Origin of the sequence: Spirosoma agri, from assembly GCF_010747415.1 — a bacterium.
GTDB lineage: Bacteria > Bacteroidota > Bacteroidia > Cytophagales > Spirosomataceae > Spirosoma > Spirosoma agri.
Map to the genome: position 1 here is coordinate 1 of NZ_JAAGNZ010000005.1, position 115,343 is coordinate 115,343.

Consider the following 115,343-nt stretch of genomic DNA (forward strand, 5'->3'; position numbering starts at 1 on the left):
GTTATTACTAATGCAAATCAAAAAGCTGCTTACTATCGTTGATAAGCAGCTTTTTGATTTTTAGTTGAGGTCGAAGCCTTTTTCACGAAGCCTGTTCTCTCAATTCGAAAGTTTTACAGCAGTTCATCACTTAGATAATTGAAATTTAAGCCGCCAAATGTACCGGAACTCATGAAGAGAAATAGATCGGCAGTGTCGCGGAGTTGCAGTATGTAATCCTGTAGCTTACCTTTTTCCGTAAAAACGTGCAGATTGGCGTACGAAAACGCATCGATGACATCTTGCGAAGAGATTGGGGCAGTCGAATCCAAATAGTGTCCAGTGTGTGTATCAAAATAAACGATGGCTTGATCAGCTGACTTCAGGGTATTTTGGTACTCACTAAGAAACGTTTTTGTTAAGCTGCTCAGTGTATGGAGTTCAACAATGGCCATCAATCGCTGGCCTGGATATTGTCTCTTTACTGCTTCTGTGGATGCTTCAACCTTAGCTGGGGAGTGCGCAAAGTCACGAAAGATAAGTCGGCTTTTTAGGCCGGGAAGCGTCTTCTGGGCTATCTTTTCTAAGCGCAATGCGACTGGTTTGAAGGATCGGATCGCAGCATAGAATTGTTCTTCCGTAATACCAATACGATCGCAGACGGTCATTGCGCCAGCAATATTTTTCATGTTATACTCGCCAAACAGTAACGTAGCTATCTTGGCCCCTTGCTTGGTAAGCAAATAAGTTTGTCCATTAACGATTTCGTTAGGATGAGCCTCATACGGTATTTTAGTAATATCCGGACGCTCCTTCTGACCAATCACATCCAGCATATCATCTGATTCATCGAAAGCTAAAATACCCGCTTTAGGCATGGCCTCCGCCAGTGACTCAAATTGATCAACGTAGTTTTCCCAAGTAGAATAGATATTGACGTGATCCCAGGCAATACCACTAATCAAGGCGATATGCGGTTGGTAATGCAGGAATTTTGGCCGGGAATCAATTGGCGATGATGCATATTCATCACCCTCGATAATAATGATTGGTGCGTCTGTTGTGAGCTTGGCCATCGTGTCAAAGCCACTAATCTCTTCTCCAATCAAGTAATCAAATGCGCGATTGTGGTATTTTAAGACGTGTAGAATAATTGACGTAATAGTCGTTTTACCGTGACTACCCGCAATGACTACGCGTTGTTTCTGCTGGCTTTGCTGATAAAGAAATTCAGGATAAGAATAGATCGTCAAGCCTAGTTTCTGAGCTTCGAGTAATTCTGGGTTGTCTTCGCGGGCGTGCATTCCGAGAATAACAGCGTGTAAATCGGCATGGACTTTTTCCGGAAACCAACCCATTTCATCTGGAAGCAGACCATGTTGCTGTAAGCGCGTGCGGGAAGGCTCATAGATTTCGTCGTCGGATCCAGTAATCAGATAACCTTGCTGCTGAAGGGCTAAAGCGAGGTTGTGCATGGCACTACCGCCAATCGAAATAAAGTGGATGGTCTGAGGCATTCGTAATAAAGTCAATGTAGAGAAGCAAAAGTAGAGCTTATTTTGGTTCGCCGAAAGACCGTACGTTTGTGGCACAGATTACAGTATGTCGTCACTATTAAATTTCGATACTAACCGAATCAAACCCACTGCTTTTTCGTTGACTAACTTGCGAATAGACGATACTTGGAAAGACCGATTTTCGTATCCAAATTCGCGCCTGTTTGTTAGACCCACAAGCCCCATTTTATGCGTCGAATATAGGGATGAAGACTTACTATGACCTGATTGACCAGACATTCGAGTTTCCAACACGGGAATTCAATGTAGAGAATAACGAACTGATGTTCAACAATGTACCACTGATGGACATTGTGAAGCAGTATGGAACACCCCTGAAATTGACGTATTTACCGAAGATTACGGAGCATATCGAACATGCAAAACTGCTGTTCCGAAATGCGATGAAGCGGTACAATTACAAGGGAAATTACACCTATTGCTATTGTACGAAGTCATCCCATTTTCGCTTTGTGCTCGAAGAGGCACTAAAAAATAATATCCACCTCGAGACATCATCGGCTTATGATATTCCTATTCTTCGGGAACTACATAAGACGGGCAAAATATCGAAGAATACCTACGTCATCTGCAACGGTTATAAACGGCCTTTGTACACCCAATACATTAGCGAACTTATCAACGATGGGTTTGTAAATTGTATTCCGGTGCTTGATAACCTTAAGGAGATTGAGGCTTATGAGAACTCAATAACAGCCGAAACGGTCAATTTTGGCATTCGGATTGCCACGGATGAGGAACCAAATTTTGCCTTTTATACCTCTCGCTTAGGTATTCGCTATAGTGATGTTAATGAACTGTATCGCAACAAAATTCAGTCAAATGAGCGATTTAAGCTCAAAATGCTGCATTTCTTCATTAATACAGGTATCAAGGACAGCGCCTATTACTGGAGTGAGCTAAGCCGGTTCATGTATAAGTACTGCGAACTGCGGAAAATATGCCCGGATCTCGATTCGATCGATATTGGGGGTGGTATGCCAATTCAGACATCGTTCCAGTTTACCTATGATTACCAGGCTATGATCGATCAGATTGTAGAAAGTATTCAGTGGATTTGTAACAAGAACAATGTGCCGGTACCGCATATTTTCACCGAATTCGGTTCGTATACGGTGGGTGAGAGTGGAGCGGTTATTTATAAAGTGATTGATCAGAAGTTGCAGAATGATAAAGAGCTTTGGTATATGATCGATGGCTCGTTCATTACGCAACTGCCCGATTCGTGGGGTTTGGGTCAGAAATACATCATGCTGTCGGTTAACAACTGGGACAATCCGTACCAGAAAGTAAACTTGGGTGGTTTGACCTGCGATTCACATGACTTCTATAACACAGAAGCACATAGCGCGGATCTGTACCTGCCTATTTTTGATCAGGAGTCTGAAGATCAGTACATTGGACTCTTTCATACCGGTGCCTATCAGGAGTCGCTGGGTGGATATGGCGGTATTCAGCATTGCCTGATTCCTGCTCCCCAGCATGTCATTATTGACAAAGATGAAGAGGGTAATCTGCGGACACGGCTGTTTGCACCAGAGCAAAACAGCGAGGTAATGCTTAAGATTTTGGGGTATGGGGATGCAGAGCCCGGTATGACAGAACTGGAAGCGACCGAAGCTGCTGAGGAACGGGAGGAAGAGGCTGAGCTTCTGAAAGAAGAAAACTAATAACTTCTTGACTGAGCCGACTTCTCACAAAAGGAGTTGGCTCAGTCAAGAAGTCACCGAATGATAAAACTATTAAACGAGTGTATGATTTTAGGTCGTATATTCGTTTAACAGTCTGAAGTTGAACGCAAAACGGAGCGATATTTCATGAAAAAATTACTGATTTTAGGCGCTGTTCTGGCAACTACATCACTTGGATCATGTGCCCGCAAGGCAAATTGCCCGGCCTATGGTAGTGTGCAGAAACCTGTATCGGCCCAAGTGAGAGTATAAGAGTAATGAACTTACCGAGCGAAAAACCTCTGAACCTGCAACGTTTAGAGGTTTTTCGTTTAGGCGTAGCTCAGAACGAAACGCGATGCCTCCAGTAAGTTAGGGGCGAAACCATCGCACTCATCAGAGAGTTGGGGATCATGAGCAATGCGCACCGTGCGTACACCAACCCGTTTGCCCGCCTGCATATCCCGCAGCGCATCGCCAATCATCCAGGATTCGTCAGGCAAGATATCGTACTTAGCCATCGCCTTTTCAAGCATCAGCGAGCCTGGCTTACGGGTAAGTGATTCAGTATCGTAATTGGGGTGATGGGGACAATAATAAATGTCATCAATAAGCCGTCCACACTGATCCTGTAGGTAATTGTAACACGTCATTACATCATCCCGAGTATACAGTCCTCTGGCAATACCCGCCTGATTGGTAATGACAATAAGCAAATAACCTGCATTTTTCAGCAATCGCAGTGCTTCCGGTACGCCTTCGGGTATGATGAAATCCTCGATCCGATAAACGTAATCGGTTCGGTCTTCATTTAAAACGCCATCTCTATCCAGAAAAACGCACTTATTCATCAATGATGGAATTCTGTTGTAAAACGCAATAATACAAATATTCTGCAAAATAATTGCATTATTGCTTTAAAGTGTTTGTGAAGTTTTCTAAATGAAAACAAAATGGGTTAGGTAACTCATCAATTGGTGCGTCAGAAACAAAATAGCAGTGAACTGATCACGTCTCTAACCATACCAGTTGATGAGTTACTCGTGCCGCAATTAAGCACCTAGGTCGCTAAGCCGCTGCGTTAACGCCTGAATCTTAGCCTCAGCATCAGCAAGTTTCTGACGTTCACGGTCAACGACATCAGGTTTCGCATTGGCTACGAATTTCTCATTGGAGAGTTTCTTAAGCGTTGCATCCCGGAAACCGATATTGTACTCCAGTTCCTTTTGGGTGTTAGCGACTTCCTGTTCGATGTCAATTTCTCCGGCTATATCGACGAAGAATTCATCGCCTTTGATCAGGAATGATAAGCCATTGGCCTTTTCGCTAACGTAACGGATCGTTGATACATTGGCCATTTTCTGCACCAGCGGTTCCAGAACATGGAATCGTTCGGGTGTGGTGGTCTTAATGGCTACCGGCAACTCGGTCTTAGGCGAAATTTGTTTAGCATTCCGGATATTGCGAATATTCGTAATGATGTCGAACAGCGTGTCAAAATCCGCTAATATCTGATTGTCAACCGTGCCCGTTTTGGGAAACGAAGCGATGCAAATGCTGTCACCGGTCTGACGCTCACGAATTTCCTGCCAGATTTCTTCGGTGATAAAAGGCATGAATGGATGGGCTAGGCACATCAGTCGCTCGAAGAAATTGATGGTTGCATCGTAAGTGGCGCAATCGATCGGTTGTTCAAAGCCGGGTTTGATCAGTTCGAGGTATTGCGAACAGAAATCGTCCCAAATCAGCTTGTAGATAGCCTGTAGCGCATCCGAAATCCGGAATTTGCTGAAATGATCTTCTATCTCGATTAACGTGGTATTCAATTTCGACTCAAACCAGCGAATGGGCAGTGAGGAATCAGCGGATGCCGTATCGACAACCGTCCAGCCTTTCACCAACCGGAATGCGTTCCAGATCTTGTTGCTGAAGTTACGGCCCTGTTCAACTAATTTCTCATCGAACAGCAGGTCATTTCCGGCTGCCGAACTAAAGAGCATCCCCGTCCGGACACCATCGGCACCGTACTGGTCGATGAGGTCGAGTGGGTCGGGTGAGTTGCCCAACTGCTTCGACATTTTCCGGCCCTGCTTATCGCGCACCATACCCGTAAAATAAACGTCCTTGAATGGGCGCTCATCCTTATACTCGTATCCGGCAATGATCATCCGGGCAACCCAGAAGAAAATAATGTCGAAGCCCGTAACGAGCGTGTTTGTCGGGTAATAGTAATCGAGATCCTGTGGGCCAGCCTTCGGATCATCGGGATTACCCGACGGTCTAAAAACGGACATGGGCCACAGCCACGACGAGAACCACGTATCCAGAACGTCTTCGTCCTGCGTTAGATCGGCTTCCGTCATGGCAAAAAGCAGTTTTTCGTGCTGCACTTTTTCCAGGGCTTCGTGCTTATTCTTGGCCACGATGACGGTACCATCCTGCATGTAAAAAGCGGGTATCCGCTGGCCCCACCACAACTGGCGGCTGATGCACCAGTCGTGCGGATTTTCCATCCAGGAACGATACATGTTCTTGTATTTCGACGGATGAAGTTGAACCGTGTCGTTCATCACATTCTCGAACGCTGGTTTCGAGAGTTCGTCCATTTTGAGGAACCACTGCAACGACAGCTTTGGCTCAATGACGGCATTGGTCCGTTCCGAGAAGCCAACATTTGATTTATACTCTTCGGCTTTCACCAGATTACCCGATTCTTCGAGCAACTTGATGATCGCTTTTCGAGCTGCAAACCGGTCCTGACCTACCAGAATCTGCGCTTTCTCGTTCAGTGTTCCGTTATCGTTCAGAATGTCCAGAACCGGTAGGTTGTGTTTGATACCCAGCGAATAATCGTTCGGGTCATGAGCAGGCGTCACTTTCAGACCACCCGTTCCAAAGTCCATCGTTACGTACTCGTCCGTGATGATGGGAATTTCGCGGTTAATGAGCGGAATGATCGCCTTCTTACCGTGTAAATGCTTGTACCGCTCGTCGTTAGGATTGACCGCAATGGCCGCATCCGCCATGATTGTTTCTGGTCGAACCGTAGCGATAATAATAGAATCCTGCCCTGCGGTACCGGCTATGTCATAACGGACGTAAACCAGTTTCTGCTGAACTTCTTTGGTGATAACTTCTTCGTCTGAAACCGCCGTTAGTCCCTGCGGGTCCCAGTTGACCATTCGGACACCCCGATAGATCTTACCTTTGTTATAGAGGTCAACAAACGTATCGATAACCGATTCGTAAAGAGCCGGCTCCATCGTAAAGCGCGTACGGTCCCAATCGCAGGACGCACCCAGTTTACGAAGTTGCTGAAGAATGATACCACCATATTTATGCGTCCACTCCCAGGCATACTCCATAAACTGGTCACGGGTAAGGTCTTGCTTGCTGATGCCCCGTTCTTTCAGCATAGTAACGACTTTGGTTTCCGTGGCAATACTGGCGTGATCGGTTCCGGGGACCCAGCAGGCGTTCTTGCCTTCCATGCGAGCCTTCCGGATCAGCACATCCTGAATCGTGTTGTTGAGCATGTGGCCCATGTGCAACACACCCGTGACATTCGGGGGGGGAATAACGATGGTATACGGTTCCCGGTCGTCGGGGGTAGATTTAAAAAATTGGTTATCAAGCCAGTATTGATACCATTTCTCCTCAATTTCCTGGGGGGTGTATGTTTTTGAAATCATAAAGCAGTCGGGACCGGATCGCTTTTCTACCAAATGATGAATCAGTGCGTAGTAGAAAAAGAGCGGTGTTTTCGATAGAAAAGCAAAATTAGCTAAATTGGATAGGGCGTAAAAACGAAAGGTTGTCTTTCGCAGTTTTAGCGTTACACTTCATGACTCACGTATGGAATTCGGGAAGATACATAACCTAGATGCTGTAAACCTAACCTTACCACCAGGGCCAGCCTTCAACGGGCGTATCTGGGCGAGTGTTGAGCCAACTAACCGGCCTAAAGTATTTATTGGTGGACCTATATGGGCCAACAAAGACTATGTTGGTAAGGTTTATCCATCCCACGCGAAAGAGCGGGATTTTCTGCATTATTACACCCGGCAGTTCAATACCATCGAGCTAAATCTGACCCACTACCAGATTCCGACGATGGGCATGATCGAAAAATGGAAAGCGGAAGCAACGGAAAACTTTACCTATTGCCCTAAATTTCCCCAGATCATCAGCCATGAGCGGCAGCTGTTGGCCACGGAGGGACAAACTGAAGAGTTTGTGAATGCCGTGCTGGCACTGGAAGAGTACCTGGGTATGACGTTTCTACAGCTACCTCCGTTCTTCGGTCCTGACAAATGGCCCATACTGGAGGCCTATCTGAAAAGCTTGCCTGATGAGCTGGATGTGGCCGTGGAATTTCGTCATCCCGACTGGTTCAGCAAGGCATCGGTATGGCAGCAGACACTCGAACGGCTTTACGCGCTACGTCGGCACGTCGTCATCACGGACGTGGCCGGTCGACGTGATGTACTGCACATGGGCTTGAGCAGTCCCGTTCTGACGCTCCGGTTCATTGCCAACGAGGGCCATGCGACGGATTACATGCGCACCGATGCCTGGATACAGCGACTAAAAACGTGGTTCGACAAAGGGCTGCAAACGGCTTATCTATTCATCCACGGCGGTAGTGAAAACGATACCGCACCCGAATTGATCCTGTACTGGATTCGGGAATTGAATACCCACTGTGGCCTCAATCTGCGCGAGCCTGTCCTTCAGCCTAAGGTCGTGCAGGGGAGTTTGTTTTGATTTGCCAGACCGGCTATTTACCTTTGCCCTATGCGTTTAGCAAGCACAATTCATCGGTATCATCATTCTGGGCGGTAACGCAGCAGAACGAGACGCTCGTGTTTGTGCTATCGGAAAGTCAATTCTGATCACCACAAGATACAAAGCCCGGTTCTGCCAAGGAGTCGGGCTTTTTTATGTATGAAAACTGTCATTATCAAATACAACGCCGGCAACGTGCAATCCGTGATGTATGCGCTGGAACGGCTGGGGACCAGCTACCTGCTGACGGACGATGAGGCCGAAATTCGATCGGCTGATAAAGTCATCTTCCCCGGTGTTGGAGAGGCTAGCACGGCAATGGCTTATCTGCGCGAACGGAGATTGGACAAACTCATTCCGTCGCTGAAACAGCCCGTATTAGGAACCTGCGTCGGTATGCAGCTTATGTGTCGCTATTCGGAAGAAAACGATACGACCTGCATGGGGATTTTCGATATTGACGTTCGGCGGTTTCCGTCCAGTCATCAAGCAGGGGAACCTCGTTTAAAAGTGCCACATACGGGCTGGAACAGCATTCATACTTTACAAGGACCGCTGACGAACGGGTTGTCGGAGAACGCTTATGTCTACTTCGTGCACAGTTATGCGGCTGATGTTTGCCCGGAAACAACCGCCGTTTGTGATTATGTACGGCCATTCAGTGCTATGCTGCATCGGGATAATTTCTACGCAGCTCAGTTTCACGCCGAAATTAGTGGCGACGTTGGTCAGCGGATACTGGAGAATTTCTTAAAACTGTAGTGTGGGTTTTTACCCGCATAAAGCGTACCTAATAAGCGGGTTTCTATCCGCACTATCTATGTATATCATTCCTGCTATAGACCTGATTGATGGTAAAGCCGTCCGGCTGACTCAGGGCGACTACAATCAGAAAAAAGAATACAACGCCCGCCCGCTCGAGGTAGCTCAACAGTTTGAAGATGCTGGGTTGACCCGTCTTCATCTGGTTGATCTTGATGGTGCGAAGGAGAAACGGGTTATAAACTGGAACGTGTTGGAGCAGATTGCGTCTAAAACCCGACTACACATCGATTTTGGGGGTGGTGTTCAATCCGACGACGATCTGCGCGTTGTGTTCGAATGTGGTGCCAAACAGGTTACGGGGGGCAGTATTGCCGTAAAAAACCCTGATGTGATGGAACGCTGGCTATCGCGGCATGGTGCCGATAAGATCATTCTCGGGGCTGATGCGAAAAATGAGAAGATTGCCGTTAGTGGCTGGGAAGAATCGACGGAAGTATGGGTGTATGATTTCGTGCAAAAGTGGGTTGAAAAGGGAGCCAGCTATGTGATTAGTACGGATGTGGCGAAAGACGGGTTGCTACAGGGCCCATCGTTTGAACTCTACCGGAATCTACAGGATCAGTTCCCTACGTTGCATGTGATCGCCAGCGGAGGAGTCAGCAATATGGCCGACATCGAAACGCTAGCCGATATGGGCCTGTTCGGCGTTATTGTCGGCAAAGCGATCTACGAAGGGCGGGTTACGCTGAAAGAATTAACTAAAATGTCAATGCAGTAGATCACTCGCTCGATGATGCGGCTAGCTCTTCTAGTATTCGTTTTTGTCTATTTCTTCATGCTAATGCAGGTAATCGCAGCTGACTCGATGGACTCTACGAGAAAAGAACGTCGTCAAGCGTTAGCTGGTAAAATGCGGATAAGAGAGCCAATCTTAAGGGAAGGAGAGTACGAAGTGCGCATCTGGAACAGATGTGAGTTATGCTACGGAGAGGCTCATGTACTATACAGATTGATTAAACGGAAAGAAACATTCACCGTCTCTAAGTACACCATTCGATGGAACAAGTATGAATTCGAGCAGGCAAAGAAGTTTAAGCCACCAAGACCCGCTACGATAGCACTCTGGAATAAACTCACCGAACAGAATATTTTAATTTTGCCCGATGAGTTCGTAATTCATGATCAACTGTTTCCAAAACCTGGGAAAGATTCAACCTGGAATGTAATCGAAGCCGACGGGACGGTTAGCGTGAAGGCCAAAATCCGAAGAGAAAGTTGGATGCTTATAGGTGATGGGGAAAGCTATTATTTTCAGGTCTTTAGTAAAGACAACTATCACGACTACGGATACAGCAATCCACTGGGATATATGAAGGGAAAGCCCGAGATCGCTGAATTGAAGAATGTCGTCTCGATACTAAATGAGTTGTCCGACGTTTTCCAGTTTGCTAAATGAACCCGCGCATGATGATTTATGAATACACCATCAGCGACGATAAAACAAAGCTCGATCTGGCGGTCATTCACCGTTTCCTGAGCCAGGAAGCGTATTGGTGTCCGAACATTCCGGTTGACATTGTCCAGCGTTCCATCGAAAATTCGCTTTGCTTCGGTGTGTATCTGGGTGAGGAGCAGGTTGGCTTTGCCCGCGTTGTATCTGATCTGGCGACGTTTGGCTATCTGGCCGACGTGTTCATCTTGCCCGCGCATCGGGGCAGGGGTTTGTCGAAAAAACTGGTGGCATTCATTCTGGCCTATCCCACGCTACAAGGCCTGCGCCGGATGTTGCTGGTTACGCGCGACGCTCACGGATTATATGAGCAGTTTGGTTTTCAGCCAATCGACAATCCCGAGAATACATTATTCATTAAACTGATTACCAGTTACTAATGCTTACAAAACGCATCATTCCATGCCTTGACATCAAGGACGGACGAACCGTAAAAGGTACCAATTTTGTCAACCTGCGCGATGCAGGCGATCCGGTATCGTTAGCGGCTATTTATGCCGAACAGGGAGCCGATGAACTGGTCTTTCTGGATATTACCGCTACCGTCGATGGTCGAAAAACGCTGATCGATCTCGTGCGCAATGTGGCACATACGATCAATATTCCGTTTACCGTTGGAGGGGGAATCTCATCGGTAGCTGATGTGTCAGCGCTGCTCAATGCAGGAGCCGATAAAATTTCGATCAATTCCTCCGCTGTTCGTAATCCTGAGTTGGTCAACGAACTGGCGCTGGAGTTTGGCAGTCAGTGCATCGTCGTAGCGATTGACACGAGATACGTGGGTACTGAACACATTGTTCACACGCACGGCGGGCGTAAACCGACGGAACTGCGCACGATTGCATGGGCCAAAGAAGTTGAGGACAGGGGAGCGGGCGAACTGCTGCTCACGTCGATGGATACCGATGGAACGAAGGCTGGCTTCGCACTTGAACTAACCGCCCAGATTTCGGGCGTAGCCAACATTCCGGTTATTGCATCGGGTGGTGCCGGTTCGATGGATCACTTTGTCGATGTATTTACCAGCGGCAAAGCCGATGCGGGCCTGGCTGCCAGTATTTTTCACTTTAAGGAGATTGAAATCCCGGCTCTAAAAGAATACCTGAGAACCAAAGGAATTGAGATGCGTTTGTGACGAGCCAAACAGCGTAGCAGGAGCCACCCCATTTGGCTCGAATTGATCAGAACTTGAATCCTAAATCCAGGGCAACAACCCGGTTTTTGGAAACCAGTTGACTGCCACGGGCTACGTTGATCAAACCGCGCTGGTAACTCAGCCCGATGTTGAACGCGTTATTCTGATTGATCTTGTATTGTACTCCTGTTCCAAGTAGCAGTTCGACGTCACCGTACCCATACTGACGGCGATCGCCCCCGCTCTCGGCCAGATAGAGTCCATTACGAGCCGGGTCAAGTGCTTTTTCGGCTAATTTCACGCTCACCAACCCACCGGTTTGGAGATACAGCCGCATGTTAGGGGCAATGTTGTTGGCGAACAATTTTACCGTCAGGGGCACTTGTAAATACTGAAGGTTGTACGTAGACTCTTTTTCCGGAGCGCCGGGATTCCAGACGGCCTGCCCAAACGACCCCGGCATCTGAAAGCCCGACCGCTTGATCGTATACCAGAGACCAGTGCTGAACGCGTATCGATTCTTGAAGAAAAAATAATCCAGCGAGGGGCCAACGCTCATGCGAACACCGGCTCCATTTGTCCGAAAACCCGTATAGCTTCCCGTGCCCTCAGCCGTGTTAAGGTCAAGCGAGGGCGCAAACCGAATGCTCATTTCGATCAGGTGAGTAGGCCACGCATAATCCGGGCCCGATCCGTAGCCGTTGTTTTCCTCCGACTCCCTGGTGCGCTGTTGCTGCTTCTTTCGCTTTCCCTTGCGATCGTCGTCATAATCACGGCGGTTCTGATCCTGTCCGTCATAATTATCACCCAATATTTTTCGGAATCGCTTCTCCGTTACGTTCGATTCCTTCGTTCTCAATCGGTAGAGCGCGGGCGATGTGGACTGTGCCCAGCTGCTGACAGCAGCCAGCACAACCAAAATCAAACCTAACCCTGCAACTTTTTTCATAATTTTGCACGTTTTCAATATAGAAAACCAGTGAGTTTCATGCGACTAAGTACAGCCCTTGCGGGGCTTTTTTGTCTGTTTTTGATGGCTTCGTGTACAAAAACCGAAGACATTACGCTTATCCGATTGGACCAGCAACTTTTTTCGGCTACGTCTGCTGACGGTGTTCGGTCGTTTCTGAATAAGAACCCCTCAGTAGCTCAATTGTACTTTAACGCGAACGGAGCCGGAAATGATACAGCACTCGTCCGGGAATTGACCAACCGGGTCAATAATCCGGCGTTGAATGAATTACACAAGCAGGTCGAAGCCGAGTTTGGCGACATGGCCGACCTGAGAAAACAACTGGCCGAAGCCTTTGCGAACATCAAAAAAGACTTTCCTGACTTTCGCTCACCCAAAATTGCTACCCTCGTAACTGGCTTTGCTGGTCCCGATCTGGTCGTTACCGATAGTCTCATCGTTATCGGACTGGACTATTTTGCCGGTCCTAATGCCAAATACCGACCGCGCGGTCCTGAATTTCCGCAGTACATCTTGCGCCGGTACCAGAAAGAGTACATTGCCCCGGCTATCGTTTTCGCCATATCGGACAACTACAATGCCACCACCCGATCCGATCAGACAATGCTGGCCGATATGATTTATTACGGTAAAGGCTATGTATTTACGAAGACGATGCTGCCCGATAGCAACGGCGAACCGTTTCCCGACAGCCTGATTATCGGATACTCAGACAAGCAACTGACCGAAACGTTTAACGCGCAGGATCTCGTTTGGGGTCATTTTATTGATAACCAGTTGTTATACCAGACTAATCCAGCGATAAAACAGCGATATTTGAACGAACGACCCTTTACCGCCGAAATAGGGAAGGGTTGCCCCGGTGCTATCGGTCGTTGGCTGGGCTGGCGAATTGTAGGACGCTACCAGGATAAACATACCAGCGTTGGCATTGCCGAGTTGATGCGCAACGCCGATGCCCGGCAAATTTTTGAACAATCGGGCTATAAGGGACAGAAGGACGATTGAGTATATGCATTGGTACAGTGTCAGCATGATACTACTTTTAACCAATTAACGACAACGCATACAGCGAGTTCATCGACAAGAACCAGTAAAAATGGCAAAACGAGGAGGGAATTTTGGCGAGGAAGCCGGTCCGGAAGACAAGAAGAAGTTGAACCGGGAAGGGGTCAAAAAGGCGATGAGCATATTCCGGTTTATAAAGCCGTATCGCATCAAGTACATTATCGGCTTTATCTTTCTGATCCTGTCTACCGGCACGACGATGAGTTTTGGTCTGCTCATCGGGCAGATTACGAGTGTAATACAGGGAAAATCGGCGTTCACGCTAAACCAGGTGACCCTGTTTTTTGTGGGCGTGCTGGTGGCGCAGGCTATTTTTTCCTTTTTTCGGATTTACTTTTTTTCGCAGGTCAGCGAGCGGGCCATGGCCGATGTACGCCGGGCTACGTATAGCAAAATCATTACGTTGCCCATTCCGTTTTTTGAAAAACGGCGCGTCGGCGAATTGACCAGTCGGATTTCAGCCGACGTTTCGCAGCTACAGGACGTACTAACCCTGACTCTGGCCGAACTCTTTCGGCAGGTGGCTACGCTGACTATCGGTACCGCCATTATCTTTTACGTTTCCTGGAAGCTGACGCTGTTTATGCTGGCTACGTTTCCGGTGATCATCGTAGCGGCAATGGTCTTCGGGCGCTTCATCCGCAAACTGTCCAAGCAGGCGCAGGATCTGCTGGCTCAGGCCAACGTGGTCGTTGAAGAGACGCTGCAATCCGTGAATATTGTCAAAGCGTTTACCAACGAAAAAGTAGAGATCAACCGCTACGGAACGGCCTTGAACCTGGTGGTGAACACGGCGCTTCGGTCGGCCAAGTTCCGGGGTGTGTTCGTTTCCTTTATCATTTTTGCGCTCTTCGGGGGCATCATCGGCGTAGTCTGGTACGGTGGGTCGCTGGTAATGGCCAACGAGATGCCCTTTGCCGACCTGCTGACATTTATCGTTTATACCACATTCATTGGCGGTTCGGTAGCGGGCATGGGTGATTTATACGCCCAGTTGCAGCGAACGATTGGTGCGTCGGAACGCATCCTCGAAATTCTGGAAGAACCTTCGGAAGTAGACGCCGACGAAGTGTTACCGCTTTTTGTACCGGTACAGGGTCATGTGCAGTTCAACGACGTTTACTTCTCATACCCTTCACGACCCGACGTGCCGGTATTAAAGGGAATCTCACTCGACGTAGCCGCCGGTCGTAAAATAGCGCTGGTTGGTAAAAGTGGCGCGGGTAAATCGACCATTGTGCAGTTGTTGATGCGCTATTACCGCACGACGACCGGCCAGATTACGGTAGATAATCGTGACCTGTCTAATTTTAACATCACGGAACTCCGGAAAAATATCGCCGTTGTGCCGCAGGAAGTGATGTTGTTCGGGGGTACTATCCTGGAGAATATTCAATATGGTAAGCCGGGCGCATCGGAAGCTGAGGTGCGTGAAGCGGCCCGTAAGGCCAATGCGCTTCAGTTTGTTGATTCATTTCCCGAAGGCTTTCAAACTATTGTGGGCGAACGGGGGGTTAAATTATCGGGTGGCCAGCGGCAGCGAATCGCCATTGCCCGTGCCATTTTGAAAGATCCGGCCATTCTGATTCTCGATGAAGCCACCAGTTCGCTCGACGCCGAATCCGAGAAATTGGTGCAGGAAGCATTAGATGAATTGATGCAAAATCGGACAACGATCATTATTGCGCACCGGTTGGCTACCATTCGTAAAGTAGATCGTATTTATGTTATTCGGGAAGGGCAGATTGCCGAAGCAGGTACCCACGACGAGCTAGCCAGCCAGGAAGATGGCATCTACGCAAATCTGGTTAAATTGCAGTTTGAAACGATCGAATAACCGATTGTTGTTCATAGTTTAATGACTGTAAACAACACACAAGCCTAAACTACCAACATGACATCGGCTGCTAAAACCTTGAAAGACTTTAACCTCCGGCACACCAATGGCCGCGAGGAAGTGCTGGATTTGTTTCTTAATGCTGGTCATGCGCTGGCGCACAACGACGTCGAACACGGACTTGGTCCAGACCACGATCGCGTAACGATTTACCGAACGCTCCGGACATTTCTGGATAAAGGACTACTGCATAAGGTGCTCGATGATGAGGGCGGGACAAAGTATGCGCTTTGCCGCGAGACGTGCGCGCAGGGCCACCACCACCACGACCACGTTCATTTCAAATGCGACAATTGTGGGCAGACTACTTGTCTGGATCAGGTACATATTCCGTCCATTGCACTGCCGCAAGGCTACGATCGGAAAGAGATGAACTTGCTGATCCAGGGCACCTGTATGGACTGTAATAAGTAGTGAATAGCCGACGTTCGTAGCGCAGACAGACACGAACCAGAACGGAAAAACAGATACCCTCGCCGTCGGCAGTGGAGACACTGCCGATTTTTTTGTAGCACCAACATGACCACCGAAACTACGTTCCAGGAACGTCAGCACCAATTTACTGACGCTGAAAAAGCGGCTCACCAGCGACATAATCAACTAGCGTTCTGGCGTCTCATCTGGTTCATAGCCAGTGTTGCCGCTGTTTGGTTACTCATTCGAATCGATCAGCAACTAGGGGCTGTGCTAGCGTTAGTGGTCGGCCTGGCGGGGTTTCTGTTTCTGCTAAAAAAACATCAGGCGATTCGCCATCTACGGGATCAAAATCACCACCTAGCTTTTATCAATCAGGATGAAGCTGCCCGGCTTAAACGGAACTACCTGCGTCCGGAAACCGGTGAGCAGTATGCAAACCCTACCCATGCCTACACAGGTGATCTGGATGTCTTTGGTAAACACTCGCTCTTCCGGCTGTTGAACCGGACGCATACGCATGAAGGCCAGCGGCAATTAGCAGCCTGGCTTCAGGCGGCTGCCGGACCCGATACGGTTGGGCTGCGTCAACAGGCGGCTGCCGAACTGAAATCGAACATTGACTGGCGGCAACAGTTTGAAGCCTTGGCCTATCTGGAAGAGACAATTACCCGTTCGCCCGATGCGCTCGTGAAGTGGGCAACCGCCGAAGTGTCGCCATTACCGGGTTATCTCAATGTCGTACGGTTTGCGTTTCCGGCTGTCACGCTGGGATTATTTGTTGCCTGGCTGACCGGTTATGTGCCCGGCGCGTTTGTGTTGCTGGCACTATTTGTTCAGGGAATCGTACTCAGCCAGACGTCAGCTCGTGCCAAAGATGTGAGTGAGCAGACGGTTGAGATCTCAACGGCCCTTCGTGCATTCCGTGCCTTATTCCAACAGGCCGAACACGTGACTGGTGAAGCTGCGCGGCTGCGAGCGATCAGAGAGGCATTGACGTCGACGGATAAGGGGGCCTCTGAAGCGATCGGGCATTTATCACAATTAACGGAAGGCTTGAATTATCGGCGTAATCCTTATTTCTACCTTCTTTTCGGGATTGCTACGTTATGGGATGTGCATTACCTGTTCCGGCTGGAGCGTTGGCGTAATGAACACGGTCCGCACCTTGGCCGCTGGTTCGATGCACTGGGTGAACTCGAAGCCCTGAATAGTCTGGCTGGTTTTGCCTACGCACATCCGACTTACACAACGCCATCCATCGTTGAGGGGCAGCTTACGCTGGCTATCGAGTCGGCAGCTCACCCTTTGTTGGCGCCGGATCGAAGCATCGCCAATTCACTTACGCTGACTGGTAACGGGCAAACCATATTGATCACCGGCTCCAATATGTCGGGTAAGAGTACCTTTCTGCGTACGGTCGGTGCCAATGTCGTGCTGGCGCTGGCGGGTGCCGTTGTGAGTGCCGACGGCTTTGCCTGCTCGCCCGTACGCGTGTTTACGAGTATGCGTACACATGATTCACTAGAAGAAAGTACATCGTCGTTCTACGCTGAATTAAAGCGTCTTCAGACGCTGATCACACTGTCGAAACAACCGACGACTGCTACCCAGAAACAGATGCCAATGCTGTATTTTCTGGATGAAATTCTGAAAGGCACAAATTCCGCTGACCGCCATCGTGGGGCCGAAGCCTTGATTCGTCAGTTGCACCGGACCACTGCCTCCGGCTTTGTCTCCACGCACGATTTGGAGTTGGGTCAGCTAACCGATTCCAGCGATTTTGTTCGTAACTATCATTTCCAGTCCGATCTGCACAACGGCGAACTGCTGTTCGATTACAAACTTCGTACCGGTATCTGTGAGAGTTTCAACGCCAGTCAGCTTATGCAGGCGATCGGTATTGAAATTGATGCGCTTCAGAAATAGAGCCAGTGCCAGCGTAGTTTTGGCCCGATCTGTAACGTTGGAGCCGGGATTTTTATGTACTTGAAGAGACCCAGCACGAGTCTGGCAGTCGCGCTGCGTGGTTTGAAAAGCTTGATCAGGTTTATATCGGGTGCGATGTACCACTCATGGCGACCACCCAACCCATCGTGGCGGACGCTCCAGCTTTCGGCTTCCAGACCCATCCCTATGGATAGCTGTAACCAGGCTGGCCATGTCTGCCGCCAACGCTGACATCCAAATTGCTTTGGTGAAAATGAGAACCAGTAGGTCTGATTCAGGTAGTCATCAATGGAGAAACGTTGGCGGGGAATACCACGCTCATCGAAGTATTTTGATGTCTGTTGCCAGTAGCTTACTTTCCATTGAGCATCCCGCAGAAATCCCGACCGGTTTTGCGCCATTGGCCAGAACCCACCAAGTGCTCCGGCGGCCACGTCGCGCCAGCTAAAGCCATACGTTGGCGAGTACCCATCTTTCAGTTCGATACCAAGTTCGACGAACGCTGCCGAACCCAGCGCTAGCCATTCGGCCTTACGTTGTGACACACCCGCCCACCGGTAGGCGTTGTAGTAGATTTCCGATACGAAAATACCACCGGTTAGATGAGCTACCTTGTCCAGACCACTCGCGTACGTTAGATCGCGCCCTTCGTCAAAATGAAACGGAACGCCCTTATCGTGCCACCAGGTCCGGTCAAGATACGCGTATGTCGATCCCAGCGTGAGCAGTGAGGTTGCTCCAACAGCCCATAAACGACCTGATTTTGGCTGGACGATAGGAATTTTGCTACTATCAGCTAAGGGCGGAATCGTGTCCGCAGAAAAATGCAGGAGCGATAACAGGAGCAGGACTGTCAAGCTTTCGGTGAATTAAGCGTCAAAATATACAAATTAAGTTACAAAAATTTACTTTGTAATGATATAACACGGGGAAATGGCTTTGAATGTCATGCAGATAGTAGCCGGATTATACTCTTTTGGCTGAGCTGAATCCCAAACAACCAACAGGGCCACTTGTTAACTTTAGAGAAAGCAGTATATTTGCTGACCCAACAAATAGTATGCTTGCATACTATTTGTTAAAGGTTGATTTTGTTGCATTCCGCTAATCACTGCTAGACGCTTTATGATCGCTATAGAAACAAAAAAAGCCTTTCCGAGTGGAAAGGCTTACGTTGAGGTGGTGGTGATGGACGGAATCGAACCGCCGACACAAGGATTTTCAGTCCTTTGCTCTACCAACTGAGCTACATCACCTAAACGTGGGTGCAAAAGTACGTGACCATGTTGATTTTGCAAGCGATTGATCATTAATTTTTCGAATAAACTGTAGTTGCCTGATTTACGGTATTGATTATCAGGCTAGATGCGTATCTAACGAATGGAAATTTTTCAGCAAATTTTGTTTGTCGCGGCACTGGCTGCGACAGCATGGTATATCACCAAACGCATTAAACTCATTGCGAGGGCAATTAATCTCGGTCGACCAGAGAATCGATTTGACCACGCCGACGAACGGTTGAAGACGATGCTGCTCGTCGCCTTTGGGCAGAAGAAGATGTTTGCCAACCCATTGGTGGGTGTCATGCACTTCGTCATATATGCCGGATTCATCATCATCAATCTCGAAATTCTCGAAATCATTCTCGATGGCATTCTGGGCACACACCGATTGTTCGCGCCGTACATTACACCTGTGTATCCAATCCTGATCGACATGTTCGAGGTGCTTGCCTTTGGTGTGCTGGCGGTCTGTGTCGTATTCTTATGTCGTCGGTTTATTGCCCGCGTCAGTCGTTTGCAAGCCAGTCGGCACCGCGAACTACGGGGATGGCCTGTTTCTGATGCAACAATTATCCTAACCGCCGAAATTCTGCTGATGATCGCGTTTCTGACCTGGAATGCGTCCGATAGTGTGCTGCGTGATCGGGGCGTTGGCCACTACGGTGAGTTGCAGGGCATTGTGCCGGACTTCTTAATCAGCCAATACCTCAAACCGCTCTTCACCGGTTTCAGCGATACGGCGCTGGTCGCTTACGAGCGTACGTCGTGGTGGCTGCACATTCTGGGTATTCTGGCTTTTGCGGTATACGTGACCTACTCGAAGCATTTACACATTGCGCTGGGCTTTCCGAACGTTTATTTCTCCGACCTACAGCCCAAAGGCGAAATGCAGAATATGCCCGAAATTACCAAAGAGGTGCAGTTGGCGCTGGGATTACCCGTTACGACCGAGGCTGATGGCGCGCAGGCGAATGATAATGGGGAGCAGCCGCCGGCTGAGGTAGGTCGATTTGGGGCCAAAGACGTGCAGGATCTAAAGTGGATCAACCTTATGAACGCCTATAGCTGTACCGAATGTGGTCGCTGTACGGCAGCCTGTCCGGCCAATATTACCGGTAAAAAGCTATCGCCCCGTAAAATCATGATGGACACCCGCGACCGGCTTGAAGAAATTCAGCAGGGATGGCAAACGAACGGGCCTGACTACCGGGATGAAAAATCGCTGCTGAACGATTACATCACCGCCGAAGAACTCAATGCCTGCACGACCTGTCAGGCGTGTGTCAATGCGTGTCCAATCAATATTAACCCACTGGATATTATCCTGCAATTGCGTCGCTACCGGGTTATGGAAGAATCGCAGGCCCCCGCATCCTGGAACGCTATGTTCAGTAACATTGAAAATAACATGGCACCCTGGAAGTTCTCGCCGAGCGACCGGTTCAATTGGGCCGATCAGGTAAATGACGCTAACTAAGTGCTTGATCTACTCAATCACCGGCCACCGTGGCTGTAAGTGACAGGTAGCGGCCAACAACTAAACATCATGACACAGGAAGTAAAAACATACACGGTTCCGACAATGGCTGATATGGCTGCGTCGGGAGAGGAGCCGGAAATTCTATTTTGGGTCGGTTGTGCTGGCTCTTTCGATGATCGTTACAAACGTGTGACGATCGCCTTCGTGCGCATTCTCAACCATGTCGGCATTAAGTTTGCCGTTCTGGGGCCGGAAGAAGGGTGTACCGGCGATCCGGCCCGTCGGGCGGGGAACGAGTTTTTGTTCCAGATGCAGGCGATGTCGAATATACAGGTACTGAATGGCTATAATGTCAAGAAGATTGTAACGGCTTGCCCGCATTGTTTTAACACGCTCAAGAACGAGTATCCCGAACTGGGCGGGAACTATGACGTGATTCACCATTCGCAGTTTTTGCAGGGCCTCATCAATGAAGGACGCGTGCGAGTAAAGGATGGTGAATCGTTCAAAGGACGACGAATCACGTTCCACGACTCGTGTTACCTTGGCCGGGCCAACAAGGTATACGAAGCGCCCCGCGATGTGCTGGCCGCACTGGATGCTGATCTGGTCGAGATGAAGCGGGTACGGGCCAATGGACTTTGCTGCGGAGCGGGCGGGGGGCAGTATTTCAAAGAACCCGAAGCCGGCAAAAAGGATGTGAACGTTGAACGGGTTGAGGAAGCGTTGGGGACGGGTGCCGATACAATTGCCGTGGCGTGTCCGTTCTGCATGACCATGATGACTGACGGTGTCAAGAATAAGAACAAAGAAGACTCGGTTAGGGTTTACGACATTTCGGAACTGATTGCTCAGGGGCAGGGACTTTAAACGGGGATGAATGTTGTTGATACGTTCCTTGTTGATTAGCTTTAGTACACCAGCAACTCAGTCTCAATTTTTCCTTTAAAAAATGTACGCAGATTTTGATAAACTCCCTGAAACGGCCCGCGTGTGGGTCTACCAGGCGAATCGCTCCCTGTCAAACGAGGAGGTAGCGGCCATTGCTGAAGCTCTCAAACCGGCTCTTAGTCAATGGGCGGCCCACGGTCAGCCATTGCTGGCGTCGGCACTGGTCATTGAAAACCGGTTCGTCGTCGTTGGTGTCGATGAAGGGTATAACCTGCCGAGTGGGTGCTCGATTGATTCATCCGTACGGACGTTGCAGGAAATTGGTCGCCAGCTCAGCGATGGCATTAATGCCGTTGATTTCTTCGATCGTTCAGCGGCTGTTCAGGCGGCCGATGGTTCGGTTGCAACCTACCCACTATCGACAATTAAAGAGGCCGTTGCCGATGGTTCATTAACGCCGGATACTACGGTTTTTAACACGCTGGTTAAAACCAAAGCGGAGTTTTTGTCAGCGTGGCATGTCAGAGCTGCTGATTCTTGGCTAAAGCGTTATTTTAAATCTATACCTGCGTAACGTACGTAGATAGACGGGCCAATCAGCCGCTTACCAATTTGTTGGTAGCGGCTGATTGGCGTTAACAGCAAAGAAGTTTGAAACGTTCACTGCCAAATCGTCATATTCGATTGATTTTGAGCTTTGTTTTGAACAAAGGAGTGATTTTTGCAGTCCAACTCAAATAAGGCTCTACGAATTGGTTGTGTATAATTATTGAATTCGTTGAGTATTGCCGACGGTAGAAGGCAATTAACTCTTACTTTTATGGCGACCATACAAGAAGCTATGTCAGATACGCCCACTCGCGACGACGACCAATTGCTACCCGAAGGCGATTCGATAGACCAGCCTTCGGCCGATACTCCTGCCCGCGGTTATACCGATGAGCAGAAATATCGGATTTTCAACAAGGAGTTTATGCCCCACATCGACTCCATGTACAACTTTGCTTTTCGCCTGACAACTGACGAGGACGATGCCAACGATCTCGTGCAGGATACCTATCTAAAGGCATTTCGGTTTATTTCATCGTTTGAGCAAGGAACTAACGCTAAAGCATGGCTGTTTCGGATACTGAAGAACAGCTTCATTAACGATTACCGGAAAAAGAGTAAGGAGCCAGCCAAAGTAGATTATCAGGACGTAGAAACCACCTACAATTCTGAAGATGCCGAAGCTGAACACACCGTCGACCTGCGGGCCGAGTCTGTTTCCGATCTGATTGGTGATGAAGTAGCAACAGCACTAAACTCGTTGCCGGTTGATTTTCGGACGGTAATTATTCTGTGCGATATTGAAGGGTTCACCTATGAGGAAATGGCCAAGATTTTGGATATTCCTATTGGCACCGTTCGATCTCGCTTACACCGCGCCCGGAACCTGTTGAAAGAAAAATTGCGTGATTACGCATCGTCAATGGGATATAATGAAGAAAATGAAGAATAACCGAACTATTTCTACACATATCTTGGTTCTGCTAGTAACTTAACGTATTATTATTCTTGGAATAAATTAGACTTTTCCAATGCAAACGTCGTTGCCATCCTCATCTTCATCTAACGCACAGCCCGAGATGAAAGAACATTGCGGTCACAGTACGGACTGCCTGAAGATGATTCAATTAATTCTGGATGGGGAAGCCACCGAGCAACAACTCGCCAGATTAAAAGTCAATCTTGAATCCTGCAAACCTTGTATCGAGATGTATCACCTCGAGAAAGAAGTAAAAGAGTTATTGACAAAACGAATGGAAAAGCGGTGCTGTCCTGAGCAGTTAGTAGCAACGATAAAATCCAAAATTCTGACTTTTAGTTAGTAATCACTATACTGATTAGGGTAATTAAGGGAATGCCTTCAACAGCAGCCTTAATTACCCTAATTTATTTTTCAATTAACTCATTACCCACTTGGACGGCAAACTTATCATTTTCTCTGCCCCTTCCGGTTCCGGAAAAACTACCATTGTTAAGCATCTGCTAGCCGAGAACACGAATCTCGGTTTTTCCATTTCGGCCTGTACCCGCGACCGGCGGGGCAGAAGCGAAGAAAATGGCAAGGATTATTACTTCCTGACACCGGAGGATTTTAAGCAAAAGATAGACGGTGGCGAGTTTGTCGAATGGGAAGAAGTATATACGGGCGCTTTCTACGGTACACTGAAATCAGAGATTGAACGCGTGTGGGCAACCGGCAAACATGTTCTGTTCGATGTGGACGTGCAAGGTGGCTTGAAGTTGAAAGACTATTACGGTGAAAAAGCACTGGCCGTGTTCGTGCAGGTTCCGGATGAAGAAACGCTGCGTCAACGACTGATCGGACGCGGTTCGGAAACCGAAGAGAGCCTGTCGAAGCGATTATTTAAAGTGCACTTCGAGATGAGTTTCAAAAATCGCTTCGACGTAATCCTGGTCAATGATGACCTGGAAACATCGCTCAATAAAGCGCAGAAACTTGTCGATGATTTTGTTCAGAAGAACGAAGTGCCCGCCAAAGGCGCTATTCTTTAAACCGATCTTGCCCGGTCGCTCCGGTGGGATTGTTCCGTAAGAACAGACAGCATTAGAGCGATTTGGCAAAACTGTTAATTCTACCACTGCTTTGCGTATCGGCTTATTTTTTGGCTCGTTCAATCCTATTCACATTGGTCACCTGATCATTGCCAATACCATGGCGACGACGACCGATCTGGAGCAGGTTTGGTTTGTGGTGTCGCCCCAAAATCCTTTCAAGAAGACGAAAAGTTTACTGCATGAGTTTGACCGGCTCGATATGGTCGAACGCGCTATTGCCGACAACAGCCGTCTGAAGGCCACGAATATTGAGTTTTCGATGCCCAAACCCAGCTTTACGATCGATACGCTAACGCGATTGACTGAAAAATACCCGCAGCATACGTTTACGCTGATTATGGGCGAGGATAACTTGGAGCAGTTCGCGAATTGGAAAAACTACGACAAGATTCTGGACTACTACGGCCTATACGTTTATCCGCGACCCAAGGCGTTAGAAAGTGCATTCAAAACGCATCCGAAAGTCAAGCTGGTCGAATCGCCCCTGCTGGATATATCGGCGACATTTATCCGAAACTGCATTCGGGCCAATCGCTCAATCCGATACATGGTGCCGGAGGTGGTAGAAGAGATGATCACGCGCAAAAAGTTTTTCCTCTAAGCAAAAACGCCCCGATCCTGTCCGTATCACGGCAAACCATTCTGGAATGTGATCTCAGTGGCCAGGCCAATGGCGCTCATTCGGATAGCAACGGAGCGGCTGTCTGATTTGATACCCGGACCATCGCAGTGCGTTCCTTTCTCCAGAAAATAGATATAAAATTTCTGATTTCGATCTTCGATCTGGTTAATGTCCGGGCGACCGAGCAGATCACCGATTGTGTTTGCCCGTTTGCCTTTCAGATTCTGAATCTCAGCCTTAAAATCAGGAACGAGCGTAGCGCGAACGCCATTGCAGCCACCCCGATCTCCTCGCCATTTTTTCAAATCCAGCTTGCCGAACTGATCAGGTACGGCATCACAACTTGATGCCAAGAGCGTTATCAATACCAGAAATCCAATTCTCATTGTGTGTATCGTTAAACCATCAAGCCGCCAAACACACAGAGTCAATAGAAACTGCTGCCTTGCTGGTGGCTTGACGTCCTTTACTTTTCGTTATAGAGTACCTGCAACAGCGTTTGACCAACGGCTTTGAGCGTACCCCGGTCGATGTTCGTCATATCGTCTTCGGCGGTGTGCCAGGCGGGAAAAAATCCGCCCGTCCCAATATTGGTATGAATAATATCGATCATCGGAATCTTGGCGATCGTATTCGGAGCCACGTGGTCGTCTGTGATCTGACCACCCTGCGTATCCACAAAATACTGACTGTAGCCAGCCTGACTGGCGGTTTGCCAAACGTTATTAACAACCGTCGGGGCGAATTGCATGGATAAACCCTCTTTCGCGAAGGTAGCGTTTTTAGCCCCTACCATGTCCAGCAAAATACCGTAGTAAGCGGAGTAGCCGGGTTTATGCAGGTTTTTAGACCAATAGCGCGAGCCTAAGCAAAAACCAATGTAATCGTACTGATTACCGCTTTCTTTTTCGAAGTCATTCGCTGCTTTTTCACCATTGCCCCAGTCTTCGGCGTCGAAGAAAATAAGATCGATGCCAACGGATAGCTTTTGTTGGCTCTGCTGGATGGTACGGGCCAGTTCGAGCAACACGCCCACGCCACTGGCTCCGTCATTGGCCGCTGTAACCGGTTTAGTCTTGTCGGCGGCATCTTCGTCCTGATCAGCATGTGGGCGCGAATCCCAGTGTGAGGCCAGCACAATGCGCTTTGCGGCTTTGGGATTGATGCTGCCGATTATGTTGCGGGCATTCAGTTTTTTGCCATCCCACGTCGTTGCCACAAAATTCTGCTCGATCACCTCACAGCCGAATTGTTTCAGCTTGGCCGCAAGGTAATTGCCCGTCTGAACGTGGGCGGGCGTGTTTGGTACGCGTGGTCCAAACTTCACCTGTTGGTCAATGTAGGTGTAAGCAGAGTCCGCGTTGAAAGCGGGAGCCGCTACCCTGGCCGACTGTTCAGTAGTCTGAGTGGCATCGCTCTGGCTCTGTTTGGTTTTACAAGCGCCAGCGGTCACCAGCAGAAGCGCTATTGAGTAGCTTAAAATAGAGTTAGTCATTATAAAAAGTCTCGGATGGCGTGTTGCCAACCGCTTTTGCCTCGCAACGATCAGCAACACGCTGATTCTGTCCTTATTCTTCGTAAGCCCAGTCGATCTGGTGTTTCATGTCTTTGATAGCCAGTCCCTGCGCCTTGAAATACGAACGAATCTGGTCTACTTTATCGTACTGTTTCTGCTCTTTATACTCACGATAAAGTGTCAGCAGACCCTCCAGTACCGGCTGGTTATCCGTACCTTCTTCCAGTAAGCCCAACACATCCTGCATGAACCGTACGAACGACTCCTTGAGCAAATTGAAGACCTCTTCGCCCAGGGTGGCCGACTGAAGCTGGTTCAGGTAGATCATGTTGATGTACTTCAACAGGCTGAATAACTGCGCAATACCAACGGCGGTATTGAGATCGTCGTTCATGGCGTCGTAAAACTGCTGCACTGCCTGCCGAATGTCCTGTTGCTTTTCCTCACTTGGGGTAATGGACTCGTCAGCCTGGTAGGTCAGCGTCTTGACGACGCGTAAACCGTTCGCCAGCCGTCGATAGCCCTTCTGGGCCGCCTTGAGCGCGTCATTCGAAAAATCGAGCGTACTGCGGTAGTGGGACTGGAGCATAAAGAAACGAACCGTCATGGGACTGTACGGTTGCTCCAACAGGTAATGACTACCCGCGAACAGTTCAGAAGGCAAAAATGAGTTGCCGAGCGACTTTGACATTTTCTGCCCGTTGACGGTCAGCATATTCGAGTGCATCCAGTAGCGGACAGGATCGTGACCGGTCAGGCCATCGCCCTGCGCAATTTCGCATTCGTGGTGCGGAAATTTCAAATCCATACCACCCCCGTGAATGTCAAACTGCTTGCCCAGGTATTTGGTGCTCATGCAGGTACATTCAAGGTGCCAGCCCGGAAAACCGGCACCCCAAGGCGAATTCCAGCGCATCAGGTGCTCGGGAGCGGCCCGTTTCCAGAGGGCAAAATCGAGCGGGCTCCGCTTTTCAGACTGCCCGTCCAACTCTCGGGTCTCGTTCAGCAGATCGTCCAGAATCCGGCCAGACAGCTTGCCGTAGTTACCACCCCGCTTGTTGTAGGTCTCAATGTCAAAATAAACAGAACCGTTCGATTCGTACGCCAGGCCGTTGTCCAGCAAGGTTTGCACCGCTTCGATCTGTTCGACCATATGGCCGGTAGCGGTCGGTTCAATGCTCGGCGGGATGGTATTGAACTGCGCCATCACGGTATGAAAATCATTCGTGAAACGCTGCACAATTTCCATCGGCTCAACTTTTTCCAGCTTCGCCATACGACCGATCTTATCCTCACCATCGTCGCCATCCCCAACTAGGTGGCCCACATCGGTCAGGTTACGGACGTAGCGGACTTTGTAGCCGATAAACGTCAGATACCGGTATAGCGTGTCGAACGTCAGGAAGGTACGTACGTTGCCCAGGTGGACATAATTATAGACCGTGGGGCCACAGACGTACATGCCAACATAAGGCGGACTCAGGGGCTCAAACAGTTCTTTTTTACGAGAAAGCGTATTGTGTAGGTGTAGTGGTTGCATCGGCTTCGTGCTAGTTCAGAACACAGATAAAGGAGTCAACGTGCCGGATCGGCAGTTTGGCGAGCGTAAGCGGGCTATCAACAACAGTGAGCCGCGGAATTGAGGATTTCCTGTATCAACATGGTAAAAATGTTCGTGTTCCTACCGGCGAAGTTACGGATTGTTCGGCGGAAAACGGATGCCTGACTGACACAGCCCGAATCCTTTTGGTTATATTCGCATTTTGTTTCGAAAAATTTACCGTTCAGGTTCCGGAATGCAGGTTGTTGAGGTTGGCACGAACGCCAGATACCAGAAAGAATTTATTGAGTTTCCCGTGCGGCTTTATCGGAGCGATCCGAACTGGATTCGGCCGCTGGATACGGACGTTGATGAAGTATTCGATCCAACCCGCAACAAGCGATTTGAGCACGGCGAATGCATTCGCTATCTGATCCTGAACGACAAAAGCGAAACCATTGGACGGGTGGCCGCTTTTGTGGATTACGAAATTGCCAATCTGGACAATGATCAGCCAACCGGCGGGCTAGGCTTTTTTGAGTGTATCGAGAATCAGGAGGCAGCCTTTGCCCTGTTCAACGCCGGGAAAGCCTGGTTGCAAAGCCGTGGTATGGAAGCTATGGATGGTCCGATCAATTTTGGCGACCGCGACCGCTGGTGGGGATTGCTCGTCGATGGATTCGATCGGGAGCCCAACTACTGCATGCCCTACACCAAGCCCTACTACATTCCTTTTTTCGAGAACTACGGGTTTAAGGACTATTTCAAGCAGTTCACGTTTGGTATTCCGACGACATGGGCGAAACTGGTCGACATGTCGCAGTCGGTGAAGGACCGGGCCCAACGCGTGTACGACAATCCGGATTACAGTTTTCGGACGATCGATAAAAAACAGTTGCCCGCTGCGGCCCAGCAGTTCCGGCATATCTACAATGCGGCCTGGGGCGGGCACAGTGGCGTCAAAGAGATGTCGGCGGAACAGGCGGAACTGCTGATGCAGAAGCTTAAACCCGTTATCGACGATAAAATTATTTACTTCGCTTATTATCAGGATGAACCGGTTGCTTTTTTCGTTTGTCTGCCCGAGTTGAATCAAGTATTCAAACACGTCAATGGTAAGCTCGATCTGATCGGTAAACTGAAGTTTTTGTGGCATATGCTGCTGAAAACGAATCGCAAAGCGTTTGGTGTTGTGTTCGGTGTCTCGCCCGAGCATCAGGGAAAGGGCGTTGAAGCCGCCATCGCATTACGGATGCCCTACGAAGCCGATCATAATCCGAACTTTCAGTATACCGAGCTGGAAATGAACTGGGTTGGCGATTTCAATCCGATCATGGCGCGCTTTGTAAGCCAGCTAGGATCAAAAATTGTCAAAACGCACATCACGTACCGTAAGCTGTTCGACGAGACAAAACCCTTTAAACGTTGCCCGGTAATTGGGCGCAGAAAGTAATTTTTGGTAGGTTGGTGCATTGACAATCAGATAAGTAGGCTGGTGGATCAACAGGCCGCAGACCAGTAACGACAAACAATAATCACTAAAAAATGAGCTTACTTACCGTTGGTTCCGTGGCATTCGATGCGCTGGAAACCCCGTTTGGCAAAACCGACAAAATTATTGGCGGTTCTGGTACCTATATTGCGCTTTCGGCGTCTTATTTCACTAAAGATAACAACCTGGTTGCTGTTGTCGGTGACGATTTTCCGCAGGCTACGATCGATGACTTCAACCAGCACGGTATCAATACGGAAGGATTGCAGGTTCGGGCGGGGGAAAAAACGTTCTTCTGGTCAGGCAAATATCACAACGATATGAACAGCCGCGATACGCTGGAAACCCAACTGAATGTGCTGGAGCATTTTGATCCAATCATTCCGGAAGCTTACCAAAATTGCTCATACCTGATGTTGGGCAACAGTACGCCATCTGTCCAGAAAACGGTTATCGAGCGACTACGGAACCGTCCGAAACTAATTGTACTCGACACGATGAACCTGTGGATCTCGATCGCAAACGATGATCTGATGAGCGTGCTTAAACTTGTGGATATACTGGTTGTCAACGACGAAGAAGCCCGTCAGCTAACGAACGAGTATTCGCTGGTCAAGGCTGCGGCCAGGATTCAGGCGATGGGACCGAAGACAGTCATCATTAAAAAAGGCGAACACGGTGCTTTGCTATTTAGCGAAGGCCGCACCTTCTTTGCGCCCGCCTTACCACTCGAAGAAGTATTTGATCCAACCGGCGCGGGCGATACGTTTGTGGGTGGCTTCATTGGCTATCTGGCGAAAACCGATGACGCATCGTTCGACAACATGAAACGAGCCATCATTTACGGATCAGCTATGGCGTCGTTCTGCGTCGAGAAATTTGGGGCCGAGCGGATAATGAATCTGACGGCGGATGAAATCAAGACGCGGGTTAACGAATTTATAACGTTGTCGGCTTTTGGCCTGGAAAGTTAGACTGAATAGATGAATGGTTGATAGCTCCTAAAGTAAGTGCCCAGACACCCGGTTTAAGAGCTATCAACCATTTGGTTAAAATTAGTAAACGTTGATTGTATTTGTTACTATTTTTACCTGATTGAAAATACTTAGGCATAAAATTTGAGTATATATTGATTATAATTGCGCCGAATTAGTGAGTGCCCGTGAAGATGGCTTAATCAACAAGCAGTAATGATTATACTATACCTGATCTACCTCGTTTTTTTAAGCTATCTGGCGCTTAGCGTATTTTATTTGGCTGTATTTGCGGTTGCCGGCCGTTTTGGCCGCGCCGATGATCGATACCAGCCCGGTCAGGTCCGGGACTTTGGAAAGATAGGTGTTTTAATCCCTGCTTATAAAGAAGACGCCGTTATCGTCGACTCCGTAAGGGCTAATCTAGCCCAAGGCTACCCTGCCGACCGCTTCGAACTGATTGTAATAGCCGATTCATTCCAGCCCCATACCCTTGAGTTGCTGGCGACGTTGCCAATTCGAGTCATTGAGGTTTCGTTTGAGGTATCAACCGTATCGAAGGCTATCAACGCAGCCCTCGCGCAGATACCAGATCATCAGTACGATATTTTAGTGGTGTCAGATGCTGATAATCACATGGCAACTGATTTTCTGAGTCGTATCAATACCGCTTTCTCTCAAGGATGGAAGGCCGTTCAGGGACACCGGGTTGCCAAAAATACAGAGACCAGTGTGGCAGTACTAGATGCCATTAGCGAAGAAATAAACAATTACATATTCAGGAAAGGCAGTCGGGCGCTGGGTCTGGCTTCGTCAATTATTGGTTCCGGAATGGCCTTCGACCCGGTTTTGATGAAAAGGGGGATGGCTAGTCTGCACACGATGGGTGGGTATGACAAGGAGCTGGAAATGAACATTGTGCTGAGCGGCCATAAGATAGGCTACCTGGAAGATGCCTTTGTGTATGATGAAAAAGTAGCCCAGCAGGCCGTATTCGAAAACCAGCGTACGCGCTGGATTGCTGCCCAATGGCAGTTTCTGAAGTTCTATTTCAGACGTGGCGTAACCGAACTGGTGAATGGGCGAATGGCCAGTGCATTTAAAGTTATTCAGGCGCTTGTGCTGCCCAGAGTGATATTACTTGGTGTGCTTCTCGCTTGTACGCTCCTGGGTTTGCTCAGCGCTGATTCCACATTCCTGATTCTTCCTCTTACATCGCTGCTGCTATTGGTTTTCAGTTTGATCATTGCTGTTCCCGGCTACCTGTGGAAACGGGTTACCATGCGTGAAGTCATGCTGATTCCGGTGTTGATGCTGCGTTTTGCACGTGCTATTTTCAACATTCGGAAAGCGTTCAAAAGCTTTATGCACACGCCCCATACCAGCACGCCCGACAAACCAACCGATACGGTGCGAATGTCCTGACAATAACGCTGGGTGTAGAGCTATACATCTTTATGTAGTAAACGCGGCAAAACAGCCGTACTCATAGCTTACTTTATCGTATAATTAAGTTACAGTAAGTGAACTAAAGCAGCGTAGATTTGCTGGTTTCGTCCCGTTTCAGTTGCTCACCTTTCTACATGAATTTCAGGTAACAGGGTAACGATTAATTCGGGTATCACGATATAATACTAAATAAGTCGAAACGTACAGTGTGACACAGTGAGCAAATAACCGTCAAAAGTTTACGAGAGTCTACTATATGAACAGATAAACTAGTAAATCTGAATCATAACGATAGATTTTAAGCTAATTTGTAAACATTTGCGTTTCGCTTTTTGAGGTTGAGGAGGTTAGATTGTTGCTAAATGCAAACTTTTTTCTAAAATGAATATTTACCTTTATCGAATTTCGTTAATAATTTATTCCCGAAGTATTCCGATTTTGTTGCTTAGTCTACTGATATCGTCAGTAGGTGTAGCCCAGAAAGCGAATGGTAGAAGGCTCATGATGTTTGGGCAATCGGCTGGACTCGCTAATGACACAGTTTACCTGGACATTGATCAGGATATCGCTGTTCAACTGCTTCCGTTTGATGAGTTGGTGAAAATAGCGGTAACAAATTCACCCTTGATTAAATACCAGAATGAAATTGCCAATTCGCTGAATTCGAGTTACCAGGGAACAAAGGCACAGATTCTACAGAATGTTGGGGGATCGGCGAGTTACTCAGCGGGTAATCAGTCAATCGTTTCCTCCGGCGCATTGATAACGAGCCGGGACCCGATCGGTCAGATTGCAAATGGCTACCGAGTGGGTGTCGACATGCGGGTATCGTTATATGATTTGTTTGGCCGTAAGCATCAGATCCGTCAGGCTTATTCAAACTACCGGGCGGCTGTTATTCAGAAAGAAACGGTTGAACAGCAATTGAAACGCGAATTGATCGTGCTATACCAGGACATGATTACCTCGCAGCAGATTCTAAAGCTTCGGCTCGTGGACGAACAGGCTTCGCTGGCTGCTTACCGGATCGCCGAGGTTGAGACGCAGAAAGGGAAAATAACGGCTGATTTGCTGGCCAGTGCCACGAGTCGGTATATAGAGACCAAAACTATAACTGAACAGGTCAAAGGAGAATTTCTAAAAAATGTTCACATCTTCGAAACGTTGATGGGCGCCCCCATTCAACGATTGAAGCGTAACTAATCGAATTGTATGACAATCGAGGTATTTCTGCGGCTCCTGAAACAGCATATACTCTGGTTCATTTTGATCCCTTGCGTAACGGCGGGTACGGCGTATTACGTCACCAGGGATGAGGTTAAGGTCTATAAGTCTGAAGCCACACTCTATACGGGTTTGGTTTCCCGGTATTCGTTACTTTCGGATAAGCAATCTGGGTTCGTCGACCGATCTTCCAGCGCAATCGATAATATTCTAACTACACTGAACTCAAAAGAGACGCTGTTGCAGATTGGCATTGATCTGCTGACTGATCACCTCCGGCTTCAGCAACCTGATACGTTAGTACTGGCAGATGCTGGCTTTCAGCAACTCCGTCAGTCGATTCCGCCGACGTGGCAAAACTTGCTACTCATGGACGGTGACTCTGCTCACCTGCGCCAGCTTGTGGATAGTCTGGCCCGTAGCCCTTACGATAATCCGGTGAAGACACTCCTTATAAAGTCGGATTCGTATTATTCCATTCAGATAATGGGCGAAAAATTAAAGGCTACAGCCCGGAAGAACACCAACGACGTGCTGACCATGGAGTACGAGTCTGATGATCCGGCGGTGGCACAGCATACGCTGTTGTATGCCATTAAGGCATTGAACAAGCGCTACTCGAACCTGAAAACGTCTGAAACGAACTCGGTTGTTGGCTATTACGAAGAAAAATTACAGAAAGCGAAGCAGGCACTTGCCCAGGCTGAAGCGAATCTACGCTCGTTCAACACCAGCCATAAGGTGTTGAACTACGAAGAGGAAGCCAGTAACGTAGCCACTTCTCGGGAAGATCTCATCAAAGAATACAACGAAGAGTTGATGCGTAAAAACGCAGCCAAAGCAGCTCTCGATGCGCTCAACAAACGAATGACGCAGCAGGGCACCATGAATGTGGCAAATGCTGATCTGAATGACAAGCAGAAAAAGCTAAGCGAGGCTGAAAACAAATTATCCAATGCGCGCGCCTATGGTCAGCCTAAAAACGTGATCAGCAAATTGCAGGAAGGTGTTGCCAAAGCAGCGGATGACCTGAAAGCCAGCGCGTTGAAATACGATGCGGCTACGAATGCATCGGATGGCGTTCCGGCTCAGGCGATGGCTAGCGATCGGTTGGCCAAATCGCTGGAATATGAAGAGTCAGTTGCCCGTCTGGAGCTGTATAAAAAACGGATGGGCGAGTACCAGGCGAAAACAAATGAGTATACGCCCCTGGGATCACAACTTCGTCAGTTGCAGCGGGAAATGAGTATTGCGGAAAAAGAATACCTTGATTTATTACAACAGGTCGAACAGTCGCAAACTCGTCGTCAGGATATTGCCATCGGCGGAACGCTGGAAATAATGGATGCGCCTAGTTATCCGTTAAGTGCCCAGGTGTCAAAGCGGGTTCAGCTGATTGCTATCGGCGCCGGGGTTGGCCTTTTTATCGCTCTGTTGCTTACGGCTATACGTTTCTGGCTGGACAAAGGAATTCATTCGCCTGAACAGGCTGAGTCATTAATTGGAATACCGGTTTCGGCACTATTTCCAACGGTTAAGAAACCGAACGTCTTCTCGAAAGCGACGATGGCTTCGCGGAACATGTTCGAACAGTTGTTCAACAGCGTCAACATTGAGATTGCGCAGGCGACTGCCAAGCCATTTCCGCCAATTATTACGCTATTCAGTATTGGGTCTAAACAGGGAAAAACCTGGGTAGCCAATGGGTTGAATCAGCTCTACGCCGAGGCCGACCAGCATGTGGCTTACTGTTATCCGCGTGTAACCGGTAAGGAGCAGCGTGAGATGATCAATGGCATCGCTTATTTTCCTTACACCGTTCGTCCTGATTTTATGAACGTTACGGGTCTGGAATATCTGATTGACTACAATCAGGGATTTGATGCGTCTCAGTTCGACCGGATCGTACTCGAATTGCCACCGCTGCTGACGAACCAGCTTCCGGTTTATCTACTCAAAAATAGTGTTCTGTCGCTGCTTGTCGTTGACGCTAACAGCGCCTGGGCACGGGCAGAAAAGCAGTTGTTCAGTTTGTATGTACGGATAACCAATCAACCGATCCTACTCATATTGAATCGTGTTGAGGATAATTATATCGACATTCCCGGACAGGCTGATATCAGACAGGCACCCGCCAGAGTAGAGCGTTCGGTGATGTCGCAGCGTAATAGTTCTTAGCGTACGCTCACGGGAGATTCGCTTGTGCATTGCATCAGAATGCCAGGCTTCTGTAGCACACGATTGGTAGTGGAATCAGGTGGTTGCCGGTTCCTGATTTGATTAGCTGTACTAACATGGAAAACAAGGGTTTCATCGTTCCCCAGTACGTTCATCAACTTGTTGAGCAGACTGCCCATACGCACCCCGATGCTGTTGCTTTAATTCTTGGTGGAAAGACAACAACTTACCAAGAACTAAACGAGCAGGCGGATGCCGTGTGTCAGGCTATTCTGGAGGTAGACCCTGAGACAGACCTGATCGGTGTAAGCAGCACCCGTAGCCTGGAGATGGTCATTGGCGTTCTGGCCGTATTGAAAGCCGGAAAAGCCTATTTACCCCTTGATCCCACCTATCCCGAACAGCGTTTACAGCAGATCTGTAGTGACTCGGGGCTAAAAACCTGTCTGGCTACGACGCAGGATGCACCTGTATTCGAACGCATAGGTGGTCTTCACGTTATCTCATCGGCGACTGAAACCCATTCCATATCACATAGCCCGAACAGGCATGCCTCTACGGCTTACGTTCTGTACACGTCCGGTTCAACCGGTAAGCCAAAAGGAGTTAGCATGGGCCACGGTCCTCTGCTGAATTTATTGCAGTGGCAGGCTAAAAACTCGCAGGCAACGCTGCATAGCCGAACGCTACAACTGGCACCCTTGAGTTTCGACGTTTCGTTTCAGGAGATTTTTGCCACGTTGAGTACGGGCGGAACGCTCTTCCTGATCGACGAAGAACTGCGGCTGGATTTGAATGCGTTGCTGACATTCATCGACGAGCAGTCGATAAACCGGTTGTTTCTGCCCTTTGTGGCGCTTCAATATCTGGCCGAAGCGGCTGTCAGTACCCAGCGTTTTCCGGAGGCACTGCGCGAAATTATGACGGCGGGCGAACAGTTGAAAGTTACGCCCCAGCTGGTAAAGTTCTTTTCGTCTCTTCCCGATTGTGTCCTGTTTAATCAGTATGGCCCAACGGAATGCCATGTGGTAAGCCAGCTAAAATTAGCGGGTAACCCCTCCGAGTGGCCTGGCTTGCCATCGATCGGTACGGCCATTGATAATGTCAGGTTGCTTATTGCGGATGAGCGTTTGAACCTACTGCCGGATGGCGAGGTGGGTGAACTGCTGATTGCTGGTGATTGCCTGGCGGAAGGGTATCTGCATCAGGAAGCACTGACGAACGAAAAATTTATCGAGCTAACACTCCCGGAACAGGCACAAATCCGTGTTTACCGATCCGGTGATCTGGCCCGTTATCAGCCGGATGGTACTGTCGAGTTTTTAGGCCGCCGGGATGATCAGGTGAAAATTCGTGGTCACCGCGTCGAACTGGGTGAGCTGGAAGTAGTTATCAACCAGATCGATGGCGTTAAGCAAGCGGTTGTCGTTGCCCGAGAAGGGGCCGACGGTAATAAGCGATTGGTCGCTTACCTGGTCTCTACCACCGATCATCAGGACAGCTTGGGGGTGCGGAAGGCATTGGAACAAGGACTGCCCGACTACATGATGCCATCAGCTTTTGTCTGGATGGATGATTTCCCCAAAACCACCAGCGGTAAAGTTGATAAGAAAAAACTACCCAACCCTGAGCAGAAACGGCCGGAGTTAGCTGTTGTCTACCGGAAGCCCAAAACCGAAATCGAGCGGACCGTTGCGGCTATATGGGCTGATCTATTACAGCTGGACAAGGTTGGGCTGGACGATAATTTCTTTGAACTGGGGGGCAATTCATTGCTGGCTCAGAAAATAGTGGCGGCCTTAAAAGAGAAGCAGTATACGCTTCCCGTCACCAAGCTTTATCAATACCCAACCGTAGAGGGCATTACGCGGTATCTACAACCATCGGCGCCGTCTAGGCTCTCGAAAACCGAACGTCAGTCCAAAGGAGAAGGTGCTTCTGCCGATCAGGCAGATGTAGCGGTCATTGGCATGGCGGGTCGTTTTCCGGGCGCAACAACGATCGATGAGTTCTGGAATCTGTTAAAACAGGGGCGCGAAACGACCCGATTCTTTACGGACGAAGAACTGGACCCGACGATACCGGCCAAACTTAAAAATGATCCGCTCTACGTAAAAGCGAGGGGCGTTATTGCCAATGCCGATCAGTTCGATGCGCCGTTTTTTGGTCTGGCGCCCACGGTTGCACAGTTGATGGACCCGCAACAGCGCATCTTCCTGGAAATTGCCTGGGAAGCACTGGAGCAAACAGGCTATCTGCCGCAACACTATAGCGGTCGTGTTGGCGTATTCGCGGGTTGCGGGAATAATTCGTACTACCTGAACAATGTGCTTACCAATCGAGATCTGGTCGATCAGATTGGTAGTTTTCAGGTGATGACGCTGAATGAGAAAGATTATATCGCGTCCCGCACGGCCTACCAGCTGAACCTGAAAGGACCAGCCGTAAGCGTGTATTCGGCTTGCTCGACATCCCTACTGGCCATAACGCAGGCTGTTCAGAGCATTCGAAGTGGCCAAACCGACGTGGCCCTGGCGGGAGGTGCCAGCATAACGGCCCCGATCAACAGCGGTCACCTGTATCAGGAGGGGGCCATGCTCAGTAAAGATGGTCATTGCCGATCATTCGATGCAAAAGGTGAAGGGACCGTCTTTAGTGATGGAGCGGGTGTTGTATTACTGAAAAGTCTGGCGGATGCCCAACGCGATGGCGATACGGTTTACGCCGTAATAAAAGGCATTGGTGTCAATAACGACGGAGCCGGAAAGGGAAGCTTCACCGCGCCGAATGCCGAAGGACAGGCTGGGTCTATCGCCATGGCCATTGCCGATGCCGACATTGACCCGGCAACGATCAGCTACGTAGAAGCCCACGGCACGGCTACACCACTCGGCGATCCCATCGAACTGGATGGCCTGACAATGGGATTCGGTGAACAGACCGAAAAACAGTATTGTGCGATTGGGTCGATCAAGAGCAACATGGGCCACCTGACGCAGGCGGCTGGTGTTGCCGGATTTATCAAAACGACGCTGGCGCTATACCATAAACAGATTCCGGCCTCGCTTAACTTTTCGACGCCCAACCCGGCCATAAACTTTACCGATACGCCATTCTTTGTCAATACGCAACTGACCGACTGGCAACCAACGGGCGCTCGTCAGCATAATCCGCGACGGGCAGGTGTCAGTTCGTTCGGCGTAGGCGGCACCAACGTACACGTTGTTCTGGAAGAGTTTGCCAACGAGAACCCTGTATCCGAAACCGGGCGACCCGTTCAACTCGTAACCTGGTCAGCTAAATCTTTGGTGAGTCGTGAGGCTTATGCCAGCCGTTTAGCTGATGCGTTCCGGCAGAACACCCAGTTGAGTTTGGCCGATGCGGCCTTTACGTTGCAGACAACCCGGGCTGACTTTACACACCGTCGTTTTGCCGTAGCTGCAACTACAGCTGAGCTGATCGAAAAGCTTTCGGCTGAGACGATTGTATCATCGACGGCGAAAACGGTTAAGGAAGCTCCCGGTGAAGTCGTCTTCATGTTTCCCGGACAGGGGGCGCAGTATCTGAACATGGGCCGTATGCTCTACGAGCAGGAGGCTGTGTTCCGGCAAGCGGTGGATGAGTGTGCGGACCTGTTGCTAACGCAGTCGGGCGTTGATATTCGTCCGGTTATTTATTCGCAAGTACTGGATGTAGAGGCTGAACAGCGGCTGAAAAACACGCGCTATACGCAGCCTGCCCTCTTTGTTACAGAATATGCGCTGGCGCGATTGTGGATGAGCTGGGGCATTGAACCCTCGGTATTCTGTGGGCATAGCATCGGCGAATTTGTGGCGGCTCACCTAGCCGGAATTTTCACGCTGGCCGATGCCCTGATGCTGATCGCTACCCGTGGCCGCCTGGTGAGTGAACAACCGCGCGGGAGTATGCTGTCGGTGCGTATGGATGCGGAGACTGTACAAGCCATGATGCCAACGGGTTTGTCAATGGCGGCCATCAACAGTCCCAAGCTGTGCGTGGTGGCTGGTCCCGACGAGGATATTGCTGATTTTGCCCGGCAGCTCGATGATCAGGAAATTCTGAATCAACCGCTCGAAACCAGCCATGCTTTCCATTCGTCGATGATGGAACCCGTTGTTGGCGAGTTTGAGAAGATTGTAAGTCAGATTACGCTGAACCGTCCACAGAAGGCAATTGTATCGACAGTAACGGGTTCCTGGCTAACGGATGCTCAGGCAACCGATCCTGCTTACTGGGCCGATCATTTACGGGCGACAGTGCGGTTTTCCGATGCGATTGCGACCGTTATCGAGCTGGAAAATCCGCTTCTGCTTGAAGTCGGGCCTGGCCATGTAACGGCAACGCTGGCCCGTCAGCAAACGACCAATCGACCCATTACGGTGTTGGCCGGTCTGGTTAATCAACCGGATACAACGATCGCGTACCAGGCCCTCTTAACAACACTTGGACAAGTATACCTTAGCGGACTAGCCCCAGACTGGACGACGTTTTATGCGAACCAGCATCGGCAGAAAGTGACCATACCAACGTACGCATTCAACAGAAAGCGGTGCTGGATCGATCCCGTTGTGGAGCAACTACCCGTAACGGTTCCTTCCAATATAGCTACGCATACCGAATTATCTACCTGTTCATTATCTACCTCCTCACCGATTACAGAGACTAGTATGAGAAAAGACATGTTAATCACTAGGGTCAACGAACTATTAGAACAAGCATCAGGCATTGATATGGACGGAATTACTCCTGACATGAGTTTCCTGGAAATAGGTCTTGACTCATTGCTGCTGACACAGGTTGCAATTACCTTAAAAAATGAATTTAACGTACCGATAACCTTTCGGCAGTTGACGAGTGAGTACACAACTCCCAACATGCTGGCGGCTTATCTCGATACTATATTGCCCACGGCTGAACTACCCGCTGCGGTTCCTCCGCAAGCACCAGTTTATACACAACCTGTTCAGACCTATACCGTACCCGTAATGGATCAGGTACAGGTTCCGATTTCGGTCAATGACTCCGCATTGGGATTAGTCGCGCAACAGCTCCAGTTACTTGCCAAGCAGGTTGCGCTGTTGCAGGGAGGAGCACTGGCAACGCCCGTTTCAGTAGCGCCTATAGCACAGCCCGTACCAGCAACCAATGCAATGGCGCAACAGCCGGCTCCCAAAACCGAATCAGTCACTGTAAACGTAGCTAAAGCTGATACGGCTGACTTAACGCCTGAAGAGAAAATAGAACACAAGAAACCGTTCGGGGCCACCGCCCGAATCGAACGGCAGGTGTCGGAACTGACGGATGAGCAGCAGTTTTTTCTGGAGCGGCTAACCCGCCGGTATAACCAGAAAACTGGGAAGAGTAAAGCCTATGCGCAGGAGCATCGCACACACATGGCCGATCCGCGGGTGGTATCTGGGTTCCGGCCATTGACCAAAGAAATTGTTTATCCGCTGGTTGTTAACCGGTCGAAAGGAAGTCGCCTGTGGGACATCGATGGGAATGAATACATCGATGCCCTGAATGGATTTGGCTCAAATATGTTTGGTTATCAGCCTGATCTGATCAAACAGGCGTTACACGATCAAATCGAAAATGGCTACGAAGTTGGCCCACAGCATGAGCTGGCCGGTGAAGTAAGCCAGCTGGTCTGCGAGTTGACGGGGGCCGATCGGGCCGCCTTGTGTAATACGGGTTCGGAAGCTGTGCTGGGTACGATGCGGATTGCCCGTACGGTAACGGGACGTTCGCTGATCGTTGCCTTTTCGGGTTCCTACCACGGTATTGCCGATGAGGTACTGGTTCGTGGTACCAAGAAATTGAAATCGTTTCCGGCTGCGCCCGGTATCATGCCCGAGTCCGTTCAGAACATGCTGATTCTGGACTATGGCACGGATGAGACACTGAAAATCATTCGTGAACGGGCGCATGAACTGGCTGCCGTACTGGTTGAGCCCGTACAAAGCCGCCGTCCGGAATTTGTGCCTGTCGAATTTTTGAAGCAGGTCCGTAAAATCACCGAAGAGTCGGGTACAGCGTTGATCTTCGATGAAGTGATTACGGGCTTTAGAACACATCCGGGGGGTGCCCAGGCCCTGTTCGGTATTAAAGCCGATCTTGCTTCCTACGGTAAGGTTGTCGGGGCTGGCTTACCGATCGGTGTCATTGCTGGTAAACGGGCGTTTATGGACGCGCTCGACGGCGGTTTCTGGCAGTATGGCGATAGCTCTGTGCCTGAAGTCGGGGTTACGTACTTTGCTGGTACGTTCGTTCGGCACCCATTGGCGTTAGCCGCGGCCAAAGCGTCTCTGGAGTATATGAAGGAGAAGGGAGCATCACTGCAACAGACGCTAACGCAGAAGACGAAGCGACTGGCCGATGCCTTAAACGCAATTATTGACCGTCAGCAAATCCCGCTGGTTGTTGCGCAGTTTGGCTCGCTCTGGAAAATCAAGTTTAAGGAAGATATCGCATACGGTGAACTACTGTTTACACTGATGCGCGAAAAAGGCATTCACATCTGGGATGGCTTTCCCTGCTTCCTGACCGAGGCTCATACCGATGAGGAGATCGATACGATCATTGATCGATTCTCCCGGAGTGTCAACGAATTGATCGAAACCGGTTTTTTTGTGGCTGCTCCGCTACTGACAACCAGAGTGCACGAAGCGGGAGTTGCCCTTACCGGCGAATTACCACCTGTTCCGGGAGCCCGGCTGGGGCGCGATCAGGCCGGAAATCCAGCCTGGTTTGTTGCCAACCCAGATCGCCCCGGTAAATACTTGCAGGTCAAATTAAATGAAATCTGAATGGTCAGAAGTGCTTCTCACACCGATATTACGTTCGTTGAAGTTGACTTCGATCCATTTGTAGGGCCTGAACTTTTGCGACTGGCTCCAGTTACGGAGTCACAGGAAGAAATATGGACATCCTGCCAACTGGGTGGCGACGATGCCAGTAGAGCCTATAATGAGTCGGTTTCACTAAAGCTCAACGGAACACTAGATAAATCTGCTCTGGAACGGGCTTTGCTGGCACTGGTCCGTCGCCATGAATCACTGCGCTCATCATTCAATGCTGATGGAACACAGGTTTGTGTGTTTCAGGTTGTGCCGATCCAGTTAGCATACATCGACTGCTCCGATGAACAGGAAGCGAAGCAGAAACAAACGGTAGCTACCTATATACAACAGGATGCCCTTCATGTTTTCGATCTGCTGAACGGACCGTTGATAAAAGCCGGTCTGATAAAAGTAACTTCTACAGAGCATCTGCTCATTATAACGGCTCATCATATCGTTTGTGATGGCTGGTCAATAGGCATCCTGCTCCAGGATCTGAGCGAGTTGTACTCTGCCTATGCAAAAGGCATCGTACCTAACTTGCCCGAGCCTTCGCAGTACAGCGATTACGCGGTTGAGCAAGCTACATTTATTGAGAGTCCGGAATACCGACGGATCGAGAAGTTCTGGGTTGACCAATACCGTGAGTCGGTGCCCGTCCTTGAGCTGCCAACGGATTTCCCCCGACCAGTCATGCGCACCTACAAAAGTAATCGGCGCGACTATCCGCTAGACGATGCTTTAGTGCTGTTGGTGAAACAGATGGGTATAAAAGCCGGGAGTAGTTTTGTAACAACCCTGATTGCCACAGTTGAGGTGTTACTGCACCGGCTCTCCGGGCAGAATGACATTACGCTGGGGTTGCCCGCTGCCGGTCAGTCGGCTACTGAACACCTTCGGTTGGTTGGGCATTGTGTAAATCTGATGCCGCTACGCAGTTCCTTACGACCGGAGCAAACGTTTCAGTCTTTTCTGACGCAGTGTAAAGAGTCCGTACTCAATGCGTATGAGCATCAGCGGTTAACATTTGGTAGCCTACTCAAAAGACTACCGATTAGTCGGGATGCATCGAGAGTGCCATTGGTGCCGGTCATTTTCAATGTGGATATTGGGCTGGATAATGGCGTCGATTTCTTTGGGCTTGAGCATGTACTGCTCAATAACGCCCGTGAGTTTGAAACCGTTGATCTGTTCATCAACATCAGCGGCTCGTCGGCAACGTCGCTGACCCTGGAATGCTCGTACAATACGCAGCTATTTCAGCCTGATACGATTGATCGGATGGTGGCTGAGTTTACCAGTATCCTGGAAACTGTGGTCGCCAATCCGGGGGTGCGTATTGATCATATCCCATTAACCGATCAGCGCGACCTGCTCCGGAAACTAACGCAATGGAACAACACCGTTGCCGACTATCCAGAGAATACCGCCCTACACGAATTACTGGCGAAGACGGCGGCTTTATACCCTGAAAAAACGGCACTGATATCGAATGGGCAGCACCTGAACTATCAGGTATTGACTGAATCCGCCAATCAGGTTGCCCGATCCATTCAGGCCAGTGGAATAAAGGTTGGTGATGTAGTCGGCGTGATTTTAGACCGATCGCCCGAACTGCTCATTACCTTGCTGGCTATACTCAAGGCTGGCGCAGCTTATGTTCCCATCGATCCTGCTTACCCGCAGGATCGTATTGCGTTTATGCTCGACGATTCGTCAGCACAACTGGTCATTACCGCCAAAAAATACGCTGGACGGATGGATCATCGATCCAGAGAGGTTGTCATTGAATCGCTGCTGGCGCAATCCCAGACTCTTTCTAAAGCCGAACCCACCGTCACTGTTACGGGTAAAGACTTGGCTTACATATTGTATACGTCAGGCTCTACGGGTCGCCCTAAAGGCGTTTTGATCGAACACAGAAACCTCGTCAACCTCCTGTATAGCATGATTACGCTGCCCGGTATAACGGATCAGGATGTGCTGTTGGGCGTTACGACGGTTTCCTTTGATATCGCTGGTCTGGAATTGTATCTGCCACTACTGGTAGGAGCAACGTTGGTGCTGACTGATGCTGAAACCGCAAAGGATGGCCGGGCCCTTCTGGACGTTCTCAAACAGCCGGTCAAAACTGGTGCCTCAATGGTTTCGCAAATAAGCATTATGCAGGCGACGCCAGTAACCTGGAAGATGATGCTGGCTGCCGGTTGGGACGAGAAGTTGCCGCTCAAAGTGCTGTGTTGTGGCGAACCTATGTCAAAAGACCTGGCTCAGAAGCTTACGGCACGGTGCAGCTCGCTCTGGAACATGTACGGGCCAACCGAAACAACCATCTACTCGACAGGTAAGCAGATTCTGGCGACTGACGAAATTATCACGATTGGCTGGCCTATTAACAACACGCAGGTTTACATTCTGGATGAACAACTAAATCCGCTCCCAGAAGGAATTGTTGGGGAACTCTATATTGCTGGCGATGGCGTAGCACGGGGTTATCTGAACCGACCCGAGTTGACAACCGAAAAGTTTGTCCCGAATCCATTTGCCGGCCGGGGAGCCGGTAAGATGTATCGAACAGGTGATTTGGGTAAGTTCATGGCCAATGGCGAGATCCATTGCCTTGGCCGAAGTGATCAGCAGATAAAGATCAGGGGCTATCGGGTAGAGCCGGGTGAGGTAGAACAGGCATTACGGGTTCAGGATGACGTCAAGGAAGCGGTGGTGATCGCGCGCGAAGATCGGCCCGGTGACCAGCGGTTGGCCGCCTACGTTGTTATGAATACGATCATAACCGACGCGCTATTTGCCGCGATGGTCGTGACATGGCGTTCGAAACTGCTGGCGGTTCTGCCCGATTACATGGTTCCATCCGACTTTGTAAGCCTGCCGGAATTACCCGTTACGCCCAACGGTAAGATTGATCGAAATGCCCTGCCCAAGCCGGATAGTGCGTTGCGGTCGTCGGACAAGGGATTTGCCGAACCTACTACCGAAGCAGAAAAGCTGATTACCGACATCTGGGCGGAGGCACTTGGTCTTGGAAGAATCGGTATCCATGAGGATTTTTTCGAGTTGGGGGGGCACTCAATGATCGCGGTTCAGGTTATGACGCGTCTTGAAAAAGAGACCGGGCGACGATTGCCTTTATCGACCCTTCTGACGTATCCGACAATTCACAAACTTGCTCAGCTTCTTCAGGAAAACAAGCCGGTAACGAAGTGGAAATCGCTGGTGCCGATTAAACCACAGGGCAACAAAACACCGATTTACATAATCCATGGCATTGGCCTGAATCTGTTAAATTTCAGTAGTTTTCTGGCGAATATGGACCCTGAGCAGCCTATATATGGGCTACAGGCGCGGGGGCTGGATGGTATCGACGAGCCGCTGGATACGATGGAAGGCATCGCGTCATTTTATAATTCGGAGCTATTGGATCAGAATCCTTCGGGACCATACGCCATCGCTGGCTATTCGTTTGGTGGCTACGTGGCCCTTGAGATGGCTCGTCAGTTGAAAGCAATGGGCAAAGAAGTGAAAATGCTGGCCATGCTCGATACCAATGCGCAGGAGTGGGAGGCAAATTATTCGCTGGTAGACCGGCTAAGTCGTAAAATTCTTCGGCAGTTTCCCAAGATGATCTGGTTCGCTAAATCGCTGTTGAAGCATCCTGTCTCGACTATTCGTTATCAGCAGGAGTATATTGAACGTCAGGTCAATGGTTTGCTTAAGACAGTTGGTTTGCGGGATGAACCCGAACCAGAAAAAGGACTTGATTTACTGAGTCTCATTATCGAAAAACACGAGACCGCGTACCAGAATTACACCATGAAGCCATATGACGGGATTGTCGATCTCTTCAAGGCAAAAACCCGGCTCTATTTTGTTGATGACAATAAATTTCTGGGCTGGAAAAAATACGCCTTAAAAGGCGTTCGTGTACACGACGTTCCCGGCGACCATGAAATGATGTTGTTACCCCCTAATGACAAGGTTTTTGCCCACGTATTGCAGAAAGCGCTGGATAACCATTGACGAAAAAGCTGGCTTAAACGCCAGCTTTTTCCTGTAAATTGATGAGCTGCCCCAGCATTTTTGTGTACAGCAAAGCCGGACCAGCTATACCAGGACGATATTTCTTCAACGACAGATAGTTGTCTTTAGCAAAGTCATTCCAATTAGACGCATTCAGATGAACACGTCCCAGTGATATGCACGGTTCGTGAATTTGCGTCGTATGCCACCATTTTGTCGGAAATAGAATCGTTTCGCCCTGTTCAACAGTTACGCGTAATGGTGTCGCCTTTTTGAATAGTGGGTACTTTTCATAATTAGGGTCGAAAACGTTCACCTGAGAGATCTTTGCATTCTCTTCCCTTGGATACATGAAAGGCGTCTGCTCCGGTGGATAAAGAATAAAATCTTTTGATCCGTACAACTGTGTGATTTGTGTGTGCAGAAACAGCGCGTCAACGTGAAGGAATGGGAAATAACCACCGTTGCCGCCCAGGAAAATCTCGTAGACTTCCGTTCCGTTAAGCATGAACTTGGGCAGCAATGGATGCTTGATACGGTCTGATTTGGCGTAAATTATTTCGGGCTTTAAATCAGCTAACAGTTCAGGAGCCCGATGTTCGATATTAAAGTTAAATGGATACGGGGCTGGATTTTCTGGAGTAGATTTTAGCATTAGATCCACGTATTCGGGTAGTGAATACGTTTTTCCTTTGATCTCTTTAGTTATGTGGCTATAATTCTTTTTAAAGAATTCCGGGCTAAATTTCCCCATTGCTTTCCAGTCTTTGGTTGCATCGGTCAACACAACAGGAATAGCCGGTTCGATATATTCATTAATAAGCTCCTGCCGGGAAATATTGCTACGCTTGTCTATTTTCGTTATCGTATTGTTAGCCGTCTTAGAGGCTATTGATTGAGTTTCCATACCAATTAATTGTTTGAAATCAGAAGATTATTCAGGTGCTGGTAATGCTGTTACGATGCTAATTATATGCTGACCATTTTTGATGAATAGGTACTACAGGAGTGCCTGTTTATACTCCTTAATTTCCGTAAAAGAGAGCTTATAAGCCAGTGTTAATACGGCATAGGTTAGACCACCTAAAAGAATTTCTATTACTGTGTTCATCAAGCTAATGTTGCCCGCAAATTGCTTGTAGGAATAAACAACACTAACCATAATTAAACAAAAGATAGTGGGCTTAATAATATCCTTCAAAAAGCTGCCAAAGAAGTCTCCGATCAGGTGCTGGACAAGAATAAAATTGCCGATCAGGTTAAATAGAGTGGCGAGCAAAAAGGCTACAGCGATCCCCATAACGCCCCATGAATGGCCAAGCCAATAGACCAGGGGGAGTTTTACCAGCAACGTAGCGAAATTCAGATAAAACAACAGATTCGGCTTTCCTTTTGTAAAAGCCAGCGTAAACAGGGGATGGCTTAGGCAGGAAAGAATGGCTACGAAGACAAACAGATAGATCAACTCTACTGTCTTGTCCCAACCCGGACCGTAAATTAGAGGTACTACACTATCGGCGGTGATAAATAAACCAGCCAGCAACGGCATATTGCAATAGCTGATAAAATCAAGAATTTTTAAGTACGATCTTTTCAGGCCAGCTACATTATCTTTCATTTTAGCCAGAATAGGATAGGCCACTTGCAGGATAATAGGGTTGAGTTTTGATGTTGGATAGACTGCTAATTGATAAGCAATTGTGTAGTAGCCAAGCATTTTCACGCCGAGCATTCCACCGATAAAAATAGTGTCAGAATTGGCCTGCATGAATCCCAGGAGGCCATCGGCCAGGTTGAAGAAACCGAAACGTAGGTGCTCTTTTATATTACTAAGATCGAAGGCTAGCGTAGGGATGAAAAACCGAATGCCAAAAGCAATTTGCAGGACTACTTTAATGGCCTGCATGACCAGGGAGCCAATTATCAACGATAATTCTTCATAGCCACTATAGGCTAGCCCAATCGTTACGCCGGAGCCCGTAACTGTACCAATTATATCAATAATAGCGATCGATTTGAACTTCAATTCTTTCTCTAAAAGAAACAAATAAAGCTGACCGAAATAAACGATTAAAAAATAGCACGACGAAAACTGTAATACTCGACCCAGTTTTGGCTCGTTATAAAAGGAGATAATATAAGGAGAAGTAAATTGAATGATAATAAAAATGGCGAACCCAACAAGTAAATTTAGAAAGTACAAAGTTGACAAAACCTGTCGGTCACTTTCCTGCTTATAGATGATTGAATTTGAAAAGCCGAGGTTAGAAAATATCTGAAAAAAACCAATGATTAATGTACTGATGCTTACAATACCGAACGATGTTGGTTCAAGCAGGCGGGCCAATACGGCTACCTGTACGAATTGAAATAGGGTTGATATGGTAGTGGCTATGGTAATCCATTTCCCACCGTTCATTGCTTTACTCGTGTTACTCATATGTGTATTACTTGTACTTGCCTATAGATGCAGCGAATCGTCTACCGGTTTTTTATAATCTTCTTTACTGATCGCGCTTCGCCCTGTCGTATGTCGAGCACATAAAGACCGTATGGCAGCGTACTCAGATCTACTTTTTCCTTAAATGTCCGCCCGGATTTAGGGTAGCCTAGCTGCAAACGTTGCCGTCCCGCCGTGTCATAAACGGTTATGTCTACAGGGATAGTCGCTCCATTGTCGAGCACCAATTCAACAAAATCGGTCGTTGGATTTGGGTAGACCAGTAGTCCACTTAAATCGGCTGATTCCTGAGTGGATTTGGAAGAAGGCATGACGAATACAGGCGTTTCGCTCACGTTTACGGTAATCGTTCCCGACGTGCTTATTTGGGTCGTTTGTGTCATTACATCGCTGCCCACTTTCGGAGTGCAGACCTGAACGGTATCCCCTTTGCTTACGGTCAGTTTGTACGTTCCCGTTCGCCCGCGTTCATCGGGTATGAGCATTACGTAAGCCGATCGCCCATCCAGTTCGTAACGGTCCACCACTGGATCAGTGCTGATTGTCTCTTTATAAAGGAAGTTACCAAGTAGCTGACGAGCCTGGTATAAATAGTCGGCCGCTGGTTTCCGGGTTTTGTCGCCATTCACTAAACCCATCGAACTGAACTGCGTTGCGACCTGTAGGTTGTCGTCGTAGAGCTGGTAGAAGAATAGTCGGTCGATCCCAACTCTCGTGTAGAGCAGCGCGGTGCGGAGAATCCAGTCGGCTTGTGTTTCCAGTACGCTTTTATTGCCGATCACTATCGCTTTGAATGGGCTGCCCTGGTTAACATCGTACCCGGCTTCTGTAATCCAGACCGGAACATCGTTTGCCGACTGGTGGGCCAGTGCCACAAAGGCAGCCGCCTGTTCACCTACACCGGCTAGTTCTGGAGCAGCACCACGGCTCCCACCCCCGCTTTGCGATGATTTGGCATCGTTGGCGTACAAGTGCTGGTTAATAACATCCCAGCAAAGATTCACCCGACCATCGGGCAGGTAACCTCTGTATTCCCGGCACCAGTCAATCATGGCCCGAACATAATCCGTTGTCGAAGCGGCCAGGCCACCAATTACGACGGTCATCATCGGATCGGCATTTTTCACGCCAACGCCTGCCCCGAGCGTATTCTTATGGCCGTCATAAAAAGCCGACAAGTTGGCGGCATATTCGCGGCCTGACTGATACGCATTTCGGCCTTTCCAGGTCTTATCTCGCTCATTCTCGCATTCGATGTAACGGATCAATCCCGTACCAATTTTAACTCGGTTGGTGCCAGCCCAGGTCGTCACATCGCTAACCTTCACCAGTGATGAGCTTACGTTCTTATTGCTACCGTATCGGGCTGCAAACTGAAAACCAAGTTTAGCCTGCTCTATGTACGATTTGGGGGCTGATAGATCGCTGCCATACGGTGCTGGTACGTTTTCGTGATCGCGGCCGCCTTCCGGATACGTTTCTTCCAGCCATTTAGGAATTGTTTTAATACACGCTAAAACCTCAATGCCTTCCGTTTTACAGCGTTCGTAGATCGCGTCGTAATTCCAGCTGCCGCTACCCGTTGGGTTGAACGTATAGCTACCTTTGGTAGACTCCAGTTTTTCCCAGTCGATATAATGGCGAACGGACGAAAATGCCTTCATGGCATTGACCCGGCTGTCATCGACCTGCCACGGAGAACTGCCTTCCTCAAAATTCCATTCGAATACGTTGACGCCCAACGCCTGCTGGAAAGGAGTGGACCGTACAGGAGTAGGTGAAATGGGCACCTGGCTGGCCTGATACGAGCCATATAATTCCATTTCGGTTGGGTAGGCTCCGGACGTATTGATGACCAGGTAACGTGCACCCGTTACTGCCGTTTTTAGGTTGAATTCATCGGGCTGGGCAGGATTGGGACCTACCCATGACTGGTATCGTTCCCCTGTGAAGCGAGCGATCGGGATTCGTTCCCACTTATCCGTAATGATCGACAATATCATCGGTGCATCGGCGTTTGTGCCTGCTCCATCATAAAAACGAATACTCTCAATGCTCATTGTTTCTCCGTTGAGCAGGGGGTAATAAGCGTCGTAATTCGTTATTAATTTATTCCAGCCCGTGTTTACACTCGTTTCAGTTATGCCATCAAACAGTCCGTCAAGTCCATTGCTGACATTGTTTACCTGATACCAGCGTTTGGGATCGATTGCTATTTTGCTCGCTGAGTTCATGGTCATTGATGTTGCTGAATGAGGAATCGTAGGTTCTCCCGTTCGGGCAAAAATCAATAGTGCAATGAAGGCAGCTGGCACTGTAAGAACTGTTTTTTTCATTGTTGAGGGTAAATTCATTCGGTGGGATAGCCAGTTGATCATCAGTTTGTCAATAGTACGGGCTGATACGTCTAGCCTATCAGACATTTCGGTTTATAAGCGGGTTATCGTACCAACAAAACGGATCTGGCACGAACGACGGGTCACTGCTTGGAAACAGGCCTGCCAGGTGTAAAGCGGGCTTGTTCATACGTCCAGGTAAAACCAGTCGTGTAGAACTATATTTTTGTGTAATACTTCGTAATGAAGCGGCCTTATTTACCTTTAAAGCTGCGTGACGTTGTTACCGTATTGTATAGTTATGACTATGAGGACACTGTTTCGTCACCCATTAGTAGAAGGAATTAATGTAGGTGAAATAGCTTACTAGTCAGACTGTTAGCTTTGTGTCAGAGTTGATTGATAGGGTTACTTTTGGCTGAAATTCAGAATTGATTATGGTGCCTGTTACCGTTTCCTGCGGAACTATAGAAGGTGTTGACTGGCAGGATTTATCTGCTAGTACGTTTACTGAAAAGCTAGCTGTTTTTCGATTGCACGTGGCTAGCAATGCACTGATTCCTAGTGATGTATATGCGATTTTGCAGTCTGACGAGCACGAGCGGGCAACGCGGTATCGACGGCAAGATGACCGGATTCGATTTGTCTACGGACGGGCAATGGCAAAGGCTGTAATTGGTAAATTCACGGGTCAGCACGCTACCGCTATTCAATTTGTTTCCGGTGTCAATAATAAACCGGAGTTGGCGGGCATCACTGACTTTCACTTCAACCTGTCTCATACCGCAAACTGGATACTACTGGCTGTATCTAGATCGAATGTTGGTATTGATGTTGAAAAGATAATAACCGATTTTCCTTTTCAGGATATTCTACAGAATAGCTTTGGTTCAGAGGAGCAACAATATGTTAAAGCCAGCGCTAATCCAGTTGATGCATTTTATCGTTTATGGACGCGCAAAGAAGCGCTTATCAAAGCAACGGCTAAAGGAATGGATGATGACTTCAGTCGTATTCCATCATTGGACGGTGACCATATAACCGAGTCCGATTCGATTGGGAAAGCAGGTTTCTGGACCGTGACCAGCTTTAGCGTAGCGGATGATTACGCGGCCGCCCTCGCTCATCCATTAGCCGCAGAAATTCCTGAATTTTATACCGTCGGGAGTGGCCTACTGGAATTATGCTAGTCCAATAGGAGTGGGAGATTTAAAGAGTAACGAAGCCCGTCAACTTGATTCAACAGTAGCAATTAGTAGTCGTCTGCACGTTTGTTCTGTTCATTCTAAGTTACGCTTTCTTCTGAAATAACTCCAGGTATTTGTTCGTCCAAAAGACCTGATAGCCAGCTGGATCTTCTCCCTTCTTTTTGTATAAATCGTTTATTTAATTTTAAGAGGCATGGTCGTTGCCAGAATTGCGGGTGGATTAGGCAATCAGTTGTTTCAGTATGCTTTGGGCAGAAGCCTTGCCCTTCGAAATAACACGTCGCTTTATTTCGATCTGAGCTACTATAAGCAGGAGTACGCAACGGATACCCCCCGAAAGTTTAAACTCTATCCATTCAATATCGACTACGTTCTGCTCGATACGTCGCCTTTTCTGTACGTGTCGAAAGCGACGAAGCTAGCACCAAACCGGACGCTTAAACCCCTTTTTGAATTTCTAGAGGAGAGTCAGTTTCATGTTGAACCCCGGGTCTTAAAAGCCAAATCCAGCTTTATTATTACAGATGGATGCTGGCAATCAGAAGATTATTTCAGCGACTGTGCCGATGTAATTCGAAAGGAGTTGACGTTCAAGCGTCAAACCGGAGAAACATTCGACTACTACAAGGAAATAATAAGGCAAGCCGAAATTCCGGTATCACTGCACATCAGGCGTGGCGATTATGTCTCTCATCCTGAATTCAGCCAGTCGTTTGGATTTCTTGGTCTCGACTATTACCAGCAAGCAATCCCATTACTGCTGAATCAATTCCCCACGGCTAAGTTCTTCATTTTCAGTGATGATCCGGATTGGGTCAAACAAAATCTGACCTTAAATGTACCCCATGAGTTCGTAACCAATGCTGGCTCCGAAGCCGATCTTGACGATCTTCAACTGATGGGCTTATGTTATCACCACATTATTGCCAACAGTTCGTTTAGCTGGTGGGGAGCCTGGTTGAACCCGCGAACGGATAAGGTCGTAATCGCGCCAAAGCACTGGTTTAAAAATAAACCAACCTGGAACACAAAAGACCTTATTCCGACCCGTTGGATTCGTATCTGAATACGGCATCAGGCAGCGGGTCCAGCCGACATCAACTGATTGGAAGGTGAACGGGTTTTTGCTCGACCGTCATCTGTGTAATGACGGCTTCAAATTCCTCGGCGCGGTGCTTCCAGGAGTTGTTGCTGGCCATCAAAATCCGCTCGTCAACTCGTGTCGTGCTACTGTCGCTTAACGAGTGTCGGAGTGCCTGAGCAAAATCAGCGGGGCTGGCAGCTAAGGCAATCACTCCGTCAAAATCGTCTAGTAATGAGAATGGCGTCGACACAACAGGTAGGCCAGCAGCCAGATACTCGTTGATTTTTAACGGATAGATCGTGTACGTATGCGCATTACAAACGAATGGAATCATCGCTGCCGTCATTTTTGCCAGTAAGGCGGGTAATTCGGCGGGCTGTTTTGGGGGCGTAAAAATAACGTTGGCGTATCTGCTCAAACGCTGGCTGATAGCAGGCTCATGTACCTCGCCAACAAATTGGAAGATTACGTCGTCCATGGTTTGAACGCAGTATTCTACCAAATCAAGATCAATGCGATCGTCTGCGGTTCCCAGATAACCGACTACCGGTTTAGACTCGGGCAGGGGTTTTTCCAACTGGCGGGCTTGATTGAACAAGTCGAAATTAACTCCATTCTTCACACAAAAGGCATTGGGCTGTAAGGTCGACTTCGCCTGTCGTAATGTCTCGGACGTTGTAACAACGGCGTCGACCCGACGGAGGTATTCGGGTTCGTAGCGGCTCCCATGACGGCTCATCCACTTGGCAATGGTTATTTCATCGAAACAGTAGTAAATCGTTGCCGATTCACGCAATTGCTCCATCATAAGCAGTCCAAAAACCGGATTCATGCCATTCACAACCAGTGGATTGCTTATATCTAGCTGGTGCATCACCCGGCGAAGCTCTTTTACTAACCGTCTGATATTCCACTGAATAAATAGGTCGTGTGGTTTAGCCGACAGCCAGTTGACAGGCAACATCATCGGTGGTGTCCAGACGTAAACGTCGCCACCGGTCTCGACTATTTTTTTGGTAAGCGGGCTTTCTAACCGCATCAATTTCCGAGTAGGAACAGGCTGACGGCCAAGAAGCCCCATTGCCCAATCCTTCATAGTATACTGATAATCGACATACAGAACCCGGTGTCGTACAGAAAGCTCAGTCATCAACTGGACAACGGCTTTCTGAAAATCACCTTCCCAGGGTGTCTGGCCAACACAAATTATACTATCGAACTTGTTCATATTCGGAATAGGCGGTGAGAAAGCCCGCGCCCTACACAGCTTGTTCAGTCTTCAGATGTTTTGGTATCGTGCGGAGCAAGCGGAGTCAGGTAAGATACTGCTCGGTTCACTTCTTTTTTTACTCGCTTTCCCAAGGCTTGCCAGAGGGTGCCATCCTTCATCAGGGTGCGAGGTCCCGTCCAGACACGCGCCGATGACGTTTTCATCGGCACGACCCGGCCGTAAGGCATCATGTCGAAGCAAATACGTCCATCTTCGCCCCATGTTCGATTATGCATCATGTACCCAGCCTTGAGCCCTGCCTCGCGCAGGTAGCCCATGCTGATACCGTAAGCGTTGAGATAAGGACGTTTAAACTGACGAAACTCGGCAACAATATCTTTCAGTGTTTCGTGTATGGTAAGTTGCCACCGGGGCAGTTGTGTGTTGGCAATGAACGAGTAGCGGCCGTAGACGCAGACCACGCCGGGCTGGTCTAGCTTCTTCATCATTTCGTTCAGCCAGTTGGCCGGATAAAGACAATCGGCATCAGCCAGCAACATGTATTTACCGGTGGCCATCTCCTGGCCCATTTGCCGGGCAGGGCCACACCCCTGAATGGGCTGGAAAAACTTCTTGACGTGTAGTTTATCGATAGTATCCTGGGTTCGGTCTTTCGAATTATTATTGACCGTAACGATCTCAAACGGAATTGATGTTTCCAGGTATGAAAGGCTGCTAATGCTGCGGAGAATATTTACCTCTTCGTTGTAAGCGATCACCATGATAGAGACTACAGGCTTGCTACTAAGCCGTTGGTCCAATCGTGCGTTGATTTCGTCGAACACCGATTGGGGTACCTGATCAACGCTGTCGAATGGGTATTCGTGGCGTTTCAACCAGGCAGGATTTGATAAGAGATTCATAGTTTTAGGTATATAAATTAGAGGATAGCACTAGTAGTCAAAACAGAATCCGGCAATTTTAGGCATAGCATAGTCCTGTCAACTATGCAGACGCACTAGCCAACTGGCCCGATACACCCATAGTAGAAACATGATCAATACTTGGTAACTGCTATATTGTCAGGCCATTACTGACTGGCTTTCCGGCTTTGTATCCCAGCGTTCGCCAGTTGTAAATAAAATAGATGCAATGTAAAGCATGGTACAGGTTGGGAACTGACTCAACGTGGGGTTTGAGTAGCACATTAATGTAATACCGATAAAATTTGCTAATAGGGCAATCATAAGCCGGAATAGCCACGGGTCTTTAATCTGCCAGACTTTGTAAACCCCATAACCTATAATGGTGGCTAGCATAAGTAAGTAGAGCGTAAGTCCAACGACGCCCGTTTCGATCCAGATTTCGACATACCAGCTATCGGGTGGAATCTGAGCCGCAAAGTGATTCGGTGAGAATCGAGCACCGGTATCCGCCGACGTGCCAATACCGGCACCAAACGGTAAAGAGCGCAAGTAAGCTTTCAGTTTCTGCTGGTTTTCCAGGCGAACCAGAAAAGAAGCATCTGCATTGGGTTGCAACGCTGTTCGAATCCGGTAAATCTGATAAACCGAGTCGCCAATATGAGTAAAAAGCAAAATGACCAGAATCGGAATGGCCACAAAAATACCCCGGATAATGAGGACGGGATCACGGCGAAGAAACAGATAGGAGGGGTAACCTGCAACTAGCACGAAAAAAGCACTGCGAGTACCAGAAATAGCATAAGCCCAGAAGAAGATCAGAATCAGAATGGAATACCCGATCTTCTTCAGCACTCCTTTGTCTTCGAAAAGCCGGAATGAGCAGAAAAGCGTGGCACTGGCCATCTCTGCCCCAAATTGTGATGCATCCGAATAAAAAGAGAAGCTACGCAACTGGCCCCACAATACGTGGGTTTTGGCATTTCCTGCGGCTAGCCACATCCGTTCGGCTTCTACCAGTCCGATGTATTGCTGTTTAAAGCCCCATAGCGCAGCAAAGAAAGACCAGATCAGCCATGTTTTGATGAGCAGACGAATATCTTCTCTGGTGATCGGCATAACCAGCATAATGGTACCCATGTAGAACCAGTTCAATGAAAAGGCCCGTGCATGATAAAACCAGGCTGGCTTATAAGGTGCCTCCGGGTTTAGCAACTCCAAAATCGTGTAGAGCAGCCAAAATACCAACGCGAAGTAAACCGGATGCCGCAGCCTCCTCCAGTTCATACGCTTTGCATTCAAAAATACGCTCAACAAGGTTAGCATCAGAACACTGTCCATGGCCAGACCCATAGGGGCCTCGGTCAGTAGAAACCGAGTGAAACCAAGCATAAAGCTTAGGTGAATGTAGACTAATAAACCGATCTTCGGTTCCATCAGTATACACGTCACCAGTATCAGCGCAACAGGAGCGCCGACGGTCATCACCGCACCCATAACGCCAAAGTTGCCAATAAGCCAACCGCCTAACATGGCCATTAGAACGCCAAAAACCGTTAGGAACCAGCGGTTGTCGCGTAGTTGGTCGTTTAATAAAATAGTTCGTTCAAACATAACGGCTTAGCGTCAGTGCAAGAGCTTTATGCTGCGTATACTAATTATGGATAGGATGGGCTAGCTAGTTTAATGCCTTATATACGTTGAGCGTCTGGGCAACCGATTCAGAGAGTGGAAATTGGTTTAGTCTCTTTTTCCCCGATTCAACCAGTTTCTTTCGTAGTTCAGTATCCGTTATGATTGCATCTATTGTGCCAATCAGATCATCCAGACTAGTCGGGGAAAAATAAGTTGCCGCGTCGGCAGCTACCTCCCTAAAACAATCGGTATCGCTCAACACCATCGGACAATCCGTCCGGAAAGCTTCAAGAATGGGTAGTCCGAACCCTTCGTAAAGCGAAGGATAAACGAAAGACAGCGCATTCCGATAAAGAAAGTTAAGTTCCTGATCGGTTGCATTGACGTGATGGACCCAATCCTGTAAGCCTAACCGATGGACAAACTCTCGATCCGCAATTGCCATACTCCCGCCACCCGTCAAGACAACATTTAAATCAGGGTAACGCGTATGTAACTCTTTAAAGGCATTCAAAAATAGATAAAAGTTCTTGTAACCGCTACGATCACCTACATAGAGTAAGTAGTTTTCAGGCAAATTCGCTACTGGCTGACTAACCAATGGTGAGGTTGTATCAATGCCATGATAAATGACATGGATCTTATCCGGATCAACATCAAAAAGGCTGATCAGATCGGTTCGTGTTGTATTTGAAATGGCAATGATGGCATCCGCCCGTTCAATATTCAGCCGCTTTTGGTGGGTCAGTGGGTCCTGTGCCCAGAAGTATTCGGGTAGCCGCTCATAGGTCATATCGTGAATCGTGATGACCAGCGGTTTACGTAATGATTTCAGGAAATAAGGATTGTAGTAAGTTGGATGGAAAACATCGAAATCCTGCCTGGTCAATAATTGCTTACAGTATAGTTCATTAATACGGTAACCGACAGATTCCTTCTGGCGAATCAATCGACCCGATACACCCTTATTCAGGGGCAGTGATTCATGTCGGAGGTAGTGATTCTGACTGTGCAACACACCCAGCTTGTAACTAAAATTAGTCGAGTCCCTTAGGCCATCCATTACGCTGGCGAAGTATCGGCTGATACCGCCGTAGCGCTGGGTGCTAAACTTCTGATGATCGATAAATACGTTCGTCATGAAAGTATCGGCTTAGGACAATCGATAAGTTGGCTCGCTCCTTTATACGTTTTCTTTTTGCCACAAACTAAAAATGGTACGCCATATAATGTGCATATCCGTCTGAAAGGAAAAGGTCCTGGAGTACAGAATGTCGAGCTGCGTCCGCTCCCAATCCGACATAGGACCTTGCCCTTTGGCTCGTTTTGTAATCTGCCAAAGACCAGTCAGACCCGCTGGTCCTGCAAACCGCTGAGCAAATTCGTCGGAGGTTAACTTTTCAGCTTCGTAAAGAGGCAATGGACGGTTGCCCACCAAAGACATATCACCGATCAGGATATTAAGCAGTTGCGGTAATTCATCGATGCTACTGTTACGGAGAATGGAACCCAATCGGGTAATGCGTGGATCATTTCGGAACTTCATAAACTTAGCCGCATCTTCATTTTCCCGGAGAAACAATTTCTCGCAGATCAGTTGATCATGATCGTAGAGTGGTTGCTGGCAAGCTACACCCCGCTGTCGGCAGGAGTCACAGGTAAATGCAGCTCGGCTTTCTATAACCTCTTCGAGACTACTGATTTCTTGTGGTTTCGTATAGATATTCTGCGAAGCAAGCTCTCGAAGTTGCTGGTCCGCCCGTGAGCTCATCGTCCGGAACTTGAACATGCTAAATACGTGAAAGTTAGTCCCTGCCCGCTTTGATCTGTATAAAATTGGTCCCCTCGAATCTAGTTTTATCAATAGGGAAACTACCACCAGAAGGGGTGACAACGCTAGTAATATAGACAACGAGACAACAATATCGATAGCCCGTTTCCACCAGGGGAGTTCGAACTGACGATTTGCTGATACTGGCCTTTTGTCCGGAACTGATAGTATACGCGTATTCAGCTCTAGGTAATACCTTATTTTCGATTGTAAGGCGTAATCGTCTTTGCCAATCGTGAGAATATCGGTAACACCAGCGGTTAACACGTCTTCCAGCAGATCAGGCTTTACGAAGCGACTGGCAATCAAAACAGGAACCGACTGGTTTGTGGCGCTGGCTCTTGCCAGAGATGCCAGTGTTTGGCCGCTATGCTTGTCTGCTATTATTAAATCGACTGTCGGATTATAGGCCAGCCATTCTTCAGCGTCATCGACGTTTCTAAACCGCACGATTGAGCAGGAGTCACTGACCAGCGAGACAATCTGGTCGGCAATCTGATCATCTTTCTCCACTAACAAGAGACAAGCTAAAGGTGCAATATCCACGAGATTCGGCCCGATGACGATTTCTGTCATTACTGTAATAAACTTTGGCATATATTTTGACAAGTAATAGACAATACACTAGGTACTATCTGGCTTTGGCTGTTGTCAAAAAAATGCATTGGTCTTTTTTAGATAGAGATTAATTAGTCATTCAGTCTTTATTATAAAGTTTCCGGTGAACCAGTGAAAAAAATAAGCTGAAGGTTAACTCACGAGCTGTTATTTGGCTCGTCTGGCATCCTTTGCCTTTTAGTTTACGAAGTAGAGGATGAGTATTGCTTTTCTACGATCCAACTAGTGACTATCTAGTAGTCGAGTTGGCACGTATTTTGATATTAACAAGAGGTGACTTACGATCTAACCTGATAAACCCAGTAACGAAAAAACTATGCGCTTTGAGCAACAAGATAACCTCTCAGCAGCATGGATAAAATCCGTGATTTTGGTTGCCAGGATGGCTTGTCTTCACTGGGAAGATGAGACGATTTCTGTTCAGGAGATTCTTCTTTCGCTGGAGCAGTACGACGTAAAATAGCGTGTATTTTGGCCTTTACTTCCAGTGGATTGAAGGGCTTAGAAATGTAACTGTCAACCCCCTGTTCGAGGCACTCTATCCGAGTATTGCTGTCGGGAGCATTTGAAAGTACAATGATTGGCGTTTGAAAGATGAGCTTACTCATTCGAATAAGTTTTGTCAGTTCAAGTCCACTAAAAACGGAGAGATTCAATTCGGTGAGTACACAGTCAAACCGGTTGCCCTGGATTAGCAAGCGAGCGGCATCATGACCTGTGTTGGCCACAGTGATATGAAAATCTGCTTTCAACGTTTGTATGAGAATATCAGCTACATAAGGATTTTCATCCACTATTAGCAAATGATATTTTGAATTCATCTTATCGCTATTTTAGTTCTGAAGATGGGTTAGATCTAAATTTTAGACTACTTACACCATAGCAGGTTACCTATACATGAAAAAAAAAGCACGATAAACACGGTATATAGCGAATAGATAGTAGTTTTAAGATTTACTTATACGTATCGGTGCAATCATTGACTAGTAGATGGTAATTTATCTGTTAATCAGATAGTTATCTATATTTTCATTTAAATGACTTACAGGGGCATGTGTATGATTATATAATTATTACTATTTTTAATTTAATTATTAGGATCTACAAAAAAATAATAAACATTACAACACATACCTTTTACACAATTTCTTTATTAGCCCACTTGTTTTATAAAAGTGATATTAGTAACATAAAAAATACTCTCTAGATTATTTTAGAACTTATACTTTCGCAAGACCAGTACTAAACTTGTCCTAGTTGATCTGTTTGCTCATGAACGGCTTCTACTTCGTTCATAAAAAAGTATGACGATCATGGCCAGAAAAATTTAGGTATCAGAAGTCGTAGACAAGGACAATCAGAAAGACGACAAGGCAGGCATTTTGGTCGACATCTGCATTCGCGTATGCTGGTGGTATTGTCTGGTAACGAAGCTTTAGCTGTTTGGGCATGTACAGATAAGAAAGCATCTATCGTCAATCGAGATACTGCGAATATGAAAAAGGGAGTCATCTCTGACTCCCTTTTCAACTAAAAACCTTCCTTTTCGGCTTCCTTATCTTTCTTTTTCTCGTCTTTTTTCTTTTCGTCTTTGACTACTTTTTGACCGGGCTGCACTTTCGGTTTTGGAGCCGGTTTGCTCTTCGTCTTATATTGGTCGAGATACCGATCAACAAACGTGGTCTTTTCGTCAATGGTAGCCGGAACCAACTCAATAGTAGCCTTCGAACTGTTTTTCGAACCGGCCAGCAGGCGATCATTAATATCCTGCTCTGATGTAATGATTGCTAGTTGACCAATCGCTGTGGGCGAACTGCCGGGCTTATAATCGTAAAATACCCATACATCGGGCGATGATTCCAGATAAATGCTCGCTTCATCACCGTTCGCGGTTTTACGAATCTCGACAAAACCATCCATCTGGGCATTGATGTCCGTTGCCGCAATGTTTGATACGCCTAGTTGCCCCGTACTGTAGAAAGCGCCAAACTTATCGGACCAGCGCATGTTCGCGTTCGCCAGCACAAGCATACCGCCCAGCTTCGGCGATGCCTGGTTGAGTGGGGCATGTTGGTTCTGGGCTTTGGCCCGGTAGGCATCTACGGCCGGTTGACCGATCAGGGGTAATAGTTTATCGGAGAGTCTGTTTAAATCATCGTCAGCGGCCTCGTCGTTCTTCTCATCCTGGTTCGTCTTGACGAGCTTATCGGCAATAAGAGTATTGATTTGATCCGGTACCGGAAACGAAAAGGCCAGCAACGTATTCAATCGGTATTGGCTGCTGTCGATATTGATTCGGGCTGATCCGGAAGCCAGCAAATACTCATTCGGGCCAGCGTTCAGTAGATTCATTTTGCCCTTAAACGTCATCAAACCGCGAGCGTCATTAAACGTGAACGCGTTCTCGACCTCATCGGATGCGCTGCCTGCACTGTCTGGGCGGCTGGTACTGTCGGCAGAGGCAATGGCTACCGCTGGCTGACCCGCCGGTAAATCACTGCCTTTGGAAACAATGCGATATACCTTGTCTTTTTCATCGTAGCTCATAATCCCGGTTGCCGAGAAAAGATCATCATCTTTCGAATCTTCTTTCGGGGAGAGGAAAGTAGGGTAGAGCCCGGTGCCACCAACCCGGAAATGAATCCCGGCAACCAGTTGCTGATCGCCCTCGTTCTTCAGGTTTTTGTCGACCTTTATTTCGAGTCGTTCTGCTATTTTTTCTTTAAATGGAATCCAGCCACTGATCAAATCCCGCCGTTTTTTTAGCGCCGGTTTAATGGCTCCATCCAGGGCCAGGTCCTGTTCCGGAGCCTGCATGGTAATGGCCCCTTTGAACAGCATTTTTGGCGCTAGTTGAAGGTTATCGTTTTCGTCGACATCGGCACGGGCAACAGTAAAATAGGTTGTAGCCGATTTTTGTGCTGCGTTACGCTTACTCCGGGCTGGCTTCTTCGTGTCGGCGGTCAGGGTCGATGAGGCAACCGCCGGCGCTTCCTTCAGTTCAAAACTTCCCATTTTGATGCTGGCGGTATCGCCTTTCGCCGTGGCAAACAGATAGGTTGCATCGCCCGCGAAGCGTGTCCGGGAAATGATCTGAATGTTGCCGTTTTTGAGCTTGTGAAACAGGCTGATGGTGTCCAGTTCCAGTTTTGCATTTTTCAAGGCCAGCATCTCGCCGTTGCGCCGAACGGTGACAAGTCCTTTGTCGGGATAAATCCGGGCGTCAGCCGAGGTTATGTAAGGAACACCGCTGATGTTGAGCATCATCTTTTCAACGTCGTACAGAGCTGCCGACCCATTGAACGTTAAGCCTTCCTGCTCAGCCGCCGTGGCTGTAAACGTTGAGTTTTTAACGTCACCGAGCGTGGGTCCGGCTTTCATCGCTATCGTTTTTGCGTTGATGTTCCACTGCGCCCGGTTGATGCTGGTTTTGTAGGCGGCAAAGGGAAACTCCATGCTCGACGCGCCAGTAAGTGTGTCGCTACTACTGGCGTTCGTCGTTTTATTGATCGCCAGGCCAACGATTCCTTTCGTCTGATTGAAGTCTACGTCGATGTCGTTCCCGAGCAGTACGGGCCGAGTGGCATCTTTATCGGATATGATTTTAAACTGGGCGTTGTCGGCGATGAAGCCTTCTTTATTGAACTTGATGCTTTTAGAGACGGCTTCCGAATCTTTACGTCGTAGTGTTCCGTTACCGAACAGACCGGCCGACCGTACGACTAAGCCACCTTCGAGATTCGTGCTGGCCCCGTAAAAGTTGAAATTATTTTTCTGCGTACTGATGACCATGCTGTCGGCTTTGGGCCACCATTTCATGTTGTAGTTGTTCAACTGCACTTGCGGGAAATAGCCTTTACCCACGAGACCTTCTTTGATTTCACCTTTATCGCCCGCAGCCAGTAGTGAATCGGTCATGAAGAGCATGTTCTTGGTCGTCAGGCTGGCCGTGAGGTGATTCAAGACACCTTCCGCCCGCAAGCCTGTTTTGTCCATGACCAGTTCCCCCGTAAACTTCACGTTCGATGGGGCTGAACCTTTTTTACTGCTGTAAACGGGATAACCCGCAACCGGAGCCTTATGAACAAAACCTAAGGTGTTGTCGGGCATGGTTTTCAGCTCCGCTTTGAAGGGCGGAAAAATGCCATCGGAGTAGAACGTGCCTATGAATGAAATGTCACCCTTACCCAGACTGTCGTTATCAATCGCCGGTATCTTAAAATAAACTTTCTGATTATAGGTAATATCTCCGCGAATGGGCTGATTAAAATAAACCGTCATCCCTTCCGGCATGACCAGCCGCTGCGTGGTCTTTTTCCCCTTGATCAGACCCGATTTGTTATCGGCACTACCGAAATAGACCGTTCCTGGATTTTCGTATTTGATGTCGCCACCTACTTCACCCGCTTTGCCCTGCGCTGCGAGTTTCTGGGAAGAGAATGTAATGGAGTCAATCTTGTTGAGGTTCATCGAAAACTTGTCGTAATCGAACTTGAGGTCACGGCCTGCGTAGCGCAGTGTACCGGCCTTCAGTTGGCCATTCAACGTAAAGGCGCGCCCTTTACCAATACGCAGTGTTTTATCCGAAGGAACACCGTATATCTTTAATGAATCGGATAACGTGAAGCGTTGAACACCCCGGATGGTGAGCAGTTTGTCGTCCAGATTGATGGATGCGTTCTTCGTGCTGTCATTAGACGCAAACAAGGATTGGACCTGAAAATTGTCGTAGTCGCGTTTCCCCTGATAGGCCAGCACATAGAGATACCCTTTCCGGCTCAGGCGCATCAGGCCGCTGCGTGCGTCGCGGTCCAGATACCCTTCGAGCACCATCCGTCCCAAAGCACCCCGTAGGGAAACCGGGTTGACTTTCGCGAATCGGGTGATGTCATCGTCCAGAAACGTCTGCTGTTTTGTGGTCGCGATGTAATTGGCCACGATCTGTAACGGGTGAAAACCGTAATCGACGGTCAAATCCGAATAGCGCTGCGGCTGAAAATAATCGAACGACTCGAAGCGTACCGGCACCTCCCGTTTTGCACCGACCTGGTAGAAATCGACTTTCCGACGCGGTAAATCCCACCGAACCACTTCGGGCATGATGTAAAATTTGTGATACGAGTCCGCATACGGAACACGGGAATAATCGGTCCGTTGTTCCCGGTCGAGCCAGGCAATGCGCTGGTTTTTGTCGTACCTGAATTTGACGGATGGATGGGTAATCGAATCCGTATCGACATACCCAACAAACGAGGCCGAAGCTGCCGAGATCAGCGGTTTGGCGCCCGTAGTCGTACCACCAAACCCAGCACTCGTGGTATCGCTGCTGCTAAAATCGAACCGCCGACTGCTGGCTTTGAACGCGGGTTTACCGTTGTATTTGACCGTCACCTGCGCTGGCTGTCCACTAGCCGATGCGCCAATCATCTGTGTGCCCGATAAGGCTAAACCGCCCCGGTACTCGACATCAGGTCCTAGATCAGGTAATTTGACGTCATTCTGCCACGACATGAAGCGCGGGTAGGTTACCGGGCCACCTTTTTTCTTACTGACGTATTCAAAAACACCTTTGATGGGTTTGGGAGATGTGCCCGACCGGCTATCATACGTAAGCGTTACATCGTCGGCAGCCAGACGCGGACTCATGGTCGACATTGAGTACTCACTGAGGGTCACGAAAATATCGGGCCGGCCAGCCGTTTCCCACGTGAACTTGCCTCCCTGACCGACGAAAATACCGTCCTTGAGCATCAGGTCGCCGTTCGTATTCAACAATTGGGCCGAATCGCCGTTGGCAACAACGGCGAGCGTTACGTCTTTCAGCGTAATGACCGCGCCCGATACGGACGGAATGGGCCGACGCTGCGGCACGAACTGCGGTCCCAATTGGCGGGGCTGGGTCGAATCCGACGGGGCTGGTGTATCCCAGCCATCGAAGCGGGAGCGCTCTGCCGCGGCTTTGGCGGCTGCCAGCGAATCGGTCGTGCTCAGTGTCCCCGTCATGGAAATGGGGGGCGCTGCGTCAACGTACCGAAACTGAAAGCTGCCGCCCAGCGCATACAGCTTGTTGTAATTGCTGGCATATAACTCATGCCGTTCGAGGAACCGCCGGGCCGTTTCCAGACTTCGGGCGAAGTTCTTCGGATCATTGGCCTCGAACAATTTTTCGGCTATTGTTAGCAGGCCATCGATATTGGCTGATGCCCCGGAGGGTTGCTGACTGGCCAGATACAGTGCCTCATAAAACGGAACGAAGTACGTAGCGGGCTGAAGCCGCTTCTGGTTCATCTTGCGACTCAATACCATAACCCGCTCCTGTTGTTGAGCCGACAGACGGTTTTCGGACCACATCGCCTGCAAATCTGTTCCGGCCTTAACCGCTACTCCGCCACCGGTCGCCATTAGCTTTTGTACTTCGGCCACAAACTGATCGGGCTTATCGGAAAGCCGAACCGCCTGACCAAACGATGAGGACAGTGTCAGGTAAAGCAATAGGCTGGCTACGATCGATGGTCTAAATAGCCTGATAACCAACGAATAGCGCGAGCGTAATCTGTGAACGAACAGATGACGATGGTGTATGGAGTAAATACGGTTCATTACGTAGTTGTTGCAAAAAGTGTTGATGCCACGGCCACCTGTGTCGCTACACCCGAATCAGACTTTTGAAAAACGAGCGATGTCCATTCCCGAGTTGCCATTCCTTTTACCGGGATAAGGCCCGCTTCAATCGCTTTCTGTTGAATGTCCGGGGCATCGTGCTCGTAGAAACCACTCACTAATAGATACCCGTTTTCCTTCAGAAGATCTGTGTATGTTGGTATTTCGGCCAGCAATACATTTCGGTTGATGTTAGCGAGTACGGTATCGAAAACAGCCGGTACCCAGTTCAAAACAGCATTGGGCGAATTGATATCGTTGATCGTTCCCTGAAACACCGTGATTTGCGGGCAGTCGTTCAGGTCGGCATTTTCGCGGGCGTTCTCGACGGCCCACTCTTCAATGTCGAAGGCCAGCACCGCACGGGCACCCATTTTTGCCGCCAGAATCGCCAGAATGCCGGTTCCACTGCCCACATCGAGCACCGTTTTTCCGGTAAAATCAAGGCTGAGTTGCTGCTCCAGCATCATGGCCGTTGTTTCGTGATGGCCCGTACCGAACGACATCTTTGGGTTGATGATAATGTCGTAACGAAACCGGGCGTCCGTTTGGTGAAAGGACGCCCGGACCCGGACACTGTCGGCCACCTCAATCGGCTCATAATCGCGCTCCCACTCGGCGTTCCAGTTTCGCTTTTCTAACGAACTGACTTCGTAGGCTATTGCGGTTTGACTCGTGTATTTAGCAACAAGTTCCTGTATGGTCTGCTCGTCGAAGTCAGCGTCAATGATGTAGGCATTTACCCCTTCGTCGGTCTCAACAAATGACTCAAAACCAAGCTCGGCCAGTTCGGCAGTAAGGATATCCGTATAATCGGGAGAAACGTGTAGTTGCAGTTCAATGTAATTCATAACTCTAAGGTAGTGAAAAAGGGAAGTCGTATCGCCTGCTTGGCACAGATGATGAGCGATTAATACCTCGATTGCGTTCGCTGAATTTGGGAACATAGTCGACAATCGTGCTGAAAGTTGAGTAGATTCACCGGACCAACAGCAAACCTCTATGACTCCGGAAACGGCCTTTAGCTACGCGAATCTTCTTGTTTTACCGCAGTGGGTGTGTATGATCGTGGCCCCGCGCTGGCGAGTGACGCAGATGCTCGCGCGGATGCTGCCCATTCCCATGATATTGGGAGGACTGTACGTTTATTATCTGCTGATCGCACCCGTGGCGTCTGGTGGGCCCGCCGTCGATTTTCAATCGTTCGGTTCGCTGGCTGGTGTGCAGGCCCTCTTCAAGGGACAGAAAGAGGTTGTGCTTGGCGGGTGGATTCATTATCTGGCCTTCGACCTGGTAGCCGGTAGTTATATTCTGCGCGATGGACAGGCTCAGAACATAGCGCACGGGTGGCTGATTCCCTGTATGCTACTGTGTTTTATGCTCGGTCCGAGTGGTCTTTTAGGCTACGGACTACTCCGACTGTTTCTGGGGAATCGATCCGAAACAAAATTTTAATAAGATATTAAACATTTTCGATTGATTATAGTTGCGTTAAATCCTATCTTCACAGTAGGATTGTCATTCGGGTTTGCCTGCCCGGTTTTACCGTAACTAGTGACGATGAAGATTGGCCGACTTCTGTTCTTTATGGGGTTGATGATTGGGCTTGGTTGCTCCGTTGCTCCTGCGCAAACGATTACACCTGATCAGGCCCGAACGGACCTGACCTACCTGAAGCGAAAGCTCGATCTGCTCCATCCGGGTATGGGTTATTATACACCGAAAACACGCATGGAGCAGTTGTATGATTCGCTCTACAATCGCCTGACGGCCCCAATGCCTTATATGACGTTCTACCATCATGTAAGCCCGTTGGTTACCGCGCTCAAGGATGGGCATACCAACCTGAACCACCGCAAAAATTTTATCGGCAAATCGACCCGTTTCATCCCGTTCTATATACGTCCGGTTGGTGATCAATATTTCATCAGTCATAACGTGTCGGCGGATACGAGTCTGCACCGGGGTACAGAACTGATCACCATCAACGGGCGTACCGTAGCCGACCTGCACCGCGAACTGATGGAGGCCGATCACTCCGGCTCTGATGGGGATAACCTGACGGGACGTCGCCAGTGGAGCCTGGTGCAATTTGCCGACTATTACGCAGCCTGGTATGGTTCTGCTGATTCGATTCGGATCACCTACCGGTTGCCTAACGACACGCTCGTTCGGGCGTCACGTCTGCATTGCCTGACATTAACCAGCTTCCGAAATACGATACAGCGCCGGTATAAGAATGAGATCGATCGGCGGCCAAACCTTTCTGTGCGGATTGTGGACACGCTCACGCATACGGCGGTCTTGAGAGTGTCGACTTTTATGGGTATCAAAAAGAACGACCCTTTTCAGTGGGCGTTTAACCGGCGGCTTAAGAAGGCATTTCGTGAATTGAAGAAAGAGGGTGTTGAGAATCTGGTTGTCGATATGCAGGGCAACGGGGGCGGTATCGTGCTGAATTCGGCGCGTTTGCTCCGCTATTGGATGCCGAAGCCATTTACCATCATGCAGCACGAAGAAATGAAACGGGCGGCCCGGAACGAGCTCATTACCCGCTGGAATCCATTCTCAGTGCTGAACTTCAGCTTACAGTATAAATCGAACGGTTCTGGCGGGTTCGCGAGCCGTTTCTCTCGTCGGCATTACCGGCCCCGGACGCGCACGGCGTTCAAAGGGAATCTTTACTTCATGATGAATGGCGCATCGTTTTCGGCGTCTACGTCCGTGCTGGCCAAAACACTCGACGCGGGTATCGGAACGTTTATCGGTGAAGCGAGTGGTAGTGCCTATTGGGGTGATTTTGCTGGTCATTTCAAAACGATCACGTTGCCGTATTCCCGGATGCAGGTTCGGATTCCGTTGAAAAAACTGACGCACGCGGTCGTCGCTGATCGCGCGAATGGCTTCACCGTCGAACCAGATTTTACGGTTACGCGTTCTTATGATGACGTACTGACCAATCGGGATTATGTGCTGGACTATACCCTCCGGCTTATCCGCGAAGGGGTCGTTGCCCGGCAGCCCATTCAGCCAATTGGAGCCCAACCGTTGCAGGCATCGCGTTAATGCCGTACTTTTATCCGGTATTCGGTTTACGGCAAATCGAATACTGCAAATCGTTTTTGTGTGTATTGTATCGTTGATGTCGAAACCACTGGCGGAGTAAAAGGCTCCGCCCGACTTACCGAAATCGCTATCTTCCGCCACGATGGACAACAGGTCGTTGACTCCTTTCATTCGCTGGTGAATCCAGAATGTCCAATTCCTCCGTTCATTCGCCATCTGACTGGCATTTCGAACGAGATGGTTCAGGATGCTCCTTTGTTCTCGGAAGTGGCCAACCGGGTTATTGATATTACGCAGGACGCCATTTTCGTGGCCCATAATGTCGGCTTCGATTTCAACTTCATCAAGAAAGAACTGGAATGGCTTGGCCATGACTACTTACGGCGGACAGTCTGTACGGTACGGACAAGCCGCAAAGTATTTCCTGGTTTTCCGTCCTATAGCTTGGGTAAGCTTTGCAACTCACTCAACATTCCACTCAATAACCGTCACCGCGCTCAGGGCGACGCTGCGGCTACGGTCCGGTTGTTTGAACTGTTGCTTGAGCACGATGCCCACGGTCTGATTCCCCGTGTCGGCGGGGCGTCAATTGCCATGATGGACTAATAAAGAAAGAATACCGATACAGCGCGGCCCAGCCGGATTACTTAGTAATCCGGCTGGGCCGCGCTGTATGAAAAGAAGTCCTTAATTTTTTTTGACAATCCTGTAACCTTTGCCGGAAGGCGCAGTTTCCAGTCCCAAATGCTGTAAATCCATTCCTACCCGGTTGAACGCGCTAACAGATAACTCACTCATGCTTCAGGTGAAAGCGGGCAATCTGGATAAGATGGGGCTGCTTTTCGAACGATACCATCGACCGCTGTTCGGGTTTCTCTTCCACATGACGGGACAGACCGAATCCAGCGAAGACATGGTGCAGACCGTGTTTTATCGGATGTTGAAATACCGCCATACGTTTACCGGCGACGGCGAGTTTCGGTCGTGGATGTATCATTTAGCCCGGAATGTTCTGGCCGATCAGGCGAAACAAACCAAACGAACGGCCAACCAGGCCAGCGTGACCGAGCTGGCCGAACGGATTGGGGGTGGAGTGACTGCTGACGAGCAGTTGCATCAGGAGCAGGATCGGGATATGCTTCACCAAGCGCTGGCCAGACTGAGTAACGATTATCGGGAAGTGTTAATTCTCAGCCGGTTTCAGGAGTTGAAGTATGAGGAAATTGCCCGGATACTGAACCTGACGGAGGGGGCAGTAAAAGTTCGGGTACACCGGGCAATGAATGAATTAAGGCGTGTTTATTTAACAATTGAAACGGGTCGAAAAGCACATGAACTGTGAACATGCCAACGAGCAATTTTCCGAGTTGCTCAGCAACCAGTTACCGGATGCCGAACGACTGGAGCTGGAAGCCCACATCGCCGGATGTCCGCGCTGCCAGCAGGAAACCGATGCGATGAAGCAACTCTGGCAACAGTTGGCTCGGGTGTCTGCCCCTGAGCCCAGCGACCGGATGCGCGTTCGGTTCGATGCCATGCTCGATACGTACAAGGACACCATAACGCGTGAACAGCCAAGTACACTGAACACAGTCGTGACGAAATTACGTGCATTTCTGACGCCACAGGTGGCCTTACGGCTAGCCTACAGCCTTGCGCTGGTGGGTATAGGTATCGGTGTCGGAAATTGGCTAAACCCTAAGCCTGCAACGACCGCGTATCAACAGCAGATCGATTCGCTGTCGTCGCAGGTGCAGGACATGCGTCAGATGATGCTGTTATCGTTACTGGACAATCCATCGGCTTCGGAGCGGCTTCGGGCGGTGAGTTACACGGACGAGCTCAGTCAGACAAACGGGCGCGTTATTGAAGCGCTGTTGACCACGCTCAATAATGATCCGAACGTAAACGTGCGCCTGGTGACGCTGGAAGCACTGGCTAAACTGGCCGACGATGCAACGGTGCGTCGGGGGTTGGTACAATCGCTCACGCAACAGGATTCACCGCTGGTACAGGTAGCCCTCGCCGATGTGATGGTAAAACTACAGGAGAAACGCTCTTTAAAACCACTTCGGCAACTGCTGCAACAGGAACACCTCAACGATTTGGTTAAAAGTAAAATTCAGGCAAGTATTAAAGCCTTGTCATAAGGCAGTCCGGCAACTACCCTAAATCACAATTATCGCATGAACCTATCGATTATCCCCTGTTTAGCGGGATTGGTGCTCGCTTGTGCCCAATCGCCCGCCAGTGCTCAGGAATTTAAGGAGCACATCAAAAAAGAATTTACGGCTCCGAGCGGTGGTACGCTGGCCATTTACAACATCAATGGCTCCATAAAAGTAGATGGTTATTCGGGCGACAAGGTTATTCTGGAGGTTGATAAATCGATCACCGCGAAGGATAAGGCTGACCTGGAAACGGGTAAACAGGAGTTTAAGCTTGGTTTCGAACAACGGGGTGACAGCATTATTGCCTACATCGCGGAACCGTTTGACTCCCGCCCGAACCGCAAAGAGCGTAATCAAGACCTTCACATTCAGTACGATTTCACGCTCAACTTTACGGTAAAAATTCCCTACACGATGAACCTTCTGGCGTCTACAATCAATGGGGGAAACGTGGATGTGAGCGATGTGAGTGGTGCGATTAAAGTGAACAACATAAATGGAGCCATCACGCTCGTTAACGCAAAGGGCGCTACGGATGCCCACACGATAAATGGCGATGTAGTGATCAATTACCTCGCCAGCCCGCCCGACAAATCGTCATACTATACGCTAAACGGGGCTATTCGGGTGAGTTACCCGGCCAATCTTTCCGCCGATTTATACATCAAAAGCTTCCAAGGTGAATTTTACACTGACTTTCCGGATGCTAAGGTTCTGCCCAGTCAGGTCACGAGGAGTCAGGAACGGAAAGGAGAATCAACCGTCTATAAACTCAACAAGAACACCGCCATACGGATCGGCAGCGGAGGAAAAACATTCCGGTTCGAAACGTTCAACGGTAATATTTACATCAAAAAACAGTCCTGAATACCATGAACAGCACACGAATCGTACGCACCAGTTTACTGCTTTTGTTTCTGTTTTGGACACTGCCGGTGGCCGCACAAAATGACGCGAAAGAGCAGATCGTAGTGCCGCTCAGTGAACCCGCAAAGCCCGGTTTCCTGACCGTCGCCCTGATCAATGGGTCTATACGGGTGGTTGGCTACTCGGGAAAAGAGGTTGTGATTGAAGCCGTTGTCCCTACCAAACGGGGAGAGCGTGACGAAAAGTCGGAGGTCAGCGTAAACGGAATGAAGCGGATTTCGAGCAGTAGCGATATGGAAGTGAGTGCCGAAGAAAAAAATAATAAAATCACCATAAATACGAACTCCTGGAAACGCCCGATCGATTTGACAATCAAAGTGCCAACGCGATGCTCATTGACGCTAAAGACCGTGAACAATGGCGAAATTACGGTAGACGGCGTAACGGGTACACTAGAAATAGCGAACGTAAACGGGGCCATTCAGCTCACCAATATCGCTGGGTCAGCGGTAGCAAACACCATCAATGGGAACCTGACGGCTGTTTTCAAAGCGATTGATGCCGATTCGCCAATGGCTTTCTCGACGCTGAATGGCAATGTGGATGTGACGTTTCCGGCCAGTGCTAAAGCGTCGGTCAAGGTTCGGTCGGATCAGGGCGATGTTTACAGCGATTTCGACATTGACGTTGACAAAATTCAGACCAAATCGACCCGTACCGAAAAAAATGGAATGTATCGGGTAAGCGTAGCCGATTGGGTGAAGGGTAAAATCAACGGCGGTGGTCCCGAAGTGATGATGAAAAATATGCACGGTACTATTTACATCCGAAAGGGGAAATAGTATAGGCTCACTAGGCTGACTATCAATGAGGTGATTAAGCGCCCATTGTCTCTTGGCGAAATAGCGAAAGGCAGCGGCATTCATTACTGGTTCAGATACCACTGCCTTTCGTAAGCTTACTGTTTCTGAATGACTGCGATCAGTTTTTGCAACTCCTTGAAGCGCGCGTCATCTGGTTGTTGCTCCTCGATGGGAATCTTTTTCAATTCCCGAATTATGATCTGCCCAACGATCAACCGCATGTTCTTTTTGTCGTCAGCCGGAATCACGTACCAGGGCGAATTATCTGTAGCCGTCTCATCGATGCAGGTTTCGTAAGCGTCCTGGTAGTCGTCCCAGAAGTTGCGTTCTTTGACGTCACCTTCGTCGAACTTCCAGTTTTTGTCCTGCTCTTCAATACGGGCAATGAGTCGGTCGGCCTGTTCTTTCTTGGAAACGTGCAGGTAAAACTTGATCGTAATGAATCCGTTTCGATACAGGTACTTTTCCATGTCGACGATGGCTTCGTACCGGTGCTTGAATAACTTGTCGATGTTCGTTACGGCCTTTTCAGGTAACCGCTGGGTCTGGGTCAGAATCTCGGGGTGAACCTTCGTTACCAGTACTTCCTCGTAGTAGGAGCGGTTGAAAATGCCGATGGTGCCGCGCTCTGGCAGTTCGCGCCAGCTACGCCATAGAAAATCGTGATCGAGTTCCTGGTCGGTCGGGCGCTTAAACGAACAGACGCGTACACCAGCCGGATTGGTTCCCGTAAAAACATGCTGAATCGTTCCATCCTTCCCTGCTGCGTCCAGGGCCTGAAAAACGACGACCAACCCATAGCGATTGTGCGCATACATGCGTTCCTGCCATTTGTCAATGTCAGCGGCCTGCTGACGCAGTAACGCTTCGTAATGATCGTCATCTTCATAGAGATCATCAACTTTCGTGGGTGCTTTTTTAATCTTGAACGACTTGTCGCCGTCGTAACGGAATTGGTCAGTGTCGAAATCTTTCACAAGGTAGGGGACGCAAACTTTACGTCAGTCAGTTATGTTAACAGTATAGCTAACAACCAGAATTTCCTGCAATGGTTATTGGCCTTGAGAATAACGGATACTACGTGTTTAACGCCATTAGTGGCAACCGCAGTTACCCACAAAGTCAACACAACAAATCGCGTTTTAGCGTTTAACGTATGACAACGAATCAATCAGCAAACTTTGAAAAGGCTACGTTCGGCACCGGTTGTTTTTGGTGTACGGAGGCTATGTACAATTCCCTGGATGGTGTTCATTCAGCTATTTCAGGCTACGAAGGCGGACCAAAGCCCAATCCTACCTACAAAGAAGTATGCACCGGAACAACGGGCCACGCGGAGTGTGTGGAAGTAACCTTCGATCCGTCAAAAATAACGTATCAGGAGTTGCTGGAAGCGTTTTTTCGTAGCCATGATCCAACCACATTGAACCGTCAGGGTGCTGATGTAGGCACGCAATATCGCTCCGTCATTTTTTACCATACAGATGAGCAGAAACGACTGGCAGAGACGGCTAAAGAAGAACTGAACAAAGCCGGTGCTTATAACAGCCCGATCGTAACAGAAATTAGCCCGGCCAGTGAATTCTTCGAAGCGGAAGCGTATCACCAAAATTACTTTGTCAAGAATCCGGGTCAGGGATACTGTGCATTCGTGATCGCACCAAAGCTGGACAAGTTCAAAAAAGTCTTCAAGGAGAAATTGAAATCGCATAGTGAGCTGGCCTAAAGTCAGTGGTAAAACGTACTTAGAGCCCCGAATAGGGGCTTTTTTGTTATTTCTACTACTAGATAGTGCATGTTTGTTGCTAGTTTGTTCAGTCCTTATTTGTCCCTTGGACGTACCCGTGGTACAGCACTAGCGAGTCAAGGTACAAATTGGATGAGCCTGCATGAAAGTAACACAGCGTGATAAATCTATCAGTGATGACCGAAAAACCTGTATCTGGATTTCTACCCCCCTATTCCACACCCTGAGACGGGTAAGCCCACACGCTGAGAGTTCCTGGGTCTTTATATATATGAAAAGCCTAGGCTAGAAATTGAGCGGAAACATAACAAAGAGACTAGACTGTTTGGGGAGACGATAAGGGCCAAGCGCCAGATCGAAATCCAGCAGGGGCACTACGGTTTCTTGGATAGGAGTAGTGGCGCGGTCAACTTCCGAAAGCGTTTAGAGGGCTACGGTTTTCAAACGGACGATAAGAACGTAGGCAAAGTTGTCTACGCCACGAAGACGCCACGAGCAGGCTAAAAAATGAAACTGTTTTCTCGACTGTCACTTTCACCACCCTTTTTCGGCAGAACGGGTGGCTAGCGGTCCAAAAAGGTGGTGAGAGTGAGGTTTTAAAGCACAGTTTTATCTCTTCACCATGACAACCTCGTCAACCTATAAGCCTTTAGCTGATCAGCTGGAAATCGACCACGGCTCAGCTATTCTGGAAGAACTGACTGGCCAAACCCTACATCGAAAAGGTCAACCGGTCCGACTCTTCGATCAGACGGTGAAGACGTTGGAAGCCTACTACCCCGCCGACGACACCGGCAAGCCCTACGTTCAGGACTTTCAGATTAACGGTTTGGAGTAGTAACGAAAGCCTTTCCCGTTATCATACAGTATATCGGGGACTATCCCATTAGGTACCAAATCTTCTCAAAAAGTGCAGGAAACACCAATCACTAATCAGCGACTTGGCATTATGTTGAACACCCCTTTTCAACATAATCTATTAGGATAGCAAGTGAATCACAGTCCTGCTAGGGTGTGCCGATAAAGGTGCTTCTAGATAAGCCCTCCGCTTTTTTAAGCTAATTTGAACATGCATCTGGCCCCAAGCAAGTTGCCAGTTTGTTGTAGCAACGAGCGGCATTCTTTAAAAGGCTCTAGCTTTCTAGTGAAGTATCACGTTAAATAAACCAGCACGTATTGGCAATAACAAGGTGGTTTTTTGTGCGAACAAAACCGACTGCGCACTGCCAGAAATAGCCTGCCGGCGTTGGGCTATCGAGTATACTTCTGCCAGAGTCATCCGGATTTTATCCAAGCCGACAACGACACTTAACCGATCCCTAGTGCCGGCCTTTATTCCTTAAGGTAGGACCAAAATGGTTCTTCGGCGGGTGTTTCGGTTGGTGGTTGCAGCATCGAGTAACTCATCGAGCTTAGAAGTACCTAGTCCTGCTAAATAGAACGAATGGGTTGATGTGTTAAACTTTTTATGTAACACTTACCAAATAAATTACTGGGTGGGTGAAATGTGCACCTTTTTGGGTGAAATCTGCACATCGCTCTACCAACTTTGGCCTAAACTTGCCCCGGCATTGTCCGCTCCGCTTTCGCCCCTCACTGACCGGGTGATGCCCTATCCCGACAACTACCCACGAGACGAACTCCTTGTCTTGCATAACCAGCTAACTAATTTCTTTATGACCCATTATTTACCTTCTTTTTCCAGGTCTGGCCTGCAGGCGCTCAGCCTGTTGCTGGATACCAGCCTGCTGGCCTAGGCCCAGGTCATTCACTCCACGTTGCCATATGCTAGCTCTGTAGCCGGCAGAAAGAACTAAGCCCCGGCCTAAAAAACAAAAACTACAATGCGATCAACAACTACCCAACCCCATTCAGGGCATCATTCGAGCTGGCTGCAACTGGCGGCCACTCTCCTGTTCTTACTCAGTTTATCTACTCGGCTGCTGGCCCAGAACGGGGCGGTGACTGTTACCCAGAGTTTTTCCTACACCGGGCAGATTGTTACCTGGATCGTGCCTACGGGCGTCACCTCGCTGACCATCGAAGCCCGGGGGGCCGAGGGAGCCGCTGGGAGCTACGATGTGTCGGGGGGCAAAGGGGCTATTGTGGCCGCCCAGGTGAGCGTAACCCCCGGCCAAAACTTGAGCATCCTGGTGGGTCAGCAGCCCGCATACCGGTTTAATTTTGGTGGGACTGGGGGCGGGGGTACGTTTGTGGTGGCCCCCCCGAGCAGCACGACAGCGCCCACCCCGCTGGTGATTGCGGGCGGGGGCGGGGGCGGGAGTTACCCTGACAACCCGATCAAACATGGGCAGGCCGCCCGGCAGGGGAGCGCTGGTGATCGTGGTGCCAGTGGTGGTAGTAATGGTAGTGGGGGTGCTAGAAATACTGGTGGTAGTGGTGGTGGTGGCCTGCTGGGTGATGGAGATGGTGTTACTAGTGTTGCTGGTGGTAAAGCCTTTGTCCACGGCGGGGTTGTTGGGGGTGCCGGTGCTCCTGGTGGTGGTAATGGTGGCGGTGGTGGTGGTGGTGGCTACTCGGGTGGTGGTGGTGGCTACACAGGTGTGGGTGGCGGGGGGGGCTCGTACTACCCTACCGCTACCACGCCAAGCGTCACGACAGGAACAGCAGCCAACTCGGGCAACGGGCTGGTCATCATCAGCTACAGCGTTTACCCCATCCGCTACGTCAAAGCCACGGCTGCCGGCACGGGTGATGGCTCCTCCTGGGCCAACGCCAGCAGTGATTTGCAAGCTATGATCAATGCTTCTCAGGTGCAGCAGGTCTGGGTAGCCCAGGGCACCTATAAGCCCGGTGGCAATGCCAACACCAACCGTTTTGTCAACTTCTCGATGAAGGACGGCGTGGCGATCTACGGCGGCTTCGTGGGCAACGAAACCAGCCTGAGCCAGCGTCCGGCGATAACGATGACCACACCTAGCAGTACCACCCTAAGTGGTGACATCGGCACCGTCGGAAACAGGGACGACAACAGTTACCACGTCATCTACAACTCGACGGATCTGACCACCAGCGCCGTGCTGGACGGCTTCCTCATCACCGGCGGTAATTCCACCGACGCTGGCGGGGGGATGTACAATGTTTATAGTAGCCCCACGGTGCGGAACTGCTCGTTTCAGAACAATTCGGCGGTCAATGATGGCGGGGCCATGTGCAACTATGGGTATGGTGGTGGCACCAGTAGTCCGGTACTGATCAACTGCTCCTTTCTGGCCAATTCGACCATGAATGGGAGCGGGGGCGCCATGAACAACGATGGGGGTAATGGTGGCGTTAGTAGTCCGGTGCTGACCAACTGCTCGTTTCTGGCCAATTCGGCCAGATACAGGGGCGGGGCCATGTACACCCTGCCGTTTAATGGTACTAGTAGTCCGGTGCTGACCAACTGCGTACTCTTCGGCAATGGAGGGGAGAGGTCAATTTCTACTGACGGGGGCGGCACGGGTACCGTGTCAGCAAGGTACTCGTTGTTCGAGACGGGCACAAGGGACTATAACTCCGGCGCGGGTAACCGAACCACCGCCGTTTCACCCTTCGTCAGTGCCAACGATGCCCGGCTCAACGCCTGCGCAGCCGCCATCAACGCGGGGGATAACGCAGCCAACAGCACCACCACCGACCTGGCCGGTAACCCGCGTCGCTATAACGGAGGCCAGATCGACATGGGGGCCTACGAGTATCAGGGGGATCCCAACTCTCCCATCAGCATCACCCGGCAGCCTGCCAGTGGCTCAGCCGTCTGCCCCGGAAGCACCGTCAGTGTTCCCCTTAACGTGAGCGGTACGGTCAGCGCCTACCAGTGGTACAAAGACGGTCAAGCCGTCAGTGGGCAGACCTCGGCCACGCTCACCCTGGCCAATGTGCAGCCCGCCCAGAGTGGCTCGTATTCGATCATCGTCACCGGCGCGTGTAACAGTGTCACCAGCACCGCCTTTAGCCTGACGGTTAACGCCCCACCCGTGGCGACGCTGACGGCCAGTCCCTCGACGGTCCTCAGCTGCGCCCAGACTAGCCTGACGCTCACGGCGGACGGTGGAAACGGAAACACCTATGCCTTTTCGGGGCCGGGGGTTGTCAGTCAAAGTGGCAACACGGCCATGGTGAACGTAGCCGGTACCTACTCGGTCACCGTGACCAACGCCAGCGGTTGCACCAGCACCACCAGTATCACCATCAGTCAGGACAACACGGCTCCGTCGGCCAGCCTGGCCAGTAGTGGTGGGCTCAGCTGTAGTGCCACCAGTGTAACGCTAACAGCCAGCCCCAACGGGCAATCGTATCGGTTCAGTGAAGGAGCCACCCCGATTGGCACCACCAACCAAGCTACGGTCACCACGGCGGGTATCTATTCGGTAACGGTCCTGTCGGGCAATGGCTGCTCGTCGGTAGCCTCCACCACCGTGACGGGTGATCAGACGCCCCCTACGGTAGCGATCACGCCGACGAGTGGCACACTCACCTGCCAAAGTCCTACGCTTACGTTGACGGCTACTACGAGTGTCCCGACCCTGCGCTGGAGCAGTGGGCAGACTACACCGAGTATCACGGTGAACGTCGCGGGCACCTACTCGGTGACGGTCACCAACACCGCTACAGGGTGCACCAACACGACGAGCGTCGCGGTCAGTCAGGACAATAGCCAGCCCACGGTAAGCATCACACCGAGCACAGCCACACTAACCTGTGGCCTACCAACCGCCACGCTCACGGCCAACACATCCGCCAGCAGCCTCACCTGGAACACGGGCCAGACCACGTCGAGTATTTCGGTGAGCCTGGCCGGTACCTATTCGGTCACGGTGACCAGCGCCAACGGTTGTATGGCTATGACGCAGGCAACGGTCAGCGGCACAACGGATGCACCTACCGCCCCGATCCTGACCGCTAGTCCTTCGACGACCACCACCAATCAGCCCATCACCGTCACGACCAATGGCTGCACCGGTGGGGTAATCAACTGGACGGCCTTGGGTGGGGCGGGTCAGGCTAACGGCAACACCTACACGCTCTCCCAGCCGGGCAACTATACCCTCTCGGCCACCTGTAGTTTGAACGGTTGCACCAGCAGCTCGTCCACTCCGCTGAGCGTGCAGATCCGCCCTGGGGGCTTTGCCATCACGGGGGTGGGTATGGTCAATTGTCAGTTGATCGATGAGGCCAAGGGTGGCTATCAGGTCCAGTTTACCGCCCAGTACGCGGGGCAGAACAGTAATCCGATCAGCTTCTCGGTGGTCAACGAACTGGCTCCCACGACGGCTCCGGCACCCTACGCGCTGCGTCTGTACACCGACAACCCGGTTATCACCCTGGTCGCTACGCAGGCGGGTAATGGTGAGGCTCGCTTTGCCTACAACTGGCTGGCCTCCTGCCAGAGCGGCACAAGTCCCAACCAGCCGCCAACCACCACGAGTATTCCCAATCAAACGATTGTACAGGGACAGGGCTATCAATTACAACTGACTTCCTATTTCTCCGATCCCGACGGACAAGCATTGAGCTTCCAGGCGTCGGGCTTACCAGCGGGGCTTACCCTAGCGGGTTCGGTGATCAGCGGCACCCCTTCGCAAACAGGGGTATCCACCGTGAACGTAACGGCTCTGGACCCCGGTGGCTTGCAAGTCAGTACGAGTTTCCAGTTGACGGTAAACCCCATGCCAGTGACTCCCCCTTCGGGCTTTGCCATCGTGGGGGTCTCGACGGTGAGTTGTCAGGTGCTCAGTGCGGGTGAGCGGAGGCTGACCTTTACGCCCCAATACGCCGGGGTGAATGGAACGCCCATCAGCTTCTCGGTGGTTAACGAACTGGTAGCCACGACAAGTCCGGGTCCGTATAGTCTGAACCTCTACACCGATAACCCAACCATCACCCTGAGCGCTCAGCAGGGAGCCACCGTGAGCACCTACCGCTATAATTGGCTGGCCGTGTGCACCCCATCGGCCCGAGTGGGCAGTGGTGAAGTGGGGTTGAGCCTAACCGTTCGCGTGCTGGGTAACCCCGTGGCAGGTAACTCTGCTGAGGTTGAGATTAGTGGCGTATCGGGTCAACCCGTGCAGCTGAATCTGGTGGATCTGCAAGGCAAGCCGGTCCACACCCATCGAATCGAGCAGGCGAGTGCCCTGGAGCGGGTCAGCTTGCCGCTAGGAGCTAGCAACGGGGTCCTGCTCTTACAAGTGAGCACCCTTACCCAACGTCAGCAGGTGAAACTGCTGCGAACGAATTAGCGCGAGTGCCCTACGAGCGCCTAGATGTAATGGTCCGAGCGGTTGTAGAGCCTATCGTCTTATCAAATCAAGTTGGATTAGTTATATGGATGAAAAGCCGTATTCATATTGGATACGGCTTTTTTGTAGTCGTATACGCTGTCGCCTGGCAAAAACGCTGGTTCATTCTTTCGCGTCACTCATTAACATTCCTGCCAGGCACTTAAATTGGCCGCGCTCAGCAACTCTTCTGTGACGGAATAGGGTTGAAGCCCTACGATTCGCATCGACTATTCGAAACTCGCACCTTACCTGACGAGTACCGGAAACTATACCCGGTTACACTACGCCGATGGTAGCCTAAGTATCTTCGCCGTTACTCTAAAAAAAGTAATGTCTCATTATCCCAGTCTGACTCGTTTCCACAAACACGCAGCCGTTAATCCATTATTTTTTAAGCGGTATTCCTAGGGTGTCAGTCAGCTGGTAATTTCGTTGCTTTATCGATTGGGCGAAGTCTAACTAGTTGAACGATTTGCCTTTTAGCACGAATCAATGAACCGAACCTTTACCGCTATTCTCTGTTGGCTAGTTCCAGTCATCCTCAGTGCTCCATTGCTGGCTCAATCGTTACCAAATCCATTGCCGCAATGTGGTACGGAAGACCTTACCCCCCTGCAGAAACGTGCCCTGGTGCAACAGGGAAACCTGGCGCTGGAACGCAAACGAGCTTCGGGAGCGGCTTTTAACACCATCGCGTACGTGCCTATTCGGCCCCACATCTTTCGCCGAAGCGACGGTACTGGAGGCTTTACGCTGGCCAATTTAAATCAGGCAATGGCCATTACCAATAACTATTATCTCTTGAATGGCTATGGCATCCAATTCTACTTCGCGGGCACTACACCCGATTATATTGACAATGATCGGTTGCTCAATAATTTCCTCTATGACGATGAGTCGTCAGTGAACGGGCGGGATGCGACCAATGCCATGAATCAATACTATGTGAACCAGATTGCCAACAATACAGTAGGCGGATACGCCTATTATCCAGAAAACAGTATTCATTCAACCCGGTCATTCATTGCAACGTATGATAACGGCCAAATGAATTATGTAACCAACAGCACGATTCCTCACGAGCTGGGCCACAGTTTTAATCTTAGGCGTTTAAGCGTTTTCAATTTGCAGATTGGCTATACCTGATTTTCTTTGTATCCTTATCAACGAGAACAACTAATACCTACGCAAGAATAAGACGCACTACGGCAAGCCGCCGAATATTGGGAAGAGCAATACAACCGGATCAGCGAGCAGACTGAGTCGTTCCCCAGAGCAGGGATTACCGAGGATGATCTGGAAACTGCCTCGTGGTTGGCAGAGGTAAAAGAGATGTATCACAAGAAGTACCAGAAGGCTCGGCAGAACTACGTTGACGCTGACTACGGCAATGTGCAAGATTTGCTAGGATAACAAAAAGCCAGCTTATCAGGGCTGACGGTGGGAGAAAAAGCTTGATTCAGTCGGATAAAAGGATAAACTTGTCTGAGGAGCTTTTAATTTAGCCCCACACGCTGGGTAGAATAGATTTAGTTCGTAAATCGTCCTCTCTTATAAACTGTAACTTCTTCTAAAAACCACTCGAGTGGTATCGCGAGTTTACGTCGAGTGGCCTCCCCGAACAGGCTTTCTAAACAGGCGGTTTCCAACTAATTTTTGACCCAGGAAGATCCCCAGTTAATCAGAAGAAGATTTACTGGGTACTATTGCAATCCGGCTAAAATCGCCACTAAGAATGCGAAACAAGCCAGGTGTAAACTTATCCAATAAGAGCAACAAGGATAAGCAGAGCACCGCCGTTAGCAGAGGGCTAAGCCAATAAAGAAGTCCAATACCCATTGTGGCGACCAAAGCTTTAAACAGAAAATAGTTTACCACTGGGTGGTACAAGTACAAGGGTAGGGAATATCGCTGCCCATAGTAACTCAATCGGCAGGTCGGGGAAACGATTAATCGTAGTGATAACAGAAAAAGACCCACCGATAAGAAAAGTGTTCCCACCACAAAATCAACTAGTCGAAAACTGGATTGATTACCCGACAAGAGCCAGACTTCAACCAGCTGCAAGCCAAACCCAAAACTAATTAATAGCCAACAGGTTGATGTATACACGTACCGATGGAGCGAGTATTTAGCCCCTAGAAAGCCGATGCACAAGAAAGGAATAGAGAGCAGCAAACGGGCATAAAGGGGATGGGGACTCATTGCCAACAGGAAACTATACGGGTTTAACCCTAAAATGAGGATAATTGATAAGACTGCCAGAAAAGGCAATACGTCCTGCCGAAGATAGGTTAGACAGAACCAAAGTACCAGATATCCTACTAAAAGTGAGGTAAGAAACCAGAGATGAAAATAAGCCCCGACTAGGAGTGTAAAATGGGTAGCTAGACTGCTTACAGAACCTTCGGTAAGGCCTAAAAAAAGTAAGTAGAACAGATTCGCCCAGACAAAGAGTATCGTCACGGATTGGGCCGTTTTCAGAAAAGCCTGCTTTGCATGTGTGCTATAGCTTTTCTGAAAAAAGTAGCCACTAACCATGAAGAAGAAAGGTACAGCCCAACGTCCCGCTAAAGGTAAGAGCGGAAACTTATCAGAATAAATGCAATGGATGAAAATAACGGCGAAGGCAGCTATTAATCGAAACAGATCGACACCAGCATTACGTTGACTCATAGCTAGGATAACTGATTGCTTTTCCGAAACGTGACGGAGGGGCCAACTTCAACAGACCGATTAAATCCACTGGTTGCTGGAGGCCTGATACTCGCTTTAGTTGGCTTGAGTAGGTTGTCAATGTAGCCAGCTCGTGGAGAAAAATTAACCAAAGAAAAGGGCTTGTCCCTGTACTCCTTTGATCTAACAACCCCTGAAAGGTCACTCCAATTTCCAGTGTCAACCAAAGGTCTTAAAACAAATCACCTAAAATTTGGGCTCCGTCTGGATTGCCCGGCACCATGTTGTCGTCACACGTGGGCGTAGTACTCTGCGGAACGGGTACCGAGGGCGATTAACACGCGTAAATTGAGAGCGCTAGAGAGAACCACAGAAACCATATCGCTGTATATTACAGCTGAACTAAGCCATCACCGGGAGTAGTTTTAGTATGTTGTTCACTCATTTGTCTTTTAGGAGAGGGCGTAGTTTCCGGTAAGGCCATCCTAGAAGAATTACAGGCGATCAAGAGCGTTGGGGATGGATTCAGCGCGCTTGAGCCGATTGTTTTTCGAAACGATAGGAAGACACGCAGTTGGCCGTACATTGATAAAGTCGTAGTTAAACGTGCCGGTGCCCGTAGCGTGATGGACGTGAATAATCGTATGAGATTCTTCCTGCTTTTTTGTGTCGGTGTCTGGACTTTCTTGCCTGCCTTTTCCCAGGCTGTTCCATCGAACGTGTATGCCTACTCGCCGTCCCCCGGTAAACAGGCTGGCTACCAAGAGCAAACCTTACTGGAAGGGACTACCCGCGATTTTTCTCACTTCATTGTTCAGGCGATAACCATAGGAACTGACCAGCCCGCTCAATCCACCCAACAGTTCGACGAAGAGGTGGTGCTGCTTATTAGAGCGGGAGAGTTGACGCTTACATTAGGAAACAAGCACAAGACCCTGGGACCCGGTAGTTTGGTATTGATCATGCCCGGTGATGACTACCGCGTAGACAATCAGGCTACCCAACCCCTTACTTATTACCAGATGCGATATACCTCCAACGAAATGCCGGATTTGGATTTATATCGGCTGCTGGGTGGCTCGTTCTGGGTCGATTGGCAGGATATCGCGTCGAACACAGATTCAAAAGGGAGTAACCGGCGGCTGGTTCCCTATCCCACGGTGATGAGCAACCGGATTGCGATGCAGCTTACCACAGTCAACCCCGGCTTGGGTAAAGAGCCACCCCAGACGCACCGATCGGCAGAACTACTACTCGTTCTGGACCATCCGGTCGAAGCTCATCTTGGGGGTACGATGAAAAAGGCACAGGCAGGGGATCTAATCTTTATTGAATCGGAGATAGCGCGCGCCATTTACCCTGGCAGCGCACAAGGATGCACCTACCTGTCATTTCAGTTTTAATGCTTGGACGCTACTCGTAGCGTGACCACTAAGGCCTATCGTCTTAATCGGCAGTGGTTTGTAACGATGACATCGATCATTTACCAATCAGCCAATCCTTTCTTGGGTAAGCGCTACTTACGTCCGGATTCCGATCCGTTTGTCTTAGGGCTGCCGACAAGCGGGCCTATAGCTTTGTTTAAAATTTAGTATTATTGGAAAAATTTTACCTGCGACGTTCGCGTGAAGAAGGCAATATCGATTGGTCTGTTTGGCTTGCTCCTGCATCACATTCTGGCATACGTGCTGGTGTGCGTAGGAACATGGTGGCAGGCTGAACACGATCTTTCCCAGCGGCTACAGGTATACCGCTCCGTCGATAGCCTTGTCGAGTTTCAGATTCCGCTCAAAGACAAACCCGATGCCAGCGCGATTACGAGTACGACGTCGGATGGGTTTACGTACCGGGGGCAGTATTATTCGGTTGTGAGCATGACCGTTCATGGGGATACGCTGTTCATTTCCGGCCTCCAGACGAGTGGTGATTCGTTCTGGCAAAGTGATTTGCTCTCGTTCATGCAGGAGCACGTGACCGGTGCCAGCGACTCGCCCAGTAAAGCCAATACGCTGCTGAAATTTTTGCTCAAAGAGTACTCGCCTGCCCCGCGAATTGCTTTTTGTTTCCAGTCGCGTGGTTGGCTTGCCGCTATTCGGATTCCCGAAAAACCGGTTCTATTCGATCAATTAGCCCAGCGGGTTTCGTCTCCACCGCCCAGGTCCTGACGTGGATTTTCTGTCCATCCTCCTACCTCTCATAGCTATTCAGGTGAACGATTCCTTCAATCGTTTTCGCTGTTTCCTGGGCGCTATTTTATAGCCCGGCAACAGTTTGTGTCTCCTAATTACTATCGAACCCGTTGGTCGCGGGTCGTTACCAAACCGTGTAACGAGACCTGCCCAATCTTCCTATTGTTTTACATCATGCCACATATTCCTCTACCGGACCATTTGCCGGGTATTACGGGCCTGCTCGAATACCGGCTTGATACGGCCATGCCCATTCGGGAACTGACCCAATTACTACTGCGGGGTGAATCGACCCTGTCACAAGGCGAACGCGAACTGATTGCCGCCCTGGTGTCGTCGCGCAACGAGACCAATTTCTGCAATGCCGCCCACACGAAAGCCGCCGATATGCTGCTCGGCGATGATACGACAGCAGCTGCGGTAAAAACCGACATCGAGACCGCTCCCGTGAGCGAGAAAATGAAAGCCCTGCTCCAAATTGCCGCCCTGACGCAGCGGTCGGGTCTGGCCGTCACGCCCGAAGCCGTTGCCCGTGCGCAGGCGGCTGGCGCCACCGATCGCGAGATCCATGACACCGTACTCCTGGCCGCGCTGTTTTGCCTGTACAACAAATACGTGGACGGCATGGCGACGGTGACTCCCACCGATCCGGCTTATTACGAGGTGCTCGGTGACCGCATCGTGAATCGGGGCTATAACCGTCCACCGGGCGGTCATCCGGCTCCACAATCCACATCCAATCAGTCATAAACAACTCACTGCGTACAGTTTCTGCCTTCGCCAATAGTTTCTGTAGATACTGGGAGGGGGACTGTGCCGTCATTTTGACGCATTTCTACCTCATGAATATAAAGAAATATGCCTTGCTTTTCGCAGGGCTCTGGCTCGTTAGTACCTTAACGTTTGCCCAATCCGTTAACATAACCGGCTCTGTAATGGACCTCGTTAATCATAAGCCGCTGGTCAACGCAACGGTTACCCTGACTGGTCAACGGTTGGGTGCGGTCACCGATAATGATGGGAAGTTCAGCATCCAGACTAACCGAGCAGGGGCACTCACGCTACGTATCTCGATGGTTGGCTACGAACCCCAAACGGTTTTGGTGACGAATAGTAACGCTCCCCTTGTCATTCATCTGAACCCGTCGGTCAGTGATTTGGATGAAGTGGTCGTGGGCGCATCCCGCGTGGAAGAGCGGCTGGTCAGAGCACCGGTCACAATCGAGAAAATGGACGCCCGCAACATTCGCGAAACGCCGTCCGCTTCGTTTTACGAGGGGATCAATAACGTGAAGGGCGTCGACATGGTCACGAGTGGGTTGACTTATCGGCAGATCAACACGCGGGGCTTTGCCAGCACGGGCAATAGCCGGTTTCTGCAACTCATCGACGGGGTTGACAATCAACCCGCCGGGTTCGGCTTTTCGGTCGGCAACATGTTCGGACTGAGCGATCTGGATGCCGAGAGCGTGGAGTTGGTGCCCGGTGCGGCTTCGGCGCTGTATGGTCCGGCGGCTTTCAATGGCGCATTACTGATGACGAGCAAAGATCCGTTCACGCACCAGGGACTGAGCGTTCAGGCCAAAGTAGGTGTGAATCATTTGAATGACCGGAACACGGGAGCCGCCATGTACAACGATCATGCCATTCGGTATGCCAAAGCATTCAATAACAAGTTCGCGTTTAAGCTGAACGCATCGTATATGTGGGGGCTCGATTGGTTTGCCACCGATTACAACGATGTGAACCAGGCTACTCCAACCGACCAGCGGGGGGCGCAGAATCCGGCCCGGAACGGCCTCAATATCTACGGTGATGAGGTGGTCAGGACCCTGACGAATGCGGGGCAAGTCTCGCGGACGGGGTATCTGGAGAAAGATCTGACCGATTACAACGTCTATAGCCTGAAGCTGAATGGGGCGCTCCACTACCGGATTACGCCGGGTTTAGAAGCGATTTACGCGTTCAACTACGCCAAAGGAACCGCCAATTATACAGGCTCTAATCGGTTCTCGGTCAACGGATTTTCACTTACCCAACACCGGCTGGAATTACGCGGAAAGCAGTTCTTCGTGCGCTGGTACAGCAACGCCGAAGACTCGCATAATTCCTACAATACGCGGTCGCTGGGGCAGCAGATCAACCGAACGTGGGTGCGCGACCTAAATGGCAACGTCGTCACACCCGATAAAGCCGATGACACATGGTTCAGCCGGTACGCAGCCGCTTATGGTGGCACAATTCCGAACGTGAGTGGCAACGACCAGACGGCTGCCCGAACCTTCGCCGATCAGGGACGATTGCTGCCCGGTACGGCCGAGTACGAAGCGCAGAAAAATCGGCTGACGGCCATTCAGGGGCTGGCTGGCGCGGGTATTCTGAGCCAGACCAGTATGTGGCACGCTGATGGCCAGTACAACCTGACATCGGCGCTCAATAATGTCGCGGACGTGTTGGTTGGCGGTAATTTCCGGCAGTACAGTCTGTTCACGAACGGTACGCTTTCGACGATAAAGGCGGGCGGATTCTGTACCACGAATACGGCGCGTTCGCGCAGATCAGCAAGGCGATACTGGCCGATAAGCTAAAACTAACGGTATTGGGCCGGTACGATAAGAACCAGAATTTCGCCGGGTATTTTACGCCCCGGGCCTCGGCGGTCTACTCAGTCACCGACCGGCACCATTTCCGGGCGAGTTACCAGACGGGTTTCCGGAACCCTACGCCGTCCGACCAGTTTATCAAACTCAACGTGGGGCCGATCACGATTCTGGGGGGCGCACCCAGTAACAGCACGGGCATGAACGTCTACGAAAATTCGTACACAGCCGCCAGCGTGAATCAGTTTGGTGCTGGTTTCGGGGCCGATGTCGGCAAAGTCGGGCCGCAACAGGCGGTGCTGAACAACAAAGACAAGTTGCAGAAATCGAACGTGCCATACATTGCGCCCGAACGGGTCAATAGTTTTGAGGTCGGTTATCGCGGCTTGTTAAGCAGTAATCTGTCGGTCGATGCCAACTACTACTACGGCGTTTATACCAACTTCATTCTCAACTCCGTGGTGCTACGTCCGGAAAGCCCGGTGCTGGGTTCGGATGGTAAACCCAATGCCGCAGCCGCGCAGGATATTCTGAGCGGGCGGGTTCAGGCGTTTCAACTGTATACTAACGCCCCCGACAAGGTCTCATCGCAGGGGACCACGCTCGGTCTGACCTACCGGACACCGGGCGGCTACCAGATCGGGACCAACGGTACGTGGTCGGCCTTCAACATCCGCAACGCTGATCCCAACAACGTAGCCGCTTTCAATACACCCCGTTTCAAGACCAACGTCACGCTCGGCCACCGCAGTCTTTTGCCCAATGTTGGTTTTAACGTTTCGTGGCACTGGCAGGAAAGCTTCGACTGGGTAAGTTCGTTTAATGCGCTCATTCCCGGACGCGTACCGGCCTATCACCTCCTCGATGCACAGGTCAACTACCGGGTATCCTCACTCAACACGGTCGTGAAACTCGGTGCCAATAACCTGACCAACCAGTATGTGGTGCAGGCCTATGGCTCTCCGGCGGTGGGTGGGCTTTATTATGTGTCACTTGTGTTTAATTAAAGAGTGAAAGAGCGAATGAGTGGCTGGCGCATACAACGCTCTTTCACTCTTCCACTCTTTGGCCACTCTTTCACTCGTTAAAAATGGAAGCAACATTAATCAAACCCCAAATCCTGCCCGCCAACTGGTTCGCCTTTGGGCTGTGTGCACTGTCGTATTTGCTGGGCGGAACGGCCTCTACGCTCATGGCGACGTTTCTACCGGTTGCCATACCGGAATTGGTAGGTCAGTCAGTTTCTGAAGCCCAATTAGGCGAAATCGGCGCTTACATCAGCGCGGCTTTTCTGTACGGCTGGACAGTCGGCGGACTCGTGTTCGGCCTGGTCGCGGATCGGATTGGGCGGGCGCGGGCCGTCGCGTTCGTTACGTTTCTTTACGGCGTGTCTATGCTGTGTACGGTTTTCGCGCCTACCTGGCCGGTGCTGCTCGTTTGTCGATTTCTAACGGGCGCGGGCGTGGGTGGCGTGTTGCTGCTTACTACCGTTTATCTATCTGAAATCTGGCCCTCAACGAGTCGGGCGGTCGTGCTGGGCATTCTGGCCGTCATGTTTCCGGTGGGCATCGTGGCAACGGGCGGACTCAACGCCGGGCTGGTTCCCTGGCGACAGGCGTTCTGGCTGGGCCTGATTCCGGTACTGGTGGCTCTGCTGATGTTCGTGCGTCTACCTGAATCGGATAACTGGGTACAGCAACGCCAGCAATCGAACCCCGACAAGGCATGGACAGCTGACGACCGGGCCAACCTGCTGACCGGCGTATTGATTTTCGGGGCGGTATTGATCGGGCTGTGGGGTACGTTTTCCTGGATTCCGACCTGGGTGCAGTCGCTGCTACCCGCCGGTCAGACGGGCGGGCGCGAACGGGGACTGACCATGATGCTGCTCGGCATGGGCGGCATTATCGGTGGTATGGTATCGGGCGTCCTGATCGGGCGACTCGGTTCGCGGACAACGCTTTTGCTGACCTTCGCGGGCTGTGCGGGCGGCTGTGCGCTGCTGTTTCTCTCGAACCGCCAGTTTTCGCCGATCATCTATGCCGAAACGGCTTTTGTTGCCTTGTTCTTCGGTATTAGTCAGGGGGCATTGTCGAGCATTATCCCGGCGTTGTTTTCTGTTCGGATTCGCGCAACGGCGGCTGGCATCAGCTTCAACATCGGTCGTTTTTTTACGGCAACGTCGGTGTTTTTCGTCGGTACGATGGTCGCGGGGTTGGGTGGTTTCGGCAACGCGTTGCTCCTGTTTTCTATCGCCTTTCTGATTGCCTGGGTGGCTGTTTTTGTGCGATACAGGCCTGTTTCTTAGTAAATAGTATGAAGTGTACAGTTTTTTTTCGACAGGATTTACAGGATTTATTTTGCTAATAATTTTTTCAATACGTCCTGTGAATCCTGTCAAAAAATAGTAAGCCAACCATTTTTCATTCCAAAACGAGAACGTTGCAAATGCCATATATTCAACTCAATAACGACGCGCCGGGTATTCGCAGTCTGGTTATGTACCGGCCCGACACGGGTAAACCACTTTATGAACTAGTACAGGCGTTACTTCGCGCCGGTTCACCCGACAGCACATTGTCCGATGCCGAGCGCGAACTGATTGCGGCCTATGTGTCGAGCCGGAACCGCACGGCTTTCTGTATGAACAGCCACGCTGCGGCCTCCCGCTATCTTTTTGGCGAACAGGCATCGGTTGTCGATCAGGCACTGCAAAATCCGGAAACGGCACCCATCTCGTCCAAACTTCGGGCTCTGCTCACGATTGCCGAACGCGTAACGGCTGATGCGCGTACGGTGACGGACGATGTGGTGGCAGCTGCCCGAACGGAAGGCGCGACCGATGGCGATATTCACGACACGGTGCTCATTGCCGCTTCGTTTTCGATGTACAACCGCTATGTGGATGGCCTTGCCACGCTGACGCCCGACGACCCGGCTGCCTACGCGGCCATGGGCGAGCGCATGGGAAAGATAGGCTACGCCTTACCCAAACCAAACTAAACCCAAACGAATACTATGCCTCACATTGATTTTTTGCCCGGTTTGCCGGGTATTCGCGGCCCGATGGCGTTTAGTTCCGAAACGGCCCGCCCCCTTAATGATCTGGTCAACGTACTGCTTCGCGCGAATGCAAACCATCCTGATTCAACCCTCAGCGAAGGCGAGCGGGAACTGATTGCCACGTATGTATCCGCTCAAAACGATTGTTTTTTCTGCCAGACCATTCACGGGGCCGTAGCCAGTCACCACCTGGGCGATACTGACTGGTCGCTGGTGCGGTCGGTGAAACAGGACTATGTCCAGGCCGCTATTTCGGATAAACTAAAGGCTTTATTAACCATTGCCGGAAGCGTACAGCAAGGCGGCAAGCAAGTCACAACTGAGCAGATTGACAGGGCCCGCGCCGAAGGAGCCACCGACCGCGATATTCACGATACGGTGTTGATTGCGGCTGCGTTCTGCATGTTCAACCGGTATGTCGATGGGCTGAACACCTGGGCGCCTGACGATCCGGAATTATATCGGTATCGGGCGCAGAAAGTAGCTGAATACGGCTACACCCACGATGATCATTATATGCCGCCACGTTAAGGCTCGTTTGTCGATAGTGCCATGCACAGTAGATTCTCTCTTGCCTGGAGAGGTACGTGTGTCGTTGTGCTGAGCCCGTTATCGTAGACTGACTTTCAAGCTACGATAACGGGCTCATTTATTCGCTTGGCATGTCAGCGACTTCAGTTACCTCGAAGCGGGATTTGACGCAAACAACGGTTTTACGTCCGGAACATGGCCGTAGCCGAACAAGATCAGAATGGCCTTATCGGTAGGACGAACAGCCCGCAGGCTATTGGTGTCGATGTGCAGGTTTGTGCTGTATTGGTTAGCCGCCATAAGTGTCCTTTCGGGGACTGATAATACTGGCTGTTGACCTCGCTTTCCCTTTTCGCCGGTACTTCGATACAGATTTGACCCGGGGCAAACGCACGTAGTGCACGAGTCAACTTAGTCACTACTGTTGCTTGCCTCTTGATTGGACAGGAATCGAATGCGGACTAAAGTGCCCTTCCCCGGAGCGCTTTCAATATCCATGCTGGCCCGCAGTAATTCACAGAGCTTCTTGACAATAAACAACCCTAGTCCTTCACTTTCCTTCTGATGGCTGGCCGATGGGCTTTTAAGGGATTCGGTCGTCGGTGGTTCCTGAAGCGGATACTCACCGGGTCCGCCGGATTGATGAGTGCTACTGGGTTGGCTGAGTGGTCTTAACTGTTCCGCTAACAGACTAGTCGGGCTGTTAGGGGTATAGCCAGTGCCCGAATCCTGTACACTCAGAATCCAGCGGGTCTCGTTTTCCTGAGCCCAGGACACATATACCCACCCCGACTTGGTATATTTGATGGCATTGTAAAGCAAGTTTTGTAAAATACGCTGGACCTTGATGGCATCACTGCGTACCGGCAGGGTATCAGGCCCATCGCCTTGCAATACAAAATTATGGGGATCGACCAGGGGTTGGGCCAGATCAACGCATTCCCGTACCAGAGTCGCGGCATCAAATTCACTGACATCCACCTTCTCCTGACCCGCTTCGATCCGGGCATAATCGGTCAGCTGAAGCAGCATACCGCGAATAGAGGCCAGATTACGGTTCAGCATGTCCACAAACTGAACTCGCTCTTTCTCCGTGTTGGGCAGCTGAAGCAGATTGGCCGCACCCATCAGAATACCGAAACTGGAGCGCAAATCATGCGAATTCTGGCGTAGGTGATCACCTTGTTGTTTACTCAGCTGCTGAAGTTTGTCGAGCGATTCTTGCAGACTGTTGGCTTGTTCGGCTGCGTTGGTCTGGCGCAGTTGATCGTAGTAGAGCACACTCCCGCGTTTGCTTTCGGCTTCCAACTCAAATACCTGCCGATAGATCAGGGAGAGCGAATCCCCGGTAAGTTGTCTATGTTGTTGCTGAAAGGCCCGCACTTCGTCGAGGATGATCCAGTATAGATGCTCTAACTCCGTCAGCAGTTCGGGCAGTGAATAGCCCCGTTGCCAGCGGTGAAGGCCATGTTCGCCTGCCCTGGAAAGCGGATCTGATTCTTCGATTTCTCCCCGTAAGCGTTGAGCTAAAATATTGAGCAAGGCAGGTACCTGATCATTAAATTCTTCGCGGGCGAAACCCATCTTGCTGTTCAGACTTTGGTCTTGCTGGCAGCGCGTACGCCATAGATTGAGGATAGATTCCCGGCGCATATCCAGATTATCAGCGAGCAGATGGATTAGTTTTTCAGACTTAGAGTGAGCCATCGCACAGGGGTGATTGGGTGAGGGGCTAGCTTAATATAGTGCAATATCAACAACTCTGCTCAATAAGTGGAGTCTTTGACGCATGAATCGATCATCCTGATAATAAACGCTAAACGTGTAGCGACCTACGACGCGGAGAGGCAGGCCGGACCTATGTCGTAAACTAGTTACTCAACACCGCCAAATGGGACAGGACCCGTATCGTGCGTTACTTTTTGGGTCGCTTGTGATACGTCAACTGAACGGATAAGCACTTCCGTTGATGTATCGCGAGCCGGGTTTCATTGGAGGCTGTCTTGGTTGCGCTCCGAATCCTCACCCAACTAACGCGCTCATCGCCAGCGCGTGTTAAACAGCTTTGATGATCTGTTTTCTAAGAAGTAGCACAGGGCCCGGCACTTGTCGGGCCTTTGTGTCGTGTGCCGTTAGCGCATCGCTTTATCGCATTCTGCGTCGATTGGGTTAGAGTCACAAGTGCCCTTCGTGAAGCATGGTAGATAGAGACAACAGGGCCTGACTCAATTAGTCGGGCTTTTGTTGGCCGCTGAGCCTTCCCACAGCAGGTAACACTGAAACGTCAATACAGCTACAGCTGATGTGAATCGGTTTCGTCTTTTCATTACTTTCCATTTACTCAGTATTATCCTCCGTTAACTAAACTTAGTTGAACTAGTAGCCATATACGTCACATACTTGTATCTTGTACCAACTTAACCGTATGCGCGTATGCTCCTGCTAATCGTTACGCTAGATGACCAGGGACACGATAGACCCTTTTCCTGTAAGGTTCCCCAATTGGAGGCTGCTTTCGAGGTGCTCAGTGCAATTGCCGCAGCTGGGGACGTGGTAGTAAGCGTTGATCTGCTCGATAACGGACAGCACATACCTCTGCCAGCCGAAGCCTTCGACGGTGAGCCAATCCGACCCCATATTGAAAAGCTTGAAGAAGACTGGAAAGCCCTTTTGAACAAGCCGGTCAGTTCACACGCTATACACCAGCAGATCCTCACTAACTTTTCCTGGCGGCTACGTGAAACGTATCAGACTCGAATCAGTTGGCTTGAACAGGCCATCGCACAAACAGAGTCCCGTATTCAACGAATGCCCCGAACGGCTCACTGGGATTCCTGCTACGTTCGCCTTGAGATGCAATTAACATTGTACCGCTGTCAACTCGAGCAGGCGCAGGCTGGACTGCATAATTTTTGCCAGCGATGGTCTTCCTATATCGTCTATTCGTAAGCTAAAGAACGAAGTTTTATACCTCCGTTGCGATTACATCCATCCAGCCAGCTTCGTAAGTTGGTTCAGCTTGCATCGCTAAATCCGTCAAAATGGTTGTCGGTATGGATCAAGTGCCTAGTTTTCATGGAGTATTTCCTTCGGGTGTCTGCGCCTTTCCCGTTATGGAGTGGTTCAGAGCGACTACTGCCGGATGGATAAAAGGTAAGCGAAGCTGCTCGTTAAGGGAGTACGTCTGTCGCTGAACCAAGGCATGAATGTTACGAATGCGCTCCACTGCCTCACTTGATACGTAACGTTAGCTTCGTTCTGACTGGATTGGTCAAAAACGGGTTATCTTTACATTACTGACAATTCTGTTGATTGTCAGTGGTTTTCGCCTGGTTGCCTAGTTGGGACAATTCCTCCGGACGGACCGCACCTGCCGAACGTAGTGAGTAGGTTTAACCAGGTTACCATGATTCTCTTTTCTGATGAGGCATCGGCTTCGTTAGTTCAACTAGCCGTTTACCTGTCCGCCCGACGCGAGGCCCTGCTCAATAACTGGCGGACAGCTTGTGAGACTGATCCCACCCTGAAAGTCGTCGCCAGCCTGAGCCGCGAGGAGTTTAATAACAAAGTACCCTTCATGCTCAATGTGTTCCAGCAGCAGCTTCGGGGGCAGGTTCAAGAAGCCCCGATCAGCTTATTAGCCGCTGAACATGGCCTCCACCGCTGGCAAAAGGGGTATGCTTTGGCTGAATTGTCGGCCGAGATGTTGCATCTGAGCAACCTCTTGCTTGCCGAATTACGCTTGTTCTGGCAAGACTACCTTACCACCAATTCCACGGTTATACCCGATGCCTATGAACACTTTTTCGAGTTTGTTAATCAAATCAACACCGGGAGTGTAGGTCAGTATGCTGATCTACAACGCATCAATGCGTCCAGTCGGGTCGAAACCCTGGAAAAAGCCCTGACTGAGTTGAATGAGGTTGGTCGGCAACGGGCTGATTTACTGCGCCATTCCTCCCATGACCTGCGGGGTAGTTTTGGGGCCATTCAGGGAGCGGCTTCCTTATTGAAGTTGTCGATCGACTCTCAGGAACAGCGGGAACAGATGCTGTCCATGTTGCTGCGTAACCTGACCAATTGCCGTTCGCTGGTCACTCAGTTGATGGACTTAGCCCGGCTGGAAGCGGGGCAGGAAGTGCTCAACATCCAGTCCGTCGATATAGGCCAGTTACTGACCAACCTGGTGGCAGATTACCAGCCTCTGGCGGCTGAGCGGGGGCTCTTGCTCAATGCGGACGGTCCGGTTGGCCTGTCGATTGAGAGCGATCCGGTTCAGCTTCAGCGCATCATCCAAAATCTGGTGCTCAATGCCATCAAGCACACCCCTGCCGGATTCGTATCGATTTCGTGGAGTCGGGAAAAGGATTCTCGCTGGATCGTTAGTGTGCAGGATTCGGGACCGGGCTTGCCTACGGCTGCGAAAGGGGGTTCTTTTCCCCAACTATTAGCCCCTTCTTCGGAATCCACCGCGGCCTTTGGGCTGGAAAATGCGCAGGATGATGCTCGGCAGGCGGCTACGATACAAGCATCCCGCTCTGCCCTGGCACACAAAGGGGAAGGCATTGGTTTATCCATCGTCAAGGGGTTGTGTGAGCTGTTGCGGGCTCAGCTGGAGATCGAAAGCAAACCGGGTGAAGGCACCTTGTTTCGGATCCGGCTGGCAATTCATTGGCAGCCCTAGGAGGATTTTGCGTGTTTTTCGCTCGTCCGGTTTAAAGATTCCCAACTGCACCATCCAAGGGTAGCACGCCCTGTTCCCACCAGAACTGGCGCAAACTCTGAGCCAGACTCAGCCAATTGTTAATAGTCTGGGGCTTTACGATGTAATAGCTAGCCCCCTGGTGATAGGCCTGCCGTACGTCGCCTTCATCGACCGAAGAGCTCATCACCAGAATGGGAATCTGCTGCTGGTTGAGGAGTAGCATCCGAATGTCTTTTACCAGACCAAAACCCGCTTCACTTTGTGGCAAGTACAGATCCTGAAGGATCAACTTGGGTAAACCAGTGCCATTGGCCATGGAATCGGTGAGGTAGGCGATGGCCTCCTTTCGGTTGGCGCATCGATCCAGGGTCACATCGGGAAAGTACTTGGACAGACTAAAGCGGACCAGAGTCCAGATGTCCTCCTGATCTTCCACCACTAGTAATGTCGCCTGCTGGAAGTTGTACTGGCGTATAGCCAGATAGCTGGTATTGGTTAGCTGAGCGGTGTCGAGTGAATCCATAATCATCCCATTGAGTGGTTAATAAACCCTGGTCTCACTTGAGGGGCGCTTACATGTAGAGAATACAATTGCTCAAGCCAAAAAGTCTTAACGAGCCTATTCGGGCGTTGTTCAGCTATAGTCTATAAAACAAGCATTCGGATTTGATGCCTAACGATGAGCACTAGAATGCGAACGGCTAAAGTGGCCGACAATAGCTCATTACTCGGTTAATTTAGGTGTTAACCGGGCGATCGACCTGCTTTCCTACCAGGACTGTACTCTGATTGTACGCGAAACAGATGAACATAAACGACCCGTTGTCCGGCCGGAAGTGCTGTGGATACACCTTGCTTGATCGTCATCGGACTGGCTATTGGAACAAACACGAATTTAGTTTTTAACGCTTTTTACTTGCACCGTATAGTCGAGGGGTTAGACGAAGAATACCCGGATTACTACACAAATGGGTAAAACATCCCACAATTCAATAGCAGATGCATACAATGAAAGGTCGCCAATTATCTGATTATTAACGATATGTGATTGTGTTATATTTTTTGGCATGAAATTTAGTCCGTAAAAGTTGTTGTCCATTCACAAGCATCTTAAACGTACACACGATCATGGAATTCAAATTAGGCAAAAAGTCAGGCGGGTATGTTACAGCGAAAACGTACAGTGCAGGTGTATTAACGGGTCTCATTGTCGGGCTGACAGTCGGAATGCTGTTTGCCCCGCGTTCTGGCAAGAAAACACGCAGACGTATCAAAGACACGTTAGCTGACCAGACAAAAGAAATCCAGAACCAGTGGGATAAGGCGACATCAGAAATTCAAAACCAGTGGGACAAAACAACATCCCAGGCGAAAGATGCCGTCGATACGATCAAAGGCAAGATCAGTTAATTGAATACGAAAAAGCCGTACGCTTATTTATTTCGAGCGTTATAAGTACTACAAAGCTGGTTCAATGACTGGCTAACTCTCTCAACGATATGAAAAGAATCCCCAGTCTACTAAGGCTGGGGATTCGCTTTTTATAGGGTCAACGGGTATCAGTTGTCTGAGCGAACAAATCCTTCTTAACAGAACTAGCGGCACAAGCCTATGGATCAGCTAGTCTGTATCACCAATTTTAATGAACTGCGTCGAGCAATTGTTGCATCGGTAGGCTTTAACGGTCATGACAACAGCCAGTGTTTTGGCTAGTGCGGAGCGGGGAACGCGGTCGGGATGCGCTTCCCCACAATGGGGACATTTTCTGGAAAACGAAACGTGGCGTATCAAATAAAAGACACCAAAAATTAACCATAACACGCCAATGACGGCTAATGCATATACTAAATTCATGGCTGTTCAAATTAGGCAGTATCCTCTAATTTAATCGAAGCCAACTGTAACTCGCTGATTAGTAGTGATGAATTAATTAACCGGCATACCCTGAAACAGGAATGTGTGAAGAGTGAAAAAAAATAGCCGTTTTATCTAGTTTATGAGCTTAACGGGTAGTAACCTGTTCTGATAACCTGGTTTAATAGCCGCTAGGCAAGACGGAACGAGAATAATAGAGCGACAGGTCATGAATTGGTAATCCTCAACACTCATCAACTCGTTTGACGCATCGATGAATCCGGGTCATGACGAAGCCGACTGATCTACGGTCGGTTTTGTTATGAATTATACTATCGTAATTCAACAACGGTGTGAAGTCAGTAAGGAATCATTGTCAGGTATGTATCAACTAAAGAAGCCGGGAGCGACGGAAAGGAACGCTGAAAAGAGAAAGGACCGCTCCAGTAGAACGGCCCATTCTGTTTATCCTCTCTTTAATCTAACCCTATGTTTCACTGATATCAACAATGTTAACAAAAGTAAACATTAAATTATCTAAATAAAGAAAACGAGTACATATTTATTGGCCGGTATAGTGGTTACAGACTGAAACCGGTAAGTGTCAATTCGTTTATCTGTTTACTCGATTAATGCAGTACGTAAACAGAGCCCTGGCGTTGACCGGGCGTTACTTTATTGCGCTGGCTTAATCGATAGTCAATATGCCAGGCATACACGCCCGTTGGGCAGGCAACTCCCTGAACATACCCGTCCCATTGAAAAGGAGGGGTCGTCGTCGTGAAAATTAACTCACCCCAGCGGTTGAAAACAGAAAGGGATTGAATCGAAATGTCCCCACACCCATACGCAGAGAACGTATCATTCGAACCGTCGCCATTGGGTGTGAATGAATCGGGGGTGTACAGAACGCAGTCACAGGCACCGTAAGAGATCACGATAGAATCCGTAACCGTTGCGCACTCATTACGTACTGTTGCGCGAAAAACGCCAGAGTTTGTCACGGTTCGGGATTGCTCTGCAAATAGATCTTGCCAGGCAAACTGGCCTTTTGCGACTGTTGGCTGGATCGTAAATCGCTCCGCTCCACAAAGCTCTATGTCCTGGCCCAGGTCTAGCTGGGGTGGTTCCGTGTACCGGACTTGAATGCTGTCGGTGACGGTGCAATTCGCTTGCGTGACCCTGACGGTGTAGCGGCCAGCCTGTGATACGGGAAAGGTATTCAACGACGAACCATTCTGCCAGGAATAGGTCGATGAAGCACTGGACGGAACGCTTAACGTAAGTGTCTGACCGGTACATAGGGTCGTGTCAGGACCCAGATTAAAATCGAGACTATAGTTAATCGAAATCGTATCATACAAAATTTTACAGGGCGTCGTGACCTTTACGGAATAAGTGCCTGCTTTCGTTACCAAGAGAGTCGGAGATATAGTGCCGTCGTTCCAGAGGTAGTCTATAGCGCCGGGGGTTTTGGCGCTGAGCGAATACGTACTCGCACGGCCGCAAAGGGTCGTGTCCCGGCCCAGATCAAGCTTGACCGGCAAAAGGGATACGTCGTCGATGAAGAGATAATAGAACCCTAACTGCGGGGGCGACTTGAAGAAACTGCCGATGGTGACATATTTCTCTCCTCCCTTGGCGGTAATGCTGCCCGATACCCGTTGCCACCGTAACGCCGGGGTGTTAGCCGTGAGCTGACTCTCGATAAACTGCGGATTAACCGCAAATAATTCGGTTGTGGTCGTTGTGACGGGTTGTGTTGAGAAATAAGCGCCAAGCGTTTGGGGAAGCAGTTTATTCGGCGTTTCCAAAGCCACATACATTTCGAACGAGTAGCATTGGTTTGCTTCCAGTGGCTTCAGCAGCGGTACGGCCATGTATTCAGACCAGCCTCTATCCAGAAATAAGTGTGCCAGTCCCTGTCCTGTGTGGGGTGACAATGCCATCTGGCCGCTTTTAAAGCATTCGTGGTAAAAGTCAGGCGTAGCCCGGCTAGGGTTATACCAGGGCACCGCTTCGCTAAGAAGGTTATCCTGCTGAGGACACTGAGCGTATTGTTCAAAGCTTCCGTTTGGTACAAGATTTTGCCCGTTCGCCTGGATGCAGAACAGGGCTAAAGCCAGAATCAGAAGCCAGGTAGATTGTCGTGCCATTCGTAGTATGTGCTGCACTTATCATTCGGTTGCGGTACTATTGCCGAAAAAAATTTTACTTATAGATGACTAAAGTACGCATATTAACGGAATATGGGAAATTCGCACTGGTGGTTCTATAGTAGTGAAACGGATACTTAATTCATCTCGTCGATCTACGTAGGTGTTGGTTAGTTGGCTGATAGAGTGTGGATTAGGGAACCGGTTAATAAATTTAGGTAAAAACAGTTCTTTGCTAAATCAATAGAGTCGTCATATATCTCTTAGGATAAATTTATATTATAAAAATATTATTTTGTATTAATGGTAGAATTATCTGGTAAATAAGAATTTCATATTATGACTAACATATACATATGAAAACGTACTTAGTGATACCCGCTAGATGACATAAGCAATCCGGTTTATATTTGCTACGATAAACACTACGTATCCTATTTGATAAGTCCTTTACTCACTTCTCATGAAAAAGGCTGAATTAGCCGATGAACAACTGGTAAAGATTTACCAGGATACCAACGCTGACGATTCGTTTGAGATGCTCTACAATCGTTATGTCGGTAAGGTATACCAAAAGTGTCTGTCGATAACGAAAGATTCGGAATCGGCTCACGACTACACGCAGGATATTTTTATCAAGGTATTCAGTAAGCTGGATACGTTTCAGAACCGGTCGGCATTTTCTACCTGGTTATACTCCGTTTCTCATCACTACTGCCTGGATCAGTTACGGTTAAACAAGCGAATGACCACCGAGTCGTTGTCGGATGAGATTACGAATAATCTATCCGAACCCGATGCGAATGTGTCGGTTGATAATCAGATGCAGACTTTGGAACGGGTTATGAGTGATTTGTCCGAGGATGAAGTGAAGTTACTACGGCTCAAACACGAGCAAGGGCTGTCTATACGAGAAATTAGTTTGCAGTATAGTATTTCGGAAAGCGCGGTCAAAATGCGTTTGAAACGAACACGCGATAAGCTACAGGAACTATACATACATTATTATTGACGCATATGACTTGCCCAACGTGGCGTCAGTACGCTATCGGCTATTGGCCGATATAAAAGCAGTCTCCACCGAGGCTGCTTTTGTGTTATTGGGCCTGACTCAATGATTACGATGCCTTACGGAGCTGCTGTTGGTCGGGAATACCCACTTCAATTCGGTGAATGAATCCCAATCGCTAATTTCCTGCGACATTACCGGTGGAAACGTGTTTAGATGCGAAACGCATGGAATAACATACACCCAATTAATGTCAACGACTATGGCAGATGCACCAGTTCAGTTTCAACCCGGCGATCAAGTGACGCTGTTAGAGGGCGGATCACCAATGACCGTAACAGCGGTCAAAGACGACGGCCAGACGATCACTTGCGAAAACAGCAATGAGGACAAGCCCAGTACCCAGGACTATGACGCTACCAAACTGACAAAGTTGACCAGCGGTCATGAGCTAGGCGCAAAAGCCTAGTGATTCAGGACAAAAAAGCGTCAGTTCTTGCAGAGCTGACGCTTTTTTTGCGGTAACCTCTTTTCCCGCAGGAAGGCTACGACCCACTGGCAGAATGAGACAACCGGATAAGTGGGGCAGTCAGAAATAACGGATATGGGAGGGTTTTGTCCACGTGTGCCTGGTGCTCCTTAATAAAAAACATCGGCCTCAACGTGAGCCGATGTTTTTGTCTATAACACATTTGATTTCTTTCAGCATCTCTGTCGGGATACCTTATCAACGATACGCTGGTAATTGAGCGATCGTTGCAAGACAAGGCGTACCCTCATGTCAGGCAACGTACTTGCTCCTTGACGGGAAGTTCAGCTGTAGCCGCATTATAGCCTTACGATTTTCCAGCCGCGCTACAGTATGATCTGGACGTATATGTGTCACCAAAATGCTATTATCTTCGCTTTACTCCTTGTATAATGTTTTAAAAATTTATTTATTGATACTTAAAGTTACTATTTTAGGCAATCCGTTTTTATTGGTTGCAAGTATATATAGGTAACTAAATGACTGATCTACACCTCGATTATGATGAAAAAATATGTACTACTCTGTATAGTGCTGATCGCGTCCGTAAGTTGTACGGACTGGTTTCAACCGTTACCATTACCACAAAACGCCCGGAATTTTCGACTTATATCAACGTGCAATGTAGCCTCTGTCGTTACATCAGACGATTTCGAAGAGGCTACATTGCCTTTCTATTTTGACAACCAGGCTAGTGTCAAATCCGATATTTCCTTCAGCAATGAGCAGCGCAGAGCCGGAAACAGTTCATTGAAGTTTAGCTTGACCAGTCTGAATCGTAAGCCGGCGCCCAATAATTACGTAACCAAATCAGAAGTATCGATGTATCGGAGTGATACCGATACAACCGAGGTATGGTATGGCTTTAGTCTGTTTATGCCTGGGTCAAGCATGAAAAATGACGCTTATCCAATTCTGTTCATGCAATGGCATGCCAATTATCAGGGCTACCCAGGCGGATTCTCGTATCGGATTCCCATCATTTTCATGACCATTCAGCCTAACAACACCATTCAGGTAATTTACGGCTCTGCTTCAGAAGCACCAACTGCCTGGAGCCAGCTTTCTAGTAACCGATCAACGGCAAAAACTGTTGGGAAGGTGGTCTTCGACGAATGGGTCGATTATGTTGTTCACATCCGATTTGCCCCGACAACGAATAAGGGCATTCTGCAAATGTGGCAGAACGGAACGCAACTTCTCAATGACAGGAATATGCCTCTAGGCTACAAAAATGGCAAGCCTTACTGGAAGTTTGGTCTTAACTGTTTCACCGGGAGTGCCTCTCATACGGACAAAGCCCTATACGTCGATCAGCTACGTTACGGCAATCAGGATGCCTGCTACGATGCTGTGGCACCAAGCGGGACAGATGGGCTGTTCAAGCCGATGAAATAACGAACTTGCACAAAAGTAAAAACGCCGACTTCATGATGAGTCGGCGTTTCTATATTCCACCAAGTAAAGAAAGCAATTTACTAAAAGACAGTCCATCGCTAACTTGTCAACTACTTTTTAATGACAACTTAATCGGCGATTTGGTATGGTACACTATCTGGAATTTACGCCGAATGCAATAGCAGGCTAATGAGTGAGTAATGCACAGCGATTGCTGTCTAACGGTAGTGGCAAAAACGGCCTGATAAAGCTCTTTCCTGTTTACCGCTCACTCAAACTTACCGATACACCAGTTAACACTAAGCCCAAAAGAATGAACTAATGTATGGTTGAGTAGAGCTAATAAATGCTTGAAAGCCAGTATTTTATTATTAGAATATGGTCCTCTTGCCTCCCTAGCTGTAAGCCACTGGTCAAACCGATAACTAAGATGCCAAATAGGGCTATTTGCTCAACGAAATGAATATGACGTAACTTGCCCCAGTTTTTACATAAATCAGTTAAAGCATATGAAGAAAATACACTTTTCCGTTTTATTCGTTATAGCCCTGCTTGTGGGCACCCAGTCATTTGCCCAGATGGCCATTGACAAAGGCACCAAATTTGTCAATCTTGGTATTGGCGTGGGTGGTTATGGCTATTTTAATGGAAGCGGCCTGGGCCTGAATGCCGGCCTCGATGTTGGCGTGACGAAGAATATTACAGTGGGTGGCGTACTTGGCTATCGCAGCTATGGTAGCGGAGTCAACTCGTTCGATGCTGGTGTGCGGGGTTCTTACCATTTCAATGAATTACTTCAGTTGGCAACGGATAAAGCTGATTTATATGCAGGTATAGGTGTTTCCTTCTATCGTCTATCATACGGTGATTACTACGCAAATATACCTGGCTTTTCAAATTCGTACACGACAGCATACGTTCCTATTCACATTGGTGGCCGCTATTTCTTCAGCGAAAACGTAGGTGGTTTTGCTGAACTAGGTTCTAGTCTGGCTACGCTGAAATTAGGCGTTACATTCAAACTGTAAGCATACTGTAAGTTCACAAAAAAGGCCTCCTGGTGTCAGGAGGCCTTTTTTGTGGTAGACAAACCTATTTGCTGGCAACTTCCTTTAAACTCCGTACGCCCATGTTCCATAGGATGAACGAGTAAATGTCAGCCGTGGTCTCGATGTTCTTTTTGGTATTACTGGCACCGTGCCCTGAGTTGGTGTCAATCCGTATCAGCACGGGGTTCTGGCCTTTGTACACTTCCTGAAGCGTAGCTGCATATTTGAACGAGTGCGCGGGCACAACGCGGTCATCGTGGTCGGCGGTCGTGATGAGGGTGGCGGGATAATTGGTGCCTGCTTTTAGATTATGAATGGGCGAGTAAGCGTATAAGGCTTTAAACTCGTCGGCGTTATCGCTACTACCGTAATCGGCGATCCAGTTCCAGCCAATCGTGAATTTATGGAACCGCAGCATATCCATGACGCCCACCTGCGGAATGGCCACCCGAAACAAGTCAGGCCGTTGGTTGACAACTGCACCCACCAGCAAGCCACCGTTGGAACCACCCTGAACGGCTAGTTTGGTCGGACTGGTGTATTTCTGAGCGATCAGGTACTCGGCTGCTGCGATGAAATCGTCAAAAACGTTCTGTTTTTTCAGTTTCATACCCTGCTCATGCCATTTCTCACCATATTCACTACCGCCCCGTAAGTTGGCCTGTGCATAAACTCCCCCCTGTTCCAGAAAAGGAATCCGCAGTGGACTGAAGGCTGGCGGCAAACTGATGTTGAAACCGCCATACCCGTACAGGAGCGTCGGATTCGTACCGTCGAGCTTCATTCCCTTTCGATAAGTCAGGAACATGGGTACTTTTGTGCCGTCTTTACTGGTATAAAATACCTGTTTCGTTTCGTAATCGGTCGGCTTGAAATCGACTTCGGGTGCCCGGAAAATCGTGCTCTTACGTGTACCGATATCATAGCGATAGATCGTTGGCGGAAAGGTAAATGACGTAAAGGTATAGAACACGAATTTGTCGTCTTTCTCTCCCCCGAAGCCCCCTGCTGAGCCAATGGCAGGTAGTTGAATAGCACTTTCCATTTTTCCGGCGTAATCGTAGACCTCGACTTTTGACGTTACGTCTTTCGAGTATTCAACGAATAATTTGCCGCCCGCTGCGCTGACACTATTCTCGGCGATAGGCTCCGGTTTTTCGGGAATGAGCGTCGAAAAAGCCTTTTTCTTCGTATCGAAGGCGATCACTTTGCTGTTGGGCGCTTTTTCATTGGTCAGAATCAGCAGGCGATCACCATCGTTGTCGATCACGCTATAGCTAAAGTCAGTTACGTCGTCGATTACGGGTGCGAACGCTTTCTGGTCGGATTTGGCGTCCATAAAAAACAGAGCATTCCCATCTTTCCCTTTGCCCCGATCGCTTACGGATAGCAACAAAAACCGCTCATCATCGGTAGTACTGGCGATGTGAAAGCGTTGCGGGTTTTTCGGATCTTCGTAAATAAGCCGGTCGGCGGACTGGGGCGTATTCAGCTTATGGTAGAAGACCTGATGGTTTTCGTTTTTGGCCGCCAGTGCACTTCCTTCCGGTTTCGGATACCGGCTGTAGTAAAACCCATCGTTCTGCCAGGCTGCACCGGACACCTTGACCCACTCGATTTTGTCGGAAAGGTAGGTTTTGGTCGCCAGTTCCATGACCTGATATTCCTGCCAGTCTGAGCCGCCTTTTGATAAACCGACTACGGCATATTTCCCGTCTTTCGACAGCGCAAAGACGCCTAACCGGGTCGTACCATCGGCCGAAAGTTTGTTCGGGTCGATTACGAGCTCGGGTTTCCCATCAAGCCCTTTCTGCCGGTATAGCACGGACTGATTCTGCAAGCCATCGTTCTTGTAGAAGTAAAACCAGTCACCTTTACGATTGGGGGCCGAGAATTTTGGGTAGTTATAAATTTGCTCCAGTCGGTCCTGAAGTTGCTTTCTGTACGGAATTTGCGCCAAATAGTCGAACGTGACTTTGTTCTCTTCCTTAACCCATTCGGCGGTTTCGGCCGAACGGTCATCTTCGAGCCAGCGATAGGGATCGGCGACTGCCGTGCCGTGGTAGGTATCGGTTTGATCCGTTTTTTTTGCTTTAGGATAAGCCAGTGACGGAGAGCCTGACTGTGCCAAAGCCGCAGAAGAGCTGAGCATAAGCGATAATCGAATGAGATTTATGAAACGCATGTAGTCGTTTGTAGTTGATGAGTTTTGATGGCAACTGCCTACGAAGAACGCTTTAGAATATGGTAATTCCAAGTGATCGAGCCGTAAGACCTACTGGTACCAGTTTCGTTTAGATCAATCAAAATCGGCTTCTGCTGGGTGAAGAAGGGGCTTTGCCTGGAACCTGATGCGCTTATTAACTACCCGTAGCATCACAGTCCTGGGGTAAAATGCTGTCGATTGTCGACGCGCTCTCGTTTATTTTTGTAAATGCACTAAATTTGCTTTTCCTCTTATAAAACAGGTAGCTACTACTGACTTAGCCTTATTTCGCAGCTGTACTAAACGTATTCATGCCAACATTTCTAAAGTGGACGTTACTGTTCATTGGATTGCCTTTCTTGGCCCTTGCCCAGTTACAGATTACGCATCCGATGTCTCGTCTTGTCGTTCAGCGGGGTAGCGACGGCAACGGACGAATTTATTTATCCGGACGCCTGAGTGGCTCGGTCGATCGGGTAGAGGCTCAGTTGACACCCGCATCGGCCGGGCAGGGAACCGCCACCGACTGGCAGGTCGTGCAGACGAATCCAACTAATGCTGTTTTTCTTGGCTACGTAACCGCTTCGGGTGGCTGGTATGTGTTGACGGTCCGGACCATTGTAGGGAGTACTGTAACGGCTCAGGCCACTGTGCAACCCGTTGGTATCGGTGAAGTGTTCGTAACCGCCGGGCAGTCGAATTCGCGCGGACTAGGTATTGGGGATAACGATCTGGGAACCAGTACCGACCGCGTCAATGCCATTGATTCGATTAACCACTCTTATCCGCCGGGGGCCAAGGCACTCGTCTCGTCCGGCGATCCAATGCCCGTACCGGTGTTCAAGCCACTGACGGCTGGCCGGAAAGTTTTTCCAATGGCCGAAAGCTCGTGGAGTTGGGGTGAGCTAGGCGACTATATCGTTAACCGGTACAATGTTCCGGTGGCGTTCTACGTAGCGGGCTGGGATGGTTCTACAGCTGAAAACTGGTACAACTCGGCCAATGGGATTCCGACCTGCAACCGATACTACTGCGTAGAAAACTGGCCCAACCTGCAACCCTATACCAACCTCAAAAATGTCTTACACTATTACAATTCGATAGCGGGTATCCGGGCCGTACTCTGGCAGCAGGGCGAGGCTGAATACAGCTTTGCCGATGGCACGTCGAGTATTCCGCAGTATTACGATCGAATCGTGGGGGTTATCCAGAAGTCGAGGCAGGATTTTGGCGGAAAAACGATTCCGTGGATGATAGCACGCGCTTCCTTTGACGGAACTGAGTTTCGCCCCGCCGTAGTGAACGAACAGCAACGGATCATCGACACGCCGGGTCTGAATGTCTATCAGGGACCTTACAACGATACGATTGTCAACCGGTTTGCCGGTCAGACGGACGTTCATTTTAAAAATGCCACCCGCCCGGCAACGCACCCCCGCTATTACCTAAATCCGACCGCCATTCCCGCCGAAATGGGTCTCTCGCGCCTTGCCCGTAACTGGAACAATAGCCTCACGAACGCCTTTTTTCAAAATTCACAGCCCATTACACCAACGCAGTTTGCCGTTACAGGTACCATAGCGGACAACATCAAACCCGGTGATAACCTGTCGGTTCCTTTCTCCACACTAGGCACGTTCGCGAGCGATAATCAGTGGCAGGTTCAATTACTGGATTCGCTGGGGCGCTACTGGTCAACGCTCGGCAGTGGGTCCACCAGTCCGATCACTATAAAAGTCCCGGACACGCTGCGGCTGGGAAGCCGGTTTCAGCTTCGGGTGGTGGCTACATCGCCGTTCCTGCCCGCCGTACCATCCAATTTGTTCCGGACAAGTGCGACGGCATCGGTAGCCGATGTTAGCTTAAGCATGAGCATTAACCAGTTGTCGCCTAACCTGAACACGCCCATTACCGTCAGTCTTTACGTGCGTAACGACGGGCCCGGCCAAGCAAAGGACGTGGTCGTTCGCAACCGACTGCCCGATAATTTGGCTTTTTCCTTCTCCTCCGAACTGGCATTCAACAACAACGCCGTAACCAGCAGTGCAATGACCATTGATGCCGGTACCACCCGGACGGTTAGTTATGTGGCGTATCCAAACGCTGGTGGAACGTACCGCAATGCCGCTGAAATCGCCCAGGCAACGTCTCCCGATCCAGACAGTCAGCCAAACTCAGGAACGGGTGATGGACAGGACGACATGGTGGTACTGGATTTCCGGACCAAAGAGTCGGGTTCAGGCTTGTTCGTATCCCCCAACCCCAATCAGGTACCGTTGCCAGCGGTCATCAGTAACCAGCCCAGTCCCGATGCGTCGAAGGCCGACCTTAGTTTAAATTTATCCGTTAACAATCAGGTGCCTGCCTTGAACGACATCATAACGTATACCATAACGGTCTCTAACGACGGTGGATTGACGGCGTCGACACTGTTTGTGGGTGCTTACTTACCCGCCGGTCAGACCTTCGTGTCTAGCAATGATCTGACAATGACCAACAACGTCATTACGGGTAGTGTCAGTAATCTGGCTGCGAATAGCAGTAGGACGCTACAATTTACGGCTAGGGTGACTGCATCAGGCGTGAGCACATGCAGCGCACAAGTCTTATCGTCTACGCAGGCCGATCCTGATTCGGTACCCGGTAATGGGACCACCAACGGGGAGGATGATACCAGTCAGGTCGGTATTCGGGTTCGGTAATGAAGAGACTCCTACACAAACACTAACGAGCCGTTTGTGAACGGTTTAGTATGTATCTTCGTTAATACTGTATTTATCTGTGATTTTAAGGATAGTTCAGTCGGTCCTTTCCAATCGTGATGGGGAGGATTTGGCTTGGTCTGTCTTTTAGCCTACGTAGATAAAGTCAGTACGTCAATCGAGTTGTAGAACGCAGTTGGCCCGTTAATCGAAGATGAAAGTTCAGTGGATTGTTCTGGGTGCAGTTGGTATTGCGGTAGCCTTTATGCTTTCGTCGTTTCCGGGCGTTTTTGAGAAACGCGTGGACTACAATACACAGATCAAACCGTTACTGAACAAAAACTGCATTGCCTGCCACGGTGGTGTAAAGAAAGCATCGGGCTTTTCGCTGTTGTTCAAGCATGAAGCACTGGCTCCGGCTGAGTCGGGTAAACCGGCCATTATACCTGGCAATGCCGCAGGCAGCGAAATGATCCGGCGGCTCACACTGGACGATCCTGACGAACGAATGCCGCTCGATCACCCGGCCCTAAAACCGGACGAGATTGATCTGCTGCGAAAGTGGATCGATCAGGGAGCCGAATGGGGAGATCACTGGGCCTATCAGACGGTAGAAAAGCCGGAATTACCAAAAATAGGTACGTTCTGGAGTCGGCTGGGCCTGTCAAAAAATGATGAGACGGACTGGGCTAAAAATGAAATCGATCACTTTATTCTGGATAAATTGAAACAGGATGGCCTGAAACCATCCCCCGAAGCGGATCGGGCAACCCTGCTTCGTCGCCTGTCGCTCGACCTGACCGGATTGCCACCAACGGAAAAAGAAGTCGCCAGTTTCGAGGCCGATAAATCACCCGATGCTTATGAAAAGGTAGTTGATCGTTTGCTGGCCGCTCCGGCCTACGGCGAACGGTGGACGGGTATGTGGCTCGATCTGGCCCGCTATGCGGACACGAAAGGGTACGAACGCGATCCCGGTCGAAAAATATGGCGGTACCGTGATTGGCTCATCAAGGCCTTTAATGAGGACAAACCGTTCGATCAGTTTACGATTGAGCAACTAGCGGGCGATCTGTTGCCCAATCCGTCCGACGCGCAACTTATCGCGACCGGCTTCCACCGGAACACGATGAACAATGACGAAGGCGGAACGCAGGACGAAGAATTCCGGACGGCGGCAGTGATTGACCGCGTCAATACAACCTGGGACGTCTGGCAGGGAACCACGTTCTCGTGTGTGCAGTGTCACAGCCATCCCTACGACCCATTTGTGAACGATGAGTATTACAAATTTCTGGCGTTCTTCAACAACACCCGCGATGAAGATGTGACGAGCGAGACGCCGACCCTGCGATTCTTTAAACCAGCCGACTCGCTGAAAGTGGTTCACCTGCGGCAGTTCATCACCGCGAACGTTCCCGATCCTAAGCAAGCTAAGGCGCAAGCTGACTACTTTACGAAGCTGGTTCGGACGATGGAGCCGAAAATCAATTCGCACGATTTTGATCAGTTGGTCAACGCATCCTTGCTGGATGCCAAGTATTTTGGCTTTCAGCATAAAGGGTCCGTTCGGATCAAAAATGTGACACTGACGGGACGTCCTCGATTATTTATTGCGTGGGGAACAAAAGCGCCCGATGCAACCGTCACCATCCGGCAGGATAACTTGACCGGTACCGTACTGGCAACGGTACCGGTTCCGAAAACGGGTGGTGCCGGTAACGATACCATTCAGCTGATTCCGCTGCCGCTGGTTCAGGGCAAGCACAACCTGTACCTGACGCTTAACAGTCCAACGACGCCCAAAGAATGGGTTCAGATTAAATGGGTGTCGTTTCAGCCGATGCTCCCCGGTCAGCCATTGGATAAGGTTGGGGAGACCGATAAAGTTGTGCTGGATATTCTGAATGCCGATGCTGAACAAACGCCAATCATGCTCGATGGAACGGGCGATCTGGCGCGGGAAACGCATGTGTTTCAGCGGGGTAACTGGATGGTAAAAGGAAAACGTGTAGCGCCTGACGTACCGAAGTCTTTCCCCGCTATGGACCCTGCATTGCCTAAAAACCGACTGGGACTGGCTCAGTGGATGGTTAGTCGGGAGCACCCGTTAACGGCTAGGGTGGCGGTCAATCGATTCTGGGAGCAGCTGTTTGGTACGGGGATCGTCGAAACGGTCGAGGATATGGGTACGCAGGGAATCCCACCAACCCACCGCGAACTGCTGGACTATCTGGCTGTCGAGTTTATGGAAACGGATCAGTGGCATGTAAAAAAACTGCTGAAGCGACTCGTAATGTCGGCTACGTATCGGCAGCAGTCGGCGGTTTCGCCCGAGTTGCTGGCAAAAGATCCGTTCAATAAACTGCTGGCTCGTGGTCCGCGCGTGCGTCTATCCGCCGAAGCGGTCCACGATCAGGCGCTGGCCGTGAGCAACCTGTTGAGCCATAAGCTATACGGTCCAAGCGTGATGCCCATGCAGCCGGATGGTATCTGGCAGTCGCCTTATGACGGTGATAGCTGGAAGCAAAGTACGGGCGACGATCTTCATCGGCGGGCGCTCTATACCTACTGGAAACGTACGGCACCTTACCCATCAATGGTGACGTTTGATAGCCCCAGCCGGGAGTTCTGCCAGTTACGCCGATTGCGCACGAACACGCCTTTGCAGGCTCTTGTCACCCTGAATGATCCGGTTTATGTGGAAGCCGCCCAGCAGTTAGCGGATTATATGCAGCAGCACGGCACGTCTCCTGAACAACAGATACAGGCCGGGTTTCACCGAGTGATGTTGCGGGGTCTGGCTCCTAAAAAACTGGCTATCATGACCCGTCTTTACCGAACGACGGAGGCCCATTATCGGCAGCAGCCGGACGAAGCGAAGAAGCTCATGGCCAGAGCCGATGCCACACCGGCACTGGCCGCATTGACCGTAACGGCCAACACCATGCTGAACCTGGATGAAGTGGTCACCAAAGAATAAATATTGTGGATGATCGGCCGTTGCCGTGGAAATTCGCTCTAGGCTTAGGAACGTATAATCAGCGGGTTTCTGCCCGTGTCAGCTATGAAAAAACTCATCAGCGAACTTCAGCAGGCTGCGGCTGAACGCGAAACCCGGCGGCATTTTTTGCACACCTGTTCAACGGGGCTGGGTGCGATGGCGCTTAGCTCACTTTTGGGAGGCTGTGGGTTTTTTGGTAAAGACGATCCACAGACAAATGTGGTTGGCGCTGCGCTGCAATCCAGCGAGCCGACGGCACCCCATCCATCGCAATTTTTACCCAAAGCCAAACGGGTAATATACATTCATATGGCTGGTTCGCCAAGCCAGCTTGAGCTATTCGACTACAAACCCGAACTGGCTAAATACAACGGTAAAGATTGTCCGCAGGCGTTGCTGGAGGGCAAAAAGTTTGCGTTTATACGGGGTGTTCCCAAAATGCTTGGTCCGCAGGGAAAGTTTGCGCAATATGGTCAGTCGGGCGCGTGGGTGTCCGATTATTTGCCTCATTTACAAGGGGTAGTGGACGATATCTCGTTCTTGAAAGCCATGCATACCGATCAATTCAACCACGCTCCTGCGCAGTTGCTGATGCACACCGGTAGCGCTCGATTGGGTCGACCAAGTATCGGGTCGTGGGTGACGTACGGGCTTGGCACCGAAAACGATAACCTGCCCGGCTACATCGTGCTGGCATCAGGAGGCAAACAACCCGATGCCGGAAAGTCAGTGTGGGGAAGCGGGTTTTTGCCAACAGTTTATCAGGGGGTTCAGTGCCGGACGGATGGTGACCCCGTATTATATGCGTCGGATCCCGCTGGTATGGATCGCAACGTCCGCAAGCAAACGATCGAAGCCATCAGCCAGATCAATCAGCAGCAATACGACGACGTTAAAGACCCGGAAATACTGACCCGGATTTCGCAGTACGAACTGGCGTTCCGGATGCAGATGTCCGTTCCGGATGCGATGAACATCAAAAGCGAACCGCAGTATATTCTGGACAGCTACGGCGTCGATCCGAATAAAGGGTCGTTCGCCCGAAATTGTCTACTGGCCCGGCGGTTGGTCGAGCGCGGAGTGCGGTTTGTTCAACTGTTCGATTGGGGGTGGGATTCCCATGGTACAAGTGCCGATGGCGCGATAGAGATTGGACTACGCACCAAATGCAAAGAGTCTGACCAGGCGGTAGCTGCTTTGCTGACTGATTTGAAGCAGCGCGGTTTGCTGGATGACACACTAGTCGTCTGGGGGGGTGAATTTGGCCGGACGCCTATGCAGGAGAACCGCGATGGTCAGGTTTTACCGTTTATGGGCCGCGACCATCACCTCGAAGCCTTCACGGTCTGGATGGCGGGTGGTGGCGTTAAACGCGGGTTTTCGTACGGCGAAACTGACGATATTGGCTACTACGGCGTTAAAGACAAAGTGCACGTACACGACCTTCAGGCGACCATTTTACACCTGCTTGGTTTCGATCACACCAAGTTGACGTACCAGTTTCAGGGCCGACCGTTCCGCCTGACCGACGTGGCAGGTAAACTGGTCAAACCTATACTTGCCTAGTCTGGCTGGCTAGCGCTAATGGTCCTGCTTCATCGATAAATAGCTACCTTGCTTAAACGTAGGGCGTTTATAGCGCCCGCGTCTTAGTTAGCTATGGCACGTACCTTTCTTATTCATGGGTACGTCGAAGATCCAACGATTTTCGACAAACTCGTTCCTTATTTACCCGCTGCTGAATTTGTCCGAATCAACCTGGCCGACGAATTCGAACGCTGGCAGCCAGTCGGTTTGGTCAATGTGCAACGGGTGGCCAACTACATCGCCGATTGTTACGAGATTGAGGCAACTGATGTGATTATCGGGCATTCGATGGGTGGGTGGATTGCCATTCATATCAAACAACTGACCAATGCAATCGTAATTCAGGTGGCATCCTGGACGGATCAGCGTAAAATTCGGCTCCCGACGCACAATTTGCGCTTGCTTAAAATGCTGCTCTATTCGGGCATTACGCAAAGTCGTCCGCTCCTGAATTATTTTCAGAAACAGTATCCCTTCCAAGAATCCGCTGATTTGTATTGCCGTTTGATGAACGGGATGCGCACGATGAGCCGCCGGTATCTGTATCAGCAGTTGCAGACGCTGTTCGCGCCGGTATCGCCCCTGACTGTTTCACCAGAGTTGCGGATCCATGCCCGTCGGGATAGCATCGTTGCCCGACCCTCCGAACCATTCGTAGAGGTGCCCGGTGATCATTTTGGCCTGGTCTTTTACCCCGAACAAGTCGCTGAAGCAATCCTGACCGTTGATTTGTCTGATTTATTTGACCGACTATGATTTTACTTTCGCTTCGTCGAAGCGCTTTCGTATGACAAAATCAAAGTCGGTCAGATATAGCACAAAAATTATAGTTCAGCCTATTCCAGCACTTTAGGGACTTCAAAAAACTGCTCGTCGTGCTGGGGCGCATTGGCAAGGGCCTGCTCACGGGGAAGTTGATTCCTGACAACATCATCGCGCAACACGTTCGTTTCGGCCGAAATATGGGTGAGCGGTTCGACGCCTGTCGTATCGACCTCATTGAGTTGCTCCATCCAGGTCAGCACACCGTTGAGGCTGTTCAGCAAATCGGCTTCTTCTTCGGGTCGAACCTCCAGACGGGCCAGATGCGCAATTTTATGTAATGTTTCCTGATCTACTTTCATTGCTGTAATGCAACTGGGAAGTCGCTTTAAGTATCTATTCGTTCGTCAATTGCACCGGCTACCTATCCGAAGCGTCTTTACGGAGTTCTGCGTCGATGA

The 115,343-nt window shown here is 49.7% G+C and carries 87 protein-coding genes and 1 tRNA gene (1 of these 88 running past the window's edge); 58 read left to right on the forward strand and 30 right to left on the reverse strand.

Features of this window, described 5'->3' with window-relative positions:
• Positions 1 to 113 precede the first annotated feature (113 nt).
• The gene (locus GK091_RS26395) at positions 114 to 1,496 is read right to left on the reverse strand and encodes a UDP-N-acetylmuramate--L-alanine ligase (protein WP_164043741.1); all 1,383 of its coding nucleotides are present in this window, start codon (positions 1,494 to 1,496) and stop codon (positions 114 to 116) included.
• Between the two features lie 245 nt (positions 1,497 to 1,741).
• On the opposite strand from GK091_RS26395, the gene GK091_RS26400 reads away from it, so the two are divergent.
• The gene (locus GK091_RS26400) at positions 1,742 to 3,226 is read left to right on the forward strand and encodes a type III PLP-dependent enzyme domain-containing protein (RefSeq protein ID WP_164043742.1); all 1,485 of its coding nucleotides are present in this window, start codon (positions 1,742 to 1,744) and stop codon (positions 3,224 to 3,226) included.
• Positions 3,227 to 3,558: 332 nt separating this feature from the next.
• Here GK091_RS26400 and GK091_RS26405 read toward each other — a convergent pair whose 3' ends face one another.
• Both GK091_RS26405 and GK091_RS26410 read right to left on the reverse strand, forming a co-directional pair.
• Positions 3,559 to 4,077 carry a D-glycero-alpha-D-manno-heptose-1,7-bisphosphate 7-phosphatase gene (locus tag GK091_RS26405; protein WP_164043743.1) on the reverse strand — a complete coding sequence of 173 codons (519 nt, stop codon included), beginning with the start codon at positions 4,075 to 4,077 and terminating at the stop codon, positions 3,559 to 3,561.
• A 201-nt stretch (positions 4,078 to 4,278) separates the two neighbouring features.
• Positions 4,279 to 6,918, reverse strand: coding sequence for a valine--tRNA ligase (locus tag GK091_RS26410; protein ID WP_164043744.1), 2,640 nt, complete (start codon positions 6,916 to 6,918; stop codon positions 4,279 to 4,281).
• A 163-nt stretch (positions 6,919 to 7,081) separates the two neighbouring features.
• On the opposite strand from GK091_RS26410, the gene GK091_RS26415 reads away from it, so the two are divergent.
• From GK091_RS26415 to hisF, 6 genes are all read left to right on the forward strand, one after another.
• A complete protein-coding gene (locus tag GK091_RS26415; RefSeq protein WP_164043745.1) occupies positions 7,082 to 7,993 on the forward strand; it encodes a DUF72 domain-containing protein in 912 nt (303 codons plus the stop codon).
• 180 nt (positions 7,994 to 8,173) lie between these two features.
• Positions 8,174 to 8,776, forward strand: coding sequence for an imidazole glycerol phosphate synthase subunit HisH (hisH, locus tag GK091_RS26420; protein WP_164043746.1), 603 nt, complete (start codon positions 8,174 to 8,176; stop codon positions 8,774 to 8,776).
• A gap of 58 nt (positions 8,777 to 8,834) precedes the next feature.
• The gene (gene hisA, locus GK091_RS26425; protein ID WP_164043747.1) at positions 8,835 to 9,557 is read left to right on the forward strand and encodes a 1-(5-phosphoribosyl)-5-[(5-phosphoribosylamino)methylideneamino]imidazole-4-carboxamide isomerase; all 723 of its coding nucleotides are present in this window, start codon (positions 8,835 to 8,837) and stop codon (positions 9,555 to 9,557) included.
• Positions 9,558 to 9,620: 63 nt separating this feature from the next.
• Positions 9,621 to 10,235 carry a hypothetical protein gene (locus GK091_RS26430; protein WP_164043748.1) on the forward strand — a complete coding sequence of 205 codons (615 nt, stop codon included), beginning with the start codon at positions 9,621 to 9,623 and terminating at the stop codon, positions 10,233 to 10,235.
• A gap of 11 nt (positions 10,236 to 10,246) precedes the next feature.
• The gene (locus tag GK091_RS26435; protein WP_164043859.1) at positions 10,247 to 10,669 is read left to right on the forward strand and encodes a GNAT family N-acetyltransferase; all 423 of its coding nucleotides are present in this window, start codon (positions 10,247 to 10,249) and stop codon (positions 10,667 to 10,669) included.
• Entirely contained in the window at positions 10,669 to 11,424 is a 756-nt protein-coding gene (gene hisF / locus GK091_RS26440; RefSeq protein WP_164043749.1) for an imidazole glycerol phosphate synthase subunit HisF, read from the forward strand. Before GK091_RS26435 ends, hisF begins: the two co-directional genes overlap by 1 nt.
• A 46-nt stretch (positions 11,425 to 11,470) precedes the next feature.
• Here hisF and GK091_RS26445 read toward each other — a convergent pair whose 3' ends face one another.
• The gene (locus GK091_RS26445) at positions 11,471 to 12,373 is read right to left on the reverse strand and encodes a porin family protein (RefSeq protein ID WP_164043750.1); all 903 of its coding nucleotides are present in this window, start codon (positions 12,371 to 12,373) and stop codon (positions 11,471 to 11,473) included.
• 39 nt (positions 12,374 to 12,412) lie between these two features.
• Between GK091_RS26445 and GK091_RS26450 the strand changes: the two genes are divergently transcribed.
• From GK091_RS26450 to GK091_RS26465, 4 genes are all read left to right on the forward strand, one after another.
• The gene (locus GK091_RS26450) at positions 12,413 to 13,405 is read left to right on the forward strand and encodes a gliding motility protein GldB-related protein (protein ID WP_164043751.1); all 993 of its coding nucleotides are present in this window, start codon (positions 12,413 to 12,415) and stop codon (positions 13,403 to 13,405) included.
• Positions 13,406 to 13,496: 91 nt separating this feature from the next.
• Positions 13,497 to 15,302: an ABC transporter ATP-binding protein gene (locus GK091_RS26455; protein WP_164043752.1), complete on the forward strand. Its 1,806-nt coding sequence runs from the start codon at positions 13,497 to 13,499 to the stop codon at positions 15,300 to 15,302.
• Between the two features lie 57 nt (positions 15,303 to 15,359).
• Positions 15,360 to 15,776, forward strand: coding sequence for a Fur family transcriptional regulator (locus tag GK091_RS26460; RefSeq protein ID WP_164043753.1), 417 nt, complete (start codon positions 15,360 to 15,362; stop codon positions 15,774 to 15,776).
• 105 nt (positions 15,777 to 15,881) lie between these two features.
• Positions 15,882 to 17,705, forward strand: a complete 1,824-nt coding sequence (locus GK091_RS26465) for a MutS-related protein (protein ID WP_164043754.1) — start codon at positions 15,882 to 15,884, stop codon at positions 17,703 to 17,705.
• On the opposite strand, the gene GK091_RS26470 is transcribed toward GK091_RS26465, so the two are convergent.
• Together GK091_RS26470 and GK091_RS26475 are read right to left on the reverse strand one after the other, a co-directional pair.
• The gene (locus GK091_RS26470; protein ID WP_164043755.1) at positions 17,696 to 18,583 is read right to left on the reverse strand and encodes a DUF2279 domain-containing protein; all 888 of its coding nucleotides are present in this window, start codon (positions 18,581 to 18,583) and stop codon (positions 17,696 to 17,698) included. The genes GK091_RS26465 and GK091_RS26470 overlap by 10 nt on opposite strands.
• A 323-nt stretch (positions 18,584 to 18,906) precedes the next feature.
• Positions 18,907 to 18,982: transfer RNA gene (locus tag GK091_RS26475), tRNA-Phe, on the reverse strand.
• A 124-nt stretch (positions 18,983 to 19,106) separates the two neighbouring features.
• Between GK091_RS26475 and GK091_RS26480 the strand changes: the two genes are divergently transcribed.
• From GK091_RS26480 to nadD, 7 genes are all read left to right on the forward strand, one after another.
• Positions 19,107 to 20,486, forward strand: a complete 1,380-nt coding sequence (locus tag GK091_RS26480) for a 4Fe-4S dicluster domain-containing protein (RefSeq protein ID WP_164043756.1) — start codon at positions 19,107 to 19,109, stop codon at positions 20,484 to 20,486.
• A 69-nt stretch (positions 20,487 to 20,555) separates the two neighbouring features.
• Positions 20,556 to 21,359, forward strand: coding sequence for a (Fe-S)-binding protein (locus GK091_RS26485; RefSeq protein ID WP_164043757.1), 804 nt, complete (start codon positions 20,556 to 20,558; stop codon positions 21,357 to 21,359).
• An 82-nt stretch (positions 21,360 to 21,441) separates the two neighbouring features.
• Complete coding sequence (locus GK091_RS26490; RefSeq protein ID WP_164043758.1) at positions 21,442 to 21,954, forward strand: hypothetical protein; 513 nt, start codon at positions 21,442 to 21,444, stop codon at positions 21,952 to 21,954.
• Positions 21,955 to 22,200: 246 nt separating this feature from the next.
• Complete coding sequence (locus GK091_RS26495; RefSeq protein WP_246202437.1) at positions 22,201 to 22,881, forward strand: sigma-70 family RNA polymerase sigma factor; 681 nt, start codon at positions 22,201 to 22,203, stop codon at positions 22,879 to 22,881.
• Between the two features lie 127 nt (positions 22,882 to 23,008).
• Positions 23,009 to 23,251 (forward strand): hypothetical protein, encoded by a 243-nt coding sequence (locus GK091_RS26500; RefSeq protein ID WP_164043861.1) that lies wholly within the window; start codon positions 23,009 to 23,011, stop codon positions 23,249 to 23,251.
• A gap of 91 nt (positions 23,252 to 23,342) precedes the next feature.
• Complete coding sequence (gmk, locus tag GK091_RS26505; RefSeq protein ID WP_164043759.1) at positions 23,343 to 23,942, forward strand: guanylate kinase; 600 nt, start codon at positions 23,343 to 23,345, stop codon at positions 23,940 to 23,942.
• Between the two features lie 91 nt (positions 23,943 to 24,033).
• Positions 24,034 to 24,606, forward strand: coding sequence for a nicotinate (nicotinamide) nucleotide adenylyltransferase (gene nadD / locus GK091_RS26510; RefSeq protein ID WP_164043760.1), 573 nt, complete (start codon positions 24,034 to 24,036; stop codon positions 24,604 to 24,606).
• A 26-nt stretch (positions 24,607 to 24,632) separates the two neighbouring features.
• On the opposite strand, the gene GK091_RS26515 is transcribed toward nadD, so the two are convergent.
• The 3 genes from GK091_RS26515 to cysS all read right to left on the reverse strand — a co-directional run bounded on the left by GK091_RS26515 (position 24,633) and on the right by cysS (position 27,683).
• Positions 24,633 to 25,013 carry a hypothetical protein gene (locus GK091_RS26515; protein ID WP_164043761.1) on the reverse strand — a complete coding sequence of 127 codons (381 nt, stop codon included), beginning with the start codon at positions 25,011 to 25,013 and terminating at the stop codon, positions 24,633 to 24,635.
• A gap of 80 nt (positions 25,014 to 25,093) precedes the next feature.
• Positions 25,094 to 26,122 carry a M28 family peptidase gene (locus GK091_RS26520; protein ID WP_164043762.1) on the reverse strand — a complete coding sequence of 343 codons (1,029 nt, stop codon included), beginning with the start codon at positions 26,120 to 26,122 and terminating at the stop codon, positions 25,094 to 25,096.
• Positions 26,123 to 26,195: 73 nt separating this feature from the next.
• Complete coding sequence (gene cysS / locus GK091_RS26525; RefSeq protein ID WP_164043763.1) at positions 26,196 to 27,683, reverse strand: cysteine--tRNA ligase; 1,488 nt, start codon at positions 27,681 to 27,683, stop codon at positions 26,196 to 26,198.
• A gap of 256 nt (positions 27,684 to 27,939) precedes the next feature.
• Here cysS and GK091_RS26530 point away from each other — a divergent pair, with 256 nt between their 5' ends.
• The 7 genes from GK091_RS26530 (at position 27,940) to GK091_RS26560 (ending at position 45,898) form a co-directional block, all read left to right on the forward strand.
• Positions 27,940 to 29,136: a hypothetical protein gene (locus GK091_RS26530; protein ID WP_164043764.1), complete on the forward strand. Its 1,197-nt coding sequence runs from the start codon at positions 27,940 to 27,942 to the stop codon at positions 29,134 to 29,136.
• A 92-nt stretch (positions 29,137 to 29,228) separates the two neighbouring features.
• Positions 29,229 to 30,149 (forward strand): PfkB family carbohydrate kinase, encoded by a 921-nt coding sequence (locus tag GK091_RS26535; protein WP_164043765.1) that lies wholly within the window; start codon positions 29,229 to 29,231, stop codon positions 30,147 to 30,149.
• Positions 30,150 to 30,365: 216 nt separating this feature from the next.
• On the forward strand, positions 30,366 to 31,574 hold the full coding sequence (locus GK091_RS26540; RefSeq protein ID WP_170312811.1) for a glycosyltransferase: 1,209 nt from the start codon (positions 30,366 to 30,368) through the stop codon (positions 31,572 to 31,574).
• Positions 31,575 to 31,979: 405 nt separating this feature from the next.
• On the forward strand, positions 31,980 to 32,801 hold the full coding sequence (locus tag GK091_RS26545) for a TolC family protein (protein WP_164043766.1): 822 nt from the start codon (positions 31,980 to 31,982) through the stop codon (positions 32,799 to 32,801).
• A gap of 9 nt (positions 32,802 to 32,810) precedes the next feature.
• Positions 32,811 to 35,000, forward strand: a complete 2,190-nt coding sequence (locus tag GK091_RS26550; RefSeq protein ID WP_164043767.1) for a GumC family protein — start codon at positions 32,811 to 32,813, stop codon at positions 34,998 to 35,000.
• Positions 35,001 to 35,116: 116 nt separating this feature from the next.
• Complete coding sequence (locus tag GK091_RS26555; RefSeq protein ID WP_164043768.1) at positions 35,117 to 41,830, forward strand: polyketide synthase; 6,714 nt, start codon at positions 35,117 to 35,119, stop codon at positions 41,828 to 41,830.
• Positions 41,831 to 45,898 carry a non-ribosomal peptide synthetase gene (locus GK091_RS26560; RefSeq protein ID WP_164043769.1) on the forward strand — a complete coding sequence of 1,356 codons (4,068 nt, stop codon included), beginning with the start codon at positions 41,831 to 41,833 and terminating at the stop codon, positions 45,896 to 45,898.
• 13 nt (positions 45,899 to 45,911) lie between these two features.
• On the opposite strand, the gene GK091_RS26565 is transcribed toward GK091_RS26560, so the two are convergent.
• The 3 genes from GK091_RS26565 to GK091_RS26575 form a co-directional block, all read right to left on the reverse strand.
• The gene (locus tag GK091_RS26565) at positions 45,912 to 46,805 is read right to left on the reverse strand and encodes a cupin-like domain-containing protein (protein WP_164043770.1); all 894 of its coding nucleotides are present in this window, start codon (positions 46,803 to 46,805) and stop codon (positions 45,912 to 45,914) included.
• Between the two features lie 93 nt (positions 46,806 to 46,898).
• Entirely contained in the window at positions 46,899 to 48,338 is a 1,440-nt protein-coding gene (locus tag GK091_RS26570; RefSeq protein WP_164043771.1) for an MOP flippase family protein, read from the reverse strand.
• 41 nt (positions 48,339 to 48,379) lie between these two features.
• Positions 48,380 to 50,695 (reverse strand): T9SS type A sorting domain-containing protein, encoded by a 2,316-nt coding sequence (locus GK091_RS26575; RefSeq protein WP_164043772.1) that lies wholly within the window; start codon positions 50,693 to 50,695, stop codon positions 48,380 to 48,382.
• Between the two features lie 437 nt (positions 50,696 to 51,132).
• Between GK091_RS26575 and GK091_RS26580 the strand changes: the two genes are divergently transcribed.
• On the forward strand, positions 51,133 to 51,885 hold the full coding sequence (locus tag GK091_RS26580; RefSeq protein WP_164043773.1) for a 4'-phosphopantetheinyl transferase family protein: 753 nt from the start codon (positions 51,133 to 51,135) through the stop codon (positions 51,883 to 51,885).
• Between the two features lie 211 nt (positions 51,886 to 52,096).
• On the forward strand, positions 52,097 to 52,969 hold the full coding sequence (locus tag GK091_RS26585; RefSeq protein ID WP_164043774.1) for an alpha-1,2-fucosyltransferase: 873 nt from the start codon (positions 52,097 to 52,099) through the stop codon (positions 52,967 to 52,969).
• A 31-nt stretch (positions 52,970 to 53,000) separates the two neighbouring features.
• Here GK091_RS26585 and GK091_RS26590 read toward each other — a convergent pair whose 3' ends face one another.
• The 8 genes from GK091_RS26590 to prmA all read right to left on the reverse strand — a co-directional run bounded on the left by GK091_RS26590 (position 53,001) and on the right by prmA (position 66,715).
• Complete coding sequence (locus GK091_RS26590; protein WP_164043775.1) at positions 53,001 to 54,215, reverse strand: glycosyltransferase; 1,215 nt, start codon at positions 54,213 to 54,215, stop codon at positions 53,001 to 53,003.
• Between the two features lie 44 nt (positions 54,216 to 54,259).
• Entirely contained in the window at positions 54,260 to 55,120 is an 861-nt protein-coding gene (locus tag GK091_RS26595) for a glycosyltransferase family 2 protein (RefSeq protein ID WP_164043776.1), read from the reverse strand.
• Positions 55,121 to 55,279: 159 nt separating this feature from the next.
• On the reverse strand, positions 55,280 to 56,734 hold the full coding sequence (locus tag GK091_RS26600) for an O-antigen ligase family protein (RefSeq protein ID WP_164043777.1): 1,455 nt from the start codon (positions 56,732 to 56,734) through the stop codon (positions 55,280 to 55,282).
• 64 nt (positions 56,735 to 56,798) lie between these two features.
• Positions 56,799 to 57,896 carry a glycosyltransferase family 4 protein gene (locus tag GK091_RS26605; RefSeq protein WP_164043778.1) on the reverse strand — a complete coding sequence of 366 codons (1,098 nt, stop codon included), beginning with the start codon at positions 57,894 to 57,896 and terminating at the stop codon, positions 56,799 to 56,801.
• Positions 57,897 to 57,938: 42 nt separating this feature from the next.
• Positions 57,939 to 59,162: a sugar transferase gene (locus GK091_RS26610; protein ID WP_164043779.1), complete on the reverse strand. Its 1,224-nt coding sequence runs from the start codon at positions 59,160 to 59,162 to the stop codon at positions 57,939 to 57,941.
• Positions 59,163 to 59,518: 356 nt separating this feature from the next.
• Positions 59,519 to 60,025 (reverse strand): response regulator transcription factor, encoded by a 507-nt coding sequence (locus GK091_RS26615; protein ID WP_164043780.1) that lies wholly within the window; start codon positions 60,023 to 60,025, stop codon positions 59,519 to 59,521.
• Between the two features lie 709 nt (positions 60,026 to 60,734).
• Positions 60,735 to 65,804, reverse strand: coding sequence for a hypothetical protein (locus GK091_RS26620; RefSeq protein ID WP_246202439.1), 5,070 nt, complete (start codon positions 65,802 to 65,804; stop codon positions 60,735 to 60,737).
• A complete protein-coding gene (gene prmA, locus GK091_RS26625) occupies positions 65,804 to 66,715 on the reverse strand; it encodes a 50S ribosomal protein L11 methyltransferase (RefSeq protein WP_164043781.1) in 912 nt (303 codons plus the stop codon). Before prmA ends, GK091_RS26620 begins: the two co-directional genes overlap by 1 nt.
• 151 nt (positions 66,716 to 66,866) lie before the next feature.
• Here prmA and GK091_RS26630 point away from each other — a divergent pair, with 151 nt between their 5' ends.
• The 7 genes from GK091_RS26630 (at position 66,867) to GK091_RS26660 (ending at position 72,810) form a co-directional block, all read left to right on the forward strand.
• Entirely contained in the window at positions 66,867 to 67,319 is a 453-nt protein-coding gene (locus tag GK091_RS26630) for an ABA4-like family protein (RefSeq protein ID WP_164043782.1), read from the forward strand.
• A 105-nt stretch (positions 67,320 to 67,424) separates the two neighbouring features.
• Positions 67,425 to 68,930, forward strand: a complete 1,506-nt coding sequence (locus GK091_RS26635; protein WP_164043783.1) for a S41 family peptidase — start codon at positions 67,425 to 67,427, stop codon at positions 68,928 to 68,930.
• A 60-nt stretch (positions 68,931 to 68,990) separates the two neighbouring features.
• Positions 68,991 to 69,536, forward strand: coding sequence for a 3'-5' exonuclease (locus GK091_RS26640; RefSeq protein WP_164043784.1), 546 nt, complete (start codon positions 68,991 to 68,993; stop codon positions 69,534 to 69,536).
• 190 nt (positions 69,537 to 69,726) lie between these two features.
• Positions 69,727 to 70,272: an RNA polymerase sigma factor gene (locus tag GK091_RS26645; RefSeq protein WP_164043864.1), complete on the forward strand. Its 546-nt coding sequence runs from the start codon at positions 69,727 to 69,729 to the stop codon at positions 70,270 to 70,272.
• The gene (locus GK091_RS26650; protein ID WP_164043785.1) at positions 70,262 to 71,080 is read left to right on the forward strand and encodes a HEAT repeat domain-containing protein; all 819 of its coding nucleotides are present in this window, start codon (positions 70,262 to 70,264) and stop codon (positions 71,078 to 71,080) included. Before GK091_RS26645 ends, GK091_RS26650 begins: the two co-directional genes overlap by 11 nt.
• A gap of 36 nt (positions 71,081 to 71,116) precedes the next feature.
• Complete coding sequence (locus GK091_RS26655) at positions 71,117 to 71,968, forward strand: DUF4097 family beta strand repeat-containing protein (protein ID WP_164043786.1); 852 nt, start codon at positions 71,117 to 71,119, stop codon at positions 71,966 to 71,968.
• 5 nt (positions 71,969 to 71,973) lie between these two features.
• Positions 71,974 to 72,810 (forward strand): DUF4097 family beta strand repeat-containing protein, encoded by an 837-nt coding sequence (locus GK091_RS26660; RefSeq protein ID WP_164043787.1) that lies wholly within the window; start codon positions 71,974 to 71,976, stop codon positions 72,808 to 72,810.
• 116 nt (positions 72,811 to 72,926) lie between these two features.
• Here GK091_RS26660 and GK091_RS26665 read toward each other — a convergent pair whose 3' ends face one another.
• On the reverse strand, positions 72,927 to 73,808 hold the full coding sequence (locus tag GK091_RS26665; RefSeq protein WP_164043788.1) for a PPK2 family polyphosphate kinase: 882 nt from the start codon (positions 73,806 to 73,808) through the stop codon (positions 72,927 to 72,929).
• Between the two features lie 179 nt (positions 73,809 to 73,987).
• Here GK091_RS26665 and msrA point away from each other — a divergent pair, with 179 nt between their 5' ends.
• From msrA to GK091_RS26690, 5 genes are all read left to right on the forward strand, one after another.
• Positions 73,988 to 74,557, forward strand: a complete 570-nt coding sequence (gene msrA, locus GK091_RS26670) for a peptide-methionine (S)-S-oxide reductase MsrA (RefSeq protein ID WP_164043789.1) — start codon at positions 73,988 to 73,990, stop codon at positions 74,555 to 74,557.
• A gap of 643 nt (positions 74,558 to 75,200) precedes the next feature.
• Entirely contained in the window at positions 75,201 to 75,416 is a 216-nt protein-coding gene (locus GK091_RS26675; RefSeq protein WP_164043790.1) for a hypothetical protein, read from the forward strand.
• A gap of 667 nt (positions 75,417 to 76,083) precedes the next feature.
• A complete protein-coding gene (locus tag GK091_RS26680; RefSeq protein WP_164043791.1) occupies positions 76,084 to 76,335 on the forward strand; it encodes a hypothetical protein in 252 nt (83 codons plus the stop codon).
• A gap of 87 nt (positions 76,336 to 76,422) precedes the next feature.
• A complete protein-coding gene (locus tag GK091_RS26685; RefSeq protein WP_164043792.1) occupies positions 76,423 to 80,820 on the forward strand; it encodes a beta strand repeat-containing protein in 4,398 nt (1,465 codons plus the stop codon).
• Between the two features lie 534 nt (positions 80,821 to 81,354).
• Positions 81,355 to 82,008 (forward strand): zinc-dependent metalloprotease family protein, encoded by a 654-nt coding sequence (locus tag GK091_RS26690; RefSeq protein WP_164043793.1) that lies wholly within the window; start codon positions 81,355 to 81,357, stop codon positions 82,006 to 82,008.
• Between the two features lie 531 nt (positions 82,009 to 82,539).
• Here GK091_RS26690 and GK091_RS30160 read toward each other — a convergent pair.
• Positions 82,540 to 83,538 carry an acyltransferase gene (locus GK091_RS30160; RefSeq protein ID WP_164043794.1) on the reverse strand — a complete coding sequence of 333 codons (999 nt, stop codon included), beginning with the start codon at positions 83,536 to 83,538 and terminating at the stop codon, positions 82,540 to 82,542.
• 644 nt (positions 83,539 to 84,182) lie between these two features.
• Here GK091_RS30160 and GK091_RS26700 point away from each other — a divergent pair.
• From GK091_RS26700 to GK091_RS26730, 8 genes are all read left to right on the forward strand, one after another.
• On the forward strand, positions 84,183 to 84,941 hold the full coding sequence (locus tag GK091_RS26700) for a cupin (protein WP_164043795.1): 759 nt from the start codon (positions 84,183 to 84,185) through the stop codon (positions 84,939 to 84,941).
• 222 nt (positions 84,942 to 85,163) lie between these two features.
• Positions 85,164 to 85,703 carry a hypothetical protein gene (locus GK091_RS26705; protein ID WP_164043796.1) on the forward strand — a complete coding sequence of 180 codons (540 nt, stop codon included), beginning with the start codon at positions 85,164 to 85,166 and terminating at the stop codon, positions 85,701 to 85,703.
• 198 nt (positions 85,704 to 85,901) lie between these two features.
• Complete coding sequence (locus GK091_RS26710) at positions 85,902 to 86,477, forward strand: carboxymuconolactone decarboxylase family protein (protein WP_164043797.1); 576 nt, start codon at positions 85,902 to 85,904, stop codon at positions 86,475 to 86,477.
• Positions 86,478 to 86,569: 92 nt separating this feature from the next.
• Complete coding sequence (locus GK091_RS29755; protein WP_246202440.1) at positions 86,570 to 88,315, forward strand: carboxypeptidase-like regulatory domain-containing protein; 1,746 nt, start codon at positions 86,570 to 86,572, stop codon at positions 88,313 to 88,315.
• Positions 88,300 to 89,334, forward strand: a complete 1,035-nt coding sequence (locus GK091_RS29760; RefSeq protein WP_246202443.1) for a TonB-dependent receptor domain-containing protein — start codon at positions 88,300 to 88,302, stop codon at positions 89,332 to 89,334. Before GK091_RS29755 ends, GK091_RS29760 begins: the two co-directional genes overlap by 16 nt.
• A gap of 83 nt (positions 89,335 to 89,417) precedes the next feature.
• Positions 89,418 to 90,635: an MFS transporter gene (locus tag GK091_RS26720; RefSeq protein WP_164043798.1), complete on the forward strand. Its 1,218-nt coding sequence runs from the start codon at positions 89,418 to 89,420 to the stop codon at positions 90,633 to 90,635.
• 140 nt (positions 90,636 to 90,775) lie between these two features.
• A complete protein-coding gene (locus GK091_RS26725) occupies positions 90,776 to 91,330 on the forward strand; it encodes a carboxymuconolactone decarboxylase family protein (RefSeq protein WP_164043799.1) in 555 nt (184 codons plus the stop codon).
• Positions 91,331 to 91,345: 15 nt separating this feature from the next.
• Complete coding sequence (locus GK091_RS26730; protein WP_164043800.1) at positions 91,346 to 91,921, forward strand: carboxymuconolactone decarboxylase family protein; 576 nt, start codon at positions 91,346 to 91,348, stop codon at positions 91,919 to 91,921.
• A gap of 147 nt (positions 91,922 to 92,068) precedes the next feature.
• Here GK091_RS26730 and GK091_RS26735 read toward each other — a convergent pair whose 3' ends face one another.
• Positions 92,069 to 92,221 (reverse strand): hypothetical protein, encoded by a 153-nt coding sequence (locus GK091_RS26735; protein WP_164043801.1) that lies wholly within the window; start codon positions 92,219 to 92,221, stop codon positions 92,069 to 92,071.
• Positions 92,222 to 92,332: 111 nt separating this feature from the next.
• Positions 92,333 to 93,628, reverse strand: coding sequence for a sensor histidine kinase (locus tag GK091_RS26740; RefSeq protein WP_164043802.1), 1,296 nt, complete (start codon positions 93,626 to 93,628; stop codon positions 92,333 to 92,335).
• A 726-nt stretch (positions 93,629 to 94,354) separates the two neighbouring features.
• Here GK091_RS26740 and GK091_RS26745 point away from each other — a divergent pair.
• Together GK091_RS26745 and GK091_RS26750 are read left to right on the forward strand one after the other, a co-directional pair.
• The gene (locus tag GK091_RS26745; protein WP_164043803.1) at positions 94,355 to 94,870 is read left to right on the forward strand and encodes a hypothetical protein; all 516 of its coding nucleotides are present in this window, start codon (positions 94,355 to 94,357) and stop codon (positions 94,868 to 94,870) included.
• 457 nt (positions 94,871 to 95,327) lie between these two features.
• Positions 95,328 to 96,605: a sensor histidine kinase gene (locus GK091_RS26750; protein WP_164043804.1), complete on the forward strand. Its 1,278-nt coding sequence runs from the start codon at positions 95,328 to 95,330 to the stop codon at positions 96,603 to 96,605.
• 31 nt (positions 96,606 to 96,636) lie between these two features.
• Here the strand turns inward: GK091_RS26750 and GK091_RS26755 are convergent, their stop codons facing one another.
• Complete coding sequence (locus tag GK091_RS26755; protein WP_164043805.1) at positions 96,637 to 97,149, reverse strand: response regulator; 513 nt, start codon at positions 97,147 to 97,149, stop codon at positions 96,637 to 96,639.
• 605 nt (positions 97,150 to 97,754) lie between these two features.
• Between GK091_RS26755 and GK091_RS26760 the strand changes: the two genes are divergently transcribed.
• Entirely contained in the window at positions 97,755 to 98,036 is a 282-nt protein-coding gene (locus GK091_RS26760) for a YtxH domain-containing protein (RefSeq protein ID WP_164043806.1), read from the forward strand.
• A 210-nt stretch (positions 98,037 to 98,246) separates the two neighbouring features.
• Here the strand turns inward: GK091_RS26760 and GK091_RS26765 are convergent, their stop codons facing one another.
• Positions 98,247 to 98,480, reverse strand: coding sequence for a hypothetical protein (locus GK091_RS26765; RefSeq protein WP_164043807.1), 234 nt, complete (start codon positions 98,478 to 98,480; stop codon positions 98,247 to 98,249).
• A gap of 629 nt (positions 98,481 to 99,109) precedes the next feature.
• Entirely contained in the window at positions 99,110 to 100,636 is a 1,527-nt protein-coding gene (locus GK091_RS26770) for a gliding motility-associated C-terminal domain-containing protein (RefSeq protein WP_164043808.1), read from the reverse strand.
• A gap of 463 nt (positions 100,637 to 101,099) precedes the next feature.
• Between GK091_RS26770 and GK091_RS26775 the strand changes: the two genes are divergently transcribed.
• From GK091_RS26775 to GK091_RS26790, 4 genes are all read left to right on the forward strand, one after another.
• On the forward strand, positions 101,100 to 101,648 hold the full coding sequence (locus tag GK091_RS26775; protein ID WP_164043809.1) for an RNA polymerase sigma factor: 549 nt from the start codon (positions 101,100 to 101,102) through the stop codon (positions 101,646 to 101,648).
• A 259-nt stretch (positions 101,649 to 101,907) separates the two neighbouring features.
• Positions 101,908 to 102,114 (forward strand): hypothetical protein, encoded by a 207-nt coding sequence (locus tag GK091_RS26780; RefSeq protein WP_164043810.1) that lies wholly within the window; start codon positions 101,908 to 101,910, stop codon positions 102,112 to 102,114.
• 561 nt (positions 102,115 to 102,675) lie between these two features.
• Complete coding sequence (locus GK091_RS26785) at positions 102,676 to 103,572, forward strand: heparin lyase I family protein (RefSeq protein ID WP_164043811.1); 897 nt, start codon at positions 102,676 to 102,678, stop codon at positions 103,570 to 103,572.
• A gap of 509 nt (positions 103,573 to 104,081) precedes the next feature.
• Positions 104,082 to 104,600 carry a hypothetical protein gene (locus tag GK091_RS26790; RefSeq protein ID WP_164043812.1) on the forward strand — a complete coding sequence of 173 codons (519 nt, stop codon included), beginning with the start codon at positions 104,082 to 104,084 and terminating at the stop codon, positions 104,598 to 104,600.
• Positions 104,601 to 104,664: 64 nt separating this feature from the next.
• Here GK091_RS26790 and GK091_RS26795 read toward each other — a convergent pair whose 3' ends face one another.
• Positions 104,665 to 106,773 carry a prolyl oligopeptidase family serine peptidase gene (locus GK091_RS26795; RefSeq protein ID WP_246202441.1) on the reverse strand — a complete coding sequence of 703 codons (2,109 nt, stop codon included), beginning with the start codon at positions 106,771 to 106,773 and terminating at the stop codon, positions 104,665 to 104,667.
• Positions 106,774 to 107,138: 365 nt separating this feature from the next.
• Here GK091_RS26795 and GK091_RS26800 point away from each other — a divergent pair, with 365 nt between their 5' ends.
• The 4 genes from GK091_RS26800 (at position 107,139) to GK091_RS26815 (ending at position 114,876) form a co-directional block, all read left to right on the forward strand.
• Complete coding sequence (locus GK091_RS26800; RefSeq protein WP_164043814.1) at positions 107,139 to 109,529, forward strand: sialate O-acetylesterase; 2,391 nt, start codon at positions 107,139 to 107,141, stop codon at positions 109,527 to 109,529.
• Between the two features lie 214 nt (positions 109,530 to 109,743).
• The gene (locus tag GK091_RS26805) at positions 109,744 to 112,512 is read left to right on the forward strand and encodes a DUF1553 domain-containing protein (RefSeq protein ID WP_164043815.1); all 2,769 of its coding nucleotides are present in this window, start codon (positions 109,744 to 109,746) and stop codon (positions 112,510 to 112,512) included.
• Positions 112,513 to 112,596: 84 nt separating this feature from the next.
• Entirely contained in the window at positions 112,597 to 114,099 is a 1,503-nt protein-coding gene (locus tag GK091_RS26810) for a DUF1501 domain-containing protein (RefSeq protein ID WP_164043816.1), read from the forward strand.
• Between the two features lie 93 nt (positions 114,100 to 114,192).
• Positions 114,193 to 114,876, forward strand: a complete 684-nt coding sequence (locus tag GK091_RS26815; RefSeq protein ID WP_164043817.1) for an alpha/beta hydrolase — start codon at positions 114,193 to 114,195, stop codon at positions 114,874 to 114,876.
• An 80-nt stretch (positions 114,877 to 114,956) separates the two neighbouring features.
• Here the strand turns inward: GK091_RS26815 and gatC are convergent, their stop codons facing one another.
• Positions 114,957 to 115,244, reverse strand: a complete 288-nt coding sequence (gene gatC / locus GK091_RS26820; protein ID WP_164043818.1) for an Asp-tRNA(Asn)/Glu-tRNA(Gln) amidotransferase subunit GatC — start codon at positions 115,242 to 115,244, stop codon at positions 114,957 to 114,959.
• 58 nt (positions 115,245 to 115,302) lie between these two features.
• Positions 115,303 to 115,343, reverse strand: partial view of a lysophospholipid acyltransferase family protein gene (locus GK091_RS26825; RefSeq protein ID WP_164043819.1) — the 3' end only. The gene runs 691 nt beyond the window's last position; 41 of the gene's 732 nt are visible here — the last part of the coding sequence; its start codon lies beyond the right edge, outside the window — the gene reads right to left on this strand; it ends in the stop codon at positions 115,303 to 115,305.

Coding starts and splice junctions, on each gene's coding strand:
- GK091_RS26395 (WP_164043741.1), bottom strand. CDS start 1,496: ATGCCTCAGACCATCCACTTTATTTCGATTGGCGGTAGTGCCATGCAC.
- GK091_RS26400 (WP_164043742.1), top strand. CDS start 1,742: ATGAAGACTTACTATGACCTGATTGACCAGACATTCGAGTTTCCAACA.
- GK091_RS26405 (WP_164043743.1), bottom strand. CDS start 4,077: ATGAATAAGTGCGTTTTTCTGGATAGAGATGGCGTTTTAAATGAAGAC.
- GK091_RS26410 (WP_164043744.1), bottom strand. CDS start 6,918: ATGATTTCAAAAACATACACCCCCCAGGAAATTGAGGAGAAATGGTAT.
- GK091_RS26415 (WP_164043745.1), top strand. CDS start 7,082: ATGGAATTCGGGAAGATACATAACCTAGATGCTGTAAACCTAACCTTA.
- hisH (WP_164043746.1), top strand. CDS start 8,174: ATGAAAACTGTCATTATCAAATACAACGCCGGCAACGTGCAATCCGTG.
- hisA (WP_164043747.1), top strand. CDS start 8,835: ATGTATATCATTCCTGCTATAGACCTGATTGATGGTAAAGCCGTCCGG.
- GK091_RS26430 (WP_164043748.1), top strand. CDS start 9,621: ATGCAGGTAATCGCAGCTGACTCGATGGACTCTACGAGAAAAGAACGT.
- GK091_RS26435 (WP_164043859.1), top strand. CDS start 10,247: ATGATTTATGAATACACCATCAGCGACGATAAAACAAAGCTCGATCTG.
- hisF (WP_164043749.1), top strand. CDS start 10,669: ATGCTTACAAAACGCATCATTCCATGCCTTGACATCAAGGACGGACGA.
- GK091_RS26445 (WP_164043750.1), bottom strand. CDS start 12,373: ATGAAAAAAGTTGCAGGGTTAGGTTTGATTTTGGTTGTGCTGGCTGCT.
- GK091_RS26450 (WP_164043751.1), top strand. CDS start 12,413: ATGCGACTAAGTACAGCCCTTGCGGGGCTTTTTTGTCTGTTTTTGATG.
- GK091_RS26455 (WP_164043752.1), top strand. CDS start 13,497: ATGGCAAAACGAGGAGGGAATTTTGGCGAGGAAGCCGGTCCGGAAGAC.
- GK091_RS26460 (WP_164043753.1), top strand. CDS start 15,360: ATGACATCGGCTGCTAAAACCTTGAAAGACTTTAACCTCCGGCACACC.
- GK091_RS26465 (WP_164043754.1), top strand. CDS start 15,882: ATGACCACCGAAACTACGTTCCAGGAACGTCAGCACCAATTTACTGAC.
- GK091_RS26480 (WP_164043756.1), top strand. CDS start 19,107: ATGGAAATTTTTCAGCAAATTTTGTTTGTCGCGGCACTGGCTGCGACA.
- GK091_RS26485 (WP_164043757.1), top strand. CDS start 20,556: ATGACACAGGAAGTAAAAACATACACGGTTCCGACAATGGCTGATATG.
- GK091_RS26490 (WP_164043758.1), top strand. CDS start 21,442: ATGTACGCAGATTTTGATAAACTCCCTGAAACGGCCCGCGTGTGGGTC.
- GK091_RS26495 (WP_246202437.1), top strand. CDS start 22,201: ATGGCGACCATACAAGAAGCTATGTCAGATACGCCCACTCGCGACGAC.
- GK091_RS26500 (WP_164043861.1), top strand. CDS start 23,009: ATGAAAGAACATTGCGGTCACAGTACGGACTGCCTGAAGATGATTCAA.
- GK091_RS26515 (WP_164043761.1), bottom strand. CDS start 25,013: ATGAGAATTGGATTTCTGGTATTGATAACGCTCTTGGCATCAAGTTGT.
- GK091_RS26520 (WP_164043762.1), bottom strand. CDS start 26,122: ATGACTAACTCTATTTTAAGCTACTCAATAGCGCTTCTGCTGGTGACC.
- cysS (WP_164043763.1), bottom strand. CDS start 27,683: ATGCAACCACTACACCTACACAATACGCTTTCTCGTAAAAAAGAACTG.
- GK091_RS26530 (WP_164043764.1), top strand. CDS start 27,940: ATGCAGGTTGTTGAGGTTGGCACGAACGCCAGATACCAGAAAGAATTT.
- GK091_RS26535 (WP_164043765.1), top strand. CDS start 29,229: ATGAGCTTACTTACCGTTGGTTCCGTGGCATTCGATGCGCTGGAAACC.
- GK091_RS26540 (WP_170312811.1), top strand. CDS start 30,366: ATGATTATACTATACCTGATCTACCTCGTTTTTTTAAGCTATCTGGCG.
- GK091_RS26545 (WP_164043766.1), top strand. CDS start 31,980: ATGAATATTTACCTTTATCGAATTTCGTTAATAATTTATTCCCGAAGT.
- GK091_RS26550 (WP_164043767.1), top strand. CDS start 32,811: ATGACAATCGAGGTATTTCTGCGGCTCCTGAAACAGCATATACTCTGG.
- GK091_RS26555 (WP_164043768.1), top strand. CDS start 35,117: ATGGAAAACAAGGGTTTCATCGTTCCCCAGTACGTTCATCAACTTGTT.
- GK091_RS26560 (WP_164043769.1), top strand. CDS start 41,831: ATGGTCAGAAGTGCTTCTCACACCGATATTACGTTCGTTGAAGTTGAC.
- GK091_RS26565 (WP_164043770.1), bottom strand. CDS start 46,805: ATGGAAACTCAATCAATAGCCTCTAAGACGGCTAACAATACGATAACG.
- GK091_RS26570 (WP_164043771.1), bottom strand. CDS start 48,338: ATGAGTAACACGAGTAAAGCAATGAACGGTGGGAAATGGATTACCATA.
- GK091_RS26575 (WP_164043772.1), bottom strand. CDS start 50,695: ATGAAAAAAACAGTTCTTACAGTGCCAGCTGCCTTCATTGCACTATTG.
- GK091_RS26580 (WP_164043773.1), top strand. CDS start 51,133: ATGGTGCCTGTTACCGTTTCCTGCGGAACTATAGAAGGTGTTGACTGG.
- GK091_RS26585 (WP_164043774.1), top strand. CDS start 52,097: ATGGTCGTTGCCAGAATTGCGGGTGGATTAGGCAATCAGTTGTTTCAG.
- GK091_RS26590 (WP_164043775.1), bottom strand. CDS start 54,215: ATGAACAAGTTCGATAGTATAATTTGTGTTGGCCAGACACCCTGGGAA.
- GK091_RS26595 (WP_164043776.1), bottom strand. CDS start 55,120: ATGAATCTCTTATCAAATCCTGCCTGGTTGAAACGCCACGAATACCCA.
- GK091_RS26600 (WP_164043777.1), bottom strand. CDS start 56,734: ATGTTTGAACGAACTATTTTATTAAACGACCAACTACGCGACAACCGC.
- GK091_RS26605 (WP_164043778.1), bottom strand. CDS start 57,896: ATGACGAACGTATTTATCGATCATCAGAAGTTTAGCACCCAGCGCTAC.
- GK091_RS26610 (WP_164043779.1), bottom strand. CDS start 59,162: ATGACAGAAATCGTCATCGGGCCGAATCTCGTGGATATTGCACCTTTA.
- GK091_RS26615 (WP_164043780.1), bottom strand. CDS start 60,025: ATGAATTCAAAATATCATTTGCTAATAGTGGATGAAAATCCTTATGTA.
- GK091_RS26620 (WP_246202439.1), bottom strand. CDS start 65,804: ATGAACCGTATTTACTCCATACACCATCGTCATCTGTTCGTTCACAGA.
- prmA (WP_164043781.1), bottom strand. CDS start 66,715: ATGAATTACATTGAACTGCAACTACACGTTTCTCCCGATTATACGGAT.
- GK091_RS26630 (WP_164043782.1), top strand. CDS start 66,867: ATGACTCCGGAAACGGCCTTTAGCTACGCGAATCTTCTTGTTTTACCG.
- GK091_RS26635 (WP_164043783.1), top strand. CDS start 67,425: ATGAAGATTGGCCGACTTCTGTTCTTTATGGGGTTGATGATTGGGCTT.
- GK091_RS26645 (WP_164043864.1), top strand. CDS start 69,727: ATGCTTCAGGTGAAAGCGGGCAATCTGGATAAGATGGGGCTGCTTTTC.
- GK091_RS26650 (WP_164043785.1), top strand. CDS start 70,262: ATGAACTGTGAACATGCCAACGAGCAATTTTCCGAGTTGCTCAGCAAC.
- GK091_RS26655 (WP_164043786.1), top strand. CDS start 71,117: ATGAACCTATCGATTATCCCCTGTTTAGCGGGATTGGTGCTCGCTTGT.
- GK091_RS26660 (WP_164043787.1), top strand. CDS start 71,974: ATGAACAGCACACGAATCGTACGCACCAGTTTACTGCTTTTGTTTCTG.
- msrA (WP_164043789.1), top strand. CDS start 73,988: ATGACAACGAATCAATCAGCAAACTTTGAAAAGGCTACGTTCGGCACC.
- GK091_RS26675 (WP_164043790.1), top strand. CDS start 75,201: ATGACAACCTCGTCAACCTATAAGCCTTTAGCTGATCAGCTGGAAATC.
- GK091_RS26680 (WP_164043791.1), top strand. CDS start 76,084: ATGTGCACCTTTTTGGGTGAAATCTGCACATCGCTCTACCAACTTTGG.
- GK091_RS26685 (WP_164043792.1), top strand. CDS start 76,423: ATGCGATCAACAACTACCCAACCCCATTCAGGGCATCATTCGAGCTGG.
- GK091_RS26690 (WP_164043793.1), top strand. CDS start 81,355: ATGAACCGAACCTTTACCGCTATTCTCTGTTGGCTAGTTCCAGTCATC.
- GK091_RS30160 (WP_164043794.1), bottom strand. CDS start 83,538: ATGAGTCAACGTAATGCTGGTGTCGATCTGTTTCGATTAATAGCTGCC.
- GK091_RS26700 (WP_164043795.1), top strand. CDS start 84,183: ATGAGATTCTTCCTGCTTTTTTGTGTCGGTGTCTGGACTTTCTTGCCT.
- GK091_RS26710 (WP_164043797.1), top strand. CDS start 85,902: ATGCCACATATTCCTCTACCGGACCATTTGCCGGGTATTACGGGCCTG.
- GK091_RS29755 (WP_246202440.1), top strand. CDS start 86,570: ATGAATATAAAGAAATATGCCTTGCTTTTCGCAGGGCTCTGGCTCGTT.
- GK091_RS26720 (WP_164043798.1), top strand. CDS start 89,418: ATGGAAGCAACATTAATCAAACCCCAAATCCTGCCCGCCAACTGGTTC.
- GK091_RS26725 (WP_164043799.1), top strand. CDS start 90,776: ATGCCATATATTCAACTCAATAACGACGCGCCGGGTATTCGCAGTCTG.
- GK091_RS26730 (WP_164043800.1), top strand. CDS start 91,346: ATGCCTCACATTGATTTTTTGCCCGGTTTGCCGGGTATTCGCGGCCCG.
- GK091_RS26735 (WP_164043801.1), bottom strand. CDS start 92,221: ATGGCGGCTAACCAATACAGCACAAACCTGCACATCGACACCAATAGC.
- GK091_RS26740 (WP_164043802.1), bottom strand. CDS start 93,628: ATGGCTCACTCTAAGTCTGAAAAACTAATCCATCTGCTCGCTGATAAT.
- GK091_RS26745 (WP_164043803.1), top strand. CDS start 94,355: ATGCTCCTGCTAATCGTTACGCTAGATGACCAGGGACACGATAGACCC.
- GK091_RS26750 (WP_164043804.1), top strand. CDS start 95,328: ATGATTCTCTTTTCTGATGAGGCATCGGCTTCGTTAGTTCAACTAGCC.
- GK091_RS26755 (WP_164043805.1), bottom strand. CDS start 97,149: ATGGATTCACTCGACACCGCTCAGCTAACCAATACCAGCTATCTGGCT.
- GK091_RS26760 (WP_164043806.1), top strand. CDS start 97,755: ATGGAATTCAAATTAGGCAAAAAGTCAGGCGGGTATGTTACAGCGAAA.
- GK091_RS26765 (WP_164043807.1), bottom strand. CDS start 98,480: ATGAATTTAGTATATGCATTAGCCGTCATTGGCGTGTTATGGTTAATT.
- GK091_RS26770 (WP_164043808.1), bottom strand. CDS start 100,636: ATGGCACGACAATCTACCTGGCTTCTGATTCTGGCTTTAGCCCTGTTC.
- GK091_RS26775 (WP_164043809.1), top strand. CDS start 101,100: ATGAAAAAGGCTGAATTAGCCGATGAACAACTGGTAAAGATTTACCAG.
- GK091_RS26780 (WP_164043810.1), top strand. CDS start 101,908: ATGGCAGATGCACCAGTTCAGTTTCAACCCGGCGATCAAGTGACGCTG.
- GK091_RS26785 (WP_164043811.1), top strand. CDS start 102,676: ATGATGAAAAAATATGTACTACTCTGTATAGTGCTGATCGCGTCCGTA.
- GK091_RS26790 (WP_164043812.1), top strand. CDS start 104,082: ATGAAGAAAATACACTTTTCCGTTTTATTCGTTATAGCCCTGCTTGTG.
- GK091_RS26795 (WP_246202441.1), bottom strand. CDS start 106,773: ATGCTCAGCTCTTCTGCGGCTTTGGCACAGTCAGGCTCTCCGTCACTG.
- GK091_RS26800 (WP_164043814.1), top strand. CDS start 107,139: ATGCCAACATTTCTAAAGTGGACGTTACTGTTCATTGGATTGCCTTTC.
- GK091_RS26805 (WP_164043815.1), top strand. CDS start 109,744: ATGAAAGTTCAGTGGATTGTTCTGGGTGCAGTTGGTATTGCGGTAGCC.
- GK091_RS26810 (WP_164043816.1), top strand. CDS start 112,597: ATGAAAAAACTCATCAGCGAACTTCAGCAGGCTGCGGCTGAACGCGAA.
- GK091_RS26815 (WP_164043817.1), top strand. CDS start 114,193: ATGGCACGTACCTTTCTTATTCATGGGTACGTCGAAGATCCAACGATT.
- gatC (WP_164043818.1), bottom strand. CDS start 115,244: ATGAAAGTAGATCAGGAAACATTACATAAAATTGCGCATCTGGCCCGT.